General features: G+C 43.5%; 108 protein-coding genes and 1 pseudogene (2 of these 109 only partly in view). 71 read left to right on the top strand and 38 right to left on the bottom strand.

Annotated elements, in window-relative coordinates; translation table 11 throughout:
• The 3 genes from MKX59_RS16045 to MKX59_RS16035 all read left to right on the top strand — a co-directional run.
• Nucleotides 1-701, top strand: partial view of an amino acid adenylation domain-containing protein gene (locus tag MKX59_RS16045; protein ID WP_340858537.1) — the end only. Its footprint begins 10,513 nt before the window's first position; 701 of the gene's 11,214 nt are visible here — the last part of the coding sequence; its start codon lies off the left edge, out of view; the stop codon is at nt 699-701.
• Nucleotides 702-966: 265 nt separating this feature from the next.
• A complete protein-coding gene (locus MKX59_RS16040; protein WP_340858535.1) occupies nt 967-2,868 on the top strand; it encodes a serine hydrolase domain-containing protein in 1,902 nt (633 codons plus the stop codon).
• A gap of 100 nt (nt 2,869-2,968) precedes the next feature.
• Nucleotides 2,969-6,004 carry a chitinase N-terminal domain-containing protein gene (locus MKX59_RS16035; RefSeq protein ID WP_340858534.1) on the top strand — a complete coding sequence of 1,012 codons (3,036 nt, stop codon included), beginning with the start codon at nt 2,969-2,971 and terminating at the stop codon, nt 6,002-6,004.
• Nucleotides 6,005-6,315: 311 nt separating this feature from the next.
• On the opposite strand, the gene MKX59_RS16030 is transcribed toward MKX59_RS16035, so the two are convergent.
• Nucleotides 6,316-6,663, bottom strand: a complete 348-nt coding sequence (locus MKX59_RS16030; protein WP_023988452.1) for a hypothetical protein — start codon at nt 6,661-6,663, stop codon at nt 6,316-6,318.
• 365 nt (nt 6,664-7,028) lie between these two features.
• Between MKX59_RS16030 and greA the strand changes: the two genes are divergently transcribed.
• On the top strand, nt 7,029-7,508 hold the full coding sequence (gene greA, locus MKX59_RS16025; protein WP_013310174.1) for a transcription elongation factor GreA: 480 nt from the start codon (nt 7,029-7,031) through the stop codon (nt 7,506-7,508).
• A gap of 133 nt (nt 7,509-7,641) precedes the next feature.
• On the opposite strand, the gene MKX59_RS16020 is transcribed toward greA, so the two are convergent.
• Together MKX59_RS16020 and MKX59_RS16015 are read right to left on the bottom strand one after the other, a co-directional pair.
• Nucleotides 7,642-8,181, bottom strand: coding sequence for a transcription repressor NadR (locus MKX59_RS16020; RefSeq protein WP_028541390.1), 540 nt, complete (start codon nt 8,179-8,181; stop codon nt 7,642-7,644).
• On the bottom strand, nt 8,178-9,332 hold the full coding sequence (locus MKX59_RS16015) for an IscS subfamily cysteine desulfurase (RefSeq protein WP_028541389.1): 1,155 nt from the start codon (nt 9,330-9,332) through the stop codon (nt 8,178-8,180). The genes MKX59_RS16020 and MKX59_RS16015 overlap by 4 nt, the downstream gene beginning before the upstream one ends.
• 166 nt (nt 9,333-9,498) lie before the next feature.
• On the opposite strand from MKX59_RS16015, the gene nadA reads away from it, so the two are divergent.
• Nucleotides 9,499-10,605 (top strand): quinolinate synthase NadA, encoded by a 1,107-nt coding sequence (nadA, locus tag MKX59_RS16010; protein ID WP_028541388.1) that lies wholly within the window; start codon nt 9,499-9,501, stop codon nt 10,603-10,605.
• Between the two features lie 43 nt (nt 10,606-10,648).
• On the opposite strand, the gene MKX59_RS16005 is transcribed toward nadA, so the two are convergent.
• Entirely contained in the window at nt 10,649-12,004 is a 1,356-nt protein-coding gene (locus MKX59_RS16005) for an outer membrane protein assembly factor BamB family protein (RefSeq protein ID WP_023988456.1), read from the bottom strand.
• 232 nt (nt 12,005-12,236) lie between these two features.
• On the opposite strand from MKX59_RS16005, the gene MKX59_RS16000 reads away from it, so the two are divergent.
• The 3 genes from MKX59_RS16000 (at nt 12,237) to MKX59_RS15990 (ending at nt 14,517) form a co-directional block, all read left to right on the top strand.
• Nucleotides 12,237-12,557 (top strand): hypothetical protein, encoded by a 321-nt coding sequence (locus MKX59_RS16000; protein WP_023988457.1) that lies wholly within the window; start codon nt 12,237-12,239, stop codon nt 12,555-12,557.
• A complete protein-coding gene (gene yidC, locus MKX59_RS15995) occupies nt 12,523-13,356 on the top strand; it encodes a membrane protein insertase YidC (protein ID WP_023988458.1) in 834 nt (277 codons plus the stop codon). Before MKX59_RS16000 ends, yidC begins: the two co-directional genes overlap by 35 nt.
• 486 nt (nt 13,357-13,842) lie before the next feature.
• Complete coding sequence (locus MKX59_RS15990; RefSeq protein ID WP_076265375.1) at nt 13,843-14,517, top strand: phosphatase PAP2 family protein; 675 nt, start codon at nt 13,843-13,845, stop codon at nt 14,515-14,517.
• 42 nt (nt 14,518-14,559) lie between these two features.
• Here MKX59_RS15990 and MKX59_RS15985 read toward each other — a convergent pair whose 3' ends face one another.
• The gene (locus MKX59_RS15985; RefSeq protein ID WP_340858527.1) at nt 14,560-15,210 is read right to left on the bottom strand and encodes an undecaprenyl-diphosphatase; all 651 of its coding nucleotides are present in this window, start codon (nt 15,208-15,210) and stop codon (nt 14,560-14,562) included.
• A gap of 147 nt (nt 15,211-15,357) precedes the next feature.
• Between MKX59_RS15985 and MKX59_RS15980 the strand changes: the two genes are divergently transcribed.
• On the top strand, nt 15,358-16,068 hold the full coding sequence (locus MKX59_RS15980; protein ID WP_075154156.1) for a response regulator transcription factor: 711 nt from the start codon (nt 15,358-15,360) through the stop codon (nt 16,066-16,068).
• The gene (locus tag MKX59_RS15975) at nt 16,068-17,444 is read left to right on the top strand and encodes a sensor histidine kinase (protein ID WP_028541385.1); all 1,377 of its coding nucleotides are present in this window, start codon (nt 16,068-16,070) and stop codon (nt 17,442-17,444) included. The genes MKX59_RS15980 and MKX59_RS15975 overlap by 1 nt, the downstream gene beginning before the upstream one ends.
• 46 nt (nt 17,445-17,490) lie before the next feature.
• Here the strand turns inward: MKX59_RS15975 and MKX59_RS15970 are convergent, their stop codons facing one another.
• Nucleotides 17,491-17,964, bottom strand: coding sequence for a C40 family peptidase (locus tag MKX59_RS15970; RefSeq protein ID WP_023988464.1), 474 nt, complete (start codon nt 17,962-17,964; stop codon nt 17,491-17,493).
• A 353-nt stretch (nt 17,965-18,317) separates the two neighbouring features.
• Here MKX59_RS15970 and MKX59_RS15965 point away from each other — a divergent pair, with 353 nt between their 5' ends.
• A complete protein-coding gene (locus MKX59_RS15965) occupies nt 18,318-19,352 on the top strand; it encodes a glycosyltransferase family 4 protein (protein WP_023988465.1) in 1,035 nt (344 codons plus the stop codon).
• A gap of 5 nt (nt 19,353-19,357) precedes the next feature.
• Nucleotides 19,358-20,101, top strand: a complete 744-nt coding sequence (locus MKX59_RS15960) for a succinylglutamate desuccinylase/aspartoacylase family protein (protein WP_076265377.1) — start codon at nt 19,358-19,360, stop codon at nt 20,099-20,101.
• A 225-nt stretch (nt 20,102-20,326) separates the two neighbouring features.
• Here the strand turns inward: MKX59_RS15960 and MKX59_RS15955 are convergent, their stop codons facing one another.
• Nucleotides 20,327-21,670, bottom strand: coding sequence for a sugar phosphate nucleotidyltransferase (locus tag MKX59_RS15955; protein ID WP_023988467.1), 1,344 nt, complete (start codon nt 21,668-21,670; stop codon nt 20,327-20,329).
• Between the two features lie 60 nt (nt 21,671-21,730).
• Complete coding sequence (locus MKX59_RS15950) at nt 21,731-22,567, bottom strand: DUF6492 family protein (RefSeq protein ID WP_076265378.1); 837 nt, start codon at nt 22,565-22,567, stop codon at nt 21,731-21,733.
• 208 nt (nt 22,568-22,775) lie between these two features.
• Here MKX59_RS15950 and MKX59_RS15945 point away from each other — a divergent pair, with 208 nt between their 5' ends.
• On the top strand, nt 22,776-23,639 hold the full coding sequence (locus MKX59_RS15945; protein ID WP_076265379.1) for a YheC/YheD family protein: 864 nt from the start codon (nt 22,776-22,778) through the stop codon (nt 23,637-23,639).
• A gap of 87 nt (nt 23,640-23,726) precedes the next feature.
• Here MKX59_RS15945 and MKX59_RS15940 read toward each other — a convergent pair whose 3' ends face one another.
• Nucleotides 23,727-24,209 (bottom strand): DinB family protein, encoded by a 483-nt coding sequence (locus MKX59_RS15940; protein WP_076265380.1) that lies wholly within the window; start codon nt 24,207-24,209, stop codon nt 23,727-23,729.
• Between the two features lie 138 nt (nt 24,210-24,347).
• Here MKX59_RS15940 and MKX59_RS15935 point away from each other — a divergent pair, with 138 nt between their 5' ends.
• Together MKX59_RS15935 and MKX59_RS15930 are read left to right on the top strand one after the other, a co-directional pair.
• Nucleotides 24,348-24,896 (top strand): CGNR zinc finger domain-containing protein, encoded by a 549-nt coding sequence (locus MKX59_RS15935; protein WP_023988471.1) that lies wholly within the window; start codon nt 24,348-24,350, stop codon nt 24,894-24,896.
• A gap of 194 nt (nt 24,897-25,090) precedes the next feature.
• Nucleotides 25,091-25,870, top strand: coding sequence for an ABC transporter ATP-binding protein (locus tag MKX59_RS15930; RefSeq protein WP_023988473.1), 780 nt, complete (start codon nt 25,091-25,093; stop codon nt 25,868-25,870).
• 17 nt (nt 25,871-25,887) lie between these two features.
• On the opposite strand, the gene MKX59_RS15925 is transcribed toward MKX59_RS15930, so the two are convergent.
• Nucleotides 25,888-26,814, bottom strand: coding sequence for an AEC family transporter (locus MKX59_RS15925; protein WP_069080113.1), 927 nt, complete (start codon nt 26,812-26,814; stop codon nt 25,888-25,890).
• 209 nt (nt 26,815-27,023) lie between these two features.
• Complete coding sequence (gene trhO / locus MKX59_RS15920) at nt 27,024-27,917, bottom strand: oxygen-dependent tRNA uridine(34) hydroxylase TrhO (RefSeq protein ID WP_023988475.1); 894 nt, start codon at nt 27,915-27,917, stop codon at nt 27,024-27,026.
• 210 nt (nt 27,918-28,127) lie between these two features.
• Between trhO and MKX59_RS15915 the strand changes: the two genes are divergently transcribed.
• The 4 genes from MKX59_RS15915 (at nt 28,128) to MKX59_RS15900 (ending at nt 33,540) form a co-directional block, all read left to right on the top strand.
• The gene (locus tag MKX59_RS15915) at nt 28,128-29,417 is read left to right on the top strand and encodes a glycoside hydrolase family 27 protein (RefSeq protein ID WP_075154161.1); all 1,290 of its coding nucleotides are present in this window, start codon (nt 28,128-28,130) and stop codon (nt 29,415-29,417) included.
• Between the two features lie 225 nt (nt 29,418-29,642).
• Entirely contained in the window at nt 29,643-30,686 is a 1,044-nt protein-coding gene (locus MKX59_RS15910) for a carbohydrate kinase family protein (RefSeq protein ID WP_023988477.1), read from the top strand.
• A 97-nt stretch (nt 30,687-30,783) separates the two neighbouring features.
• A complete protein-coding gene (locus tag MKX59_RS15905) occupies nt 30,784-31,479 on the top strand; it encodes a hypothetical protein (RefSeq protein ID WP_076160904.1) in 696 nt (231 codons plus the stop codon).
• A gap of 321 nt (nt 31,480-31,800) precedes the next feature.
• Nucleotides 31,801-33,540, top strand: a complete 1,740-nt coding sequence (locus MKX59_RS15900) for a proline--tRNA ligase (RefSeq protein ID WP_076265381.1) — start codon at nt 31,801-31,803, stop codon at nt 33,538-33,540.
• Here MKX59_RS15900 and MKX59_RS15895 read toward each other — a convergent pair.
• Nucleotides 33,537-34,301: a spermidine synthase gene (locus MKX59_RS15895; protein WP_028541373.1), complete on the bottom strand. Its 765-nt coding sequence runs from the start codon at nt 34,299-34,301 to the stop codon at nt 33,537-33,539. The genes MKX59_RS15900 and MKX59_RS15895 overlap by 4 nt on opposite strands.
• A 218-nt stretch (nt 34,302-34,519) precedes the next feature.
• On the opposite strand from MKX59_RS15895, the gene MKX59_RS15890 reads away from it, so the two are divergent.
• Entirely contained in the window at nt 34,520-35,239 is a 720-nt protein-coding gene (locus MKX59_RS15890) for a YebC/PmpR family DNA-binding transcriptional regulator (protein ID WP_013310214.1), read from the top strand.
• Between the two features lie 75 nt (nt 35,240-35,314).
• The gene (locus MKX59_RS15885; protein WP_068938726.1) at nt 35,315-35,509 is read left to right on the top strand and encodes a hypothetical protein; all 195 of its coding nucleotides are present in this window, start codon (nt 35,315-35,317) and stop codon (nt 35,507-35,509) included.
• A 64-nt stretch (nt 35,510-35,573) separates the two neighbouring features.
• Here MKX59_RS15885 and MKX59_RS15880 read toward each other — a convergent pair whose 3' ends face one another.
• The 3 genes from MKX59_RS15880 to MKX59_RS15870 form a co-directional block, all read right to left on the bottom strand.
• A complete protein-coding gene (locus MKX59_RS15880; RefSeq protein WP_023988481.1) occupies nt 35,574-36,764 on the bottom strand; it encodes an oxalate decarboxylase family bicupin in 1,191 nt (396 codons plus the stop codon).
• An 88-nt stretch (nt 36,765-36,852) separates the two neighbouring features.
• Nucleotides 36,853-37,332, bottom strand: a complete 480-nt coding sequence (gene ybaK / locus MKX59_RS15875) for a Cys-tRNA(Pro) deacylase (RefSeq protein WP_023988482.1) — start codon at nt 37,330-37,332, stop codon at nt 36,853-36,855.
• Between the two features lie 17 nt (nt 37,333-37,349).
• Nucleotides 37,350-37,715, bottom strand: coding sequence for a ribosomal protein L7/L12 (locus MKX59_RS15870; RefSeq protein ID WP_068938727.1), 366 nt, complete (start codon nt 37,713-37,715; stop codon nt 37,350-37,352).
• Between the two features lie 283 nt (nt 37,716-37,998).
• Between MKX59_RS15870 and MKX59_RS15865 the strand changes: the two genes are divergently transcribed.
• The 9 genes from MKX59_RS15865 to MKX59_RS15825 all read left to right on the top strand — a co-directional run bounded on the left by MKX59_RS15865 (nt 37,999) and on the right by MKX59_RS15825 (nt 48,542).
• Nucleotides 37,999-38,907, top strand: a complete 909-nt coding sequence (locus tag MKX59_RS15865) for an ROK family protein (protein WP_025721092.1) — start codon at nt 37,999-38,001, stop codon at nt 38,905-38,907.
• Between the two features lie 35 nt (nt 38,908-38,942).
• On the top strand, nt 38,943-39,551 hold the full coding sequence (locus tag MKX59_RS15860) for a DUF1349 domain-containing protein (RefSeq protein ID WP_340858525.1): 609 nt from the start codon (nt 38,943-38,945) through the stop codon (nt 39,549-39,551).
• Nucleotides 39,552-39,761: 210 nt separating this feature from the next.
• A complete protein-coding gene (locus tag MKX59_RS15855; RefSeq protein ID WP_023988485.1) occupies nt 39,762-41,177 on the top strand; it encodes a glycoside hydrolase family 1 protein in 1,416 nt (471 codons plus the stop codon).
• A gap of 285 nt (nt 41,178-41,462) precedes the next feature.
• Nucleotides 41,463-42,050, top strand: a complete 588-nt coding sequence (locus tag MKX59_RS15850; protein WP_081376897.1) for a sugar O-acetyltransferase — start codon at nt 41,463-41,465, stop codon at nt 42,048-42,050.
• A gap of 154 nt (nt 42,051-42,204) precedes the next feature.
• Nucleotides 42,205-42,756: a phosphodiesterase gene (gene yfcE / locus MKX59_RS15845; RefSeq protein WP_023988488.1), complete on the top strand. Its 552-nt coding sequence runs from the start codon at nt 42,205-42,207 to the stop codon at nt 42,754-42,756.
• 118 nt (nt 42,757-42,874) lie between these two features.
• Nucleotides 42,875-43,906 carry an agmatine deiminase family protein gene (locus MKX59_RS15840; protein WP_076160918.1) on the top strand — a complete coding sequence of 344 codons (1,032 nt, stop codon included), beginning with the start codon at nt 42,875-42,877 and terminating at the stop codon, nt 43,904-43,906.
• Nucleotides 43,907-43,935: 29 nt separating this feature from the next.
• A complete protein-coding gene (gene aguB / locus MKX59_RS15835) occupies nt 43,936-44,811 on the top strand; it encodes an N-carbamoylputrescine amidase (protein ID WP_025721082.1) in 876 nt (291 codons plus the stop codon).
• Between the two features lie 598 nt (nt 44,812-45,409).
• A complete protein-coding gene (locus tag MKX59_RS15830; RefSeq protein ID WP_025721079.1) occupies nt 45,410-47,431 on the top strand; it encodes an NAD(P)/FAD-dependent oxidoreductase in 2,022 nt (673 codons plus the stop codon).
• A gap of 190 nt (nt 47,432-47,621) precedes the next feature.
• Nucleotides 47,622-48,542 (top strand): aminoglycoside phosphotransferase family protein, encoded by a 921-nt coding sequence (locus tag MKX59_RS15825; RefSeq protein WP_076160925.1) that lies wholly within the window; start codon nt 47,622-47,624, stop codon nt 48,540-48,542.
• Between the two features lie 51 nt (nt 48,543-48,593).
• Here the strand turns inward: MKX59_RS15825 and MKX59_RS15820 are convergent, their stop codons facing one another.
• Nucleotides 48,594-49,025, bottom strand: coding sequence for a hypothetical protein (locus MKX59_RS15820; protein WP_023988493.1), 432 nt, complete (start codon nt 49,023-49,025; stop codon nt 48,594-48,596).
• 179 nt (nt 49,026-49,204) lie between these two features.
• Between MKX59_RS15820 and MKX59_RS15815 the strand changes: the two genes are divergently transcribed.
• The 4 genes from MKX59_RS15815 to MKX59_RS15800 all read left to right on the top strand — a co-directional run bounded on the left by MKX59_RS15815 (nt 49,205) and on the right by MKX59_RS15800 (nt 52,833).
• Nucleotides 49,205-49,654: an Imm63 family immunity protein gene (locus MKX59_RS15815; RefSeq protein WP_028541366.1), complete on the top strand. Its 450-nt coding sequence runs from the start codon at nt 49,205-49,207 to the stop codon at nt 49,652-49,654.
• A gap of 132 nt (nt 49,655-49,786) precedes the next feature.
• Nucleotides 49,787-50,770: an ABC transporter substrate-binding protein gene (locus tag MKX59_RS15810; protein WP_023988494.1), complete on the top strand. Its 984-nt coding sequence runs from the start codon at nt 49,787-49,789 to the stop codon at nt 50,768-50,770.
• A gap of 33 nt (nt 50,771-50,803) precedes the next feature.
• On the top strand, nt 50,804-51,829 hold the full coding sequence (locus MKX59_RS15805) for a FecCD family ABC transporter permease (RefSeq protein ID WP_025721067.1): 1,026 nt from the start codon (nt 50,804-50,806) through the stop codon (nt 51,827-51,829).
• Entirely contained in the window at nt 51,826-52,833 is a 1,008-nt protein-coding gene (locus tag MKX59_RS15800) for a FecCD family ABC transporter permease (RefSeq protein WP_023988496.1), read from the top strand. The genes MKX59_RS15805 and MKX59_RS15800 overlap by 4 nt, the downstream gene beginning before the upstream one ends.
• Nucleotides 52,834-52,894: 61 nt before the next feature.
• Here MKX59_RS15800 and MKX59_RS15795 read toward each other — a convergent pair whose 3' ends face one another.
• From MKX59_RS15795 to MKX59_RS15785, 3 genes are all read right to left on the bottom strand, one after another.
• The gene (locus MKX59_RS15795; protein ID WP_068938731.1) at nt 52,895-53,329 is read right to left on the bottom strand and encodes a VOC family protein; all 435 of its coding nucleotides are present in this window, start codon (nt 53,327-53,329) and stop codon (nt 52,895-52,897) included.
• A 217-nt stretch (nt 53,330-53,546) separates the two neighbouring features.
• A complete protein-coding gene (locus MKX59_RS15790) occupies nt 53,547-54,959 on the bottom strand; it encodes a hypothetical protein (RefSeq protein WP_068938732.1) in 1,413 nt (470 codons plus the stop codon).
• Nucleotides 54,960-55,003: 44 nt separating this feature from the next.
• The gene (locus tag MKX59_RS15785) at nt 55,004-55,504 is read right to left on the bottom strand and encodes a histidine phosphatase family protein (protein ID WP_068938733.1); all 501 of its coding nucleotides are present in this window, start codon (nt 55,502-55,504) and stop codon (nt 55,004-55,006) included.
• Between the two features lie 218 nt (nt 55,505-55,722).
• Here MKX59_RS15785 and MKX59_RS15780 point away from each other — a divergent pair, with 218 nt between their 5' ends.
• Both MKX59_RS15780 and MKX59_RS15775 read left to right on the top strand, forming a co-directional pair.
• Complete coding sequence (locus MKX59_RS15780) at nt 55,723-55,920, top strand: DUF3934 family protein (protein ID WP_023988500.1); 198 nt, start codon at nt 55,723-55,725, stop codon at nt 55,918-55,920.
• Nucleotides 55,921-56,035: 115 nt separating this feature from the next.
• Entirely contained in the window at nt 56,036-56,728 is a 693-nt protein-coding gene (locus MKX59_RS15775) for a pseudouridine synthase (protein WP_023988501.1), read from the top strand.
• A 107-nt stretch (nt 56,729-56,835) separates the two neighbouring features.
• On the opposite strand, the gene MKX59_RS15770 is transcribed toward MKX59_RS15775, so the two are convergent.
• From MKX59_RS15770 to MKX59_RS15755, 4 genes are read right to left on the bottom strand one after another with little or no spacing between them, the layout of a single operon-like run.
• Nucleotides 56,836-57,936 (bottom strand): GerAB/ArcD/ProY family transporter, encoded by a 1,101-nt coding sequence (locus MKX59_RS15770; protein WP_340858524.1) that lies wholly within the window; start codon nt 57,934-57,936, stop codon nt 56,836-56,838.
• Between the two features lie 12 nt (nt 57,937-57,948).
• A complete protein-coding gene (locus MKX59_RS15765; RefSeq protein WP_023988503.1) occupies nt 57,949-58,176 on the bottom strand; it encodes a hypothetical protein in 228 nt (75 codons plus the stop codon).
• A gap of 6 nt (nt 58,177-58,182) precedes the next feature.
• Nucleotides 58,183-59,391 (bottom strand): Ger(x)C family spore germination protein, encoded by a 1,209-nt coding sequence (locus MKX59_RS15760; RefSeq protein ID WP_068938734.1) that lies wholly within the window; start codon nt 59,389-59,391, stop codon nt 58,183-58,185.
• A gap of 14 nt (nt 59,392-59,405) precedes the next feature.
• On the bottom strand, nt 59,406-60,836 hold the full coding sequence (locus tag MKX59_RS15755; protein ID WP_340858523.1) for a spore germination protein: 1,431 nt from the start codon (nt 60,834-60,836) through the stop codon (nt 59,406-59,408).
• A gap of 309 nt (nt 60,837-61,145) precedes the next feature.
• Between MKX59_RS15755 and MKX59_RS15750 the strand changes: the two genes are divergently transcribed.
• The 4 genes and pseudogenes from MKX59_RS15750 to MKX59_RS15735 form a co-directional block, all read left to right on the top strand.
• Nucleotides 61,146-61,721 (top strand): LysE family translocator, encoded by a 576-nt coding sequence (locus MKX59_RS15750; protein WP_023988506.1) that lies wholly within the window; start codon nt 61,146-61,148, stop codon nt 61,719-61,721.
• 24 nt (nt 61,722-61,745) lie between these two features.
• The gene (locus MKX59_RS15745; protein ID WP_023988507.1) at nt 61,746-62,522 is read left to right on the top strand and encodes an AraC family transcriptional regulator; all 777 of its coding nucleotides are present in this window, start codon (nt 61,746-61,748) and stop codon (nt 62,520-62,522) included.
• A gap of 15 nt (nt 62,523-62,537) precedes the next feature.
• Nucleotides 62,538-63,389, top strand: a complete 852-nt coding sequence (panB, locus tag MKX59_RS15740; RefSeq protein ID WP_023988508.1) for a 3-methyl-2-oxobutanoate hydroxymethyltransferase — start codon at nt 62,538-62,540, stop codon at nt 63,387-63,389.
• A pseudogene (locus MKX59_RS15735) lies at nt 63,370-63,459 on the top strand (alpha/beta hydrolase); the annotation flags it as partial. The gene panB and the pseudogene MKX59_RS15735, both read left to right, overlap by 20 nt.
• A gap of 160 nt (nt 63,460-63,619) precedes the next feature.
• Here MKX59_RS15735 and MKX59_RS15730 read toward each other — a convergent pair.
• Nucleotides 63,620-64,441, bottom strand: coding sequence for an NAD(P)H-binding protein (locus MKX59_RS15730; protein WP_068938737.1), 822 nt, complete (start codon nt 64,439-64,441; stop codon nt 63,620-63,622).
• 131 nt (nt 64,442-64,572) lie between these two features.
• Here MKX59_RS15730 and MKX59_RS15725 point away from each other — a divergent pair, with 131 nt between their 5' ends.
• The 7 genes from MKX59_RS15725 (at nt 64,573) to MKX59_RS15695 (ending at nt 69,935) form a co-directional block, all read left to right on the top strand.
• Complete coding sequence (locus MKX59_RS15725) at nt 64,573-65,397, top strand: MerR family transcriptional regulator (protein ID WP_068938738.1); 825 nt, start codon at nt 64,573-64,575, stop codon at nt 65,395-65,397.
• Between the two features lie 262 nt (nt 65,398-65,659).
• Nucleotides 65,660-66,112, top strand: a complete 453-nt coding sequence (locus MKX59_RS15720; protein WP_068938743.1) for a MarR family winged helix-turn-helix transcriptional regulator — start codon at nt 65,660-65,662, stop codon at nt 66,110-66,112.
• An 11-nt stretch (nt 66,113-66,123) separates the two neighbouring features.
• A complete protein-coding gene (locus MKX59_RS15715; RefSeq protein ID WP_023988513.1) occupies nt 66,124-67,245 on the top strand; it encodes an alpha/beta hydrolase in 1,122 nt (373 codons plus the stop codon).
• Nucleotides 67,246-67,745: 500 nt separating this feature from the next.
• The gene (locus MKX59_RS15710; RefSeq protein WP_023988514.1) at nt 67,746-68,024 is read left to right on the top strand and encodes a DUF6809 family protein; all 279 of its coding nucleotides are present in this window, start codon (nt 67,746-67,748) and stop codon (nt 68,022-68,024) included.
• Between the two features lie 338 nt (nt 68,025-68,362).
• Nucleotides 68,363-69,073 (top strand): WXG100 family type VII secretion target, encoded by a 711-nt coding sequence (locus MKX59_RS15705; RefSeq protein ID WP_069080128.1) that lies wholly within the window; start codon nt 68,363-68,365, stop codon nt 69,071-69,073.
• Entirely contained in the window at nt 69,057-69,581 is a 525-nt protein-coding gene (locus tag MKX59_RS15700) for a hypothetical protein (RefSeq protein ID WP_254349166.1), read from the top strand. The genes MKX59_RS15705 and MKX59_RS15700 overlap by 17 nt, the downstream gene beginning before the upstream one ends.
• A gap of 21 nt (nt 69,582-69,602) precedes the next feature.
• Nucleotides 69,603-69,935 carry a hypothetical protein gene (locus MKX59_RS15695; RefSeq protein WP_049828402.1) on the top strand — a complete coding sequence of 111 codons (333 nt, stop codon included), beginning with the start codon at nt 69,603-69,605 and terminating at the stop codon, nt 69,933-69,935.
• A 784-nt stretch (nt 69,936-70,719) separates the two neighbouring features.
• Here MKX59_RS15695 and MKX59_RS15690 read toward each other — a convergent pair.
• Both MKX59_RS15690 and MKX59_RS15685 read right to left on the bottom strand, forming a co-directional pair.
• Nucleotides 70,720-71,466: a class I SAM-dependent DNA methyltransferase gene (locus MKX59_RS15690; RefSeq protein ID WP_023988515.1), complete on the bottom strand. Its 747-nt coding sequence runs from the start codon at nt 71,464-71,466 to the stop codon at nt 70,720-70,722.
• Between the two features lie 413 nt (nt 71,467-71,879).
• The gene (locus MKX59_RS15685; protein ID WP_340858522.1) at nt 71,880-72,992 is read right to left on the bottom strand and encodes an alpha/beta fold hydrolase; all 1,113 of its coding nucleotides are present in this window, start codon (nt 72,990-72,992) and stop codon (nt 71,880-71,882) included.
• A gap of 178 nt (nt 72,993-73,170) precedes the next feature.
• Here MKX59_RS15685 and MKX59_RS15680 point away from each other — a divergent pair, with 178 nt between their 5' ends.
• The 4 genes from MKX59_RS15680 (at nt 73,171) to MKX59_RS15665 (ending at nt 77,035) form a co-directional block, all read left to right on the top strand.
• Nucleotides 73,171-73,335, top strand: coding sequence for a TetR/AcrR family transcriptional regulator (locus tag MKX59_RS15680; protein WP_340859004.1), 165 nt, complete (start codon nt 73,171-73,173; stop codon nt 73,333-73,335).
• Between the two features lie 146 nt (nt 73,336-73,481).
• Nucleotides 73,482-75,122, top strand: a complete 1,641-nt coding sequence (locus MKX59_RS15675; RefSeq protein WP_340858521.1) for a helix-turn-helix domain-containing protein — start codon at nt 73,482-73,484, stop codon at nt 75,120-75,122.
• 128 nt (nt 75,123-75,250) lie between these two features.
• Nucleotides 75,251-76,222, top strand: coding sequence for an ABC transporter substrate-binding protein (locus MKX59_RS15670; protein ID WP_023988518.1), 972 nt, complete (start codon nt 75,251-75,253; stop codon nt 76,220-76,222).
• 24 nt (nt 76,223-76,246) lie between these two features.
• Nucleotides 76,247-77,035, top strand: a complete 789-nt coding sequence (locus MKX59_RS15665; RefSeq protein ID WP_340858520.1) for a hypothetical protein — start codon at nt 76,247-76,249, stop codon at nt 77,033-77,035.
• A gap of 95 nt (nt 77,036-77,130) precedes the next feature.
• Here the strand turns inward: MKX59_RS15665 and MKX59_RS15660 are convergent, their stop codons facing one another.
• Entirely contained in the window at nt 77,131-77,355 is a 225-nt protein-coding gene (locus MKX59_RS15660) for a hypothetical protein (RefSeq protein WP_028541348.1), read from the bottom strand.
• Nucleotides 77,356-77,501: 146 nt separating this feature from the next.
• On the opposite strand from MKX59_RS15660, the gene MKX59_RS15655 reads away from it, so the two are divergent.
• Nucleotides 77,502-78,077 (top strand): TetR/AcrR family transcriptional regulator, encoded by a 576-nt coding sequence (locus MKX59_RS15655; RefSeq protein ID WP_068939468.1) that lies wholly within the window; start codon nt 77,502-77,504, stop codon nt 78,075-78,077.
• Nucleotides 78,078-78,242: 165 nt separating this feature from the next.
• On the opposite strand, the gene MKX59_RS15650 is transcribed toward MKX59_RS15655, so the two are convergent.
• From MKX59_RS15650 to clpP, 3 genes are read right to left on the bottom strand one after another with little or no spacing between them, the layout of a single operon-like run.
• Nucleotides 78,243-78,908 carry an MBL fold metallo-hydrolase gene (locus tag MKX59_RS15650; protein ID WP_264453797.1) on the bottom strand — a complete coding sequence of 222 codons (666 nt, stop codon included), beginning with the start codon at nt 78,906-78,908 and terminating at the stop codon, nt 78,243-78,245.
• 47 nt (nt 78,909-78,955) lie between these two features.
• Nucleotides 78,956-79,162 (bottom strand): hypothetical protein, encoded by a 207-nt coding sequence (locus MKX59_RS15645; RefSeq protein WP_053326565.1) that lies wholly within the window; start codon nt 79,160-79,162, stop codon nt 78,956-78,958.
• A gap of 59 nt (nt 79,163-79,221) precedes the next feature.
• Nucleotides 79,222-79,806 (bottom strand): ATP-dependent Clp endopeptidase proteolytic subunit ClpP, encoded by a 585-nt coding sequence (clpP, locus tag MKX59_RS15640; RefSeq protein ID WP_013310269.1) that lies wholly within the window; start codon nt 79,804-79,806, stop codon nt 79,222-79,224.
• Nucleotides 79,807-80,006: 200 nt separating this feature from the next.
• Between clpP and MKX59_RS15635 the strand changes: the two genes are divergently transcribed.
• Complete coding sequence (locus MKX59_RS15635; protein ID WP_068939465.1) at nt 80,007-80,732, top strand: RNA polymerase sigma factor; 726 nt, start codon at nt 80,007-80,009, stop codon at nt 80,730-80,732.
• Between the two features lie 43 nt (nt 80,733-80,775).
• Nucleotides 80,776-80,979 carry a hypothetical protein gene (locus MKX59_RS15630; protein ID WP_068939464.1) on the top strand — a complete coding sequence of 68 codons (204 nt, stop codon included), beginning with the start codon at nt 80,776-80,778 and terminating at the stop codon, nt 80,977-80,979.
• A 287-nt stretch (nt 80,980-81,266) separates the two neighbouring features.
• On the opposite strand, the gene MKX59_RS15625 is transcribed toward MKX59_RS15630, so the two are convergent.
• Nucleotides 81,267-81,797: a DUF4303 domain-containing protein gene (locus tag MKX59_RS15625; protein ID WP_068939463.1), complete on the bottom strand. Its 531-nt coding sequence runs from the start codon at nt 81,795-81,797 to the stop codon at nt 81,267-81,269.
• Nucleotides 81,798-82,045: 248 nt separating this feature from the next.
• Here MKX59_RS15625 and MKX59_RS15620 point away from each other — a divergent pair, with 248 nt between their 5' ends.
• A complete protein-coding gene (locus MKX59_RS15620; RefSeq protein WP_053325395.1) occupies nt 82,046-82,540 on the top strand; it encodes a hypothetical protein in 495 nt (164 codons plus the stop codon).
• A 216-nt stretch (nt 82,541-82,756) separates the two neighbouring features.
• Here MKX59_RS15620 and map read toward each other — a convergent pair whose 3' ends face one another.
• Nucleotides 82,757-83,503, bottom strand: a complete 747-nt coding sequence (gene map, locus MKX59_RS15615) for a type I methionyl aminopeptidase (protein WP_068939459.1) — start codon at nt 83,501-83,503, stop codon at nt 82,757-82,759.
• Between the two features lie 26 nt (nt 83,504-83,529).
• Nucleotides 83,530-84,249: a TetR/AcrR family transcriptional regulator gene (locus MKX59_RS15610; RefSeq protein WP_103744912.1), complete on the bottom strand. Its 720-nt coding sequence runs from the start codon at nt 84,247-84,249 to the stop codon at nt 83,530-83,532.
• Between the two features lie 399 nt (nt 84,250-84,648).
• Between MKX59_RS15610 and MKX59_RS15605 the strand changes: the two genes are divergently transcribed.
• From MKX59_RS15605 to MKX59_RS15580, 6 genes are all read left to right on the top strand, one after another.
• Nucleotides 84,649-84,921, top strand: a complete 273-nt coding sequence (locus tag MKX59_RS15605) for a CD3324 family protein (RefSeq protein WP_068939476.1) — start codon at nt 84,649-84,651, stop codon at nt 84,919-84,921.
• A 456-nt stretch (nt 84,922-85,377) separates the two neighbouring features.
• Nucleotides 85,378-86,349, top strand: coding sequence for an alpha/beta hydrolase (locus MKX59_RS15600; RefSeq protein WP_340858519.1), 972 nt, complete (start codon nt 85,378-85,380; stop codon nt 86,347-86,349).
• Nucleotides 86,349-86,480, top strand: coding sequence for a hypothetical protein (locus MKX59_RS15595; RefSeq protein ID WP_256253353.1), 132 nt, complete (start codon nt 86,349-86,351; stop codon nt 86,478-86,480). The genes MKX59_RS15600 and MKX59_RS15595 overlap by 1 nt, the downstream gene beginning before the upstream one ends.
• 98 nt (nt 86,481-86,578) lie before the next feature.
• Nucleotides 86,579-88,645 carry a thioredoxin domain-containing protein gene (locus MKX59_RS15590; protein ID WP_340858518.1) on the top strand — a complete coding sequence of 689 codons (2,067 nt, stop codon included), beginning with the start codon at nt 86,579-86,581 and terminating at the stop codon, nt 88,643-88,645.
• Nucleotides 88,646-89,045: 400 nt separating this feature from the next.
• On the top strand, nt 89,046-91,046 hold the full coding sequence (locus MKX59_RS15585; protein ID WP_076161185.1) for a methyl-accepting chemotaxis protein: 2,001 nt from the start codon (nt 89,046-89,048) through the stop codon (nt 91,044-91,046).
• A 143-nt stretch (nt 91,047-91,189) separates the two neighbouring features.
• On the top strand, nt 91,190-93,751 hold the full coding sequence (locus MKX59_RS15580) for a hybrid sensor histidine kinase/response regulator (protein WP_028541335.1): 2,562 nt from the start codon (nt 91,190-91,192) through the stop codon (nt 93,749-93,751).
• 5 nt (nt 93,752-93,756) lie between these two features.
• Here the strand turns inward: MKX59_RS15580 and MKX59_RS15575 are convergent, their stop codons facing one another.
• On the bottom strand, nt 93,757-94,443 hold the full coding sequence (locus MKX59_RS15575) for a response regulator transcription factor (RefSeq protein ID WP_023988534.1): 687 nt from the start codon (nt 94,441-94,443) through the stop codon (nt 93,757-93,759).
• 591 nt (nt 94,444-95,034) lie between these two features.
• Between MKX59_RS15575 and ectB the strand changes: the two genes are divergently transcribed.
• Nucleotides 95,035-96,297 carry a diaminobutyrate--2-oxoglutarate transaminase gene (ectB, locus tag MKX59_RS15570; RefSeq protein WP_023988535.1) on the top strand — a complete coding sequence of 421 codons (1,263 nt, stop codon included), beginning with the start codon at nt 95,035-95,037 and terminating at the stop codon, nt 96,295-96,297.
• A gap of 88 nt (nt 96,298-96,385) precedes the next feature.
• Here the strand turns inward: ectB and MKX59_RS15565 are convergent, their stop codons facing one another.
• The 3 genes from MKX59_RS15565 to MKX59_RS15555 form a co-directional block, all read right to left on the bottom strand.
• The gene (locus MKX59_RS15565) at nt 96,386-96,904 is read right to left on the bottom strand and encodes an NAD(P)H-dependent oxidoreductase (protein WP_028541334.1); all 519 of its coding nucleotides are present in this window, start codon (nt 96,902-96,904) and stop codon (nt 96,386-96,388) included.
• A gap of 170 nt (nt 96,905-97,074) precedes the next feature.
• On the bottom strand, nt 97,075-98,199 hold the full coding sequence (locus MKX59_RS15560; protein ID WP_028541333.1) for a GGDEF domain-containing protein: 1,125 nt from the start codon (nt 98,197-98,199) through the stop codon (nt 97,075-97,077).
• Between the two features lie 95 nt (nt 98,200-98,294).
• Entirely contained in the window at nt 98,295-100,730 is a 2,436-nt protein-coding gene (locus MKX59_RS15555) for a GH36-type glycosyl hydrolase domain-containing protein (protein ID WP_340858517.1), read from the bottom strand.
• A 224-nt stretch (nt 100,731-100,954) separates the two neighbouring features.
• Between MKX59_RS15555 and MKX59_RS15550 the strand changes: the two genes are divergently transcribed.
• Entirely contained in the window at nt 100,955-101,689 is a 735-nt protein-coding gene (locus MKX59_RS15550; protein ID WP_023988539.1) for a thioesterase II family protein, read from the top strand.
• 20 nt (nt 101,690-101,709) lie between these two features.
• Nucleotides 101,710-102,564, top strand: a complete 855-nt coding sequence (locus MKX59_RS15545; protein WP_068939447.1) for a sugar phosphate isomerase/epimerase family protein — start codon at nt 101,710-101,712, stop codon at nt 102,562-102,564.
• A gap of 92 nt (nt 102,565-102,656) precedes the next feature.
• Here MKX59_RS15545 and MKX59_RS15540 read toward each other — a convergent pair whose 3' ends face one another.
• Nucleotides 102,657-103,025 carry a DUF423 domain-containing protein gene (locus MKX59_RS15540; protein ID WP_013310289.1) on the bottom strand — a complete coding sequence of 123 codons (369 nt, stop codon included), beginning with the start codon at nt 103,023-103,025 and terminating at the stop codon, nt 102,657-102,659.
• 316 nt (nt 103,026-103,341) lie between these two features.
• On the opposite strand from MKX59_RS15540, the gene MKX59_RS15535 reads away from it, so the two are divergent.
• The 7 genes from MKX59_RS15535 to MKX59_RS15505 all read left to right on the top strand — a co-directional run.
• On the top strand, nt 103,342-106,290 hold the full coding sequence (locus tag MKX59_RS15535) for a glycoside hydrolase family 48 protein (RefSeq protein ID WP_340859003.1): 2,949 nt from the start codon (nt 103,342-103,344) through the stop codon (nt 106,288-106,290).
• Nucleotides 106,291-106,424: 134 nt separating this feature from the next.
• On the top strand, nt 106,425-106,928 hold the full coding sequence (locus MKX59_RS15530; RefSeq protein ID WP_013310291.1) for a ferritin: 504 nt from the start codon (nt 106,425-106,427) through the stop codon (nt 106,926-106,928).
• Nucleotides 106,929-107,217: 289 nt separating this feature from the next.
• Nucleotides 107,218-107,766, top strand: coding sequence for a GNAT family N-acetyltransferase (locus MKX59_RS15525; RefSeq protein ID WP_023988541.1), 549 nt, complete (start codon nt 107,218-107,220; stop codon nt 107,764-107,766).
• A 57-nt stretch (nt 107,767-107,823) separates the two neighbouring features.
• The gene (locus MKX59_RS15520; RefSeq protein ID WP_076265424.1) at nt 107,824-108,942 is read left to right on the top strand and encodes an LLM class flavin-dependent oxidoreductase; all 1,119 of its coding nucleotides are present in this window, start codon (nt 107,824-107,826) and stop codon (nt 108,940-108,942) included.
• Nucleotides 108,943-109,158: 216 nt separating this feature from the next.
• The gene (locus tag MKX59_RS15515) at nt 109,159-111,186 is read left to right on the top strand and encodes a S9 family peptidase (RefSeq protein WP_071558770.1); all 2,028 of its coding nucleotides are present in this window, start codon (nt 109,159-109,161) and stop codon (nt 111,184-111,186) included.
• Nucleotides 111,187-111,727: 541 nt separating this feature from the next.
• A complete protein-coding gene (gene fabD, locus MKX59_RS15510; RefSeq protein WP_071558769.1) occupies nt 111,728-112,951 on the top strand; it encodes an ACP S-malonyltransferase in 1,224 nt (407 codons plus the stop codon).
• On the top strand, nt 112,926-115,343 hold the start of the coding sequence (locus MKX59_RS15505; protein WP_340858516.1) for a non-ribosomal peptide synthase/polyketide synthase. Its footprint extends 26,400 nt past the window's final position; 2,418 of the gene's 28,818 nt are visible here — the first part of the coding sequence; the start codon lies at nt 112,926-112,928; its stop codon lies off the right edge, out of view. Before fabD ends, MKX59_RS15505 begins: the two co-directional genes overlap by 26 nt.

Genomic DNA, 115,343 nt, shown 5'->3' with positions numbered 1-115,343 from the left:
CCATCTTCTGCTTTCCTCCTATGCTTGGATACGGGCTGTCGTTCGCGGAGCTTGCGAAACAACTGGATCAGGACGCAGTCGTGTATGGGTTGGAGTTCGTAGATGATGCTGCGGATGAGCAGGCCATGCTGGCACGTTACGTTGATTTGATCGTCAGCACGCAAGCGCAAGGTCCGTATGTGCTGCTTGGTTATTCCATAGGTGGTAATCTGGCGCATAAGGTTGCTGACACACTGGAACGTCAAGGTCATACTGTATCCGATATTTTTATGCTCGATTCGGTCAAAAGGGCGGAAGCCCTGCCCTTCACAGTTGAAGAAACAGAGCATGAAATTCATGACATGCTGGAACAAGTTCCCGACTCCTACCGTGAGCTGTTGAATGAAACGTACCAACGTAAAATGATCGCTTACGCGGTATATGGCAACCAGCTTGTGAATACAGAGAGCGTTCAGGCGAATATTCACGGCTTTGTCGCCGTTGGATCAGAAACGGTCAAGGGTACAGGAGATAATCGACTTTTATGGAAAGACGCTACACAAGGTAGCTATGAAGAGCATAGCTTGATTGGCAATCATTATGAACTGCTGGAACCCGGATTTATCGAGGAAAATGTAAAAAGTATCCGTGCCACCATACAAAAGATAACTCGGAACACGGACAAAGACATGACACAAGACTTGGCACATCATAAATCTTGAAAATCTACGGTTGATGATGTAACGAACTGAATCACTAATTTTTAATCTGTAACACATGAATCCTGATCGACAGGTAAGAAGCCTTCTGCTTACGCGACTCGATCAGGATTCGCTTTATTATGTGCACTCCCGCGATGGGAAGTGCGATGATTCCATAGCGCCATGCTGATGGCTTCCATACGGAGTATAAATATCTGCTCGCTATGCAATCACCGCACGGTTCAAATCATTAAATCAACTTCATACGTAAGGATGGTACTTCAATATGAAGAATAAAGGCTTTTGCTACCTATCCACATTTTTAGCAGCGTTGTTTCTCTGGAACCTGCTCATTGCTTCGGCATGGGCAACAGACAGCATAACACCTGATTCATTGGAAAAAACAGTGGACAATATCATGAGTACAGAATTGGAAAAATTGCATATTCCGGGGGCTGCAGTCGTCGTGACCCAGGAAAACCAAATCCTTTTTAGTAAAGGCTATGGATATGCAGATCTGGAGCGGAACGTGGCATTTGATCCAGCAAAGACCATTGTTCGTGTCGGCTCTCTAACCAAATCATTTAGTGCAAGTGCCACGATGCAGCTGGTTGAGCAAAACAAGCTTGATTTGAATGAAGACGTGAACAGCTATCTCCACAGCTATAAAGCTACGCAATACCAAAATCAGCCTTTCAATTTGCATCAGCTTTTGACACATACCTCGGGATTGGATGAAGCGCTGTACAACATTAACAGCTCAACTCGGGCAGGCGTTTTGCCCACAGAGCAGTATCTCAGCACGTATTTTCAAAATCAGCCTCCCATCCGCAAACCTGGAGTTCAGTATGATTACAGCAATGTCGCCTACGGTCTGATCGGTAATATCGTGGAGCAAGTAAGCGGTCAGGGACTGAATGATTACCTCCGTACACATCTGTTCCAGCCGATGAATATGCCCAGCGCGACACTGGAATTGCCGTTAAATCATCCTGCACTGGCCCAGTCGTATCAGTGGAAGGATGGAGCGTATTTGAAACAGCCTTTGTCGTATATCAATCTGCCGGGAGCAGGAGCGTTGAACGTCACACCCAACGAGTTTTCCCATTATCTGATCACTCATTTAAACCAAGGCAAGTATGAGGGCAAAGTGGTGCTCCAGCCACATACGGTAAAAGTGATGCATGCGCAGCAATTTGCAGTCGATGCACGCTTGGATGGCGTGGGCTACGGATTTTTTCGTGGTCATTTGGAGACGGGAGTACCTATGCTGTGGGCTACCGGGGAAATTGATGATTTTATTTCTGAGATGGTATTGATTCCGTCCCAAAAGATTGGTATTTTTGTGATCATTAATTCAGCTGACACGGACACCCTGCTTCATGGAAAAGTCATCAATGCGATAGCCCAAATGCTGCCCTCAGAGCCGCAGGCCGTTTCGCAGTCACTAGCTCGCTCTTCCACACAAGTGAAACTTTCGCCAGAGATCGAGGGCGTATATCAGGTGGATTCTAATCCTGTTCATGGTTGGGGAAAATGGATTCGGATACTGGGAAGCATTACATACACCGTGCGAATTCAAGATGATCATACGTTAATTGTTAAAGGAAAACACCCAAATGAGAATGAAGCAACAGACAAAGTGTTTCAAGCAGCAGGTGATGGATTGTTTGTGGAAAAGGGGGGCCAGCTTAAAATTTTGCTATACCAGGAAAACGGTACTTGGATGATGGTTGCCCCAGATAGTAAGACCATGAAGCAGACGACACTTTGGCACCGTACCTGGACTCTACTTGTCAGCTACGCTGCCGCCTCCTTATTTTTCATCACAACCTTGCTGATTTGGATCGTAAGATATGTGATCAGAGATATCCGTAAAACGAATAATCACATTTCGTCCAACCTTGCATTCATTGCGTCACTAAATTCGATTTTTCTCGGGGTGCAGGTCATCTATGGTAACAATCAGATAGTGTATGGCTATTCCGCCTGGTACATCTGGGGAATTTGCACGTTACCGCTCATTTCAGCTCTCATTGCCGTATGGGTATTGATCGTGAATGGCGCAAAGCTGATTACAGGGGAAAGGAGACCCCGGGCTGCTGGGAAAATCCTATTTGCGGTACTCACATTGCTGCATACGGTGTATCTCTTTTATTGGAATTTACTTCCTATTCATTATTCCTAAAGATTTACAAAACAATGCATATTCGAACATAAATGAATGCTAAAATTTGTATCTGATGCCCCCCCAGAGGGGCTTTAAACCAACAAACAGGAGGAGAATAATGGGAATCTTTCGTCGCTTTACATCCCGTAGCTTCAAATACGCAACTGCTATGGTTTTCACTTTATCGTTGTACGCTGGTGTTGCGGGCAGCATACAACCGGTACGGGCAGAAGGTCCGGCGGACCCAGCCCCCTTCATTGCTGCGAAAGTGGTCAATGAGAACGCTGGTAAAAAAGTGCTGTTTGATAATACACATGGACAGACAGCTGGCGCAGCAGATTGGGTGATTGATGGTGGATTTTCAGACTTCGGCCAAGCCCTCGCGAGCAATGGCTATGATGTACACGAGCTTCGCCAATCTACGCCTATTACTTACAATGATCTAAAGAATTATGATGTATTTGTTACGGCAGAGCCAAATATTCCTTTTAAACAGAGCGAACAGGCTGCAATGGAGCAGTATGTAAAAGCAGGCAATAGTATTTTTTTCATTGGAGATCATTATAACGCGGACCGCAACAAGAATCGCTGGGACGGATCGGAGAGCATTAATGGCTACCGTCGTGGTGCATGGGAAGACCCTGCGAAGGGAATGAGTGCAGAAGAAAAAAGCTCAGCAGCGATGCAGGGCGTAGTCAGCTCAGATTGGCTGGGCAGCCAGTTTGGTGTGCGCTTTCGCTACAATGCATTAGGCGATATCACGGCCAATCAGATTGTCGAGCCAGCGCAGGCGTTTGGCATTACAGCTGGAGTGAGTAATGTGGCAATGCATGCAGGATCAACACTCGCGATTATCGACCCAGCGAAAGCCAAGGGAATCGTATATCTTCCTAAAACCAATCAGGCTTGGGGCAACGCGGTAGATCAGGGCGTTTATAACGGAGGCGGAATTCCAGAAGGACCTTATGCAGCTGTATCGAAAGTAGGACTAGGCAAAGCTGCTTTCATTGGGGACTCGTCTCCTGTCGAAGATGCAACGCCAAAATATTTGCGCGAAGAGACAGGAACCAAGAAGACAACGTATGACGGCTTTAAGGAGCAGGATGACGCCGTGTTACTGGTCAATATCGTAGACTGGTTGTCCAACAAGGAGGAGTATACCAGTCTGACGGAAGTGAAAAGCTTACAGCTGGACCAGCCGACGGCATTACTGCCTTTTGAAGAGCCACAGACTTCCACGGAACCACAAGCCGAGCCTTGGTCCGCTCCCGCAGCCGGCTACAAATGGTGGGATCAGCGAACATTCAAGGCAGGGTCCTATGGCGGATCTACAGCCAGTGCGCAACCAGTGTACAGCATCGTTCGTCAAGAGCAGCTGCCCAATGCACAGCCTTTTCAAATTCGAGTTACTGCCGACCAACTGGCTCCTAACAGCACGATTAGCGGATTTAGCACAGGTATTTATGTAGCGGGCGGCAATCAAGTAGCCCAGATTCAAAATCCGGATGGAAGCTGGCCAACCTCTTACGGCTATAGCGGAACATTTAGTTTGGAGTCCAACGGCAAAGGGCATGCCTATAAGGACTTGACGGTGCGGATCAAGCCGGGAACCAGTGGTTCAGCTAATCTTAGACTGAGGCAAAACGGCAGCAATCTGCTGACCCAATCCGTCGTGCTGGCTGATGTCCCGGCCCAGCCGTTGCCTGAGGAAGGCAATACGGTTCCAGCTCGTATCAGTGTCGCAGAAGCACGGAGTCTCCCGGCTGGCAAAGTCGTGACCTTAGAGGGTATTGTGACGACAGAACCAGGTGCATTCGGTGGTCAAGCCTTTTACATGCAGGATGAAAGTGGCGGTATTTATGTATATCAGAACCAAAGCGGCTTTCATCAAGGGGATCGAGTAAAGCTTACAGCAAGCTTGGCACTGTATAATAGTGAGCTAGAGTTAACCGATCCAGTGGCAATTGAAAAAACGGGAGAAGGACAACTTCCGGAAGCTGTACAAATCATCGAACTCAGTGATGCGAACCAAGGACAGTTGGTTGAGCTTCCTACGGCAATGATTCGTAATGTGATAGACGCGACTCCCGCAGGTTCGTTTGAATTTGATGCAGTATCTGGTGAAGTAAGTCACCATGTGCGCGTCGATGCACGTACAGGCTTAACACGGACATCTTTTCCATATCAAGAAGGACAGCAAGTGAAGCTGAAGGGAATTTCGGCGATTTTCAAAGGGAATTATCAGTTGAAACCGCGTGGACTGGATGATTTTTCAGCTCAGGCAGGCGCAGCTTTGCAGGAAGTAGAGCTTTCAATGGATCAAACGACCCTCAACATTGGGGATACGGCAGCGACACATCTCAAGGGTACGCTGACAGATGGCAGCGAAGCTGATTTAAGCCGCGCTTCTGTTCAGTATATCAGCAGTCATGAATCCGTTTCACTGGATACTTATGGAGAACTTAAGGCCCTAAAAGAGGGGAGCGCGGAGATTACAGCCAGCGTCACCTTGGACGGTCAAACAGTGGTATCCAATCCTGTAGCCGTTAGAGTCAAAAAGACTGCTGTAGGTGAAGTGCCGGGAAAACCTGTGCTGTCGCATGATAACGGGCAGGACACTGGACTGAAGGATGGCAACTACAACATCACCATGAATCTGTGGTGGGGTACGAATGGTGATGAACTCAAGTTGTATGAAAACGACAAGCTGATTGGCACCGAATCATTGCAAGCTGCTTCCCCTGGAGCACAGCATGCAGTCATTCCTGTTACAGGCAAGACCAATGGTACCTACACGTATACTGTAGAACTGATCAACGCTTCTGGTAAAACGACCAGCGACCCGTTAACTGTTGAAGTGACCGATGCTTCGCCTGGTATTCCAGTGCTGTCTCATGACAATTGGGACGGTGACGGCACCTACACCCTTACAATGAACATGTGGTGGGGCACGAATGCGACAAAATACAACTTATATGAAAATGGAGAACTGATCGACGCCCAGGATCTTCCAAGCCAAAGCCCGCAGGCCCAAAGTGCAGTCACCAACATCCAAAATCAAAAGCCGGGTACATACGAGTATCGGGCCGAGTTAGTCAATGCTTCAGGAGAAGTTTCTAGTCAAACGATAAGTGTAGAAGTAAAGGGCCATTAAGTAGAAAGGATGGTCCGTTAAAAAGTAAGAGCATCTATTGACCTCGTGAGAGTCTATAGATGCTCTATTTTATTTTTACGATATGTCTGCCACTATGGTGTTCTGTCGAGCTGTATTTATATAAGAGAGAAGCATGAAAAAAGTACCCGCAGCGGGTACTATCATTTTAGGATTGTGTTGGTTGAGCAGACAGTCCCTCTATATCTGAGGAGCCATAGAAGAACAAGGCAACTAGTATCACAATAATGACAACCTCTGCAAAATATTCTCCATCAAACTCACTCACCACAAGTATCTCCTTTCGCCACTTGTTAATTGTTTACTTTCTGTGAAAAGGCCTGTATTACTTGATCAAGTGTCATATTTCCATTATCATTTAAAAATTTTACCATATTATCGACATTGGAAGGAGTAGATGCTAATGTTTTGTATTTTCCAGTGAGGCCTAAAAATAATGTTGCTTGTCTGTATAAAGTCACGGAATCGACGTTTAGTTTTCCCGTTAGTAGGAGGGCTGCCACTAAGACCTCCACATTTTTCCCTTGAAGAGCAGAAAAGATAGCCGAATTACTGTTTAATCCATTTTTCTTTTGACCGTTGGGGGGGGATTTGGATTTACGATTCCCATTCCCATTACCATTCTTTCCTAAGGAAGCCATTGAATCTTCCTCCCGCCATATACTGCTCCTGCCTGGTTTTCACAAAATTCGGGACAAGGACAGCGGCACTGCATGTGCTCATCAATATACGTTATGATCATACGATATGCGAATAAGAGAGCATTGGTTACTATAAGAATCACCCTGGCTGAAGGTAGTTGGCTACTATTATCAGTAATTTATTTCGCATGTTGGTCCGATTTAGAGTAAACTACAATAAAGCAAGCCAAATGAGCAATTTGCATACATCCCAAGAGCGTTTCCAATCAGCAATGTTTAGACCGAAACGGTTTAGTTCGTTTATTGTATTTTTGAGCGTTGAATTGGAATTAAGCAAATGCTGAAATAGGAGTTGTAGATAAAATATGTCGAATGAAGAAGTATTGTTAACTAAAGAGGGATTGGCCAAGCTAGAGGATGAGCTTAAGGAACTGAAGACCGTAAAACGTAAGGAGCTAGCCGAACGGCTTAAGTTGGCTATCAGCTACGGTGATTTGAAGGAAAATAGTGAGTATCACTCAGCCAAGGACGACCAAGCATTTATGGAAACCCGCATTCTCATATTGGAGAAGATGCTGACCAAAGCCCGGGTCGTGGACGAGAGTAATTTAGACCTTAGAACCGTTAGTATCGGATCGACTGTCATTCTGAATGACATCGAATTTTCGGAGAAGATGGAATACAAAATTGTAAGTCCTGCTGAGGCGGATGTTCTGGATAACAAAATTTCCTATGAGAGTCCTTTAGGCAAGGCACTTTTGGGGAAAGAAGTGGGCAGTATCATTCATGTGGATGCACCCATGGCTGTAATCAAATATGAGTTGCTTGAAATTAAGCTCACATAGTTCATTCCCGATTCCCTTATATGAGGGGGCCGGGATTTTTTTATTTCTCGCTACTTACATACCGTCCATGTGGAGCACAGTTGCACTCCACATACTGGACAGGATTTTCTTTACTCCGCTATAGCGCACTAAGTTAGTCCGTCATCAGGAAGCCTGCTTGCTCCAGTGCAGCGCAGGCATCGTTAATTTTATCTTCATCCGAGGCATTCAAGGTATGCAGGTGGATGCCTCCCGTCAGCTGGGACAAATAAGTGGCCTGGGTGGAACTGATTTTACGGATAAAATCGTCCACTTCCTTGCGAGTTCCAACCCGTATCGGAGCAGTTAGATCCCCGTATACCGGATGCTCAACAATAACATCCTGCACACTTACACCGTAGTCCACAATCAGCTTTAGTTCCTCTTCTGTCTGTTCAGGTCGATGTTTACACACAATAATACGTGAGGCTAAGGGGGCTGTCTGACCCGCAGGCTCCATATAAATGTATCCTTGACTCGTTGCAAGGATAGGCTCTTGGCTTGCTTTTAACAGGGAAATATCCTGTACAATTACTTGTCTGGAAACGGAGGATCTGCGTGCCAGTTCGCTCCCGGTCAGCGGTGATTCGCTCTTCAGCCACAACAGCAGCTGCTCGCGGCGATCCGTACCTGACCGCTTTAAAGATTCAGTCAACGGGATAAGCTCCTTTCTTGTCGATGCGTCAGGTCTGTCAAAATATCTACCAGTACATTCAATTCCTCGATGGTGGTTGCCCTTCCGAAAGAAATACGGATAAATTGTAATGCTTCACGGTCGGATGCTCCAAGCGCTTGTAAGGCAGGCGAAGGATCGTGGTGTCCGGCGGCACATGCGCTTCCGGTTGATATACAGACACCTCTGCGATTACATTCCAGCATAACATATTGTCCCTCGTAACCGTGAAAAAAACATCCAACTATATGATGAAGCACTGCTTTATTCTCGCTTTCCTGTACGACCCAACGTAACGGAATGGATCTTTCCTGAATTTTCCTAATAAAGTGTCTTCTCAGGGTAGCATATCGCTCCTGATGCGACTCCATCTGTTCGGTCATCATTTCTGCCGCCGCGACAAAGGCTGCAATCCCGGGAACATTAACCGTTCCAGGACGAAATCCGTTTTCATGTAGCGTATCAGGGTACACGGGACGCCACGGGGTTCCGGGTTTGAGATATGCAGCACCGACACCTTTGGGGCCATACACTTTATGGCTCGATACAGAGAGTGCATCTACTCCCATGGCTTCTACATCTAAGAGAATATTCCCAAATGTCTGTACCGCATCACTGTGCAGCAAAATACCCCGTTCGTGTAGCAGGGGAGATATGGCAGCAAGGTCCTGAACCAGTCCCGTTTCCGAATTGGCGTGTTGTACAGATACAAGTCCGGTGTTTTCTCTCAGGTGAGGTAAAAGAGCTTCGCGAGTCATTCGTCCTTCCCGATCCGGTTGCACAATGGTCAGTTCATAGCCCTGACGTTCCAGCAAAGTAGCAAGGTTGTACATCGAGTGATGTTCCAAAGCGCTCATGATCCAATGCTTTTTATGCGGCGGCAACCCGTTCAGGATTGATTGCACAATCAACATATTGGATTCTGTTCCCCCGGTTGTAAAATAGATGCCTTCCTTTTGCCCGCCAATCATATTTGCTATTCGTTGCCTGCTGTAATCCAGCGTGTAGGCTGCTTGACCGCCCGCATCATGGAGGCTGCTGGCATTTCCGAACATTTCCTTATTTAATACGTTATACATATTTAAAGCTTCGTCACACATAGGTGTGGAAGCGGCATAGTCCAGATAAATCACAGTAATTCCTCCCTGCTTAAAAATAATTCCATTCAAAAACTCTTGAGATTATTGTAGTCATGTGTAAATATAAGTGTCAAGACACTTGTAAACAGTTATGTACACAAAGCGGTTATCTGTTCGTGAGAGCGGAAACGATCAGCCGCATCGATATGGAGGGATTCTAATGTCTATGCTTGACATTTTACAAGGAAATAGAGGGCTTATACCAGAGCATTATAAGACACTGACGGTTGCTGACATGGAGCAGCGAGTGGCCGAGTTGAAACAAAAATGGGGACCCAAGCTGCTTATACCGGGCCATCACTATCAGAAGGACGAGGTTATTCAGTTTGCTGATATAACAGGAGATTCTCTACAGCTTGCTCAAATGGCTGCACAAAATCAGGAAGCGGAGTTTATTGTATTTTGTGGGGTACATTTTATGGCCGAGACAGCGGATATGCTGACTACTGATCGACAGACTGTTGTCCTGCCGGATATGCGTGCAGGCTGCTCGATGGCAGATATGGCGAATGTGGAGCAGACAGAACGAGCATGGAAGCATTTACAGGAATGGGTAGGAGATACGATCATACCGTTAACGTATGTAAATTCCACAGCAGAGATCAAAGCCTTTGTAGGGCGACATGGCGGGGCTACCGTGACCTCTTCGAATGCCAAACAAGTGCTGGAATGGGCGCTGAAGCAAAAGGAACGTATTTTGTTTTTGCCGGATCAGCATTTGGGCCGCAATACAGCTTACGATCTTGGAATTCCGCTAAATGAAATGGCCGTGTGGAATCCCATGACCGATCAGCTGGAGACTGAACAGGACCCGGCAACCGTAAAAATTATTTTATGGAAAGGACATTGCTCTGTTCATGAAAAATTCACGGTAGATCACATTCGCAATGTCCGCGAGCGTGATAAGAACATCCGGGTCATCGTGCACCCCGAATGCTCTTATGAGGTCGTACAGCTCGCAGATTGCGCGGGCTCCACAAAATTCATCATCGATACCATTCGCGCGGCAGAGCCGGGAACCCAATGGGCTGTTGGCACAGAAATGAATCTCGTGCAACGAATCAAACAGCAGTACCCTGAACAGCAGATTGAATCGCTCAATCCCGATATGTGTCCCTGTCTGACCATGAACCGGATCGATCTTCCCCATTTGCTGTGGGCAATGGAGCAGTTTGATCGGGGTGAGCCTGTGGGTGTGATTCGTGTGGATGCTCAGATCAGACAGGATGCTGTACTAGCATTGAATCGTATGCTTGCTATCCGTTAACCTTTTGCTGTTCCAGCGAGAATGCTGCTTAAAATCTTTGGTCTTATTTTAAAGAAGCAGGGAGCTTGACGCCAAGCAGACGGTTTCCGCTTTGAATAAATATCATTCCACCGGATTTGAGCGTTGGACCGAAGGAGCGTGAGCCTGTGTTGACAGCAAACACGGGCTTTAAGCTCATCAAATCATAGCCATGAAATACGCCATCTGATTGCCCGACATAGACTCCTTTACCGAATACGTCAGCTTGAACGGTCGGATTATCGCCGTCGTAATGAATGAATTGACCTGAGGACAGCTTCATAGCAGTCAGTCTGGATGTACTAAAATCTTGGTAGAACATGCGACCTTCATGAATAGACAATAAAGGAACAAGTTGATCATAGCCATTTTGCGCCCACTTGCGAGCAGGTTTGCTATCTGGTTTATAGTTCCAGAAGTCATAGGAAGCTAGTATCTTTCCCTGAAAGACATAAAGGTCTTTACCGTACAAAAAAGCAGAACCGTATATGCCTCCAGATTGGAAAGTGCCATCTTTATTTTCAGCCTCAGTCCATCGGTACTGACGATCTCCTTTGGATTCACCTGTCTTGAGGTCGTACTGTGCTATCGTAACTTTTCGATTTACCGGGTCATCATCAATCATAAACGTATTGGCAACAGAGTAGACAATCCCGTCTTTAACGGCCAGTGGAAAAGAACTTCTGAAGCTGTCCCAAAGCTTTTTGCCGGTTTTAGCGTCATAGGCATTAATCTGTTCAAAGGTCAGGCTGCCCTGTACATTATAGTTGCGGATAAGCACACCGTCAGTTTCCATTATTTCGCCCAAACCACTGTATGAGTTCTTATCCTCACTGATTTTCCACTTCACCTTGCCACTGACAGCATCAATGGCAGCCGTTTGCACCGATTGCATAATATATATAGTTGGACCAATGCGCTGAATACCATATGCTTCAGTAAATCCAAGCGGAGTGGACCACACTTTCTTGCCAGCTTCTGTAACGGCATAGATAGAACCGCTTCGTGTCATTCCGTAGATGATACCTTTGTTGTACGTTAAAACAGGGGTAAGTTGATCACCATATTGCCACAATTTCCGACCCGAACTGGCCTCAAGGGCAACCAGTCTATGGTTCGAGTCAACCGCGAATACCTTACCGTTTTCCGCTATTGCTACCGCCTTATCTGGATATCGGTTTCTATCGATTGGGATAACGGGAAAAGACCAGGAAGGTTTGATCACAGGTGCCTGGATTGTGGTGCTATAAGCGGCGTTACTCATGGAGACTGCAGATTGCTCTGCACTTGCCTTTTCAGTGAATCCATCGCTGATTAAGGGCAGCCCAATGCTGGCTAACGCCAATCCTGTAAACAATGTGCTGTGTATCGTTTTTCTCATACGCGCTGGCTCCTTTAATGGTTAATAGGGGAGTAAGGCTTTATAGAAAGTCACCTTTGATTAGACTGTAAATAAACCCAAAAGTTTCATGTTGTATTTACATTTTGGTTGTTTTGAGCATAAATACTTAAATTCAGTTGCTTGTGTCCAACCTGTATCTCTAATTAAAGATTAGTCGCTTGTCCGGTTTTCGTGCTATAATTGTAGCAACAAACCGAAGGAGGTGAATCCCTTGTTTGAGCTCCAGGACCTACTCCCTTATTTATTTACAATCGGCTTGCTGTGCACAGTGACTTATGCATATCTCGCTCATTTGCACGGCAATGTACCCGAATGCTGGGTCGAAGGCGGGCCCGTAAGGTCGCATGCTTCTCCACAGATGCCGATGTCTGCCCGTGGACAGGACATGCCTGTCCGGCTGGCCCGACATATCCGGCGTAAGGAAGCGCCGGATGAAGATGCATCCGATTGTTCTCCCTCGTTGAACGATGGCACAGCCAATCAACGAGGAGGAACATATGAAACGATTCAAGGGATTCACCTTTTGGGGTAAAAAAGAACGGATATTAGGATTAATGGTAGCGTTGGCGGTGGTTATGCTGCTGTCTGGTTGTGGTGCGAATGCTGCGGAGATAAATGCACAGACACCCGGATTTTTTAATCATTACGTGGTGTTCCCGCTTTCTTGGCTTATTCAGCAATTGGCGCAATGGTTTGGTGGAAGCTTTGGGCTGGCGATTATGACTTTGACATTCATTGTCCGGCTGGCCTTACTGCCTCTTATGATGCGTCAAACGCGTGCCCAGCAGGGGATGAAGCGTAAGATGAGCGCCATGCAGCCCGACTTGGACCGAATTAAGAAGAAGTATGAAAACAAGAAAGATACCACCAGCCAGCAGAGTATGCAGCAGGAAATGATGTCGCTTTATAAAGAGCATCAATTCAATCCGCTTAATATCGGTTGTCTGCCTATTCTCATTCAGCTCCCGATCTTGAGCGGTATGTACACTGCAATCCGCTTAACCCCGGAGCTGGCGTCTCACTCCTTCCTATGGTTCCGGCTCGGACAGCCGGACTGGATTTTGGCAATCGTCGTCGCAGTTGTATACTTGGCACAGGCCAAGCTTTCTCAGCTTCAGATGACGCCTGACCAGCGCAAGCAATTTGCGATCATGGGCTATCTTTCACCGATTATGATGGCGGTCTTTTCCTTTAATGCCCCTTCTGCCATGCCATTATATTGGACAGTAAGCGGCACCTTTTTGCTGCTTCAGTCGCTGTGGTTCCGCAGACGCTATCCAATAGAGGAAGCAGAGAGTAAGGTTAAACTTGGAGAAGTCACACCAACCTAAATAGAAGATGATATTTGTTTAACTTAAGATTTGCGCTTGTAGTATGCCACGTGTAATCATAGGATGTCATTCGAGCCGTTTATAAGGCTTAGAATGGCGTCCTTTTTTGATGCTGCTTTTTCGCTACATTCCGCTTGTGATTTTGTAGTCAATATGAAATCCTTATATTATAAAATGATTCTTAAAGTTGGGAGAGGCTATATGAGAACTCCAACCACGTCCATAGAATGATATGATCATCAAATAAAGGAGGACGGATGCTATTGCATGAGAAGCGTGCAAAAAGCACCCGGCTATATACCAACAGGGATACCTCATGGGCGCCTGATCCCACCTTTTCCAAAAAAATGGGTTTCGACATGTGGAGGATGCACCTAGTCTTTGAATGAAATGATAACAGAAAAATGGGTAAAGTAAGATATATACGAAAGCTAATGCTGGACTTTGTTTTATCACGCAATGAATGTTATGGAGGAACTATAGAAAATGAAGAAAACACCAACAAAGCTGCCCATTTCCTTAGCACTGCTCACATGTATAGTATGTGCGCTCGGTTTTGGCTTAATCGCATTATGGGTGAGCGACCATCAAATACGGTATTTTGACCAGAAAATTATTACGGCTATTCGACAGCTGGAGTCGCCCGCCATGACCCGTCTAATGAAATTTTTCACCATGATCGGCAGCGGGATTCCAGTTGTGATCATCATTTTAATTGCCATGTTCGTGCTTTATAGAGTATTGGGACACCGCAGAGAACTGCTTTTTTTGGCGGCTGGTGTGTTGGGATCGGTAATGCTGAATACGATACTGAAATTGCTTTTTCAGCGTGCGAGACCGGAGATTAACCGTATTATTGAAGAGAATGGATACAGCTTTCCGAGCGGACATTCCATGACAGCTTTCAGCATGTACGCTGCGCTGACATTTTTAGTGTGGAAGCATGTTCCTTCTAGGCTGGGGCGTATCCTTCTTATTGTGCTCAGCAGTCTGCTGATTGTAGCAATCGGAACGAGCCGCATTTATTTGGGCGTACATTATCCGAGCGACGTTGTGGGTGGCTATTTTATGAGTGGCTGCTGGATGGCGGCTTGTATTTGGTTTTATCAGCGGTACGAAGAACGACGAATGCTGCCACTTCGCTCCAAATCGACAGCATAATAGGTAGCATAAATAAATGAAGCATATAAAAAAGTAGACGCTTTAGCGTCTGCTTTTCATTTGGACAGAGGAAGTGTGTTCAGTCATCTTAGTTCCGGCCTGTTCACCAGGATTGAGCCCCAGCTTCTGCTCCCATTTTCCATAAAATATAATAGCCGCCTGCATGAAGATGCCAGGAAGCTTCCGGCTTCGAATGAATTGATGAACGCCAATGGCACAACCTGCACCAATAAGCGCACCTGCCAAAATATCCGAGGGATAATGCACTCCGGTCCACACGCGGGATACTGCGATGAGTACAGCCAAGATAACCCAGAGAACACGGAATTTTTGATGATGAAGCCATAAAATGGAAGCCAGAGCAAACGCTCCAAGTGCATGGTTACTTGGGAATGAAGCATTAGGATCATGGTGAACAAGCTGAATGACTGAATGTCCGACAAAAGGTCGATCTCTGTAAAACAAATGTCCAAGGCCCCAACTAATTACAAAACCGATACAAACCGTTATAACGGCTTCTAAAACCATCATCCGATGCGGCATTTTAAAAGTGAACCAGTAAATCAGCAAAGCCACTCCGAATAAATATGGTGCATATTGCGCCAAGAAACGCATGGTTCCATTCAAAAAGGCGAGGGAATTAGCCAGTTCATTGATCCAGTGAAATAAAGCATAATCTACATTAATTAACATGAATAAATTACTCCTTAACATCAAAAAATTGAATAACAAAGTTATATTATAGAGCGACTACACGGATAAAAGCTTAAAATCAAATAAAAAATGAATGTCATTTCCATTACTCATTTGTTTTTTCTATAGAAAATAGGTGGTTTTGCGATGGAAAAGTCGGTGCTGGTCATTGATGATGAAGAGAAGATATCCAGATTGCTTCAGTTGGAGTTATCCCATGAAGGATATGCAGTTGAAATCGCACAGACGGGCAGAGAAGGATTGGAAAAAGCTCTAGCACGTACATGGGATATCATCATTTTGGATGTAATGCTGCCGGAGATGAACGGGGTCGAGGTACTGAAGCAGATTCGAAAAGTGGACAATCATACACCAGTAATTATGGTCACTGCACGTAACACGACTCCTGATAAGGTTTCAGGTCTGGATGAAGGTGCCAATGATTACATTACGAAGCCTTTTGAGATCGAGGAGTTATTAGCGCGGATGCGGGCCAGTATGAGGCATCAAATGGAGCCAACAGCTACCGCTTTACAAGAAGAGGACAAGCCGCCGTCTAGGCTCCAAGTGGATAGTTTGGTGTTGGAACGCAAAACCAGGTCAGTAGTGCGGGAAGGAAACCGAATCGAACTGACGCCAAAAGAATATGATCTGCTTCTTTATCTGATGGAGCACAAAAATCAGGTATTGCAGCGGGATCAAATGATTCAGGACGTGTGGGGATTTGATTTTGTCGGTGATACGAATGTCGTAGATGTGTATATCCGGTATGTTCGCAAAAAAATTGATCATGGATACAAAAAGAAATTGATAAAAACCGTGCGCGGTGTTGGGTACTTCATCCGGGAGGAAGACTAGTGAAGCTTCGGACCAAAATCACCCTGCTCAGTTCTATTTTAGTGATGTCGATACTCCTGTTTGTGGATGTTACAGTTCACCTATTGTTCGTCAAAATCGCTACGCGAAATGAAAGAGAAGTGCTGCAAAATAAGTGGACTGAAATCATTGCCGAAACCGGACCCACGATGATTCTGAAGAATGCATGGGGCCCCAAACTGAAAGATGAGCTTTCTGGAGATACCATTTTGAGGGTATTTGATCAGCAATCCCGACTTTTGTATGAAGTAAGTCGCCAGTCCCGCTTTAAGCTGGGCGATATACGTTTTAACACTTCTCAAAGCTCTCAACTGACAGATGTACAGGGTCATAAAATTCTGGTTATCCATCTGCCTGTGCTTTCTCTGGAGGGCAATCAGAAGGGGACGCTGGAAATCGTGGAAAAATGGGATGCACTCGAAACCAATCTCGATATTTTAAATACGATTCTCATCACATCGACTGTAGGGGCTATGTTGCTAAGCTTGGTAGGAAGCACGATTTTGGCGAATGCCATATTGCTGCCGATTTCCAGTAGTATTCAAACGATGCAGGAAATTGAAAGAAGCTTGAAATTTAAAAAAATCCCCGCTGGCAGTCATAATCAAGATGAATTGTCCCAAATGACCGCCACTTTTAACCGAATGATGGAGAGATTAGAAGAAAGCTTTCAGAGCCAGCAGCAGTTTGTTTCAGATGCCTCACATGAGCTGAACACCACTCTTATGATTATTGAGGGCTATGCCAACATGCTGCGGCGGTGGGGCACGCGTGACGAGGACATTCGTAAGGAATCCATTGAATCGATCTATGAAGAAACTCAGCGAATGCGTACGATGACACAGCAGTTGCTGACTCTTGCCTCCTCACAGCAGAAAGATCCTGAGCCGCATGAGCGGATAGAAATGATCGGTTGTTGTCAACAGGTGGTAGCGCATCTCAAGCCTGTACATGATCGTCAAATTTCTATTTTAACAGAAGAGAACGAAATTTGGCTGGATGCCAATCTGACAAAAATAAAGCAGTTGCTAGTGATCCTGCTGGATAATGCATTAAAATACAGCTCGGATGAGATCGAAATAGGGTTATCTACAGATGAAAAGGATGTCTATATCCAGGTTAAGGATTATGGGATCGGAATACCTGAGGGCGAGATCAAGCGGGTCTTTGAACGATTTTATCGGGTAGATAGCTCCAGGCATCGTAAAACCGGAGGAACGGGGCTGGGGTTGCCAATTGCCAAGGCAATTACAGATGCCCATCAGGGTACGATACGCATGGAGAGCGTAGAAGGAGAAGGAACGGTAGTCATCGTCACGCTGCCCCAAAGACAACAGGAAAGGCTGTCCCTCCAGTAGATATATCTACTAGCGGGACAGCCCTTTTTATCATCTAAAATTTATTCTAAAGGACACGACGTGCTGTTGTGTAATTGCGACTCCACCATCCGGAATTTAGATCTGTAACCGTTACGCCGCCTTTACCATACGTATGCAGAATTTTGCCGTTCCCCATGTAAATGGCTACATGATGAATTGGTGCATAGAAAAAGACCAAATCGCCTTTTTTCAGCTGACTACGCGGTACAAAAGTGCCAACAGTTGATTGCTGTCTAGACGAACGTGGTAGCTTAATGCCATTTTGTGCAAATACATATTGAGTGAATGAAGAGCAGTCAAAAGAGCTTGTATTGCCAGCTGGGGCTCCATGCTCATAACGCACGCCCATAAACTGGGAGCCTTTAGAAATAATCCGATCAGCTTTACTTACCGAAGCAGCATGAGTGGTGGCTGGTCCAACGACGAAGCTCCCTGCGCTCAATGCCAAAGTCATAGTAAAGCAAATACCCATCCACAATTTTTTAGAAGTATGTTTCATATATAAATTCCTCCGTTATTCGTATTGTGTTGATGTCCTGAAATGACAATAACACAAATAAAATATCCGGAATTTACCACTCATGGTTACAAACCTGTTACCCCAACGCTTTGTCCTCATTTATTAGAAAACGATGAGAATTTTCTCCTTAATTTTGGCTTGACAAATTGTATAGACTCCACTTATAGATAGGCTCGTATGACAAAAAGCGACTTGCAGACGATTGGCACAAGCAATCACGCAAAATATACATACCTATATACTACAATTTATAACTTGTACGGGAGTATGCTCTGATTCCCGTTGACATTGTAAGGATCACACCGTATTTCCGGTCAGGAAGGGGAATTCGTATGGCTTCAAAACAGAATAAAGCACTCAAAAAACGGCGTCTAACCATTGTTCAGGTCATTTCTAACTATCCAGATGCACAGCCGGTACCCTCCAACAAGGGCGGCACGGAAAAGGTCGTGCATGAATTAACTGAGGAATTGGTGAGACGAGGGCATCATGTATCTCTTTTTGCCGCTCTTGGGAGCAGGAGCAGTGCGCGGTTGATTACCTATCCCAAGGGTTTGAAACATAGTCAGATCCCCCAATATGTACTCCGGCATATGCCTTCCGACACACATATCATTCATGATCATACCTTTCGTTCTGCTGTAGGGCGTAGGAAGCTGCCTTGTCCATCAGTATGCACCGTTCATCTTCCAGTGAAGAGACACGGTAAAAACCCGGTATATGTCAGTAAACGAGCACGTCAGCTGATGGGCAGGGGCAAAGGATTTTATATCTATAACGGCATTAACACACATGAATACGAGTTCAGCAGTGAGAAGCGTGGCTACTTGCTGTTCATGGGCAGAATTATACGAAATAAAGGTGTATTGCAGGCCATTCAGGTTGCAGAACGAACAGGAAAAAAACTGCTTATTGCAGGTCCTATCAAAGCTCCAGAATTTTTCCGCAAAGAGATTCAGAAACGAATTCAGCGTAATCCGAATATACGCTATGTGGGGGCAGTTGGAGGCGATCAGAAACAGAAATTGCTGAAACATGCAGAGTGTCTGTTGTTTCCGACACTGTGGGAAGAGCCATTTGGACTCGTTATGGTTGAGGCCATGGCTTGTGGAACACCGGTGCTGGCATTAAAAAACGGCTCCGTTCCCGAGGTGCTCTCGGGCTTTCCACAGTTGATTTGCAAATCGGTTAGCCAAATGGCACGAAAAGCACAGCAAAAAAACTACCCGTCACCAGCGAAGCTGCGTTTGTATGTGACTCAAAGATTTACCAACAAACAGATGACCAGTAACTACTTAAGACTATACCGTGAAATCATCCGTCGGCGAGAACAAAAGAGAGGACAACGACAGCCTACACGGAGGTGAGGGGAATGCAGGTTAAACGGTATATGCTCGGAAAGGGCTCTTGGGCAACTCCTTATTATATAGCCACAGGGGCACAGAAAGGTCCGTGTGTGATGGTGGTGGCGGGAATACATGGTAAAGAAATAGCAAGCATACGAGCTGCTGAGAAACTGGTAAAGCTTTTGAATCAGCAAAAACTGCGATTTAGCCAGGGTAAGCTTATAATTGTACCGATTGTAAATCAAGAGGCTTACCGCAAACGGATTAGAGGAATACCTGATCTTAATCGAACCTTTCCGCGCAAAAAAAAGCAGCTGGCAACACAACCACTTTCCGCTGCTCTATTCAAATTAACACAAAAGCATCAACCGGAATGGTATCTCGACTTGCATGAGGCTAACGGATTGTCACAAAAGGATTCCAAGGTGCTTGGTCAAACGCTAATCACCAACAAAGCCAATTCGGTGGTTCCTGCGGTTCGCCGGATTATTAAGCGAATGAATCGCTCCATCCAGGTGAGCGACCGACATTTCAACATTCGGCTGCATGAGCTCCCAGGTTCCTCCCGCACTGCTGCAGCCCGCATTTTAGGTACACGCGCGGTTACCGTGGAAACGGGTTGGAGCCTGCCCAAGAAAGTACGCATACACTATCAGTTAGAGATTGTCCGGCATTTTTTAAAAGAAGCCGGAATAGTCAAAGGCAACGAGGTATATTTATCTGCCAAGGTTAGAACTATTATCTCAAGAAAATATGGCATCACAAAATAAAATCGCTTCTGGAGCAAGGATTTTTTCACCTTGCTCAGGAGCGATTTATTATGTGCGACCTCCGTTCAGAATCCGTAGCGTGCTATGTTATATCTGAGGATTTTGCAAAAATCTAATAAGCGACTTCCAATGAACAATATATAGATCGCAATGCTCTAGTTCGTCTATATATTGCACTTTGGAGCGACTGGAATCGAATTTTGCAAAATCCTGATCTATGTGTTGTCAGGCCTCGGATTTATAGAAGGCATTCACCAAGCTGTTCCCCAGACGTACCTCAATCAGCTCCAGTGGTGTATCCAGATCGGCACGGATCGTGTGATACGTATCAACCGGAATGCTAAATACAGAACCGCTTGCGGCAGCAAAACGCTCTCCGTTCAGCATGACCTCTCCACGACCGGACACAATCGTCCATACTTTAAGTCCACTGCCGTGAATACGGCCATTCAAGCGGTGATCTGGCAGTACCGTCAGCCGTATGGCCAGTATATCGTTCAGACTCCGATGATCAAACTCGTCCAGCACCCGGTAACTGCCCCAAGAGGTTTCACCATGCATGGGGTGAAGTTGAAGTTTACCTAGCTGCTCCTTGATTACGTGGGCATGGCTCTTGGACGCAATGAGAATGCCGTCGGGACTCGCAGCAGCAATAATATCTTCCACGCCAATGACATGAATTGGATAGGGCAGCTCATTGACGATGTGCGTACCAAGAGTCTGACCACTAATCTGTCCACGCCCGATCACTTGGCTGCTTAGCTGCTCTGTTAGGGCCTGCCAGTTGCCGATGTCGTGCCATTCGCCATCGTAGGGCAGGACGATGGCATGTTCGGCACGCTCTGCAATCTCCTCATCAAAACTGCGAACCGGGAGGCTATCATACATTGCGCATAATGCTTTATCGTTCAGCGGCAAATAACTTCGCTCCATACAGGACAGCATATACCGTAATGTAAAAGCGTAAACACCACAGTTCCACAGCGCGCCCTGATGAATAAGCTGTTGTGCCCCGGAGAGATCCGGCTTTTCTGTGAAGCGGGCAACTTGCGCATAAGAAGTTTTCCCTTCCCGTATCATTTGCAGACCCGGAACGACATAGCCGTATTGGTCGGAGGGATGAGTAGGCCTTGTCCCAAGCATAGCCAGATCGGCTCCGCTCTCAAGCAATAAGCCGGAGAGCGCTGCTATGCTATGGAAGAAATCCTCCCCTGCATACATGTCCGCTGGAGCAATGCAGAGAACTTCATCCAGCCCCGTGCCTCTGGTGTGAAAATAAGCAGCCGCCAGTGCAGCTGCGGTGAAGGTTCCCCGTTTGGCAGGCTCGCCTAGAACGGGCAGACGACCTTCTGTATGGCGAAAGGCTAGATTTACCTGACTCCGATGAGCCAGAAGCAGGGCTGAGGAATCCAGCCCGGCTAAGGTGAGCTGACGGTACACCCGGCTGAGCATAGATTCCTTTCGCCCGTCAGGAGCGGACAACAACCGGAGAAACAGCTTCGACCGGATTTCGTTGGATAGTGGCCATAGCCGTTTTCCGGCACCACCGCATAACAATACGATGCGCACGGACGTTTCCTCCTTCAATGCAGATCCATTGTACTGCATCATTTTGCAGGATTTTAAGAACTATTTTAGCGATGATTCAATCTTTGTTTTTGGAGCAAGCTGGTACACCTTGCGTTGATGAAAAGATAAGGAGCGATAGCTCTTGGCCAAGACATCCAATTGTTTTTGCGACAGGGAAGAAGCCCGACTATGAAGCGCTTTATTCAATGACTTGCGCAAAATCATCCGAGAGGGCTGATTGCTGTATAAATAGTTGGCATACGTTTCATATTCGGAAAACCCAAACTGTTTTGTCCGGTCTATACTGTGGATAATTGCGTTGTACCAAGGTTTTCCATGTCGGGCCTCGATAACTTGCTTGAGCTGGGTAAGCCGCGCTTTTTCAAAAAGCATATAGTGAGTAACAAAGGACTTTGGTGAGGGCGCTTTAACGCCCATCAACTTGTGATAGGTGCGAAAATACTCAGGCTGGCTCCAGCTGCGGTAGTAAAAAATCGTTTTTCCGTCTTTACGGAACGTATGTGGACGAATCAAAATCGTGTCCGCGTCAATGACGAGAAAAAAAGAGGCTTTACTGATTTTGTCGCCATTCATTTTGAGCAATTGTTGATACAGCCAGCCTGAGCGGTCCCAGCGCGTTGTCCCGTAATGAATATGTTTTTTGGTGATGGGCAGCACCGTTTTTTCGTCTATAAATGTACATTTCTTGTTTACGCACAGACGGCGAATCCCGGTGCTTTGCGGTGAAACGATATAAATATTTCCAATTCGGTGCTGCACATGACGGCGCAGACTATCAATCACCAGCGGTAGTGTGGCAATATCTTTATCAATTGCGGGAATCAGAACATCGATTGTAAGGGAACCCTTCCGTGGCCCATCCGATTGCGCTGACATGTTATTCACTCCCTATATGTGCAAATATATGCTCCCAGCGTCTCACAATATCGTATGCTTGGACAGGCGCTTTCGACCGGGCAAGGTCAAACGTCCATTTCTATGCAGGACAGGGCTGATGAAGCTTCGAATGGGGAGTTAGCGCATACGATAGATTGATCTTTTTTAACAGGAGCGTTCTACCTGAGAGTAGAGAGGAGAGGGGCAAGTGAATTCTTCAAAAGCGCAGGCGTTGCGCAGCAAATGGCATAAAACCCAATTGTTGCTCCAGCATGGAAGCATCAAACCTTATGTACCAGAAACTCGCAAATATAACAAAGCAAATTTGAAGTCAATGCTGGAGAAATACGGTATGGTCTATGTAAAACCCGAGCGAGGTACCTTTGGTAAAGGTGTAATGAGAGTAGAGCAGGAGGCCGGCCAGCGTTTCGCCTATCAATATGAGGAAACGCGTCAAGAATTCAAACATTTGGATACACTATATACCAGCCTATCGAAACATACGGGGAAGAAAAGTTATCTCATTCAAAAGGGAATCCATTTACTACGCCATCAAATGCGTTATTTTGATATTCGGGTTATGGTGCAGCGGAATGAAAAAGGGCTATGGGAGTCTACCGGAATTATTGGACGTCTTGGTCATCCTCGTAAAATCGTGACTAACTATCATAGTGGTGGTAAGCCGATGGCCTTGGAGCAGTTACTAAAATCCCATTTATCGCAAAGCAAACAGGCGGAGCTGGTCAAGAAACTAAATGAACTGGGTCTTACCATCGCCAAACAACTGCAAAAAACATATCCGAATTTCCGGCAAATTGGTGTGGACATTGGACTGGATCATCGCTTTATCCCGTGGATTATTGAGGTGAATACGAAGCCGGACCCATATATTTTTAACCAATTAACAGATAAGTCCATGTACAGTAAAGTGTTAAGCTATTGGCGACTGGCTAATGAAAAAAGGAAAGTCTCCGTCCCAAGCAAAGATACAAATAAAGACAAGAATAAAGATAAGAGTAAAGATAAAAATAAGAATGTAATTAAAGATTCAAAAAAAGAAAAAATATCTTGACCAGTAGATTGCTTCATTGCCAGCAGCTAATACAGAAAAAAGGATGAATATTTCATAATTCATCCTTTTTAATTAGGATATTTATTTTTAAACGCGCCAAGTACCCAGTTGTTTACGTATAAGTACGATTTGTCCACTATGATATGCATCGTGCAGCGTCCACCGCGATAATTCTGCACCGAGAGTTTCGGAGCCGAAAGGCTTATCCAGATCAGCATCAGTCAAAGCAGTAATGGCGACAAGCAGTTGGTTTACAATAGCTTCTGCTTCTTTCAGTGTCTTCTGCCATCCTTCATGGTCTTCAGCATCCCCTGGCGGACCGAATGTCTCATCGTTGCTTATTCCAGTTGAACTTATAGGTCGGTCAGTTAAACGTCTCAAAATACGCTCATTGTAATAATTAATGTGACGAACCGTTTGCCAAATCGTGTTTCCTCCACCTGGTGGTGTCCAAGTGGCCTCCTGTGTATTCACACCGTGAAGTGCTGCGGCAAGAGGAACAATCCATTCTTCCTTATCCCATGAATTTTCTCTTTGCAATACCAGCATATTTACTCGATCTCGGCTCACCTAACCCAACTCCTTTTGTAGGGATGTAACTAGCTAAACATAGGATAAATCGTTACAATTAACAATGTAGCATGACAAATTAAGATTCGCAACCAGTTAAAATGATTTTAGTGGTTACAGGCGGTAGGGGGAACTCTTTTGAATACACTTTGGACTGATTTTGTAAACAGCGAATGGCATGACTGGAGAGGTAGCGGGCGTTCAGAAGATCGTTTGTTGAAGCCGGAATGGCAAAATGACTTTCTCATACAGTGGCAATTTTCCGCTCCGGTCCCAGCCAGTGCAGAAGATATCGAAGAAATGCAAATTCTCCGGCGGGAATTGCGTAGCTTCGCTGAGCACCTGACTTCCGGAGGACAAATGACATCTGATCTGGTGGATACGATTAACCGGAAGATGATAGAAGGGGGGCCGGTCACTCGCTTATTAAAGCAACAGGATGAGCATTTCAACATTGTGCTGGAACCTGTGGCAAATGGTTGGAAAAAAGTGCTGGCAGAGGTGGTAGCCGATTTTGCCCAGGCATTCGTCAATAGCGGCGGCTCCAGAATTCGTATTTGCGATAACACCGATTGCCGATGGGTGTTTTACGATGATACCCGAAATCGGTCAAAGCGATTTTGCGACGATAAGATGTGCGGTAATTTGATGAAGGTACGTCGATTTCGCGAACGTAAGAAACAGTAGATGAAGCGAGAGAATTTACATGAGCAGTACATGTTGAGCCCACTCCTATATGAACAATGGAGTGGGTTATTTAAAATTGAACAACCAGTGACCCTATGCTATGCTTACATGAAAGAGAAGCTAGACGTACTAACGATGATCTTTACTATGCGTATAAACATCTGATGATACGACGAATAGAAAGGATGTATGCCATGAATTCTGTCATTGAACTTAACAATGTAAGCTGGAAGAGAGATAACCGCACCATACTGGACCAAATCAATTGGCAGGTAGCTGAGGGAGAGCACTGGGCTGTACTCGGCTTGAATGGGTCAGGTAAAACAACGATGCTCAATATGATTAACGGTTACATATGGCCAACCACAGGTAGTGTCGGTGTATTGGGCCATACCTTTGGAGATGTGGATCTGAGGGAACTGCGCAAATCTATCGGTTGGGTCAGTTCCTCTTTACAGGAAAGAATTAATGGGAGTCAGCGTACGCAGGATGTTGTCATTAGTGGCAAATTTGCCTCCATTGGACTTTATGATCAGACGACGGATACAGATTATGAACAGGCCGTTCAGCTTATGACGCAACTGGGGTGTGCTCATCTGGTGGATCGGTTGTATCAGGGATGCTCACAGGGAGAAAAGCAAAAAGTGCTTATCGCCCGTGCATTAATGGCCTCGCCCAAGCTACTGATTTTGGACGAGGCGTGTAATGGTTTGGACTTTTTCTCCCGGGAAGCATTGCTGGATAGCGTTCGCCAGTTATCGGAGTCGCCGGCTTCGCCGAATTTACTGTATGTTACACATCATATCGAAGAAATTCTACCGATGTACACGCATACGATTCTAATCCGCCGGGGCACGGTATTTGCCAAAGGTAAAACGACTGATATTCTAAGCAGTGAAACGCTTAGTGCTTTTTTTGAAACGCCTGTGCAAGTAGAATGGAGACAGAATCGCGCATGGCTCTCTATGGTGTAGAGAGTCTTTTTTGCTCGCTAACCTGCTACCAACATAATCAGAATAGGCAAAATCAGGAATGAGGCAAGCGTGCTCCACAGGATGCAGGTGGAAACCAGTTTTGGCGATGCATTAAATTTTTCTGCTAAAATGACAGCATTCACAGCAACCGGCATCGAGGCCAAAATGAAGAGAACGGAGAACAAAAGGCCTGAAATTCCCAGTATCAGCATAGCAAGACAAGCCGCAAGCGGCGAGAGTAGAAGCCGAATTGTTAGTCCGGCATAGCTGGCTTTTTTAATAGACGACTCCAGCTTGAATATTTTTACATAAGCCATCTGGGTACCAAGGATCGCAAGCACGACCGGAGAATAGGCGGCAGCAATCATCGAGACGCCTGACTGAATCCCTAAGGGAAGATGCCAGTCCAGCAACCGCAGTCCCATGGCAAGTAGAGCTGCATAGATCGCAGGAAGTGAAAACACCGACTTAACAGCACTTTGAACAGAAAATTCAGAGCGGGCTGCAAAGTAAACGCCAATGGTATTGACCATAATCATCTGGATGACGACATACACGGAGGCTTTATCCAGACCGAGCTGCCCAAAGGCAAGTAAAATAAGGGGCAGGCCATAATTTGCACTATTGGTCAGCGTAGAGATTAAGGTAAGTCCAGCCGTTTCCGGAGTGCTCAGTCTAAAGATTTTCCCCGCTAATTGTGCAATTCCCCACAACAGCAGCAGGTTCAGTATTGAAAAAGCGGCAGTCTGCGCCACATCATGCCAGGAAAGCTGTGCTTTGAGTAGCGTGTCCAGAATCATTGCGGGGCTTAAAAAATATAAATACAAAGTCGAGAGCGGTTTCGTTTCCAGCTTCATGAATTTGCCGAGTAAAAATCCGGCGATCACCGGAATGGACAGCGGAACGATAACGGATAATAGAGTTGAAAGTACGATTTGAATCATGAATTCCACCCATCCTTTCTGTAATGACATTTTCCATTATAAGACGCTACTTTCGAGCCCGTCCAAGATGAAAATACAATCAAGGTCATAGGTACATACTATGAAGCTTTCGACACTTATTGTGAAAACAACAAAAGGGATGCCCACAGCCATGTTGAACGGCTAATAGGGCATCCCTCTTGTTATAATGAACCAATGATGCTGCTAATTTATGCAGTAGCCACGGTTTCCGCTTTGATTCGGCAATCGTCAGAGCAATAGTGCTGATGCTGTTCTTCGCAATCCGGACATACGATATGCTGGAGATTGCACACCGGGCAATTGATATAATGATCGCTCGGCGTTTCACAATGGAAGCACTTGCCGACAATGACGTCCTCATCCGTATGATTGATCGGAATCGAGATTCGTTCGTCAAATACGTAGCATTTACCGTCAAACAAACGTCCTTGTACTTCCGGGTCCTTGCTGTAAGTCACAATGCCACCATCCAACTGGCCTACATCGTTAAATCCTTCTTTGATCAAAAGACCGGACAACTTTTCGCAACGGATACCTCCGGTGCAGTACGTCAGGATTTTCTTGTCTTTGAACTGAGTCATATTGTCGCGAATCCATTGTGGAAATTCACGGAACGATTCGACTTCGGGGCGAATAGCCCCGCGGAAATGACCGATGTCATATTCATAGTCATTACGTCCGTCCAGAACAACTACATCTTCATCTTGAAGCTGTTCATAAAACTCCTTTGGTGACAGACGCTTACCGCTAATTTCATTAGGGTCCAGCTCATCTTCATGACGCAGCGTAACAAGCTCCTGACGATGGCGTACAAATATTTTCTTGAACGCATGACCGTCAGACTCATCTATTTTAATAACGATATCGTGGAATTTCGGATTGGCGCGCAAATCACGCATATATTGCTCCGTTTGCTCTACTGTACCAGACAGTGTTCCGTTGATTCCTTCCGCAGCAATCAAGATTCTTCCCTTGACGCCCAGCTCCTTGCAGTAAGCCAGATGCTCTGCCGTAAAGGTGGCAGGATCTTCAATGTTGACATATTTGTAAAACAACAAAATTCGATAAGCATGTTCACACACGTAAAATCACCCTCTGATTCAAGTCAAAGTTTTTTAACAAGCAATTTTAAATGTACCACATTCTTTAAGTTAGTCAACTTAAATGTATAAAAAGTGGAAATGGAAAAGATGACGAGCGACAAAAGTAAGGGTTTACATTATAATAGTAACGTAGTACTGAGGGGATTTTTAGTAGCAGGATGAGTTATACAAGATGAAAGGATGAATGAAATGAAACATCATTTGACAGCGCATACACCACCTATGGGGTGGAATAGCTGGGATTGCTACGGTGCAGCAGTACGGGAAGAGGAAGTACGGGGAAATGCTCAATATATGGCGGAGCACCTGAAGGAATATGGTTGGGAATATGTCGTTGTAGATATTCAGTGGTATGAGTCAGGAGCAGTATCTTCACAGTATCGCCCGTTTGTCCCATTGGAAATGGATTCATTTTCACGTCTTATTCCAGCGGTGAATCGTTTTCCTTCGGCAGCAGATGGACGAGGCTTCCAAGCTCTTGCGGAATATGTACACGGACTGGGATTGAAATTTGGTATACATATTATGAGAGGCATCTCCCGTCAGGCGGTGCACCAGGATACCCCGATTTTGGGAACCACAGCCACGGCGAGACAAATTGCGCATCCCAACTCTATTTGTCCTTGGAACACAGATATGTATGGGGTAGATGCATCCAAGGAGGGCGCACAGGAGTACTATAATTCATTGTTTGACCTGTATGCGGAATGGGGTGTGGATTTTGTCAAAGTAGATGACATTGCTGCATCACGTCTCTATGGTATTCATTTGGCGGAAATTGAATTGATTAGGCGAGCTATCGCCCAATGCGGACGTCCGATGGTGTTGAGTCTATCGCCTGGTCCGGCACCGCTGGAGCATGCATCCGATTTAATCGCAAACGCGAATATGTGGCGTATGACGGATGACTTCTGGGATGTATGGCCTTTACTGTATGGTATGTTTGAGCGCTGCGAAAAATGGGCGGAACATGTAGGTCCAGGTCACTGGCCGGATTGCGACATGCTACCACTGGGTCATCTGGGTATTCGTTCGGTAGATTCGGTAGATTCCGGCAGCCATGACCGATGGACACGCTTTACGAAGGATGAGCAGCTAACGATGATGACCTTGTGGAGCATTTTCCGATCTCCACTGATGTTCGGGGGGGAACTGCGGGATAATGATGCATGGACCCTTTCCTTGCTAACTAATGAAGAAGTGTTAAATGCTCATCGTAACGGTTTGAATGCGCGGCAGGTGTATAGAAAGGATGAACATATCGTTTGGACTTCACATAACGAGGAGGGTCATGTATATGTAGCTTTGTTTAATGCTGGAGATGAAGCTTCAAAGGTGCGTGTATCCTTAAAAGACCTTGGTATTGAAGGGCAGGCAAATGCCAGAGATTTATGGAACCATATAGATTTAGGTGTTTTAGCACAAGAACTGTCCGCAGATTTACCTCCTCACGGAGCAGCTCTATTTATTTTGAAATAATGTAAGGAAGAACTATGCGCAGTTCCAACCCAAGCACCTTATCGTAAAAGTGGAAGGCATCTTTACGATAGGGTGTTTTTTTGCATGTGTAACTTTAGGATATTTTAACGAACTCGACATTATTCTTGGGAATATGACATTTGGAACGTGTTAATTTTATATAGTGCCTATTTCTGTACAAATTTAAATCATTCTAACGAATAGACTCGAGAAAGGAGTCAAATGATGAAATTAAAAAAAATCCACAAAAATGAACAGGACGAGCCTTGGCCCTCTAGCAAACCAATATTATGTATCGGGGGGGCCAATCTGGATCGTAAAATCATGATTAAAGGTACATTTCAGCTTCATACCTCCAATCCGAGCAGTACAAGGCTGCAATCTTGCGGTGGGGTAGCACGAAATGTAGCTGAAAATTTAGGGAGGTTGAGCCAGCGGGTCAGCCTGCTAACTGCGGTTGGAGACGATGCGGAAGGTGAATTTATTATCGAGCAGTCCAGCCGTTACATGCACGTGGTTCCTCTGCAAGTCAAAGGTGAACCGTCAACTGGAGTTTATACTGCCTTGCTGAACGAGCGTGGTGAACTGATTGTAGCGACAGCAGAAATGGAGATTTATGATCAGATTCGTCCTTCAGTAATTTTTGAAAATGCTCCTTTAATCGCCTCGTCCCGACTGGTTCTGCTGGACACTAATTTCTCTATGAACGTAATTGCGGCCACCATACATGTCTGCCATGAGCATCGGGTTCCGATTGTCGTTTCTTCGGTATCAGCCTCCAAGATGAGAAAGCTTCCCCGAAATTTGCATGGGGTGGAATGGCTGGTATGTAAACCGGTGGAGGCTGAAGCCTATTTGGGGCTAGAACTTACAGATGATCAGCATATGTTGGATGCCACCCGGATTTTTCACAAACTTGGGGTTCAAAATGTCATTTTTATCTGCGGTGCTGATCGTGTTTTGTACGCCTCTCAGGATGGAACTCATGGACAAATTCCTATGCATCCTGTTCAAGAGGTCATTGATGTCACAGGCGCAGATGATGCTTTTATTGCCGGGATGATTTATGGTATTACCCAAGGTTATCCTATGGAGCAAGTGTGCCAATTTGGAATTAGCTGTGTCGACTTGACCCTGCAAACGGATCGGACGGTTTCAGAGACCCTTTCTATGAATAAACTCCATTCTAGGTTTCAGGAGCTGTATGGCACACATTCGCAAAATTTTGTGTTTTTCAAGGGCGTGTATTTTAAAAAGAAAGATACATAAGTAATCAAGAGAACTCTACCCTACAACAACGCGTATTTGGAGCTTCACGTACGTAATGGCCTCAATTATTGAATTTGTAAAAGGAGCATGTTGTCTGATGGACAGTGTGAAATACGTAATTGTTTTTCTGCCACTGTGCCTCCTTTATTTGCTTTTAAAGGGAGGTTCTTTGGTAGTAGGTTTACTCTATCGATTGATCTATTCCATGCGGCCCTTACATGCAGGACAGGATAACGAGTTTCGTGCTGTGCAGCACGCTAAACGTATTATCGTGATCGGCTCGCCGGGAAGCGGTAAGACTTTTTTGGCCAAACGTCTTTCCATGTGGACTCAATTGCCGTATATCTCTTTGGATGATTTGTATTGGGGCCCGGAGTGGAAGCGGAGCACTGACAAACAATTTCTCAAACAGCTGGGTGAAGTGCTCCAAAGGGAAGAGTGGATCATCGAAGGGAATTATCATGAGCGTTATTTTACCGAGCGACTCCAGCGCGCCGATACGATCATTGTAATGGATGTTAGTACGCTTGAAGCAATAACAGGCGTTATCACACGTTCGCTCAACCGTTTTCTGTTTTCCAAGGAACTACCTAAAGGAGTGAAGGAGGAAGCAGTTCGTATTTGGGATATTTCGCCTCGCTTTGTCCGTTTTGTTCTGGGTTTTCGCAGGCGTATTCGTCCTAAAATCTGGCCGCTCATTATGCAATATGGTAACCAACGGAATTTGATTATCTTGAAATCTAAATATCGTTCATGTCCCTGGACAGCTCCAGATAGACGATCATCTCCTTGACTAGAACTTACGTTTCGTGTAAAGTGGTGAAAATTGTAATATATAGGAATAGTGTAGACCAAGGATCAAAGGTTCAATACCCGCTGTACAGAGAAGAAACTCATGGGCTGAAAGGTTTCTCGCCGCGAATGAACGTTTCCCTGCCTTGCGAGCTGTAGCGGTTTGTAAGATAAACCGTTACCGGCTAGACGCCGTTATCTGATGAAGGACCGTTCCGTGTATGGTTACGGTCAAATTAAGGGTGGTACCACGACACATTCGTCCCTGACGGATGTGTCTTTTTGCGTACATTTTATCGTCCATATAAGGAGGTAGCTACACATGCGCCAAAGCCAATTATTACTGACAACCTTGCGTGAAGCACCCGCAGAGGCCGAAGTGATCAGTCATCAGCTTATGCTGCGGGGAGGATTTATCCGTCAACTGGCGGCTGGAATGTACACCTACATGCCACTGGGCAGACGGGTGCTCAGAAAAGTAGAGCAAATCGTACGGGATGAAATGGATCGCGTAGGGGCTGGGGAACTGCTGATGCCTGTATTGCAGCCAACGGAGCTGTGGCAAGAATCAGGGAGATACGATGTTTACGGTCCTGAGCTGATGCGTTTGCAAGATCGGCATGATCGGGAGTTTGCTTTGGGGCCTACACATGAAGAGGTCATTACGTCTTTAATACGAAATGAAGTGAATTCTTATCGCAAATTGCCTGTAACCCTGTATCAAATTCAAACCAAATTTCGGGATGAACGACGTCCTCGATTTGGCCTGCTTCGCAGCAGAGAATTCTTAATGAAGGATGCCTATTCGTTTGATGCACATTGGGAAGGACTAGATCATACCTATTGGACCATGTTCCAGGCATATCATCGTATTTTCACCCGCTGTGGTCTAAATTTTCGTGCTGTAGAAGCAGATGCGGGTGCCATTGGTGGCGAAGGTGAAACCCATGAATTTATGGCTCTAGCTGATATTGGAGAGGACACAATTGTAGCATGTACCTGCTGTGAATATGCAGCTAATCTTGAAAAAGCCGTGGCGCGGTCGACGGGGGAAATAGAAATAGCCCCAGTCTCAGATGAAAATGAACATGTCAGCCATCCTTCTTTCGATACAGCTAAAATGGAAAAATTCCATACTCCAGGTCTGCGTACAATAGATCAACTGGTTGAATCGCTTCACATAGAACCTGAAGAAATCATAAAAACACTGATTTATATGGCTGACGATCAACCTGTTGCTATAGTTGTCAGGGGTGATCATGAGGTCAACGAAGTGAAAGTTAAACATATTTTAGGTAGTGAAAAATTCGAAATAGCAAGTGCAGACACCATGTCAAAGACGACTGGAACCCCCTCGGGGTTCATAGGCCCATGCGGATTGACGATCCCTATGTGGGTAGATTACGCCGTCGTCCAAATGTCCAGCGGTATCGCAGGCGCCAACGAGCTGGATTATCATTATCGACATGTGAATCCAAGGCGCGATATAGATCTTCGGCATGTGGCTGACTTGCGGAATGTCATAGAAGGGGATAGATGTCCTCGATGTGACGAAGGGGAATTGAAACTTCATCGTGGGATTGAGATCGGACACGTATTTAAACTAGGCACCAAATATAGTGAGAAGCTGGGTGCGACTTTTCTGGATGCTTCCGGAACTGAGCAAGCGATGATTATGGGCTGCTATGGCATTGGCGTATCCCGGATCCTTTCCGCCATTGTAGAGCAAAATCACGATCAGAACGGAATGATTTGGCCTTATGCGCTGGCCCCATTTCAAGTTCAAATTATTCCGATTTCTGTGAAAGACACGCTTCAGATGCAAATAGCCGAGAAATTATATAACCAGCTGCAGGATCGTGGCGTGGAGGTGCTGCTGGATGATCGGGAGGAACGGCCCGGGGTTAAATTCAAAGACTCCGATTTAGTAGGTATTCCCGTGCGCATCGTCGTTGGTAAAGATGCCGAACACGGGAAAGTAGAGTTAGTGGAACGAAAAAGCTGCAACAAAGAGACGATTCATATCGAAGATGTAGAGAGACGAATATTGGAACTACACTAAGCATCTGTATCCCGTAGAATATGACCTTCTCCAAGTGTAATCTCATGAAAGTCCGCCATCTGACGTGCCTGAAACCGGATGGGCTTGTCCCGACCAATCATAATGATATTTTGAATGTCGGCAGCGCCTTCCGAGGGGAGCGAGAAAGTTGTGACATAGGCGAATTCTTCACGCAACGTTGTGTGAATGGCATTGATCAGGTGGTCGTGTTCACTTTTGCCCATTAAATTCATGATCAGGGAGCCTTCGGAATCCAGCTTTTCTTTGGTCATCTTGAAAAATTCCCAGGATATTAAATGCAAGGGTGTACCCTGCTCCGTGAAGGCGTCCAAAATAATATAGTCATAAGCATCCGGCGCTTCCTTCTCCAGAATGCGTCGTCCATCGCCAACAGTCACATTATCCTGATCGTATCCAAAGAATGTTCGGCTGAACTCTACGACTTGTGCATCCAGCTCGGCAATCTTAAAGCGTTTATCTGTAAAATGACCCGCTATTGTACCTATACCGTGCCCAATAACAAATACATCTTCAAATGACGGATCGTTCAGCTCCATGAGATGGATGATTGCTCTCGGATATTCGAACACAATGCGTTGCGGATGATTCAAGTCCACCGCGCCTTGGACGGCTGTATTTGAAAACTGCATTACTCGAAATAATCCCTTTTCACCATACAGCTCAGTGGTTTCGTATACTGTGATTTCATGATTATGGCTCAACTTTTTGTACAAGACATCCAAGTGAATGATCTCCTTCAAGTCAGACTTCCTCCTCATCTTAGAGATTGATAGGGGGATTGTCCATAGATGAGGAGAATTGAAAGTTCACATTTCCAAGCATCCCTAATTAGGTAGAATTGTTTATTTTTCCATAACGGAGTTGTTTGAACTTGTTCGTATGTCCTTTAGGAGATATAATATACAAGGATATAATGAAGTTCGTTGTGTATATTCATACAGGAAGAGAGCGGGATATTATGGGACGTAAGTGGAATAACATTAAAGAAAAGAAGGCATCCAAGGATGCTAATACGAGTCGTATATATGCTAAATTTGGCGTGGAAATTTATGTGGCAGCCAAACAGGGCGAACCTGATCCTGAATCCAATCGGGTATTAAGAGTCGTTTTAGAACGTGCAAAAACGTACAATGTACCCAAAGCAATCATTGACCGTGCTATTGAAAAAGCAAAAGGTGCTGGCGATGAAAACTACGTAGAGCTTCGTTATGAAGGTTTTGGACCGAACGGTTCCATGGTCATTGTAGATGCACTGACCAATAACGTTAACCGTACAGCATCAGATGTGCGTTCTGCTTTTACTAAAAATGGCGGTAGCTTAGGCGTGAGTGGATCTGTAGCCTACATGTTTGATTCAACAGCAGTTATTGGTCTGGTGGGTAAAACCGCAGATGAAGTGCTGGAGCTGCTGATGGAGGCAGATGTAGAGGTACGTGACATCATTGAAGAAGATGAAGCCGTCATCGTATATGCAGAACCTGATCAATTCCATGCTGTGCAGGAAGCTTTCAAACAAGCAGGAGTGACTGAGTTTACCGTTGCAGAGCTCACCATGCTTGCCCAAAATGATATTTCTCTTCCAGAAGATGCACAGGTTCAATTCGATAAATTGATTGATGCATTAGAAGATTTGGAGGATGTTCAGCAGGTTTACCACAATGTAGACTCTGAGGAATAGTCTTTGTTAGTTAGTTTATAAAAACACCGTATTCCGATACGGTGTTTTTTTTGTATAGTCATCACCGGACCTCAGTTGCTAATCTTTAGCGGAGTGGCTGAGATTATCGGGAAAGTAACAGGCCAACCGATTCAGCATATCTCGTTGTCTGATGAAGAGTTGGAAGTGGGAATGGTTCACGCTGGAATGCCTGAAGAGTATGCAGATATGTTGGCGGGATTGGATAGAAGGATACGTGAAAATGGAAGTAATAATGAAGGGGGCAATTGAATCAACCTGTCATATTCAAAAAGAAGGTTCACTGATCTAGTGGCGAGCGTGATACCGTTCCCGGTTATTTCTTTTTAGGGTCATAAGAATAACCAGGATATTTGACGACGGGCCATTTTACCTTTCGTAAATTAGAGATCACATCAGTACCTACATGTAAATTACTCTGAATCAGTTCTGTGGGGGTAAGAGCCATCCATTGATTTAGTGAAACATCCGCAAAACGGTCACTCTTAAACATTTCAAGAAACCATAGTGAGCTAGAGCCAGTATTTTGAATATAATGACCGTAAGCAAAAGGCACATATCCGACATCTCCGGCTCTAAAATCAAATGTGCGGGCCGCGCCATTACCACCAAAGACAGTCATCCGTCCTTGCCCTGTAAGATAGTATTGCCATTCGTCATTATTGGGGTGCCAGTGCATTTCTCGCATGGCTCCGGGCTCAATCTCAACAAGGGCGGCTGCGATGGTTTTGGAAATCGGAAAATTGGAGGAGTCAACGATTCGTACGCTTCCGCCCGGCGTTTTGATTGGGGGCTGGGCTAGTAATTCATGCTTGAAGGATTGGGGCAATGTCCCGTAAGGAGAGGGAACCGCTTGGCTTTGGATTGAACCGGGAACGGAATCCTGATAGATGTATACTTGATCTTGAGGAATCGCTGCAAAATCAGCTTCTGGTACACCAAAATTTGCAGAAAGTACGTCTTTGGGAGTATGTGCGAACCAATCCGAGATGGATAGGGTGTTCAGATCGGAGAAACTGCCATCATCAAAAACCAGCAAAAATTCGCACCCATCCTCAAGCCCCTGTATAGAGTGCGGAATGCCAGGAGGAAAATACCAGAGATCCCCGGGACCCACATCAGCAATAAAATTACGTCCATTTTGGTCAACTGCCGTAATGCGAGCACTTCCCAACAGCATATATGACCATTCCGCCTGCTGATGCCAGTGAAGCTCACGTACACCACCCGGTGTTAAACTCATATTCACCCCGGCAAGGGTTGTAGCAATAGGTAATTCCCTTACTGTTACTTCTCTTGACCACCCACCATGATTAAGCTGCATATGAGCATCAGAAAAAGAAAATCTCATATTCGGAATGAGACCATTGTCCGTTACGGGGGGAACCAGCATATCAGGATTCTGTAGATCCCTCATCACATCACGTGGACCCTTGTCGATACCCCCAGCACCATCACTTCTGATGGGTTGGGGGATTCTTGCATTTTTCGGGCAATCATTATGCATCATTAGATCTTCCTCTCCAGGTTGAAGCTTGATGAAGTATGGGATAAGAGAAAATACGCATAAAGATTTTATGATCATGTGGTGAGTTTTATGCTGTATGCGTCAGATCTGTAAACTGTGCCTGAATGATTAGAGCTAAATCGTGTGGACTCAACTCCAGTTGGGTCCCAATTTTCCCACCGCTCACAACGATGGCTTCCAGTTCCAATGCAGGCTGGTCGATAAAAGTGGGGTAGAGCTTTTTCATTCCTATGGGGGAGCAGCCACCGCGAATATATCCCGTATACTTTTGCAAATCCTTAACTGGAAGCATTTCAATTTTTTTCTCTCCCGCGGATTTGGCTGCTTTTTTGAGATCAAGCTCTTTATGTACAGGAATCACAAAAACAAACAGATTTTGTTTGCCATGTGCAACCAAAGTTTTGAAAACCATTTCCGGGGCTCTCTCGATTTTCTCAGCCACATTCATCCCGTCTATTTTTCCGTCTTGATGATCATAACTCAAAATATTGTATTGTATATGTTGCCCGTCCAATATGCGCATGGCGTTTGTTTTGCTGGCACTCATCTTATTTCTTCCTTTCTTTAGAGTTTTTCCAAGTGATCCACATAATCCTTTGCATCCTTAAGGGAAAGATCCTTAGCGGTTCTCAGCTCTTTTATGGCTTGAATCTTTTTACCTTCCCTAATTAGCAGGAGCAACCTTTCATTGATATCTTCTGAAGCTCCTGCATCTAGAATATGTGGAGGAGTGGCAGCGATGGTACCTGACAGCGATGCGCCTTGTATTCCTGAACGATTTTCAAGACGCTCCACGTCGGATTTCAAGTCATTAAGCCGAGATTGAAGGCTGTAGACCTTAATTAAAAGTATGACGGAGAGGAGCAACGCGATTATTGCTATATACTCAATAGCTGACAACAGAATCCCCCCAATTTCACTTAGTTTCATCGCAAAGATGCCGCACTAAAAATTTGATTCTTATTTCTAGTATAGCATGATGATCGAAGAGAAGAGGAAAATGTGTACAAATTGACTTTTTGCAGGCAGAGCGTTATATTACAACTTATTATAAACCTTTTAATAAATACTGGAAAAGGAGTGTATTCAAATACAACCAGTCTCCAATAATACCATTCGGGTTAAACAAATTAATGTAGAGTTAGTTAAAAACACACTGAAATCCAAGGAATATGCAACCAAGTCATCCATAGCCAGTATCACAGGTCTTAGTGTGGCAACTTGCGGAAATATTCTGAATGAGCTTCTTCAAACCGGGGAAGTATTAGAGACGGAATTGGAAGAGTCGAATGGCGGACGTCCGGCTAGACGTTACAAATATAACGCTGACTATTCTTATATTATCTGTTTAAATGTGAAAACGGAAGGCGGTATACATTCTCTTACTTATGCTGTTGCCAATTTGCTTGGTGATATCATCATCGAGAATACTTCCAATGTGCCTCATATTGATTATGAGGTCATAGAAACCCAAATTGGAGAGCTGATTAATAACTATGGAAACGTCAAAGCCATTGGGATTGGCATCCCCGGGGTTGTTCATCAAGGGATTATCGATGTTTGTGATCTCGACCTGCTCATAGGAGTCCCTGTAGGTCCACGGCTTCAAGATAAATACGGATTAGAAGTTACCATTGAAAATGATATGCATTTGACAGTCTACGGATTTTATAACATGCAGAATTATGATGAGGATAAAACCTTTGCTATTGTTACGTTTCCCAAAGACAATTTCCCCGGCGCGGGTTTTATTGTCGATGGACATTTGTTAAAAGGAAATACCAAATTTGCTGGGGAGGTTTCCTTCTTACCCTTTGATTTAACAAGAGAGGAACAGCTTAAACAGTTAAATAGCACAGAAGGATTTGTTCCTTTGGCGATCAAAACGATAACTTCCATTATTGCGATTATAGATCCTGTATCTATCGCTTTGACTGGAGAGTTATCCAAGCCGACTCTGTTGGACGATATTTATAACGGCTGTCTAAAAGATGTACCCAAAGAACATATGCCAGAGATTTTTGTGAAAAACGATACACATGATGAATACATGCGTGGGTTGATTTCGGTGACCCTTGAAAGTCTGACGTACAATTTGCAATTGGTGGAGAAAAGGAAATAGGGCATCGTTTAATAAAGCATGAGAGGATGAGATTAATGACTCAAAAATCGATTGCATGGACTACAGGGACATGGACTAATCACCCTGTATCATCCATAGAAGAAGATCAGTTCCTTAAAGTTGAAACCAGAGAAGGAAGCGACTACTGGGAAAAAACTTTGTATGGATTTGAACGCAGTAGCGGACATTCCCTGCTTACAGACTGGGAAGAAGGCTCTGCCATCGAAGTCACGTTTCAATTAGGCTCATTTACGGAGCTCTACGATCAGGCCGGTATAATGCTGTATCAAGGACAGCAAAAGTGGATTAAAGCCGGAATCGAATTAAATGATGGAATTCCTCAACTGGCAGTCGTAGTCACGGATGGCTATTCCGATTGGTCATTAGCTCCTGTACCTGATTGGGTAGGGAAAAATGTGACGATTCGTGCTTCACAGCTACAGGATGCAGTTATCATTAGAGCCCGAACCGAAAATCAAAGCTGGCGCACCGCACGTGTAGCACGTTTTCCTTATGAAACGGGACAACAGGCGGGTCCTTTTGCCTGCGCGCCGACTCGAGCCGGCTTTCAGGTTATCTTTACTCGCTGGGTAAGCACTGAACCAGATAGAGATATTCATGTAGATCCGCCATTTGAAGAATAGCCATTTTACTCAATAATAGAAGAGTTATAAATATGGGGGTAATTATTGGAGATAATACAATTATAAGCTCTGGAAGTTTTTAAAATAATACTTGACATGAAACGCGTTACAAACCTTAAGATTCAGTTAGAAGTACTTTATAACACATTAGCATAGAGGTAACGTATTTCTATCTAGTTAATGAAAAACATCAGCAAAGGCGGAGAAAATATGAGTACACAGTTTCCAAAAGATTTCCTGTGGGGCGGAGCAGTTGCTGCTAATCAGCTCGAAGGCGCTTATCAAGAAGATGGAAAAGGCTGGTCCATTCAGGATGTAACTCCTCGTGGTGGCTGGGGGCCCGTTACGGATGTACCAACAGAAGATAACATGAAGTTGATCGGTATTGATTTTTATCATCATTATAAAGAAGATATCAAACTTTTTGCGGAAATGGGCTTCAAAGTATTCCGTACTTCTATCGCATGGTCACGTATTTTCCCTAAAGGTGACGAACTGGAGCCTAACGAAAAAGGCTTGCAATTTTATGATGATTTGTTTGATGAACTTCACAAATATGGAATTGAGCCACTCGTTACATTATCTCACTATGAAACACCTTTACATTTGTCCAGAGAATACGATGGTTGGGTAAACCGTAAGCTTGTTGATTTTTATGAGCGCTATGCTACAACTGTATTTAATCGCTACAAAAATAAAGTTAAATACTGGTTGACTTTCAATGAAATCAACTCCATTCTTGAAGCACCATTCATGAGTGGTGGAATTAGCACACCAAAAGATCAACTTAGTGAGCAAGATCTTTATCAAGCTATTCACCATGAGCTTGTAGCGAGTGCAAGAGCAGTAAAAATCGGTCATCAGATCAACCCTGATTTCAAAATTGGCTGTATGGTGCTGAGCATGCCTACTTATCCGCTGACACCTAATCCAGACGATGTGATTGCTGCGATGGAATTTGATCACAGAAACATGGCATTTGCCGATATTCACGCAAGAGGTCAATACCCAGGTTACATGAAACGTTTCTTTAAAGAAAACGGAATTTCTATTCACTTTGAACCAGGTGATGCAGAAGATTTGAAGCATACCGTTGATTTTATCTCGTTCAGCTATTATATGAGTACTTGTGAGACAGCTGACGAAGCTAAAAAAGTCAAAGGTAAAGGTAACATCCTTGGTGGTGTCAGCAATCCGCATCTCGAGGCAAGTGAGTGGGGCTGGCAAATTGATCCGCAAGGTCTGCGTTATGTCCTGAATACGTTCTATGATCGCTTCCAAAAACCACTGTTCATCGTTGAAAATGGTCTGGGCGCCGTTGATGAACTGATCACGAATGAAAAAGGCGAAAAAACGGTTGAAGATGACTACCGGATCAACTACCTGAATGATCATTTGGTTCAAGTTGGAGAAGCTATTGAGGACGGAGTAGAGGTTTTGGGCTATACGTCTTGGGGATGTATTGACCTTGTCAGCGCATCGACCGCTCAGCTTAAAAAACGTTATGGCTACATTTACGTAGACCGTCATGATGATGGCAGCGGTACACTTGAAAGATATCCGAAGAAATCGTTCCATTGGTACAAAGAAGTTATTGCTACGAACGGTGAAAGCTTGAAACGTTAATTTATAAATAAACCAGTGATTAAGTATTAAATTTACAATGAAGGCTTATAGATAGCGACCGCTTCTTCTCTTTTATGAAGCGGTCGCTAATTTTTTAGGGGTATTAGCAACCGGATTACAAGCTGAGGACGAAAGAGCTTTCATGAATGATTCGTAAGCGTTATTTATTGATAATTGATGATAAATAGATTGGACAAATATTAATCATTGAGTTATATTAATACTTATTAAAACATCCATAATAACTATGTGATATCTAAGTAAATAAGCAAAGCGAGGATGGACATGACAGAAAAAGAAAAATCACAACTAGGACTCCTATACAATGCTAATTATGATGAAGAGTTAATTGAAGAACGTTTACACGCTAAAGTTCTCTGCCACGAATATAATCAGCTCCATCCTAGAAATATCGAAGAACGAGAAACACTCATCAAAACTTTACTTGGGAAAACAACTGATAGATTCTTGATTGAGCAACCTTTCGTATGTGACTATGGCTATAACATTGAAATCGGTGAAAATTTCTATAGTAACCATAATCTAGTTTTGCTTGATGGGGCAAAAATCGTTTTTGGTGATCATGTGTTTGTTGCTCCTAACTGCGGATTTTATACTGCGGGTCATGCTCTTGATGTAGAACAACGTAATGAGGGATTGGAGATTGCATTTCCAATTACAGTCGGCAATAATGTGTGGATCGGTGGTAATGTCAGCGTTCTGCCTGGTGTTACTATAGGCGATAACTCCATTATCGGTGCAGGAAGTGTTGTTACCAAAGATATCCCTTCTGGTGTGATTGCTGCTGGAAACCCTTGCACGGTAATCCGTAAAATCACCGAAGATGATAAGACCAAGTACAAAAGGAACTAATAATAAACTACAGCTCACTCGGAGCTGTAGTTTATTTTCTTAAAAGAGTATTATCAAACGAGAGAAAATTTTTGCACAGATTTGTTCAGGGAATAATGCAATAATGTACTTAAGTGGAATGTTTTTTAGCCTATTCAGAAAGGAAAGAACAATCATGAAATTGATGTTTATTTCAGATATTCACGGCTCGCTGCACTGGTTGCAATTGGCACTGGAAAAGTTCAGGGAGGAGAAAGCCGATCGTCTTGTCTTGCTCGGAGATTATATGTACCACGGACCACGTAATCCGTTACCAGAAGGGTATAATCCGGCAGAAGTGGCCGCTCTGCTGAATAAGTACAAGTCCCACATTGCGGTTTCTGTGCGCGGGAATTGCGATGCAGAGGTGGATCAGATGCTACTTGAGTTTCCTATGATGGGTGATTATGCTTGGCTGTACCATGAAGGACGGAGAATCTATGTCACGCACGGACATGGCTTTAGTATCGGAAATTTACCACCACTGGAAGCGGGAGATGTGTTCATCCAGGGACATACTCATATTCCGGTAGCGGATGTGGAAAATGGGGTCTTTATACTGAACCCCGGTTCGATCTCGCTGCCAAAAGATAACTATCCATCCTCTTACGGTGTGCTGGAGGGAGCACATTTCACTGTGAAGGATTTTGATGGGAATACGGTGAAAGCAATCACGTTTTCAAAGTAATTTACTCAAATGTGATTGTAAATTATTAAAACTTTTCCGCTTCGATTGAGACAAAGATCATATTATTGTATGATAGGAGCGGAGTCTACATTATGAAAAAGAAAGAGAGCTTCATTACATGCAAATTAAGGATTCACATTATAAGATGCCGCCTGAATGGGCGCCACATGAACACACGTATATTTCTTGGCCTGTAAAATCTTCAATGGTTTACCCGAATATGCATGCTGATGTATGCAAGGGCTATGCCGGAATTGTACGCGCCATGGCGGAATTTGAACCAGTTACTGTGGTCGTAAATCCGGATGATCTGGAGAGCGTTAAGGCTCTTGAACTTGGGGAACGTGTAGAACTGCTGCCGATTGAACACAGCGATGCGTGGCTGCGTGACAATGGCCCTACTTTTCTCACAGACGAGCATGGTCAGCTGGCAGGTGTAAACTGGAAGTTTAACGCCTGGGGTGGTAAATATGCTCCATGGGACCTGGATGATCAGGTTGCGCCGCAAATTTTGGACAAACTTGGAGTTCCACGGTTTGATGCACCGCTTGTGATGGAAGGCGGCTCACTGCACGTAGATGGCGAAGGCACACTGATTACAACCGAAGAGTGTTTGCTCAATTCCAACCGAAATCCGGAATTAAGCAGAGAAGAAATTGAACGGTATGTATGTGAGTATACAGGTGTAGAGAAAATAATTTGGCTAAAACGTGGTCTTAGTGGCGACGAAACAGATGGCCATGTGGACAATATTGCTTGCTTTGCAGCTCCTGGCAAGGTCATTATGCAAGTATGTGATGATCCTGAGGATGAAAATTACGAAATCACGCAGGAAAATCTGCGTATTCTGGAGCAAGCAACGGATGCCCAAGGCCGTAAGCTGGAAGTGATTCGGATCGGTCAGCCGCCGCGTGTGGATTATGAAGACAGCCGATTGACACTGAGCTATATTAACTTCTACTTTGTGAATGGCGGTATCATTTTGCCAGTGTTTGGCGGCACTGCCGCTGAGAGCGATCTTGCAGCTGAGCAAGTGCTGGCAAATGTATTTCCAGATCGCACCATTCGGACTGTAGACGGTATGGCGGTCATCCGTGAAGGCGGTAACGTACACTGTACGACCCAGCAGATGCCTGCTTTAAAGCGTTGAACGATACAACATCTAAAAGGAGGACTAAAGTGAGAAAAGTAAAAGTGGCAGCGACTCAAATGAGCTGCTCTACCAATATCGAAGAAAATATAAGCAAAGCAGAGAAGCTAGTACGTGAAGCGGCTGCGCAGGGCGCACAAATTATTTTGCTGCAGGAGTTGTTCGAGACTCCGTACTTCTGTCAGAAGGAAAAGTCTGATTATTATTCATATGCAACTGAGCTGGAGCACAACAAGGCGGTTAACCATTTTAAGAAGATCGCCAAAGAATTACAGGTTGTGCTGCCAATCAGTTTTTATGAAAAGAAAAACTACGCGCGCTACAACAGTCTTGCTGTAATTGATGCAGACGGTGAAGTGTTGGGTAAATACCGCAAAAGTCATATCCCAGACGGTCCTGGGTATGAGGAAAAATTTTATTTTAATCCGGGCGATACCGGTTTTAAAGTATGGAATACACGTTATGCCAAAATTGGGGTAGGCGTGTGCTGGGATCAATGGTATCCTGAGGCGGCCCGCTGTATGGCGCTTATGGGCGCAGAACTTTTGTTCTATCCGACAGCTATTGGCTCGGAACCGCAGGATTCTGCCATTGATTCCAAAGATCACTGGCAGACTTGCATGCTGGGTCATGCTGCTTCCAATCTGATCCCAGTCATTGCCTCCAATCGGATCGGAACTGAAACAGATGAGGACTCCAGTATTACATTCTACGGTTCATCCTTTATTGCCGGGCATCAAGGTAACAAGATCGCAGAAGCGGGTCGTACCGATGAGGAAGTGCTTACTGCTGAATTTGACCTGGATGAGCTGGAAGTAGGACGGATTGAATGGGGCATTTTCCGTGACCGTCGTCCTGAACTGTACAATATGATTGCCACCTATGATGGTGATTTAAAAGTATAATCTAGACAAGTCTCCCTTGACGTCAAGCTGAGGTGTTTCCTTTCTTTGGACTCACCCGGCTTTTCGGGCAGGGGATTTTTGGTTTCTGAATGGAATACTTCTAGTGATGGATAGGAGGAAGGAAAATAGAAATGAGGCGTAAGGGTATAGACCAATCGCTCGCACAGTTCACAACTTCGAATCTCTCCTAAAGCCACAGCCTACGTACCTTTATTCAGAAAAAATGGATATGCCACAATGTGTGGGCTGCTGGACAGATATGTTAGGGAAGGGATTTTGGAGCGTGTACCCAACGGTTTCAAAAGAACGGATCGGTAGATGGTCCGGAATATAAGCATGATTTTTCACACTAAAGGAACATTTCTCATAGGATTGTTCCTTTTTTATGTCTAAATCCAGTTAATCTATAGACTGAAACTATGATTTTATACATAAAATAGCATTAGAATTTATGGATTAGATGATATAAAATCAAGTCATAAGGAATGATCGTACTCAACAACATCTCGATATTTCCAAAAGTGAAAAAAATCACATATGAGAATGCTTTAATGGAAGCTTGAACATGAAATTTGTAAACTCGCAAGGAGGAAGAACAATGAACCACTATCCTGCTATCTTTGAACCTCTAACCATACGACGCATGACCTTGAAAAATCGGATTGTTATGCCCCCGATGGGAACTAACTTTGCTGCCATGGACGGAAGCTTTGTTCAGGATCATATTGACTATTACGTGCAACGGGCCAAAGGTGGTACCGGCTTGATAACAGTAGAAAATGTTTGTCTGGATTTCCCGATGGGTACAAACGGAACAACCCAGTTGCGTATGGATAACGACCAGTTTATTCCCGGACTGTTTAGATTAACAGAAGCCCTGCACTCTTATGGAGCCTGTGTTTCTGTACAAATTAACCATGCGGGTGCTTCGGCTTATGCGGGACGACTGAACGGAGTTCAGCCTGTATCTTCTTCGAATATTCCTTCTAAAAAGGGCGGAGCTATTCCAAGACCTCTGCAAAAAGAAGAAATTTACGCCATTGTGCGCAAATACGGAGAAGCAGCGGGAAGAGCGCAACGAGCAGGATTTGACTGTGTTGAAATTCATGCGGGACACTCCTACTTGCTGAGTCAGTTTCTTTCACCGATGTATAATAAACGCACGGATGAATTTGGCGGAAGCGCAGAAAACCGTACTCGTTTTGCCAGATTAGTCATTGATGAAATTCGTTCAGTGGTCGGCCCATTTTTCCCTATTTGCTTACGTTTTAGCGCGGAAGAGTTCACAGAAGGTGGGAACACACTGGAAGATACACTCGAGTTATTGGAGTATCTTAATGATGAGGTAGATATTCTGAACGTTTCTGCTGCTCTGAATGATTCCATCCAGTTCCAGATTGACGGGATGAACCTGCCGGATGGTTGGCGCTCATATATGGCTAAAGCGGTAAAAGAAAAATTCGGGAAAGTCACGATGACCTCAGGTAATATTCGGAGCCCACAGGCTGCGCAGGATATTTTGGAGAGAGGTGACGCTGATCTGCTGGCTATGGGTAGAGGGTTGATTGCAGAACCGAACTGGGTGCTTAAAGTGCAAAACGGCTACGAACATTTGCTTAGAAAATGTATCTCTTGCAACATTGGTTGTGCCGATCATCGTATCTCCAAAAGTAAACCGATTTGCTGTACGGTAAATCCGGATCTGTTCAAGGAAGCTGAATACCGGAAACAACGTGTTAAAAACAATGTTCAGGTTGTTGTGATCGGTGGGGGTACCGCTGGGATGGAAGCAGCATGTACGGCAGCCGAAGTAGGCTGCAAAGTAACCCTCTTTGAGGAGAAACCAGAGTTGGGTGGCTTGGCTCGTGATATTGCCCGCTTGCCGGACAAAACACGCATCAATGATTTCCCTGATTATCTGATTCAACGCACCAAACAGTTAACCAATCTGAACATTGTAACAGGGACCCGAGCCGATTTGGCGATGATTAGTGCCCTGAATCCTGATATTATTGTCAATGCGACGGGGGCCACACCACTTCTTCCGCCAATTGCAGGTTTGCATGAACAACTGGGCAAACCGGGCACAAAAGTGTTCTCCATCTTTGATCTTTTGCACAACATGGAGAAATTCCAGGAGTTTGAAGGTAAACGCATTGCTGTAGTTGGTGGCGGAGCTGTGGGACTGGATGTCGTCGAATATTACGCAGAGCGTGGGGCACAAGAGGTTTCCATCATTGAGATGATGCCGCTACTGGGTAAAGACCTGGATATGATTACTCGCATTTCTATGATGAAAATGGTAGAGGAGCGGGAAGTGAACGTCCATACGGAAACAGCTTTGACAGAAGTGTGCAGCGACCGCTTCAAAGTAAAGCATGGAGAACAGGAGTTTGAGATTCCTTTTGATCTTGGATTCGTATGCTTGGGTATGCGTTCGTACAGTCCGCTGATGGACAGCTTGCTCGAATATGGTAAAGAACATCAAGTAGAAGTTATTAATATCGGGGATAGTAAACAAGCTCGTCGTATTATTGATGGCACACGTGAAGGTCGTAATATTTTGAAAACCATTCAACGGGTAGACGAATTTAAACATGAGTTTTCTTATTCTTACTAATTTGACAATACAAGTGATGGGTGTTCACGATGGCAACCCAGTGAATATTGAGGTTGAAGAGACGACTTGTCTTTTCAGCCTTTTTTATTTGAGTTTTTCCTGGAAGAAGATTGATTCCTCTGTCATTTCAAAGGTAAACTATGGAAAGCAAATATAGTAAGTAAGGCTATCTTAACGTGGGGGGATGAGCGTGAATCGACTCTTTAGTGAAATACCGGGTGCCAGCATGTGGAGCAGCGTGGAAGAGATTCATAAAGGCTGGTCTAGTGACAAAAAATATTATATTCAAACCACTGACGGTAGGGACTTGCTGCTAAGAATGTCGGATATGGTTCATTATGATAAAAAGAAACGCGAGTTTGAAGCTGTAACAAAGTTGAATCACGTGGAGAATCTGTTCATGTCCCGGCCGCTTGAATTTGGGATTTGTCATGATGGTCAATCTGTGTATTCTCTGTTCACCTGGATCGAAGGGAAAGATGCTGAAGAGATCATCCCCACGTTAACTGCAGCACAACAGTATCAACTCGGAGTTCAGGCAGGAGATGCACTAAAAAAAATGCATGAGATTCATGCGGAGCAAGATCGAGTCCCATGGGCTGAACATTATAATGCCAAAATCAACAGATATATTACAAACTATAAGTCATGCGGTATTCCCCTAAAGGGAGCAGATCAAGCCATAAGCTTTATTGAGAAAAACCGCCATCTATTAGAAAATCGTCCCCAGACTTTTCAGCATGGAGATTATCATGTAGGCAATATGGTGGTTAACCCATCTGGTGAACTGGGTATCATTGATTTTAATAGAATGGATTATGGTGATCCTTGGGAGGAATTCAATAGAATTACCTGGTGTGCAGCATTAAGTCCTTTATTCGCTTCGGGCCGTATCCACAGTTATTTTAATAACCATGTACCTGATTTATTTTTTAGATTAATGGCTCTGTATATTGCAAGCAATCAGCTTTCATCGATTCACTGGGCCATTCCATTTGGCAAAGAAGAGGTAGACGATATGGTGCAACGAGCTGAAGAGGTTTTGGAGGCGTATAATTACTTTCAAACCTATATACCGAAATGGTACGTGCCCAGTTACAGCGACTTGTAAAAGCGAAGACCGCCGCTCCTGGGGAGTGACGGTCTTTTTTTTAGCATTCTATTATTGTTTCTTAATCTTGTACGTAAATTCCCAAACGGCTTGATGACCTGAATAACGTCCACGGTTTTCAGTAACCGTCACTCCTAACTTAACGGTAGAACCTTTAGCAGAAACCGAGGAGACCTTTACATTCTTGGTGGCTTCGCCTTCATCAGGAATTTTGTCTTGTTCCTCAGCGTACGCATACAGCTTTATGCTACCATTCGATTTGACCTTCACCTTCACGCTGTTACCTTCACTAATGGATTGATCTGCCACCTGAGCAGCAATGGCCCATTCATTGCCTACGTGATCGTTGGATACCAAGGTTGCTTGTTGAAACGTAACGATATACGTTGATGTTGCCGAAGCTGCGAGTGCGTACGTTCCGTTGAATATTAAGGATACCACTACCAATAGAATAGCTGATGCTTTCGTCCATACTCTATTCATTCGCCTGTCTCCTTCAGTTGGATATATTGAGGAAATTCCCTCTATTCTAATTATCGTTTGCATCAAACAGAATTGTTAATGGTTGGTAAAAAAAGAATTTGACTTCTTATTGCATCACTTGTGATCTAACATGATTATGACTTGAATTTATTTAGTAGAGAAAGGGAAGGGAAAATCTGATGAAAAAAATATATAGCGAACAAGAACTCATAGATATGACTATTAAACAGCTTGAACAAACTTCAATATATGAAGACCAGTATGAGCAATATGTAAGACGACCTTTCCGTACGGATTTTTATGATGATCTGAGCCCGTATGTGCAAGTGGGCAAGCGGGGTTATACGCTCCAGATGTATGAAAGAGGCATACAGATGCTGAACAAGCTTACGAAAGAGGAAGAGGATGTGATTTATTGGATCATCGAAGATACAATTCACATCATTGCTCATCTAAATTTGCTTCGCAAATATAAAGTGGATAACATAAATACTCATTTAAAATATACCAAGGAAATCACGAAGGAGCTGACAACTGCAATGAACAAAGCATTTTATGAAATTGGAGGAATCTATCAGGAATGGCATGAAGCGAATAGAAGGGGAGCACTGGAGAACCCATTAAAGTAAAACAAAAAAATAAAGAAACAGTTGACAATCACTAATATAAAATTTACACTTTTATATTAGTGATAATGATTATCAATATCACTAATTTTAAGTATGTTTTGCACTTACTATATTTCAAAGGAGATTTACAACATGCATCGTATGATGAACAAGAAATTTCACATGATTTTATGTGCACTATTCGTAGTGATTTTTGTTATTTCAGGTTGTGGGAATGCTGGCAGTTCCTCTGATTCATCTGCTAAACCCGCGTCGCCCACGAAGGAAGAGGTAAGCAGTGATTCTGATACGCGTACAGTCTCTACGGTAAAAGGAGATGTGAAGGTGCCCGCTAATCCTCAACGGGTAGTAGTGAACTGGTATGTTGGCGATGTATTTACACTAGGGATTAAGCCGGCCGCAGTAATGGGGTGGAAACAAGAAACGATGCCTTTTTACGATAAGTTTAACGACATCCCCAATATCGAAAAGTGGGAAACTGAGGAAATTATGAAGTATGATCCTGATCTCATCATTACATATGATACAAAGGATTATGATAAGCTCTCTAAAATTGCGCCTGTTCTTGTGATACCTGAGGACAAAATGACCTCCCTAGAACGTTTGAAATTTCTTGGTCAGGCCACAGGACATGAAGCAGAAGCAGACAAAGTGATTTCACTGTTTGAAAGCAAGCTGAGTCAGGCCAAAGAAAAACTAAATTCCGACATATTCAAGGACAAAACGTTTAGCATTTTCGAGGACTGGGGCAGTGGCTCCTATGGAATTTATTATGAAACAGGCTCACGTGGAGGAACGTTGCTTTACAATTATCTTGGACTTCACAAACCGGAAAAGCTCAACACATTGGTTAAAAGCTCCGGAGAGCGTCGAGGTTCTTTATCCTACGAGGTAGCTGCTGAATACTTTGGAGATTATGTCCTTTGGTTTAAGCAGGAAGGCAAGGAATCCGAATATGCGAAGACAAAAATCTGGAGCAGTATTCCAGCCGTTAAAAACGGACATATCATCGAAATTCCAGCGAAATATGCAGGACTGTTTTATTATTCGGACGTTGCTAGTATGACGGGGCAGCTAGATTATATTATTAGCAAATTGCTGGAACAGACTAAGTAACGTTGCATAATTGACCAACTAAGGGTGTAATCGATGTCTACTCACAAAGAACCAAATAAAAAAGGAATATTTCATTTTATAGGCTATATGATCATGGGCGTGTTCCTGCTCCTGGTGGTTACCGCAGCATCTATTACCTTTGGTGCTGCGGAAATGAGCTTGAAGCTGGCGTGGGGGGCTATATTTCAGTTTGATCCCAACATTACGGAACATCAGATTATTCACACCTTGCGTTTTCCACGCACCGTGGCAGATATCATAGTAGGGTGCAGCTTGGCTGTGTGTGGGGCAATTATGCAGGGAACCACTCGTAATCCACTAGCGGATTCGGGACTCATTGGCATAAGTTCAGGCTCGACATTTGCTATTGCGTTATGTATGGCCTTTTTGCCTGGTCGCACCTACGGAGAAACTATGCTGTATTCTTGCCTAGGTGCAGCAATCACTACAGGCATTACGTATTACATCGCATCTATAGGCAAGCGAGGAATGACGCCTCAGCGACTGGTGTTAGCAGGAATGTCCATCTCCATGCTTTTTGGTGCGTTTAGTACGTTTATCGCTATTAAGTATGAGATTGGCCAAGCCCTTGATTACTGGTCTGCTGGTGGTACAGCCAGTGCCAAGTGGGGCGAATTAGCTTTTATTGCGCCACTGTTTGTAGTGGGTTTGGTCTGTGCCATCGCGCTTTCTCCCTCGATTACGATTTTGAGCTTCGGGGAGGATGTGGCATCAGGCTTGGGTATTCGTGCGAATAGGATTAAGCTGTTTTCAACCTTAATTGTATTAATTTTAACAGGGTTATCGGTTATTGTGGTCGGCCCTGTTGGCTTCGTTGGTTTGATCGTGCCACACATTATGCGCCATCTGGTCGGAACGGATTATCGGTATATTATCCCGGCCTCAGCTTTGTATGGAGCAGTCTTTCTGTTGGCGGCAGATTTACTCGGACGACTGATCAATCGCCCTCACGAAACACCTCTTGGCATTATTTTTGCCTTGGTGGGCGTACCCTATTTTCTCTACCTTGTGCGCAAGCAGAGGAGGGAGTTTAGTTGAAACTGTCCCGTAATACCAGGGGGATTAGCATTATTTTACTGTTAGTAGTGCTGACGCTGCTAGTGGCTGTACTCAGTATGAATGTTGGGAAAATGAACCTTTCTCCACTCGAAGTTTTCAAGGTCATCATTGGCGAAGGAACGAGCAAACAGAACCTGATCGTGTTTGACTTTCGACTGCCACGTATTGTGCTTTCTATATTGGTAGGTATTGGCATGGGGATATCAGGCTGTATTATGCAAAGCTTGCTCAAAAACGACATGGCCAGCCCGGGGACGCTCGGCATCAGCTCAGGCTCAGGGTTATTTGTACTTATGTATATTACGTTGTTCGCTAGTGAAGGATTGCTATCGCCTATTCTTCTTCCAGGACTGGCTTTTGCAGGCGGCCTTACGGCAGCATTTTTGATTTTTATGTTTGCTTTCAGGCGGGGAAGAGACATCTCGCCTACAGGCTTAATTTTAACCGGTGTCGCTATGGGCAGTGGCTACAGCGCATTATCTCTGATGTTGACACTCCGGCTAGACAAGCAACAGTATGACTTTGCTCTGAGATGGCAGGCTGGAGACCTGTGGGGGGACGACTGGAGCTATATTATGGTGCTTCTCCCGTGGGTGCTTATCATTTGCTTTTACGTTTTTTACAGGTCGAACACACTCAATACGTTGAATTTGGGGAATCAGACAGCATCGGGGCTCGGCGTAGCAATTAAAAGGGAGTTTATCGGCTTGACGATTGCTGCCGTTGCGCTCGCTTCTGGTAGCGTGGCACTTGGCGGAAATTTCTTTTTTGTAGGCATGGTCAGTCCCCATCTAGCACGCAAGCTAGTAGGACCCAATCATAAGCTATTGCTACCTACGACGGCATTAGTTGGTGCACTCGTCATTTTGATTGCTGACACACTTACTCGGACGATTAGTTTTGGAGCTGATATTCCAACCGGAATTATTATCACCATACTGGTTACCCCTTATTTCCTTTACTTGCTGTCGAAAGCCAGTTAAATGCATAATGAAAAGACGCTAACCCATGTCCATGCAAAATATGGCTGGGTTAACGTCTTTTTTATAGTTCTTTGAGCGATTCTTCATTGTCATAACTCAATTGCCATTCAATTCCAAACTTATCTTTAAGGCTACCGTAGCATTTGCTCCAGAATGTTTCTTGAAGCTCCATGTTTACGGTCCCCCCTTCTTTTAACTTATGAAAGTACGATCGAATTTTCTCTTCGTCCTTATTGACGATGGCGAGGCTGATGTTGTTTCCGGCTACGAAAGGCATACCAGGAAAAACGTCTGAAAACATGACATTACTACCATCAATTTGAAGCCGCGTGTGCATGACCAAATTTTTGGCTTCTTCTGGTAGAGGATAATCGGGATTGGGTGGTGCTTCACCGAACGTCATGATATGTGGTTTCTCAGTCCCAAATGCCTCTGCGTAATACTCCGCTGCTTCGCGACAGTTTCCATTAAAGTTAAGATAAACATCAACAGACATGTGTTTCACTCCTTTATGGCTGATTTTTTACTTGCAAATTCTCACCTATCATTATTAGCCTGTGCAGAAGCAAAAATACCAAGTGTTCATGGACTTTCTAACGTGTAGCCGTTGAGGGGGATGTTAGCGTCTTTTTTAGGGATTAGAATTAAACTAACCCGCAAAAAGGCTGCTTGTCCTTAAGCAAACTATTTTGCGGGTTCTGATTATGGCTTGTTTAGAGGGAAATCAGGTTTGGAGTGGCAGGGTGATAGAGCAGATGACGTGAAATATCGCCGGGATGCTGTACGAAAAGTGGTCCCCAAGCAGGATTGGTATCGTGCATCAGCTTTAACAGGGACAGCATCCGATTAAATATAACCTGCAGATCCGCTTCCCGGGAAAGTCCCTCAGTAACAGCAGCAGCTACCACATGCGCGGCGTAGAAGCCAGAGCGGTGCTCGTCGGTAAGAGAACCGGTGGTTTGCAGCAAGGTACGTAAAAGTGCGGCGACGCTCTCATCCTCGTTTCTCCAGTTTTGGATTTCATCCAGACTGTGATTTTCAAGGCTTGCAAGTTTAGTCTTCATAATGGCTTCAGCTACAATTCGTGCAGAACGTTTTGCTGTATTAGCGTCGATGGCTCTGCCGTTAAGCTTAATACTTGATAGATCCTTGTCGACTTCCGATTCAATGACTTCTGCCCATGCTCCAGCTTGGTCGAATTCCAAAAGTGCAGTGGCGTAGGCACCCAAATATCCCCGTAAAATATCTGCAGCATGTGGATCACGGGTAGGTCCTTCATTTCGAAGTTGAGCTCTTCCCGAAAAGGCGGCATTCATACCCCGGAAATAACCGATTAAGCCAATGGCAGCTGCTGGTCCCAGATTAAGGACACCCAATACATCCGAGGCGGTTTCATCGATGCGGGAAGCCCAGTAGTCCGGTAGTCCTTGTCCGATGTTTTCGCTGTTTAATCTGTTTCTAACGACATTGGCCAACTCTTGAATTAGACCCAGATCAGCATGCAAAATGTCATGACCACATACTTCATGAGGGATACTGGACCAAGCCAGCAGTCCATTTGTCGCATGCGCAGGAGGAAGACTGACAATCGCTGCTTGCACTTTAAATACTGCTGTGGCATCAGCGGGCCATGTGTACGGGCCATTTTCCGGCTCTCCCCATTTAACAAGTGCTGGAATAATACTGAGATCCGGTTCTTTTATTCCTTCACGATCTTCTGCGCTAAGAAAACCGTCATACAGGTCACTCACAATCTCCTGAAAAGCATCGGTCGCAAGTGCATTGTAGCCTTCTCCGTTTTGCAGAATGCTCTGAGCGATATCCAGCATGAGTCCGGCAGCTCTAGTTCTACTTGGGTCCTGAATCAAAATTTCAGTGAAGCCCTGTTGCCCAAGCTTGTCCAATTCCTTAATAAACGGAATCGCGACCGTTTCCTGATATATTTTCGGCAGTTTGGCTTTTGCCGCATGGAGTCTTCCCATCAATTGGTGATAATCCGTAGGGGCTGCCGGCCCCTGAAGATTGGAGAGAACCGCCTTTTTCACATTTTCGATACAAACAGACATGTTGGATACGTCGGGTTTGGTAACAGCGGTGATGCGATTTCTTTCGAGCATTCCTTGCATAATTAGATGACCTCCCAGTTTTTTTTGAATTAAACTACAACAGTTTACTCTGTACTCCACAAATGCTTCGCCTGACATTTTCCATCACTAAAAGTTAAAAGATATAGATCTGGATTCGTGATTTCCTCCAGAATAAAATCTGGAGCATAATGATGCAGCAGGAGTGTTATGATCAAGCGATGGGTGACTAACAGAAAGGTGTGTCGACCGCTCTCCAGCAATTCTTCCGTTAAGGCAATGACCCGGGTGTTAACCATTTTTTCAGACTCTTCAGCCGTAACTTCGGGCACCCCTCGTTCTCTAAGACGATCTTCAGGTGGATCAAGTTTGATGTTTAATCGTTCTTCAATGATTTCCGCTGTCTGCCAAGCTCGTTTATACGGACTGGAAATCAAACGGTCTACATGCAAGCCATCCATATGCAGTAGAAAATCCGCCAACTGCTTGGCTTGCTCGAAGCCCTCTGGAACTCTGAGCGGAGCATCCGGCTCATTACCAGTCCCAATACCGTGACGAACCACAAACAGCCTTACGTCATTATTCATCCTGTATCCTTCTTTTCTAGAGAAAATTAGCCATTTAAGTGGGGGAAAAGAAAGCTTTTTTCGCGGCCTACAATAACATGTGTGAGCTTTCACATGATTATGTGCTCCTTTATTTGACACAGTTTATGCTTCAATTTTTTAAAACAAATGGGCATTATGATCAAAGTAATGGTATGATAGCTTAGTTAAATCTGAACGACTAGTAATGGAGTGATCATATGGGTGGAAAAAGCAAGGGCGGCGGGACCGGCAGAGGTACAGGTAGTAAGGGCTGGACACGCTGGAACAAAACTGCGAAGCCAGTAAGGACAAAAAGCGCTTCTACAAGCGCACCGGGAAGCAAAGCGGCAGGTGGCACAAAAGGCGGCACTGCCAAACCAACAAGGAATAAAAGCGGCGGCAGCAGTAGCAAATAAGCCGGGAAAGTATAAGTTGTCGTAAACGGCGAACATCTGATTAAGCAAGAACAATCAGGTGTTTTTTTAATTATTTTACTTATACTCGCATATTATAATCAGAAGCAGGTGAATCGTGAGAATTAACAAGTACATAAGTGAGACAGGATTTTGCTCACGTCGGGAAACCAATAGGTTGATTGCAGCAGGACGAATTACGATTAATGGAAATGTTTGTGAAGCGGGCGCAGAAGTAGAGCCACAGGATATCGTGCTGATTGATGGAAAAGCTATTCCGCTTAATTCCATTGAACCTGTATATTTGGCTCTGAATAAGCCTATAGGCATTGTTTGTACCGCAGCGGAGCAAGTGGCTGGCAATATTATTAGTTATGTCAATTATCCTTCACGTATCTTTGCCATTGGCAGGCTGGATAAAGCGTCAGAGGGACTCATTCTATTAACCAACGATGGAAGCATTGTCAATCAAATGATGCGTTCCGAGCATGGTCATGAGAAGGAATATATAGTGACTGTAGACAAACCTGTTACAAACGAGTTTACGCAGGCCATGTCTCGTGGCGTTGAAATATTGAACGTCATTACCAAACCGTGCAAGGTTGATCGTACGAGCGAATACGAGTTCCGTATTATTTTGACGCAGGGTCTGAACTTGCAAATTCGCAGAATGTGCAAGGCCTTGGGCTACAGGGTGCTAAAGTTGGAACGTATTCGAATTATGAATATTACCTTGGATCATCTGGAACGTGGGCAATGGAGACATCTGGAGAGGGAGGAACTGGAGTTACTTCTTGCTAAATTGCAATAATGATTACAACAAGAGCAAGTCTCCTAGCCCAATAGGCGTCTTCCATGTCCTTTGGACGTGGTGGAGAGGCTGGAATTGGACAGTATGTTCATACGGTCAATGCAACTTTAGTGATACTTTTTACGGAATTTCAACGAGCCGCCTACCTTACCCACCAGCCATAGCACAATAGGAAACACGATACCGAAAATCATGGCGTAAAAAGGCCATACTGAAAAAAACTTGATTAAAAATTGCATATTTGGCCAAATAGAATGAACCATTGCCATTGCGATTAGGATCAGAGGAACTAAGAGAGAGTTAGCGCTTCGAAGACGAAAAGCATCTGCAAGCCCTTGCGCTGAAACATATAAAAGCAATGCGAGTCGGAAAAAAATGGTAACAAACCAGAACACTGCAACGACAATTTCAAACCGTTGAAGAAACTCCCCGTTACTGATTGTTCGGCTAATAAAATAAGTAGGAAACGTCAAATTAGATACAACACCTTCACTCATCACGGCGATTATTTGTAGAACCATGAAAAAATACATGCCGCCGCTAATCAAAGCACATGTAATCACTGTCTTTCTCCACCTCTTTGGATCGGGAATGTACTGTGCAAAAAAAAGATACAGAATTGCTTCAAGGTAGGGAAAGGCAAACAAATTGAACGAAGCGAGAACGATAGGGTTCAAACCATACTCAAAAATAGGGAGCACATTATTTATGTTGGTCTCAGGAAGAAGGGTAATCCTGACCAAAAGATATAGAACCAGAAGGAAAAAAAACAGGATTTCCGCACAACGGCCAATTACAGCAGGGCCTGATCGAACGGCGAAATAAATGACTATAAGCATGATGAAATATATCGCGTCGGAGGGAGTTTCCGGCATAATATCTATTGTGATAAAGTCGCCTAGATTTCGAAGCGTCATGATGAACACAAGAAAGGGAAAGAAAAAAATGAAAACGATGCTAATCGTCCCGCCCAAGGGACCGAAGAGACAACGGAGATGCTCTACGAAAGATTTCCCCTGTATTTGCCTAGCGATGGAGGCATATAAAGGTATCAATAACAGATGGAAACCTAAGGAGACTGGGATGGAGAGCCAGGCATCTTGTTTAGCGGCAGCAGTAATTGCCGCTGGGAGCACCAGATATGCGCTTCCTATTTGATATAATGTAAACCACATAATAGCTTGTCGAACGGTCAAGTTGGAATTCATTCCAATGCCCCCTTAAGATAACATTTCTATAAGTAACCGGCTTACTGGTTGGAATAGGATTCGAATGCCCGTCAGTGGAGTCGGCAGTTCAATGTTGGCGATCCGTAGGATAATCAATATAACGCCTATAGTCAACAATACCGAGCTGAATACAATTTCACGCACATATTGTTTCTTCTTGAATTTTTTAAACTCATACAGCGATGTTAAAATGGAACTTACGAGAATCACATAAAGCATATGCATTCACTCCTGATTGTGTAGTCCCATATCGATTGGACTGGTGATTTCTCCGAACCGGATCAAACGATAATTGAGCTGAATATCCACTTTAAGCGTTTGGAATTTTTGTGACCAATCCTCTTTCCATCTATGCCATTCACGCGGGAACTTACGGTGAAAAGCTTCTCCAAACCCGAATATATCGGAACCGATGTGTTGTGCATTTCGAATGCCTTCCTTCAAAGACTGTTCCAGATGCTCTTTAGCTGATTTTTGAAGATCTCTAAATGTCTCTTCATTCTTAAGGTTGGCATTGCACGAGACCGTTCCGACATTGGATTCTGTATCCACAATAAGAGAAATGTGCGGCTCATGGTCTATTATTTCTGGACGCATTTTTACTTTGGAACGGATTACTTCAACAACAAATTTTCCATTGGAATACGGACAATCGATGGAAGCTACGGTGCTGGAAACACGGTTGGATATATAGGTAAAGGCTTTACTTTGTGAATCATCCATCCAATTGATAAGTCGATCGCCCTTGAAAACACCAATTCCAGTGAAAAAATATTTAACATGTTGGGGCGACTTTGTCACATTATCAATAGTCAGGCCTTTTTCTAAGTTTGTCAGTCGAATACCAGTGAGGACTGGTTCAATGCCATCCTCCGTAAATTTCTGCAAAAGATCTTTTACATTGACCGCGGAAGTTGGAGCCCATGCTTTTTCAGAAAGCCTTAATGCCTTATACATATCCATTGCAGGCAAGATCTCGGTTGGAGCTACAAAAGTAACGGCCTCCTTTGCCGAGTTTTCTCTGACAACCGCCAAATAGAAATCAGGCCGAACTTCATGATCACGGAATAGAAAGTCCAGCGGCTCCTTGATTCCTTTTTTTGCTGTTTTTTCATCAAAAATTACAAATTTTAAGTGGGACATATACAATTTTCGGGAGGATTCCGTTGTTAATTTTCGAATAGCTTCAAATATGGTATCGGCGCGTTTGGAAAAAACGATCGTTGGCGTCCGTTCCATGGGGGAATTCCGAGACATTTGCGATGGGTCAACCACTTGTAGACTGACTTCATATTGGTCATCCACTGCATCAATACCCATAGCCATCACGACGGAAATTGCACTCAATTCCTTATTGTTCCAGCAACCCGTAAGAAACACCATTAGCCAGGTGCACATTAACAGTAACAAAATGGTGGATCGGTACGAGTTCATGATGGTCTACTCCTTTAGTTTTTGCGATGTTTTTTTTTAGTTCTATATGGAAAACGCAATATTGCGTCCTTCTGCTCCGACGATTTGTAATTGGCAAAGGGGCTCAAATACGGTACACCGAATGAATGAAGTCCATTCAGATGCACAAAGAGCATGAGGATACCAACAGTCAATCCGTACACACCAAACATAGCGGCTATTCCTATGAAAGCGAAACGTAATATACGGATAGGAATGGCAAAGGTGTACGAGGGAATGACAAAGCTCGAAATGGCAGTTATTGCAACAACAATGACCATAACAGCCGAAACGATGTTTGCTTCTACAGCTGCTTGGCCAATTACTATTGACCCGACAATAGAAACGGCTTGACCGACCGTCCGTGGCATACGAAGACCTGCCTCCCTCAGAATTTCAAAAACCACTTCCATGATCATCGCCTCAATAAATGCTGGAAACGGAACTCCTTCACGTTGCGCGGATAAGCTTAATAACAAAACTGTTGGAATCATATCCTGATGGAATGTCGTTAATGCGACATAAATGGAGGGAGCCAACATACAGATTGCCAGGCAGATATACCTTAATATTCGAATGATACTACTGTAAATAAAGGATTGATAATAATCTTCTGCGGATTGAAGGAAATCTACAAACACCGCAGGTGCAAGGATGGCGAAGGGAGATCCATCCACAAATATCGCAATTTTCCCCTCCATAATTCCTGCTGCAATAGAGTCTGGGCGATCAGAATTATAAAAGAGCGGAAATATCGTGAGTTGTTTATCTTCTTGGAGACATTCTTCCAAATATTCGCTTTCAAGCACACCTTCTACATGCATGTCCTTTAACTTGGATATCATGTCCTGCACCTTTTTTAGGTCAGCCACCTCATGTAAATACATGACCGATATATCGGTCTTGGTTTTTTCGCCAACTTTTATGGTAGTTAGACGTACTCTTGTATCCTTCACCCTTCGACGAACCATAGTCGTATTCGTACGTAAAGTTTCTGTAAACGACTCTTGCGGACCTCTGACCACAGGCTGCGTCTTCGAGTCCGTAATGCTGCGTTCTTCCCATCCAGGCAAAGAAATGACCAATCCTTCATCCGTATCGTTCAGTAGTAGGAGAAGACCACCTGAGAGGATCTGTTCCAAGGCATCTTCAAAGTTTTGAGTAAAGCTTGCTTCACCAATGTCCAAAATTGCGTTTTTCAATAACGGTAAAGTGATCTCGTCAGAGGAAACACGATCATGCAACGGACGGATCACGTTGTCCTGTACCTTTTGCATGTCAGTCATTCCATCCAAATAAAAAAGAGCGGCGTGTTTATGGCCAGTCGTGATCTCACGAACAATAAAATCCGAACTGTTTCCCATGAAGTCACAAATGAGATCGATATTCTGGCATAATTGTCTTGAAAATTTGGTATGTAACTTCATTTTCACCCTCCTCAGATACGTAGTATTAACAATAATCCGAAATAATACCACAATAATCCATGATTATGTTTGTTGTCGGTAAGGTTAAAAACATCTTTAACGGTAGAGGATTCGGGCTAAGTAATTTTTGAAGACAGCTACGGACAACAAGGAACTGACGATGCAACTCTTGAATAAGGGAAATTTTGATATAGCAAACAGCGTAGAAGAAGGGGGACTACGAAGGGTACAATACCTGCAATAATATACTATATGCCATTTATCTTAAGATGTATTATTTCATGAGAATACGTTAAAGGAGTTTTCCTCATGAATATTACATCTGTTTTAATTTACTGTTTTATTGCCACTTTTACACCAGGTCCAACTAATATCGTTATACTATCTACAGTCCATAATTTTGGGGCAAAAAAAGCAATGAAATATACGTATGGAGCAACTCTAGCTTTTGGTTTATTACTTGTTATTTCTGCTATTTTGAATACGATGCTTATAACGATCATACCGAAAATTTTAATTGTTATGCAGATAATCGGAAGCTGTTATATGTTCTATCTCGCCTATCAAGTTTACAAAATGGATACATCCAATCCAACCGTCAACCAATCAGCTACCTTTATGTCAGGCTTTCTTATGCAGTTTCTAAATCCAAAGGTAGTACTATTTACAATGACTGTAATTCCTAGTTTTATTATGCCCCACTATATCGCAATACCTGCGGTGACGATAAGTATTGTCGCTATAACGCTTATTGGTTTTTTAGCATTTGTGACATGGGTTCTTTTCGGTGCAATCTTCAAGGAGTTTTTACAGAAGCATAAAAAGACTGTTAATATAATGATGGCCTTGTTTTTAGCCTATGCGGCCATAATGATATGGATGTAGGTAAGCTTGTTAGGGGTGATTGAATTGGACAAATTTATCTATAAGAAATCAGCAGGTATTACTGCGCTATCAGCAAGTCTTTCTGAATTTAAGTATAAGAAGCACTCTCACATGGAATATGCAATAGGCGTAACATTGCGTGGAATTCAAGAGTATACCTTGGATGGCAGCTTACAGTTATCCTATCAAAATGGTGTGATGCTTTTTAATCCAGAACAGGCGCATGACGGAATGGCACATAATAAGGTGGGGCTTGATTATGTCATGCTATATATTGAGCCACAATTGCTTTTAGAGATTATTGAGCACAAGGATATCGTACGGTTTTCAACGCCAATTGTGTATGACTATAGCCTTGAACAAAAAATATTAAGTCTTTCTAAGGCTATCTTAAGCGAAAAAGATGAGGCTTTGTGTAGCGAATTACTTTTATCCTTGACGGATAGCCTTTTTCAAACCAATCTTTCTACAGACAATAAGAAAGAGAACGTTTTAATTCGAATAGCGAAGGATATGATTCATACCAACTTAGAACATGTACTTAAACTTGACGAGATATGTAAAGAGCTTAATTTATCGAAATTTCAGTTTATCCGATTATTCAATGCTCATACTGGAATTTCACCATACCAATACTTTCTTAACTGCAAGATCGAACGTGCAAAGCAGTTAATAGAAAAAAATAGAGATATTTATTCAGCAGTAGCAGAATGTGGTTTTGTTGATTTAACCCATTTAAATAAACACTTTAAAAGTGTATATGGAACAACAGCATTTGAATATATGTCACATTTAAATTGAGGAGGAGGGAATACGTTGAAACAAACTACAGATTTGCTGAAAATGAAGCAAAACAATGAAAAGATTGTCATGTTAACAGCCTATGACTATCCTTCTGCAAAGCTTGCAGAACAAGGGGGCGTTGACGTCATATTGGTTGGTGATTCGCTTGGAATGGTTGTTCTGGGTTACGATTCAACAATTCCAGTTACAATCGAAGACATGATTCACCACACGAAAGCTGTTAAACGAGGAGCGAAGGATACATTTATCATTACGGATATGCCGTTTTTAACCTATCATTTGTCTGTTAGAGATACATTAATCAATGCTGGGGAATTAGTTCAAGATGCCGGTGCCCATGCGGTGAAGCTGGAAGGTGCCGATGAAGTCGTCGAACATATCGCCGCCCTGACAAGAGCAGGAATTCCTGTCTGCTCCCACCTGGGACTGACTCCGCAAACTGTTGGAGTTTTAGGCGGATATAAGGTGCAGGGAAAAGATGCATTAGCCGCTAAAAAATTGCTGGAAGATGCTAAGAAATGTGAAGCGGCTGGAGCATTTGCTCTTCTTTTGGAATGTGTTCCAAGACAACTTGCAGAAGAAGTAACCAAAGCCCTTTCGATTCCGGTGATTGGAATTGGTGCTGGATTGGATGTGGATGCCCAGGTTCTCGTATATCATGATATTTTAGGCTATGGTGTTGAACGTGTTCCTAAGTTTGTAAAACAATACCATTCGCTGAATCCGTTTATATTGGAGTCCATTCAAGCTTATACTGCTGATGTGAAGAATAAACGGTTTCCTGAAGAAAAACATACTTTTACGATGAAGGAAGAGGAACTGAAAGTACTTTATGGAGGTAAGGCTGGTGATTCACGGTACTGAAGATGCGATTATCCCTTATGAACATGGAAAAAATTTGGCTAACGAAATTACAGGTGCGGTTTTACTGAGTTCAATAAAACAGCGGCAGTCTAGGACTTTATTTTTCCGTCCATGGCTGCCGCTGTTTCTATTACTTGGATCATCAGTCTAATGTAGTATCGTTTTACTCTTTGCCATTCCTCGTTCAGCTAACGTTTTCCGTTAGGTAATTAGTAAAAGAAAATAAGGGGTTATACAAAATAATGCTTGTTTTCATTAACCCATTGAGTAAATGTTCTGGCTGGCTTGCCTGTAACTTGTTCTACTGTCGGTAGAACGGTATAGGCTCCTTTAGGAGGGTTTTTCCCAATCCCTATAATAAAGTATTCAATAAATTCATTGTCATAGCCTTTGCTTTTCCAATCTTGTTTTACTTGTTCTTCTGTAATTTCAACAAGATCAATGTATTTATCTATAACTACAGAAATTTGTTTAATCATACTTTTTGGAGACAATGCTTCTGGTCCTGTCAAATCATATGTCCGCTTATCATGGCCTTCTTCTGTTAGTGCCTTTACTGCGACATCAGCGATATCAGCTTCATGAATTCTAGCGCTTAAACTATCGGGGAAAGCCGTACGAATAAGTCCTTCTTTTTGGATTGATTCTGTCCAACCACTGTAAAGTGCATTTTTCATAAATTCCACTGGCTTTAGTAAAGTCCATTCCATTCCGCTATTTTTAATAACGTCCTCAATTGGGTTCCCTTCAAAATCTAACAGGGCTACAATTCTTGCAACATTAGCTTGTTTTGCCATCTGAATAATTCTTTTGTTTTTTATAAATTTTTCGTCCGTTTGTTCACTCTGAGTGATCAGAAACAAGCTATCTATAGTATGGAGATGTGCTTTTATAGTTTCGGGAATATCAAGATCCCCTAGAACTACTTGTGCTCCTTTAGGTAAGTTGCTTTCCTTCCTTGACAATGCCTTTACTTCTATATCTTTTGCAACTAGTTGTTCAACAATATGACTCCCCACACTTCCTGTTGCTCCTGTAACTAGAACTTTCATTCCTTATATCCTCCCAAGATTAATTATTTAGGTATTACTTTCGATTAGATACTCCTCATGGTCTACTGCTATTTGAAGGTTACTTGGTTATAATAAAGTGTGGTGTAACACCATAGTCAAGGAGGGAATTCATGGAGAATAATGTTCACACTCATTTAACGTCAGGACAATTTGCAAAAGTGATGGGTATTAGCAAGGATACTTTATTTCACTATGATCGACTTGGAATTCTTTCTCCTGAATTTAAAGCTGAAAATGGGTATAGATATTATTCAATTAATCAAATGGATGTTTTTAAAGTGATCTCAATACTTAAAGAATTAGAAATGCCATTAAAAGAGATAAAAGAGTATTTAAATAAAAGGTCACCTCAGGAGCTCATTGTCCTACTTGAGAAAGAAGAGGCAATGCTGAATTCTAAAATTAAACAACTGCAAAAAATGAAAAATATAATATCAGAGAAGAAACGAATTACCCAAGCAGCAACTGAGATCGTTACAACTGATATTATTATTGAGGAAAAAAAGGAGGAGTTTTTGGTAGTAACAGAGGCTGATCCTTACACAAATGATAAAAGCATTTACGATTCTATGATAAAACACGAAAAGTACTTGAACATTTATAGTATTGATGCTTCCCATACAGTAGGCTGGATGAGAGATACTAAAAGAGTCTTAACAAATGAAACATTCAATTATGATTATCTTTTTACTAGAGTTAGTAAAAAATCAAATTATTCAAATTTCAAGCGAGAAAAAGGAACATATTTAATCGCGTACCATACAGAGGGATACTCAAGCGTATGTGACACTTATGATCGAATAATAAGTTATGCTAAAGATAAGAGCATAGAATTACAGGGATTTTTTTATGAGGATGTTTTGTTAGATGATCTTTCAGTTAGAGGTTATGAAGAGTATTTAATTGAGATCTCTGTTCAAATTTTAAAGATGTAGATTAGAAAACAAAGAAGACCCATCAAGGTAAATCAAACTTTCCTGCTGGTTAAACATCCATGCATCCCAATAAAACATTTTCCTCGCTGTAGTGAATGCCTAATGTCTGTTGAGCCGTACTTACTACTATTAATTGGGGTGATCTACAGATCGCAAGAGATAATGAATGCAAACATTCAAAAAATACAGGTTGAAAATAGTACCATATCGAACTATAATATTAGTACGATATGGTACTTTTTTTGAGAAAATGGAGGTGCACATGGGAATTATAAAAGGAAGATCTGTTTTTTTATCAGCATCCATAGATGCATTGCTGGCTAGAATAGTTTCAAGAAAACACAGGGAATCTGAGGTTGATACTTTAACAGCAACTCAAGCAAGGATTTTGTTTTATCTTTGGACGAAAGACGAAATACCTATACATGAAATCTCAAGGGTTACCAATCTTCAAAAGTCAACTTTAACGAGTATATTAGCTAAGTTGGGAAAAGCAGGACATATCAGTTTTATGCCTTGCCAAACAGACAAACGGAAAACAATAGTTAAAGTAGTGAACAGAAATGAAAAATTAGTGGAATTGAACAAAAAGATTATTGATGAAGTCGGAGAGATTTTTTACAAGGGATTTAGCGAGGAAGAAATAGCATTGTATCAAAGTTTCTTAATAAGAACTTTAGATAACCTGATAGAATGCGAGAATGAAAAAAAGTGAGGAGAGAGAGTATGAATAAAAAACTAAGAATGGTATCCTTCGTACTTTTAGCAACATTGGCTTTTGCCACACAAAAGGAAAGTTTCGTAGCTGCTGAAAGTCCTCCTACAGATGTGATTAGTATGGCTCCTACCTATAAAGATGTGGTGTATGCAACCGTAACTAATGACGATGGAAAGAAAAAAGAGTTAAAAATGAACATCTTTAAGCCGGAGGGTGTAACCGAAGCAACTCCTGTCTTGGTATATATTCATGGTGGAGGATGGGCTATAGGGGACTATCAGGGCGATGATGCGCCTAAAGATGCAAAGAAGGAAACAGCCGCGCCACCAAATCGACCAGCACAAATGACAGGTAGAGCTACAGATCAAGTGGCTACAGATTCAGCATATCAAGTTTTCAAAAAAGTATTAGAAGATAAAATTGCTTTCGTTTCCATAGATTATCGGCTAAGTGGCGAAGCTATTTTTCCGGCTCCCATTTATGATGTTAAGGGCAGTATCAGATATCTGCGTGCACATGCCAAGGAATACGGTATTGATCCAGAAAAAATTGCAGTAGCAGGAAATTCTGCAGGTGGACATCTGGCTACCGAACTCGCTGTTACTAGTGATATAAAAGAGCTTGAAGGTGATGTTGGGGGCAATCTTGAGTATTCAAGCAAAGTAATGGCTGCAGTTGATTTTTACGGTCCAACAGATATGTTTACCATGGGCCCTGAGATGGACCCAACCCTGCAATCTCCTGAGGAGGCAGCCGAAACACATGACTCTCCACGAGCAGCTGAAGCCAAACTTCTTGGATTTGATAAAGAAGGACAAGGTGTGGCAGTCCTGAGAGATATTCGGGATAAAAAACAAACCAATTCTCCTTATTGGGAAAAAGTAAAGTTGGCAGAATTGGCAAGTCCTATAAATTATGTATCTTCAGATGATCCACCCATGTTTATTGCACATGGAGGAAGTGACAGTTTAGTATCTATTCAACAAAGTTTGAGACTTAGAGATACTCTTAACCATGCAGGAGTAGAAAATATTTTTATGTCTAACTCTAAAGCTCCCCACGGTGGCCAGGGTGAAGATGTCAATAATGCAGCTATAACCTGGGTAACAAAAAAATTGCTTAATAAGTGAGAAATTTTGAATATTTATGTTATTTTATTAAAAAAAGGGATCTCCATTTATGGAGGTTCCTTATTCTTTAAAGCCTACTTTAGATGAATTAGATTGGCTCTTTTAACCGTTTCATTGCAGATTAAGTCGTTAGGCTATGAGTTAGATTAATTAATGTACTACCCATTGGATATCAAGATGAAATGTTTCTTGAACGGAAGATGCCGATCGAACAATAGGATCAGACAATTTTGTAGCGGAAAATGCTCATATGTGAGATGGCTTGATGATTTTAGGAACTCTATCCTAAGGGGTAGGGCTTCTTTTGGTTTGTTCTATTTAATAAATAGTCTGTGCTTGTTTGGTGGAAATTTGCCAATAGTCCTTCAATTATTCCTAGTGAAATATACGCTAAAATTCAATATTGATATTTCCAATAGGATATTCTTATTTTTGGGGAACAAAACGCATCTACGGATCCGAAATTTACGCAAAGTCTGTATCAAGAAGGAGAAGATGAAATGAGTATCTTGGAGGATTTATATTACGGCAAATGGTATCCAAGTGAACGAATCAAACCGAAGAACCCTGAACTTGAACTAACCCATCAGAAAATATCCGCTTCTATGGAAACTCTAAAAGCAAGATTGCCAGAACAAGATTATAAGTTAATTGAAGAACTATCTGATTTAAATGATGTCCTAATTTCTATATTATCTGCCTCGGATTATATTTCTGGGTACAAAACGGGAGTTTTGATGATGTTAGAAATATTTGATGGGAAAAATTATCGAAACTAAGGTATACCTTTGTAAAGTAAAGGGAAAGAAAACTTATACAGAATAGAGTTAAAAGGCAAGGGCCGGACGCTATAGCGTACCGGCTTATTTAATATGAGATGGCTGTTAATCTTATGATCATATAACTGAAATAAGATATATTTTCACGATTATTCAGAAGAAGATGAGGCATTAAAAAGGTACTTATTTATAATGAAGGGGGAGCTGAATTTAATAAATATAAGTCAGAGGTCATAGGGATTAAGTCTTCTAATTCATATAACAATTAGTAATAAAGATGGTTTTCCATAAATTTGAATAATGTTATTATGTCTTAATGAACTCAACCGAGGTAAATTATGACAACAATTAAAGTGACACCTGAACAACTTATAACTGTCTCTAAGAAATTTGAGCTTGCGCAGCAAACGGCGATGCAAATGAATAGTCAGTTATCGCAGCAAATTTCGTTTATGGAACGATTTTGGGAGGGGATAACAAAGGAGCAATTCTATTATAGATTCCAAACATCTCAGAAGAATATGGCTGACTTTGTTACACTAACAGATTCGATTGCTAGAGAACTACGGCAGCATGCAAATAAGTTTAGATTAGCAGATATGATGGAGGATGGGAATCTAGACCCAGGTTGCTTGCCACCTCCACCGAATACTTGCGCAGTTCCTGTTGCAGATACACGAAATGCGCTTCAGAAATCGGCGGATAGCTTAACGGAGCTTGGGCAGGATTTTGTAGCAGCTAATTCAGAACGATATGAGAAAAAATTTGATTCAGTCTGGAGCTTCCTAGATTATATGTCGTACGGCATTCCGAAGGGAATGTATCAAGGGTACATGGAACGGGCAGCTAAACAAAACGATTCATGGAATGACATGCTCAATTTCGGTACATTTGGAGTATCGGGCATGATTCAGGGAGCATTTAATCCCACAAATGCATGGTCAAAAGAACATATGGCAAATTTGATTGGTACAGCTGGTTTGATGATAGGTTCTACGACAACTAAAGCGCTGATTAAGCCCAAGAAATATTTTGGAGGGATCTGTTAAGTATGAAGGTGCTAAAAGTACAAATATTTTAAAAGAAAGCGAACAGCACCCTGCTTTTGTAAGAGGGCTAAATACAGATATTGATGATATATTCAGAAAGAATCCTGATGATCCTTTAAAAGAAGTTATTGGATCTGGAAGAGAGTCACATCCACAAGAATGGAATAAAATTATTGATGAGTTACATTCAGAGGGAGTAGAAGTAATATATAAAGGTAACACAATGGCATATTCTCCTAGCAAGGGAGGGCCTGGCCAACTAATAATAGATGAAGATGCTTCTATAGGAGCGTTAATTCATGAGTATACTCATTATCTAGATGATTCAAAACAAGGATTTCCAGGAATGAGTTACCATTTTCAAACAATAAATCGTGTGAAGATGGAATTAAATGCATATATGAGAGAAATAAAAATTGCCGAAGATATGGGACGTAATGATATTGCAAATATGCTGTTTGAAAATTATATTCAAGAAAGAAGATTACTGACCAGTCACTTGAAATAAAAATAATTCAGGAGGAACAAAATGAATATAGTAAAAAAAATAGAAGAAGGAAAATGTTCAATACAAGAGTTAGAAAATTTGCTGGAAGAAAAGAACCCCATAGTTTTATATCATGCATTGACACATATCGGAAAAGAAGGCCTCCGTACAGAGGAAATTATAAAAAAGTTAAGTGAATTGTCTTCAAAAAGGGAACCTCAAGATAAGATGATAGGTCATTATAAAGTAGGAGACTTAGCAATAGCTACTATGATAAAACTTGGAGAAAAAGAAGATGAGATAACTGGGTTTAAGATATTAGATGAATTTGAAAAAAAGATGGTTTTCCGTTTATTTGAAGAAATCGAATGGTAATGCCTCCTGTTCGTTTGAATGAATGCACTTAATTCAAAACTTATTTCATCTCGAACTATGAGGAGAAATAAGTTTTTTTCATATCTAATGGAGGTGAACCAAATGAATAGAATACTTATTCAAGCTGTAGAGCGTTTGTATTCAATTCATTTTGAAAGTTTAGTCAAGTCCAAAATTCGCCGAAAACGTCGCTCTAGGAGAAACTACTTAGCTGCTGAGTGTGTAGAGTAAAAGCCTAACCAAAAATGGGTAACGGATATTACGCAATATCGAGTGGGCGAACGCTGGTGGTATCTTTCTGCGATAAGGACTTGCCAAAGCTTTTGCAAGGCAAAAGGCGTGACCGGGCTGATCGTTCATAACGACTAGTTTAAAAATGGGTGAGAGGTGTTTTTACTTGTGGTGGTACTTTAAAAGGAAATTCTTTTGGTCAATCAGATTCTTGGCAGAAAACAATTGAATTTTTTATGAATTAGGGCGTGTCTTCAAACTCAGGCAAGCCAAACCATAATGGTTGCCAAGGCAAAAAAAGACTTGAATGTACACGCCAATTTATCATAGTGAGTCGCCAGACGACGATAAATTCTTTACTTTATTAAAGAAGCATTCCACCAAATAACGTTTTTTTTGTAAACGTCCTGATCATATTTTAGGGTGACTCGGCGATTTTTCTTTCCGGGAATCACTGGAATAGCCTGTTATTCCTTCAAAAACATGCGAATGGCATGTATATCTTACGCGCGGTCGTCAAACACTTGGGATGAACATTCCGGGATTATTCGTTTTAGGCCCCATGTTTTCGACAAACAGTAATGATGGAAGGAGATAAAGGGGTGAACGGTGTTTTATCCCAGTCCGAATATTGATTTTCGATACAAAAGCCGCGGCTCGTTAATAAACGCTGAAGCGTGTCATTATCAGTAAAGCGACATGCAATTCGAGAAATTGTTTTCTCCGATCCCCAATCACGGAACGTGACCCAGTGCATGATCTGGTTACTTGAATCATACGACTGTGTCCCAGATATCTTGACTTTAATTCCATCTTTATCGATAAAATTTCCCCAGATGCTTTCCTCTTGGTTGGATAAATCGGTTCCCAAGGGGTTTCGTGTTTCAAAAACAAATATCCCATTTGATTCTAGGTGCTTGTAGACGGTTTCGAGTAAGGCTCGTTGATCCTCATCGCTCAAAAATGCCTGGAATGCATTTCCTGTCAAATAAATCATGGAAAAACGCTTTTCGGAATCAAATGTACGAGCATCAGCTTCAATAAAATCCACAGGTAAACCTTGAGCTTTAACCCGCGCATATTCAAGCATCGATGAAGAAATATCAACACCTGTTATATGTATCCCCGATTTTGATAAATGAATGGTTGTCAATCCTGTACCACATGCAAGTTCCAGAACCTCGCCTGGGTTCAATCTAGCCATATCAAGATAGAAATTGTATTTATTAGTCTCACCGCCAAATTCAAGATCATAATTAATCGGGTCTCGATACTCTTCAAGATTATCGTGATTTATCAATATGAATCATCCCTTCACTACACTACAGATTCCTTTAAATCATCCTTCATTATACCATCCATTCTCGGTTTTGCGATATATGGAAACCACGTTGATGTTTTATAAAAAAAGGACTGACGCGCCAGCACTTTTAAAACAAAAAAGCCGCTAATTTAGCGGATCTGATGATGAAGGTATAATTATTGTAGGAACAAACAAAGGACTAGATCATTTAACTTACCCAGAAATAAAAAAAATCATAGGGGATAAAATTCTTATTAAATATGCAGATCAAAATGAGACGTAAAAAAGGCGGTTTCCCCTTTTGGGGAAACCATTCGTTATACATAATTCTTTTAAATATTTACTAAATATCCGCATTAACCATACTCTGAATTTTTTATGCGAGAAATTATAGTATTTATATCTCTTTGTTATAGGAACTTCTTCATTTCATTAAATGCTAACTCCCTGTGGCCTGCTTGGCAGTGTTGCTCACCACCCGTTTCTTTAGTAAATACTTTGGTTGTAATGGACGCAGCATTGATTAATTCTTGTTGGATTTGTGCGAGTCGGCTAATAGGTACGTATTGATCATCTTCTCCAGCTAATAAAAGAACATCTTGATTTATGAATGCTCCAATGCCTTGCATCGTGTGCTTTTCGAAATTTTTAATGAGTTCAAAAGGCGTTGCTACACCGGTGTTTTCCATCCCTTTGGTAATTTTCCAATGCAAATCAATATTGTGAGTCATCATCTGTTCGAATAATGAATTCACTTGATCTACTTCATTACGATCGACTAGCTGCACTATGCTCTGGTAAGTCTCTTCTGGCATGCCCATTTTTAAGGCATCTAAACCACAATAGAAAATGTTAAAAGCAACTACTTTATCGATTCTCTTTTCGAAGGCTGCCGCACGCATTGCTAAATATCCTCCCCAAGAAGCACCTACGAGACTAACACGATCTAATTTGAAATAATCAATCACCGTTGATATGGGCTTTTCCCAGTTATGAATGAATTTTAGGCCGTTTTTTAAAGCAGTTCCTTGGCCAGGGCCATCGAATACAATAATATTGTAATCAATTCCCTTCATAAATCTCATCATTTTAAGCATCTCTTCCATGTAAGAATCATACCCACCAAAGACAAGTAATGTCTTCGTAGCTCCAGGTGTCAATAATTTTACAGCAGGAAGATACGAGTCTTCATAGGGAATCTTGTAGGATTCATAATCAAAATCATGAAAGCCTTTATAGAACATTTCTCTATATTTTCGATACATTTTTTCTTTATTGGGGTCTGTGGTTGCAAGATAAAATTCTGCAGCTTGATAGTAGACTGAGGCTAAGTCATAGTCCTTGCTGTCTTCGCGTTTCTTTGCAAAATTGAGCCAAGCTTCATACCAGCTATGGGTGTCGTTTAATTTCGGAATCATTTCTTCCAAGTCAGCTTGTGCTCGATCATCTTCTTGATAATAATCATTGATAAAACGATTAATTTGAAGATTGAACTGTTCGTTATTGACATAGGATTTAAACATATATTGTCCTCCTTCAATTTGGGTATGTGCTTACTATAGAGTATAGTTACTACATAAAAAATAATTAGTATCGCATAATCTGTAAGATATCTTACATGTTATATATGAATTGTTCGAAAACTTACACATGAGGAGCAAGTGGTTAAATGAATGAAGATATCAGAATTTATAAACAAAAATAGCTATTGAGCGAGCTTTAATAGAATTACTCCAACAACATGATTTTAAAGATATTACGATCAAAAAAATCTGTGATCAATCTCTTATCGGACGTTCTACCTTTTATAGTCATTATTTAGATAAGTACGACTTGCTAGAAAAAATAGTTAAACAGTATGCTTGATGTCTATTCAGTGGGTTTTGAAAAATGGCAAAGATGCGAACATCATTTTTCTTTTAGATCAAATGCAAGAATATATTATTAATCAGTTAAAGTCTGACTTGTATCAAGGTTAAATGTTTTAGCTAGTATGAGGGCGGTGAGATTACTTGGTTGATATAGAAAAGAACTTTAAACATAAAGAATATGCACCCCTCGAAGGGATGTGTTTCAAGCTACGAGAAATTGAGCATATCAAGAATCAAGCAAATGATTGGGAGCTAAGACTTCAGTTTATCGAATCCCACATGATTCTTGTTGCGGCAAGCGGTCAAGGCTGGCTAACGATTGATGGGCAATTCATCGAACTTCGACAGGGCAGCGTTTACGTGTGTACGCCAGGAGAACTCATCGAAGCAGCCGCGCACTCCTTTGATGAACGAGGGTTTTATTATCTTCGATTTGATGTTATGGACGATGAGGTATCTTCAGCCCATTCGATGCAGATTATTAAGAAGAACAGCCCGTTTCCGGCTAAAGGGGAAGTTATCGTTACGTCGCCTGTTTCTGTTAATACGTTGTGCGATACCATTAACCAATACTTGCAGGATGAGGATCATTTAAAACGATTTCGCGGGCAAATTCTCTTTCAAGAACTGCTGCATACCATCTTGCAAGATGCCCATCTTGAACAAGGAAACGATTCGGAAACAGCCCTAGACTATATCAAAGGCTATATAGAGCAGCATTACCAGAAAGAACTGACAATCGATCACTTGGCCAAGGTGGGGGGAATGAGTACCCGTCATTTTATGCGATTATTCAAAAAAAGGTATGGCTGCAGCGCGATCGACTATTTGGCAGTGTTCCGAATCGAGCAGGCACAACAGCTGATGAGGTCGGGTGGGCAAAATCGTCTTCGAGATATTGCACGACATGTAGGTTACCATGACGATACTTATTTTCGGCGCAAATTTAAACAGGTATCGGGCCTGCCTCCAGCGGCATTTATGCAGAACAGCAGAAAAAAAATAGTCGCCTACGATTTCCCCAACATTGGACAATTGATTGCGCTTCAAATTAATCCTTTCGCCGCACCAGCCGATCACCCATGGACTGGTTATTACAAGCGAAAGTATCACATGGATGCCGTGCTTCCTCTAAGTTCAAATCAATGGATCAAGAGAGAAGAAATTCGACTTGCTGAACCCGATTTTATTGTTGGTATCGACACTCTGGTATCTCCTGAGGAACAGGAAATGCTGAGGAAAATTGCACCTGCATTTTTTGTACCCTGGGTGAAGAACGATTGGCGTACGCATTTGCGCTTAATTGGGAAATTTCTGGACAAGACCGTAGCAGCCGAGACTTGGCTTGAAAAATATGATCGAAGGGCTCTTTTTGTAAGAGAGCAAGTGAAACATGTATTCAAGGATGATCGTCTCCTCATTCTGAGAATCACCGGTGATCGTTACAATGTTTTGGGCAGTAGAAGCCTAGGCACAGTATTTTACGATGATCTGCATGTTCTGCCTGTGCAAGGCGTCGATCTTTTGAGTCAAAATCAGCAGATAACGCCTGACCAACTAGCGAATTTTGATCCAGATCGTTTATTGCTCATCGTAGACGAGGACATTCAGTCACAATTAAGTTGGCAAACACTCATGAATTCTAAGCTATGGAGTGATTTGAAAGCTGTCAGGAACAGCCGGGTGGACTTCCTTCCCTCATATCCTTGGGTAGAATATACGGCTTTCACTCATGAGCTTATGCTGGATGAAGTTTTAAAGATTTGGCGGGATCGTGCATGAAAAAAAGTCGCTATCGTCAATATTCCGAAATTATAAATTCATCTATACTCCTAATATATGATAATGATAATCAATTTTAATTAGAGGTTGTCATAAATAAATCAAATGATCAGGAGGACCACCGAAGAATGAAGCAACAACGACATATAATCGCAGGTTTAATTATCGTATTGTTCGTCATTGTAAGTACTGCTTGTGGAGCCAATAATGCAGGAAACACAGCTAGCAATTCTGAAAAAGCGAATAAAGGAGCCACTGCTGAGCAGCACGTTATTTCAACTTTAAAAGGGGACCTTAGTATTCCAACGGAGCCCAAAAGGGTCATTGGACTCTCTGTTGTTTACCCAGAGTTGTTATATGCACTTGGCGTTACGCCTGTTGCGGTACAAAACTATCATCCGGATTTCCCATCCTATTTAAAGGAACCGTTTAAAGATACACTGAAGATGGGAATTGCCCAAACTCCTAATTTTGAAGCTATTCTGGCCTCTAAGCCGGATTTAATTATTGCCCCTACGTGGTGGTCCGATAAGGATTATGCTCAGCTTTCCAAAATTGCACCAACGGTGCTTTTACCGCAGCGGGATGATTGGCGTGATGAGTTACGGGATATTGGCAAGGTTCTAGGCAAAGTGGAACAGGCTGAAAAGGTCATTCAGGATTTGCAAACGAAAGAAACTGAAGCGAAGGAGAAACTTCATTCTCTAGTTGGTGACGAGACAGTCATGTACATGATGATTATGGCGAAGGAGATCGTTATTTACGGAGAAAATAGTGATCGGGGAATCTTCATCCATAAGACATTAGGTCTAAAGCCGATTAAAGAATATCCACAGGGTGAGCTAAGTCTATCCATTTCATTGGAAAAAATACCGGAATATAATCCTGACCATATCATTTTGCAGTTAGATGATGACTCCAGTCAAGAAGTTCGGAATAGATATGAGGAAATGCTGAACAGCTCTTTATGGAAAAACATGACAGCCGTGAAAAAAAAACAGGTTCACATGATGGGAGGCAAGGAATGGTTTAGTCTTGGCATGTCTCCATTGGCAGATCTTCATGCTATTAACGATGTCGTTCATGCTTTTGAAAAATAGAGAACAATAATGGGAGTGTATGCTATGGGCACGGTTGATTTTCAACATTTGGAAGAAAAATTTTTCCTTACTTTGAATGAGCTCGATAAAACCGTGCTTACCATCCCTGCATTTGATCTATTAAAAGTTGAAAATATGAATCACTTAATCGACACATACGGCACGCTCATCAAAGCTAAAGAACGTTCAGCAGCAGCAGCTTTTTTTATTAGCTGGTACGCCGGGGTATGCGGTGCGATGCAGCACATGCTGTATCAAGGCAACGTGTTGCTGTTGGATTTATCATTATCTAATTTATCCGTACAATTATATGTAGTTGACGGCTATCCGCTTTTTTCATTTAAAATCAACGAAGTGCGATTTATCCAAATTTCGATAATGGACTGGGATGAGGGGGAGAAGAAATCGCTTGATTCCTTTTACAGGGAACAGGTAACGCCTATAATCCAACTTTTGTCCCAACTGGCCCCCATAAACGCTATTCCATTATGGGGACAAATCGTTAATGCGTTGTATGCTCAAATGGAAGAAGAGTTGGCCGAAGCGTCTGATGAAGAAAGTAGAACCAGGATCATTTCTTTTTTCAAATTGCTCACACACGATGTCGATGCTAGTGCGTTCGGACTCCGTAATAACCCGTTTAATATTAAACCAAATTTCATTGAACACCCAAATATCCCTGATCAAAAAATGTTAGTGAAAACAGCTTGTTGCCTGGCTTATTGCTTGGATCGTGAATTTGGTTACTGTTACGCATGTCCGCGATTAAAAGAAAAGGATCGGGCATTAATGAGAGCGAATGGACGTTGTTGAAAAAACATCTGCTTTGATTGGATAATAACGATTGAAGCTATGGAACTACGATTTTGATGGGCATGTTGCGTACGAACAATATATTTTTACAGTTGTTATATGAATTTCTTCATTTCATTAAATGCTAACTCCCTGTGACCTGCTACCACCTGTTTCTTTAGTAAATACTTTGGTGTAATGGACGCAGCATTGATTAATTCTTGTTGGATTTGTGCGAGTCGGCTAATAGGTACGTATTGATCATCTTCTTGATAATAATCATTGATAAAACGATTAATTTGAAGATTGAATTGTTCATTATTGACATAGGATTTAAACATATATTTTCCTCCTTCAATTTGGGTATGTGCTTACTATAGAGTATAGTTACTACATAAAAAATAATTAGTATCGCATAATCTGTAAGATGTCTTACATGTTATATATGAAGTGTTCGAAAACTTACACATAAGGAGCAAGTGGTTGAATGAATGAAGATATCAGAATTTATAAAACAAAAATAGCTATTGAGCGAGCTTTAATAGAATTACTCCAACAACATGATTTTAAAGATATTACGATCAAAAAAATCTGTGATCAATCTCTTATCGGACGTTCTACCTTTTATAGTCATTATTTGGATAAGTACGACTTGCTAGAAAAAATAGTTAAACAGTATGCTTCTGATTTTAAAGTTGAAATTAAGCAGCGTTTTGATTCCACGGAAGATGGCAAGGTGGCAAACGCCATAGAACTTGTAACCGATAATATGATTAAGAATAAGCTCGAAATTTCAACATTGTTAGCCGTTCATGAAGTGACAGCAGATCTACGTAAGGAATTTGAACAAATTTTGTTTAGGACTTGCTTAGATTATTTAAAGCAACAGAATTCTTCAACTTCGATCGCATTAGAGTATTTAGCAGAACTATATGCTGCTAACTCAATGATGTCTATTCAGTGGGTCTTGAAAAATGGCAAAGATGCTAACATCATTCTTCTTTTAGATCAAATGCAAGAATATATTTTTAATCAGTTAAAGTCTGATCTATATACAAGTTAGCACACGGGGAGTATGGGTTGCAGGAATAAACAATGAAGATCTATTTTGTGAAATGCAAAATAACACTTTGTTAAAGTTCAATCACGAATTAACAAAGTGTTATTTTAAATAATCTTCTCGTTCACAACATTGTTTCACCAAAGGTAACTTACCGGAACTTTAACTTTATAATCCTTGGGTAAGTCCTAATATCTGATCATTCACATGTACATTACTTAATCCCCCGTGATAACAAACTACGGATGCAATGTCGAGATCCAAATACTTTTTTAATGAGAGATGAGCTACTTTTATATCGGGTGTGGTCGGGACATGAATTCCCGCGAGAATCCCGTTTACACTGTACATCGAATCCCCGGCAATAAGAGTTTTACTTTGCCTTAAATAAAGGCTGATATGACCCGGAGTATGCCCAGGCGTATGGATGACTCGAATCCTGCTGCAAAACGGAAGTTCCTGGCCATCTATTAAGATATCATCCACTTTGCCCTTCGGGGGATTCACAAGGTGACCATCTTTTAAAAGAGGGATCTCCCCCTGAATATACGGCTTATCCAGTTCGTGTGCATAGACTTTAATATGACTGCCACACTCCTGCAAAATCTCAGGAAGACTTCCTATATGATCCACATCTTGATGCGTCAAAATCACAGCTTTTAGTTGGTCAAACGACACGCCTACCTTTTCCATAGCCACGCGTAAATCTTCAATTTGCCCAGGAAATCCTGTATCTATTAATACAGCCATTTCTCGATCCCACAAAAGAATGGGGTGAATCATATTCCCATGAAAATCTAGCTGAAGCATTTCTACTCCCTGTGAAATTTCCATAATATCGGGCCTCCGTACATGTAATTGCCACCCATGCTAAAATAGGTTCATGGGGCGAATCCAACTCTGTAGCGTTGCCGTTCCTTAATGTCAATGGATACGGTGCGAATGGATGTAATAGGAATAACAAGCGTCTGATATTGCGTAACGTATTTAACGAACTTGTCGTCAATCTGATCCAATATCCCGTCGCATACATTTGTCCCATCTATAAAATGAATAGTTACTTCCTTGCCTTGTAAGCTTGCTAACATGATATCACCTCGTATTATTTCTTGAAGTTTCTTGCAGATCATTAGGTTTTGAGCATACTTTACAAAGAAGTTATCACTTGATCAATAACACCATATTCCAGTGCCTCCTGAGCGGACATGTAAAAATCCCGGTCCATATCTTTTTCGACTTTTTCAAAAGATTGCCCGGTCCGTTCAGCTGTGATACGGGTTGCCTTTTCACGCGTCCATAAAATTCGTTTTGCGCTGATCGCAATATCGCTGGCCTGACCTTGTGCGCCGCCGTGCGGCTGATGGATCATGATTTCACTGTTCGGCAACGCCGAACGTTTCCCTTTGGCGCCCGCCAGCAAAAGGATCGCGCCAAACGAAGCAGCAAATCCCGTACATATCGTGTGCACATCGGGTTTGATGTACTGCATCGTATCATAAATGGCAAATCCTGCGGAAGTAGAGCCACCCGGGCTGTTGATATACATGTAAATTTCTTTTTCCGGATCTTCTGCCGCCAGGAACAATAATTGAGCAATAATACTGTTAGCCAAATGGTCATCAATGGCTGCCCCGACAAACACAATACGATCCTTTAATAGTCTGGAATAGATATCGTACGATCTTTCACCTTGAGCAGTTTGCTCGACAACATAAGGCACATAAACACTCATTTTTTATACCCCCAATTTCCTGTTTCCAGTTGATTTCTCCTTGTAAACGAACCGAGGCCGTAAAAAGATACGGAGGCTTTAATGGGAAAACGATTTACGTAAATGGTGTAACTTTTACAACCACTTGTTCGTTTACATTGGAGGTAGCAAATGGTTTTGCTCTAGGAAAGGGCAGAATAAGACCGTGGAGGAGAGGACCTATGCGCATAGATGATTCTATACAAATGACAGATAATATAATAAACATCGAGAACTTGGAGGAATTACAGGCGGTCCTGAAACGTTACTGTCTGTCGCTTACGAAATCAAATTGGGATGCGGAAGAACTGGCTCAGGACACTTGGATCAAAGCATTAGGTAAGTTAAATAGCTTCGAGCATACAAATCCCGAAGCGCTTTTGCTACGGATTGCTAAGAACACCTGGATTGATGACATACGGAGAAAAGCAGTCTACACTCGGATATTGAATAGGGAACAAGCGAAAGTAACTGTACCCGATCATGGATCTTTTGAAATCGAGATAGCGCTGCATTCCTTAATGAATCATTTATCTCCGCTTCAGAGAACTGTTTTTTTGCTGCGAGATGTGTTTGGATATTCGATTCGTGAGACATCCGACATGCTTGAAACAACGGAGGGAGCGGTAAAAGTTGCACTCCACCGGGCACGAAAATCGCTTGGAGCAGTCAGGGAGGATCTTCTCAAAGGAGAGTTATCCTTACCGGAAAGTGAAAACTCGAAAACTTTTCTGAGAGCGTTGACGGCGGCATATCAGATGGGAGATATTGCAGCAATGGTTATGCTCTCCCATCAGGATGAAATGGAGCCGGACGTGGTGATCGGAATCGTCAATCATAAGCTGCACCGGAGTCTCGCTACAATAAAACAAACGGATTCCCATACCATGAGTATGATAGCGGCGTAGTTTGCGAAAAGAAATGCAGAGCTGATCATAGTGGTTGTTTCTGATGAAACAAGCTCCCGGTCATTCCAATTTACAGCTCTTAGCTGGGATTAAAATGAAGTATATTAAAGAAGATAGCGGAAGGGGGAAGGTTCAAATAGGTGAATTAGAAAATTTGCTAGAAGATAAGAACCTCATAGTCTTATATCATGCAATGACACGAATCGGAAAAGAAGGCTTCCGTACAGAGAAAATGATAAAAAAATGAAGTGAATTATCATTAAAAAGGGAACCCCAAGATAAACAAAAGAAGAAATATCTGGATTTGAATTTTAGATGAATTTGAAAAAAAGATGGTTTTCCGATTATTTGAAGAAGTCGAATGGTAAGAATTCCTGTTCATCTGGATGAATGTATTTAATTTAAACTTATTTCAACTCGAACCATGAGGAGAAATAAGTTTTTTCATATCTAATGGAGATAAACCAAATGAACAGGATGCGCAATCAATCGGCGCTGGAGAACGAAATGAGTGTAATATTTCAAACTGTACTTCTATTGATAACGATGCAAGAAGTCATCAACTAATTTGGCGTTTGTCATCTGAATTACGGACTGATTTTCCAGTTCCTCGGCCATATCATCATCCGTCATGGACACGAAAAAAATAATATCTTCTTTGGATTGGCCGAATTGATTAAAAAGTACATCGTCTGTTTCCTTAACTACCTTGGCCATAATTTTTATCACTTCATCTTTATAGTCAAACACATTTTCGGTTGCATACAGAAATTTGCTAATATGATTGAGATGTGTTGTATCGCCATATTGATATTCGCTTAATCCCCATCTATAATAATTTTCATCTTCCTTGCTGTTGCACAGGCCTTGGGCTTTCATGTTTGTGATATGTCTAACAAGTGATTCCTCCGTATTAACAGCAAGAAACAAGGTGATAAAATCGCTGTCTGTGCCAAAAGCACAAGCGTAAACCCGCTCATTCTTCACTTCTTCCAGTATGCTTTTAAGATCATCCAAAAATCCTGCCCTAAATCTTTCCTCAAATTCACTTAGAAAATTGCTCATCTGATTCATATACTCCTTAATGTCTCTTTTGATAAACTTAGATTATCAGATTTCTCTAATTAAAGTTAGCTGGAGTTTGTTCAATTAACTGGAAAAAATGTTTTAGAAACCCTTTTATTTGTTTAAAAAAAGTTGTTATAATTGTTAGATCAGTGTGTAGAGATATTGGTACTAGTTTTAATGACCAAAAATATATGTCGCATGATACGTCTACCATCTGAAATATTTTTATTTCGGAGGGAAACAATATGTATAAGGAAGAAAGACTGCCTCAAAACGCAAAAGAAGGTATATTATTTTTATTGATTATTTCAATTATTTCAGTAAACACGATCGCCCCGATTATTATGGGATTGGAGCGCGGCTTTAGTAAAGAAAATTATTTAGAAACGCTAAAGATTATTCCGTTTATGTGGATTATCGTTGTCTTGTTAGTAAGATTGGTTGCGGGACCGTTAGTGGGTAAAGTGATACCCAAATTCGTAGGACAAACAGATGGATTTAATGCTAGAGTTTTATTGAATACTTTATTGAATGTTACGGTCTTATCTGTTCTTCTAACCATTATAGGAACTTGGGTTGGTACGAAACAAATAAGCCTAGAACCTTTTCAGAACTTCTTTCATAGTTGGTTTAGAAATTTTGGTGTAGCATTTTGGATTGAGCTATTGATTGCTCAGCCAATAGCAAGATTTGCAATGAAAAAAATACACGCAAGACAGGCTATCCAAGAAAGAGTGTAAATCCGTAACACGATACCAAAGTCATAATAAAAAACCGCATAACAATGTGGTTTTTCGTAAATCGGTAAAGTTACAAACCATATAAAAAAAGCGCTGGTCCCAGGCTGGAACCAGCGCTTTTTCGCGTTTCAGATTACGAACTTTCGTCAAGCCAGGCAGGCCGGGTTGGCGACTTATTTCCTAAAATGACGCATTGCCGTCCGTTCGCCTCTATTCTTACTGGGCCGTTAAAATCAGTGGTCCGTCCGACGTAACTGCGATCGTATGCTCATATTGCGCTGACAACTTGCCGTCGGCCGTTCTCGCCGTCCACTGATCATCGTCGATCGTGATACGGAACGTACCTTGGTTGATCATCGGTTCAATCGTAAACACCATGCCTTCCTTTAACCGAATGCCTTTGCCGGCTACGCCGATATGCTCGTAGCTTGGCTCCTCGTGCAGGCTCCGCCCGATCCCATGCGCCAGCAGATCGCGTACGACCGAAAACCCGTTTGATTCCGCATGCTGTTGAATCGCCGACGTTATGTCGCCGAGTCGGCCCCCCGGGAGTGCCCGGGCGATCCCCAGATCCAAGCATTCCTTTGTCACCTTCATTAATTTTTGCGCTTCCGGCCGGATATTGCCCACCGCATAGCACCAGCACGAATCGCCAAACCATCCGCCGTATTCCACGACGATGTCGAGCTTCAGCAAGTCGCCGTCCATAAGCGCCTGGTTCGAAGGAATGCCGTGGGCCACCACATCGTTGACCGAAATGCAGGTTTCGGCGGGGAAACCGTTGTACCCTTTCGTAAACTGCTTGCCGCCCAGCTTGGTGATGTGTCTGGCAACAAAGTCATTGATTTCCCGGGTGGTGATCCCAGGCCCGATCAGTTTGGCCACCTCGCGGTAGCAGTCCGCAACGATTTGGCTCGCCGGCTTCATCTCTTCGATTTCCCTAGGTGATTTTAGAATGATCATTTTTGTCTATTCGCTCCTTATCAATTCTATAATTTTAAAAACCGGACGATATCTTTGGCCTCCTCGTGCAGCTTTCCGCGGCGAAGCGAAAGCGAGGCGCAGCCGACCAAGGCGGCCAGCAGCATTTCCGCGCGCTGTAGCGGATACGGCGGCTCCGCCGCGTTTCCGCCGGAAGCGGCAGTCCCGTCCACCGCATGACCGGTTTCCAGCAGCGCGGCAAGCGGCGCGAGCACCTCCCGGCGAAAGGCGGCCGAGAGCGGGGCCGAGCGCGCTTCAGGCAGCGAGGCAAAGCCCTCACCGGCCAGCTTATGCAGCAGGTACAGGGCGTGGTCCTCCGCCCAAAGCTGTAGCAGCCGAATGCCGGCGGCGGCGGGGCCAAGCTCTGCGGCAGCGGCCGTTTCGCGGCTTCCGCTTTGGGAATCCGCGGCAGCCGAGTTCCCGGTGTCCGCCGCAGCAGCCAAGCCGAAATGCCCGCCCGCCGGCGCCTCCCCCGAAGCCGAAGCGCGCGGGGCCTCCAGCCATCCCCCGGCCCGCTCCAACGCGTCCCATAGCAGATCGTGGAGCAAATTGCCCTTATTACTGTAATAATGGTATACCGTGCCATAGCCGAGTCCCGCTTGGACGGCCACATCGCGGATTTCCAGTAAAGGCCCTTTATTCAAAAACACATCGGCAGCGGCTTTCCGGATTTGCGCCAGACGCCGCAGCCGGATCTCTTCGTTTTGTTCCTTCGTGCGTGGAGACATCTCGTCCGTCACCTCTTTTATTTTTGACCTGCTCTTATGTCAATATAAAACATCGGCTTGCAAATAACAAGAGTCGGGCAAACAAAAGTCCCGGCAACACCTCATAAACGAATGAAGATCAGTTATATATCAGCTCAATTTTAATGGTTGGATTGTACTGATATCATTTAGCTGGTCCCAGGTGAGCAGAAGTTATGCTATACTTGCGAAGTAAAAGGGGGTGCCTACTGATGGAGAATCTATTGGGATTGTCTGTGACTTCTTACACTCATGCAAAGCCAATTATTAGGAAAGCGTTACTTTGTATGGGGCGAAACAATTTTTAACGCTGAACAAGCTTTTTTAATATTTTTGGCTTTGCACCTTATTTTAAAGAATCAAAATAAGGGGCGAGCAAAATTGAGATATACGAATGCTACAAAAATTTTACCTAAAAAACTAATTATGGAAATTCAAAAATATGTTCAAGGAGAGACTCTGTATATTCCCAAGCCAAAAACGGAATATATGAATTGGGGCAGTTTGAGTGGCGGGAGAAGGTTGCTTGAACAGCGAAATGCCGCAATCAGAAATGCTTTTCAAAATAGCAGCAGTATCGAGCAATTAGCTAAGGAGTTTTTCCTCTCTACCGAAACCATTAAGAAAATTGTTTATTCACATAAAAATACCTAGTTTGCAAAGTGGCGTGGTACTCTACCCGCATAAATGAATTTAATTTTGGCTTCATAACGTGGTGAGCTTAGGGCGTGATCGGATGATCGCTGTGAACGACCAATCCGTCACGTCTTTTTTATTTGGCAAAAGTTTTGATGTGTGTTTGCATTACCTCCCACATCCAGATTCCGAAATACGTTTTTGGCATTTCATTTTCTCTCTTGAACTTTTTACATACCGTTCTTGATCCCAAAATTCCGCTCACCCTCCCTCAATGATCCAACAGACCCATTCTATTTCAAAGGCTGTACTTCATTTTTTTATTATTGTTTTTATGCCAAAAATGATTCTAAATCGTTGTTTTCATTTATAAAGCTTATTTTAATCTTTAAAATATGAATATAAACGACAGCAACAATTGAAATATGTATTGATTCATTGTCTTTAAAACAAGAAAGCGGGGAAACGATTACTATGGGGGAGCAAAGAAGTAGAAGTAGACATCTGATTGATCCAGAAATTATCAGTGCAGTTGATTTAATACTAATAACCGACCTTACCGAATCTACACTAATGGAAGCACGTAAAAATCAATCTCAAATGATGCAACAAATAGATGTAACGCAGATGTTCCCTATTACATTAGAAAAAAAGGTTGTGCCAAGCTATTTTAGGGGTCCAGATATTCAAATAGAAATCATTAAGCCCTCACAATCAAAGCATCATAAGATGCCTCTATATTATTCGATACACGGAGGCGGGATGGTCTTAGGAAGTCCAGTCGTGGATCGTCCTGCTAATGCATCTCTTGCTTCACAACATGGTTTTTGTTGTGTATCTGTGTACTATCGCCTAGCACCAGAGCATGTACAGCCAAGTCAGTTACAGGATTGTTATTCGGGCCTAAAATGGTGTATTGAACATGCGGAAGAGTTAGGGATAGATACTCAGAAAGTTGCCGTAGGGGGCAGCAGCGCTGGCGGCGGATTGGCGGCTGGCCTAGCCTTGTACATTCGTGATCAGAAGGAATTCGAAATCCATCATCTAAGATTAATGAGGCCAATGCTAGATGATCGCACAAGCACCGCACCAGAGCATCCATACGCAGGAGAGTTTATTTGGACAAAACAAAGCAACTATTTTGGCTGGAAATCTGTATTGGGGGATGAACCGGGTCAGGAGGAGGTAAGTGAGTATTATGTGCCGGCCCGTGCTAAGTCATTGGCCGGATTACCACCGACTTATATAAATATAGGTACCCTTGATTTATTCATTGATGAGGTCTTAGTTTTTGCAAAACAACTGGCCATTGATGGTGTCTTAGTGGAATTACATGTCTATCCCGGGTACCATCATATGTCTCCCGCGTTTCCGGATGCGCATTTTTCAAAAGAAGGGGCTAGAACAAGTGAATATGCCTTACTGAAAGCTCTGGAGATGTTCTAATGAGTATAATGTTAAACTCCTCTAATAAGCTCCGACCTCAGCGTGTCAATGTCGCCAAGGTGATTGCGTTAAAACTCAAGTTGATCGTGCTGGATGAGCCGGTGAGGGAGAGGGATACTGATATATTCTAATCTGATATTATCTTTTTTCATCCCTTCCGACTTTTACCATTCATTTAGGGTAAAATAGTACCAAGCATAAAATCCAACTACGGAAGTGGTGATGTCCCATGACAACGAGCAGCAAACCGAATAGACTAGCCAAGGAAAAATCACCTTATTTGCTACAGCATGCTCACAATCCAGTAAATTGGTTCCCTTGGTCAGATGAGGCTTTTGAAACTGCTAAGCGTAATAACAAGCCTATTTTCCTATCTGTCGGCTATTCCACTTGCCATTGGTGCCATGTAATGGGGAGAGAATCTTTCGAGGATGAAGAAGTAGCTGAGGTATTAAACAGGGATTACGTATCCATTAAGGTGGATCGTGAAGAACGTCCAGATGTGGATCATATCTATATGTCCATCTGCCAGACGATGACGGGGCATGGAGGCTGGCCACTGACGATATTGATGACGCCGGATCAGAAGCCTTTTTTTGCGGGGACGTATTTGCCCAAGGAGCAGAAATTTGGCCGTGTCGGACTGTTGGAGCTGCTGGACAAGGTGGGTACCCGGTGGAAAGAACAGCCCGAAGAGCTGGTGGAGCTGAGTGAGCAGGTGCTTACCGAGCATGAGCGGCAGGACTTGCTTGCAGGTTATCGCGGTGAACTGGATGAACAGAGCTTGAATAAAGCTTTCCATGAATACAGCCACACCTTCGATAAGGAATATGGCGGCTTCGGGGAAGCTCCTAAGTTTCCTTCTCCGCATAACCTGTCTTTTTTGCTGCGATATGCACAGCATACGGGGAATCAAGAGGCACTGGAAATGGCAGAGAAGACGCTGGATGCGATGTCCCGGGGCGGAATCTACGACCATATAGGCATGGGGTTCTCACGATACTCCGTGGACGAGAAATGGTTGGTGCCGCATTTTGAAAAAATGCTGTATGACAATGCTCTGTTGGCCATCGCGTATACAGAGGCTTGGCAGGTGACAGGCAAGGAACTGTACCGACGGATTACAGAACAAATCTTTACATATATCACAAGAGACATGACGGATGCAGGTGGTGCCTTTTATTCGGCGGAAGATGCAGATTCCGAAGGAGAAGAGGGGAGATTCTACGTCTGGGACGATTCCGAGGTAAGGGCTGTATTGGGCGATAAGGATGCCGCCTTTTTCAACGATTTGTATGGAATTACACCTTACGGAAATTTTGAAGGCCACAACATTCCAAACCTGATTGATATCAATCTGGAAGCCTATGGGATCAAGCATGACTTGACTGAGCAGGAACTGGAGCAGCGGGTTAGTGAGCTACGCGCCAAGCTGTTTGCTGCCAGAGAGCAACGTGTTCATCCTCACAAGGATGACAAGATTTTGACCTCGTGGAACGGGTTGATGATTGCTGCTCTGGCGAAGGCGGGACAAGCTTTTGGAGACACGAGATATACAGAGCAAGCTCGGAAGGCTGAGACGTTTTTGTGGAACCATTTGAGACAGGAGAACGGACGGCTGTTGGCACGTTATCGGGACGGAGAAGCAGCTTATCCCGGTTATGTAGATGATTATGCTTTTTATGTGTGGGGCTTGATCGAGTTATACCAGGCGACCTTCGATATAGAGTATCTGCAACGGGCGTTGACGCTCAATCAAAATATGATCGATTTGTTCTGGGATGAGGAACGGGACGGATTATTCTTTTATGGGTCAGATAGTGAGCAGCTAATTGCCAAGCCTAAAGAAATCTATGACGGTGCGATTCCGTCGGGTAACAGCATCGCGGCCTATAATTTTGTGAGGCTTGCGCGGCTAACGGGTGAATCTCAATTAGAGAACTATGCAGCCAAGCAGTTTAAGGCTTTTGGCGGTATGGTTGCTCATTACCCGTCAGGCCACTCCGCGTTACTCAGCGCGTTGTTGTATGCGACGGGAACGACGAAGGAGATTGTGATTGTAGGTCATAGGGACGATCTGCAGACCGTACAGTTCATTCAGGCAGTTCGAGCTGGGTTCAGGCCGAATACGGTCGTTATTTTGAAGGATGAAGGACAGTCGGAGATTGCAGAGACGGTTTCTTATATCCGTGATTACGATCTTGTGGAAGGCAAACCAGCCGTATATGTGTGTGAGCATTTTACCTGTCAGGCACCTGTTACCAGGCTTGAAGATCTGAAGGTGTTGTTGGATTGAACGGAATAAAGCGATCAAACCTAATCCCCTTGGGGGTAGTAAGCATATGGTGATTATCGAAAATGACCCTATGTTTGCTACCTTCAAGGGGATTATTTTCATGTTAAGAGGTAGGTATAGTGAAATGAAACTAATATTTTCTTAACATGTGCTACGCATTTTTTTTAATATTTTTTAGGTATATTATATCAAAGAACCGGTTCCGACCAGCCTTGCTGTTTTCGAAAATAAGTACATATACCTATTTAACTAGCGTGTTTATATCTTTTATGTCCAAGCGTTTTAGCAGCAGATGTGAAAAATGTGAAAGAGAGTCTGTCGGGTGATTGTCATCATCGGCAAGACGAAGAGGTTCACCATAGGTTAGGAAATCTAGGTAATGAAATGGAGATGTTTATTAATGAAGAAGTTATCAGGAAAAAAGTGGCTAGTCGCAAGGATGCTCAGCAAAAATTTTAAAACGAAGCTAATGGTCGCCTTTATTGCCTTTCTGATTTTACCGTCCATGATCGTGGGGGCTTTGTCGTTTGTGAGCGCCAGTCAGCAGATTCGAAACCAGATTGAAGAAAGTGCCGAGCAGGCTATCATCCGCACTAATTTTATTATTGATAGTACTATCGAACCCAAGGTACATGACGCAGAATATTTTGCAGAAAGACTAAAAGGCAATCGGGTAGAGACGGAGGAACAAGCGGCCAAACTGGAAGAGTTTTTTAAGCAATATGCTGCACTTCATCCTGAAGCAGAATCCATCTCTTATGGTACGAAGGATGGTAAATTTATAACCTATCCACAGAAGCAATTACCGGACAATTATGATCCACGGGTCAGACCTTGGTACGATGAAGCGATAAAAGAGCAAGCAAAGACAGCGATTAGTTCTCCCTATCTTTCGGCAAGCTCGAAGCAAATGACGGTTACGGTGTCCCGGGCAACGTCAGATGGATCGGGTGTTATTGGCATTGACCTGAAAATTAGTGGTATTAAAGAGACGTTGAACAATATTAAAGTAGGTCATGAAGGTTATGCCATATTGCTGGACAGCAACCATACCTACATTGTACATCCGACGAAGGAAGCAGGCACCAAAATTACAGATATTGAATCACGCATGTTTCAGAGCGATACTGGTGAATACGAGTATAAGTATGAAGGCCAGTCCAAATATATGAACTATGCAACTAACAAGCTGACTGGCTGGAAGATAGGCGGAACGCTGTATTTGTCTGAAGTCGATGAAGCAGCAGGCCCGATTTTGATCAGCACTTTACTAACCATCGTCGGTTGTCTTGTGATTGGTATTATCATTGTTTATTTCCTGATTCGTTCCATCATCAAACCGATTTTAAAGTTAAAAGAACAAGCGGTAAATGTGAGCGCCGGAGATCTAACACAGGACATTCAAGTAAAGAGCGAGGACGAGATCGGAGAATTAGGAGTGGCTTTTCAAAATATGCAGAATAACCTGCGATCTGTCATTCAGAACGTAGGGAACAGTGCAGATCATGTCGCAATTTCTTCGAATGAACTCACAATAAGCGCGGAACAAACCAGTGCTGCAAGTGAGCAGGTGTCCCAGGCTGTGCAAGAAATTGCCAGTGGTGCAGAGAAGCAGACTACAGGGCTGGAAAATAATTCGGTGGCCCTGGATGAAATTGCACAAGGGATCACCCAAATTGCTGAACGATCGATTTTGGTAGCTGATTTGGCCAAACGATCTGCCTTGCAAGCCGAGGAAGGACGAAAGTCTGTTGAGCAGACAGGCGAGCAAATGAATTCCATTCATCAATCAGTAGAGCGTTCCAACCAGATGATTCAAACCTTGCAAGCCCGCTCTCATGAAATCGGTGAAATTACGAAGGTTATCGGTGATATCTCCAATCAGACAAACCTGCTGGCATTGAATGCAGCTATTGAGGCAGCCAGAGCGGGTGATCATGGAAAAGGCTTTGCCGTCGTTGCTGATGAGGTGCGTAAGCTGGCAGAGCAGTCTCAGACATCCGCCACACAGATTGCCACCTTGATTGCCGAAATTCAGCATGAAACCGAAACAACAGTGAAGACGATGGACAGGGTCACGACTGAGGTGCAGGATGGACTGCAGATTTCCAAAGCAACCATTGTCAAGCTAGGTCATGCGATGGAAGGCATTCGAGAGACAACGCCTCAGGTAGAGGAGGTCGCTGCGATTGCAGAGCAAATATCAGCCAGTGTACAAGAAATTGCAGCGACAGCCAACGAGCTGGCGACGATTGCAACCGGTAATGCCGCCACATCTGAGGAAGTTGCTGCCTCCTCACAAGAGCAACTGGCTTCCATGGAGGAAATATCAGCTTCTGCACAGTTGCTTTCAACCATGGCTGCTGATTTGAAGGTAATGATCAGTCGTTTCAAATATTAAAATGAACTTGAACCCTATGGAATGTATAGTACAATGAATGCTCGGGACAGTTCTTTAAGCCTTATGGCATAAGGAATCTGTCCTGAGTTTTTTTATATTTTCGATATCTCACAAAACATGGAAGATTATAAGGGGGCGAACACTTGGTTCGAGATTTAGTGCTATATGCTATCTTGATATTATTGTTAGTTTTGATTTTTCAGCGGCAGCTTGTTCGTCAGGCGATTACAGGTGTTTTTTATGGAGTGGCAGGAATTCTGTTCTTATATTTTGGCATAAGTGATAAAACACTGCTGACCTGCGTGCTGGAGCTGGGGATGGGTCTAATGTTCATGACGCTGTTTGTGCACGCTTTAACCACCGCTAAGTATTCATATGGACAACGTTTGTTAGACAAAGATCGTGATCTGCTGAATTTACTTCGGGTTCAACCTGGCTTTACCTTTAGGCTGGAGAAAAGTGGTGATGAATTTTATTATAGGCTGCTTGAAGGTGAATTGCTGGAGCGAGTGGGTCTGAATCTACAAGTCAACTACAATAAAAGGGAGCATGTGAAGCGTCTCGGGGACATTTTGGAGCTTTCCTCTGAAACGATGGAGCAGCTAAGTCAATACTACAAACAGGCCTGGTTCGGTGATCGGACCGTATTTGAATTGGAGTTTTGGGAATATTCGGCTCTCATTACCTTACATCCGGTTAGGGAGGACGGGAATACCAGGCATGTTATCGGTCACGTGTTGGATATTACAGAGTATAAAGCCTCTGAGCAGAAGCGAAAGGAGATGGACGAGGCTAACCGTGCGAAAAGCACTTTTTTGGCTCATATGAGTCACGAAATTCGCACCCCGCTGAATGGAATCATCGGTCTGTCAAAGCTGTTAAATAAGACTGAACTGACTGCCGTTCAAAGAGATTACCTCCACAAGCTTCTCGCTTCCTCTCGTACCCTTTCATCCATGCTCAGTAACGTATTGGACTTTTCCAAAATGGAAGCCGGCAGTCTGGAACTGGAAAAGGTAGAATTCGAGCCGGAAAAAATGCTTCGGCATCTCGCAGATACCGTTGGAACTTTACTTGAGGATAAGGAAATAGAGGTCGTATTTATAACGGACCCGGCGTTACCGAAAAGCTTTAAGGGAGACCCTCTTCGAATGGAGCAGGTGCTTTCAAATCTTCTGACCAATGCCATCAAGTTTACGGATCAGGGACATGTATTGTTACAGGTAAAAATGCTAAGTCAGCAGGAAGGGCGAGTAGGCGTTTCTTTTATGGTAGAAGATACGGGCATAGGAATTTCCGAGACGTGTATAGACAAGCTATTCGTCCCTTTTATCCAGGCGAGTACATCAACCAGCCGCAGATATGGGGGCTCTGGGCTGGGTTTGGCCATTAGCAAGCATTTGGCTGAAGCTATGGGCGGGAAAGTAGAGGTGAAAAGTCGATTAGGAGAGTACAGTCAATTTTACTTTAATGTCGAGCTGGAAACTGGGGAATTGAATGCAGGAAGCACACGAATAGAAAAACAAATCAAAGGCAAAGCCTTAATTGTTGCGCAGCATGAACTGGTGAGATACAGCTTGAACGAACTACTGCAAGACTTGGGATTAAAAACATTCACTAATTCATCCTTCCAAGAAAGTGTGGACGCTTTTCAAAAGGGTGAGCATTTTGATTATGTTATCATCGATATGGGGATGGAAGGTTTGAGAGAACTGGACTCCCGGAGGCAGTGGCTTCAAATGCTGGATAGGCAGATAACTCAGATTATTGGACTTACAACCGTGTTTCAGATGGAAACAATAGCTGCAGGGGACATGAATCATAGTGTGGATGCCTTTTTGTCCAAGCCCGTTACCCGAAACGCTCTGCTGGAGGTTCTCTGCTGGAAGAAGGAACAGTCAGTGCCAGCAGATGGTAATACTCTGGAGACTCATGCGACGATGAGTTCCCACAATGAGATAGGGGATACAACACAGAAGTATCAAATTCTCATAGCAGAGGATAACGAAATTAACCAGGTGGTGATTACCGAGTTTTTAGCAGAGCGTAACTTTGAGGTAACGATGGTCACGAACGGAAGAGAACTAATAGCGTTACTGGAACTGCGTTACTGGGATATGGTGCTGCTTGATTTGCATATGCCAGAGATGGATGGTTTTGAGACGGCGAGGCATATTCGGAGAAACAAAGCTTTTAACAGGCTTCCCATTATCGCTTTTACCGCTGATGCTGTGCAGCATGAACAGGAAGTTTGTCTTCGTGCTGGTATTAATGCCGTGTTGTTCAAGCCTGTCCATGAACTGACCGCTGCTAGAGTATTAACTAGCTGGATTAATTTAGCGTGGCTGCAAGATTTACATGGTATTCACGCTGAGCAGTCGATAGCAGGCATGGATGGCAAGGTGTATATTTTTCAATTTGCCCTTTATAAATGGATACAGGAATACCAGTATCTCGATAAAAGAGTTGTGAGAAAAATGGACAATGGGCAGTTATCTTCTGCTCTTCGATTAATCCACTCACTTAAGGGAGGAACGGGGAACCTGTGCGCGCCTGAGTTGCTGGCAAAGGTAATAGAGCTGGAAAAGGCATTGAAGCGCAGCAATGAAACCTCAACAGGAGCACTGTATCCAGACTGGAAAAAGCATCTGAGCACGGTTCAGAAGGATATTAACCAAATCAAGTCATCACTTCCCTGGAGCTGACCGTGTTATTGCATAAATTTGTAGCCGATTCCCCAGATGGTCTTGATTAATTGCGGTTTCTTAGGGTCTTTTTCGATTTTTCTGCGTAAATGGTTAATATGTACGTCCACAGCCCTTTCATTAATAAAGGAGTCTGTGCCACGGAGAGCCTGAATCAAAGCATACCTGCTGAATACAATTCCCCGGTTCAAATAAAAAAGCTTCATGAGCTCAAATTCTGAATATGTTGTCTCCACATTCTGTCCGTTAACGGTAATCATTCTTCTCGCTAGATCCAAAGTAATGCCGGTTTCAGGTTCAGGTGCTCTGCCTCTTCCTTGCAAGCGCGTGATTTCAATACGACGGAAAAGAGCCTCCATCCGTGCTTTTAGCTCTTGCATACTAAAAGGCTTGCAAATATAATCATCTGCTCCCAACGTAAGTGTACGAATACGCTCTGATATGTTGTTTTCTGTAGAAATCACGATGATGGGCACGTCCGTATGCTTGCGTATGAGTGGGCAGGGATTTACCCCATCCAAATCTGGAAGCAGCAGATCCAGCAAAATAATATCGGGCTGTACGATCTCAAGCCGGGCAATACCCTCAGACGCTTGTTCCACTCGAGTAACGTTGTAGTCTTCTCCTGTTAAATACAAGGAAAGGGTCTCTCCCAACATATTGTCATCTTCAATAATTAAAACATTAGACATGATCATATTTCCTTATCTTTCTATCAAATTCGAGCCAAATAGTTAGGATAACTGCAATGTTTACAACAAGTTTTTGGCAGGTCCTGTTGATAGAGTAAACTCCTTTGGACAGTCTGTCAAAAGATCAGGTTTGTTGTGACAATCCTGTGGACAATTAGTCCAGATGTATATCTATTTGATATGGAAATGTACTATTTTTGAGATTTATTACTATAATACGACATTTTTCGTTTTCTTTTAACAATATACTACAAGCCATTGATGATAAATTACAAAAATTTAACAAAACACATCAGAAACATGCATTGACTTAAATGAAAATTATGGTATTTTATTACATAGGAGTTGACATCCTCTGATAGGCCTCTTAGAAAAACCCACTATTTAATCTTCTACTAACATACTCTCATGTGCTATCTCTGTATTTAATTTTCGTACTTTAATTGTTCTTGTGATCATACTTATGATTCTTTGGTGTGGATATCCCAGTGTGAATTCAGACTGTCTACTCATTTAGATTACATATTTACATTTTTTTTGCTTTCCATGCTTGTATTTTTTAAAATCAGGTCAGCGGGAGGACGAGAGATCATGAACACATTCGAAGCGCTGGAGTCCAATGTAAGATCCTATTGCAGAAGTTTTCCAGTTGTTTTCAACAAAGCTAAAAACGATGTACTGTACACGGAGGCAGGCAAGGGTTACATTGACTTTTTTGCTGGGGCAGGGGCTTTGAACTATGGGCATAATAATGATTTTATGAAAAACCGGATATTGGATTATTTAAGTTCCGATCGGATTATGCATGGTCTGGATATGTACACGACAGCTAAGCAAGAGTTTATTGAGTCTTTTTCAGAGCGTATTCTCCAGCCCAAGGGCTTGAATTATAAGCTGCAATTTTGCGGACCGACCGGAACCAATGCGGTGGAAGCAGCACTGAAACTTGCACGCAAGGTGAAAAACAGAAATGGTATTTTCGCTTTTATGGGCGCGTTCCACGGAATGTCGCTGGGTAGTTTATCTATTACCAGCAACAACTCCATGCGAGAGAGCGCAGGGGTACCCCTGAACAATGTTACCTTCATACCTTATAACAGCACATTTAACGGAATGGATACCATTTTGTATATGGAGCAGCTTTTAACAGACACTCACTCGGGTGTGGAAAAGCCTGCCGCGATCATTTTGGAAACGGTACAGGCTGAAGGCGGTATTCATATTGCAGATACCGAATGGCTGCGTGATTTGCGACAGCTGTGCGATGACCATGATATTTTGCTCATTGTTGACGATATTCAAGTCGGTTGCGGTCGAGTTGGTTCGTTCTTCTCATTCGAGCGGGCGGGAATTGTTCCTGATATGGTTGTTTTGTCCAAATCGATCAGTGGATACGGTTTGCCAATGTCTCTGTTGCTACTCAAGCCAGAATTGGATATATGGAGTCCAGGTGAGCATAACGGCACCTTCCGTGGAAATCAGCTTGCTTTTGTCGGGGCAAAGGCTGCGCTGGAGTTCAGAGATACGGTAGAGCTGGAAGCACAAGTGAAGGAAAAAGAGGCTTTTGTTCAGCAGTTCTTGCGTGAACATATCCAATCGATAGATCCTCTAATTGAAATTCGCGGCATGGGACTAATCTGGGGAATTGATGTATCCCATCTGGGAGAAGCGTTCGCCAAGGAGGTAGCGACTCTCTGCTTTAGTAGGGGACTCATTATTGAACGTGCTGGGCGTAACGATACGGTAATTAAAATCATGCCAGCGTTAACGATAAGCTTGGAAAACTTGCGTAAGGGCTGCGACATTATTAAAGAAAGTATGGCACAGGTAACCAGTACGTTGGTTACGATGTAAATCGATCAGTAAAGCCCCTTGGCTGGAGCTGCCGTCTGCTGTAAAGCAGGTATGGCAGGCGCCGTCCAAGGGGCTTTCTAGTAAAAAATTAAGAAATAACCGTTTGCGCGTATTTTTGTGCGGATTGCTCTAGTTGCTCATCGGTCAAAACTGCAGCACCATATTGTACGAAATAAGGGAGCAATTTGACACCAATCATATGGCCTGTAGCTTCCAGAGGTCTCAACAGCTCTTCGATCGTATACCTGTTCCGTCCGTCATGTTGGTAATTTTCCTCAACGCTGGCAGCAGACAAGGCGATCAACAACTCTTTGCCCTGTAGCTTGCCACCTTCGCTTCCATATGCCCAGCCGTAGGTTAGAACCTTATCCAGCCATTTTTTCAGTAGGGAAGGAGTGCTGTACCAGTAAAAAGGGAATTGCAGAACGATACGGTCATGCTGCTCTAGCAGTTCCTGCTCCTGGGCGACATTGATTTGCTCATCAGGATATACTTCATACAGGTTGTGAACGGTCACGCCGGATTGTTTCTTGAGTTCTTGCACCCATCTTTTGTTAATGCGAGATTCCGCAAGATCAGGGTGAACGACAATAACGAGGGTTGACATTTAAAAAACCATCTCCTTCGAACTTATTTATTGTTAGTAAATAACCAATACATATGTAACTATTTTAGTTTCAACTTATGGAATTGTCAACTCTATTACATTTTAAGTTCTATATTCAAAAGACTCCGGCAAGCTCATGCCGGAGTCTCATCAAATGAAGTGTTTTTACATTAAGCGATATGATTAAGAGCAACAATTTTGTTTTTCCCGGAGCGCTTAGCTTGATACAGATAGTCATCTGCTTGCTGAAAAAATACATCTTTATCTTTGTTCATTTCCTCTGTATAGCTTTTCAGTCCAATGCTTACGGTTACAGAAACGAGTTGCAATTTCTCCTGAAAGGTCATTTTCTCCACTTCACGACGGATGTTTTCGACGATCTGATAAGCTTCTTCGAAAGTATGCTCGAACATCAAAATAGCAAATTCCTCACCGCCATAGCGAGCCGGAATGTCATTTGCGGTAATCTGTTCTGTAATGATTTGCGAGATGCCTTCCAAAATTTTATCTCCGAACTGGTGTCCGTAAGTATCATTGATCTTCTTGAAATTATCAATATCCACTAACGCCAGATGGATGATCGCGCCTTGTTCGGCATATTCGAGTGCTTTTTCATAAAAGTTTTGAAAGGACAAATGATTGTACAGCTTTGTCAAACCATCAGTCATTGACATTTTGCTGATAATCGCGTTACTGATCATTAATTCCTGTTGCGCGCGCTTTGTTTTATACAAATCCACTAACAAATCGCGGCCGCTGGCCTGAATAATGAGAGCAATAAAGGTGGACATAATCAAAAAGGTTGGAATCGCCACGATATCAAAGTCTGACAAATAGGTACGAAATGATGCATCCACTGCCAGCAACAGAAAAAAGACGACTACTTGTAATACAAAGGAAAGCCATATTAAGCGGCGATTGAAGAACAGGATAGAAGAGAAAATAGGCAACAAGCACAACGCTGTAATAATCCGGATATCATAGTTTAGGCGAATAATCATCCAGCAAATGACGGTACTTGCCATAAACAGGATCACAAAAGAATACCTGTTAAATTTAAAATGAGCCAACTCTGCCAGTAAGTTGGAACCACTCATGATTAGCGTGGGAACAATAAGGGTTCCGACGTAAAATTCATAAGGCGAAGCGTGGTAATCAAGAAATAAGTAGCTGCCCAGCTGGACGATAAAATGTACAGCTATAATCATCCAATACAGTAATAACATTTTGCGTACCCAGCGGGCTTGCTTTGTTTTGTAATCCATGGTTTGAGTAAGCCGTTTTGTCTTGTTCATGATGTCACCACACTTAATGTATCTTTAGCCATTCTCGTATTATAAGATACTATGTGATGAAGTTGAAGCTAATTTTTTTGAAGGCCATGAACTTGTTAGCCTAGCAACACTTTTACTTGGTGGATAGCCCCGTCCCCTGCAACCGGCAGAATATTATTCGTAAGGACGGTGCCATCTAAGGTAACTGTGACTACACCCTTGGAGACATGCTGTGGATTCGTGATATGAATCACGTAGGTATCACCGCGGAAGACACGGGTGACTGTGAATTCGTCCCAGGCTGTAGGAATGCACGGATCAATACGCAGACCATCCCATTCGGGCTGAATACCGAGAATGGATTGAGTAATAGCTATAAAGTTCCATGCCGCTGTACCCGTCAGCCAGGAATTTTTGGCTTCGCCTGCATGAACAGCATCCTTGCCCGCAATCATTTGAGCGTACACATACGGCTCGGTGCGGTGAATGTCGCTAATGTCCTCTAGATAGGCGGGGGCAATTTTGCTATATAGCTCGAAAGCGCGATCCCCACGTCCTATTACGGCTTCCGCCATCATAATCCAAGGGTTATTGTGACAGAAAATACCGGCATTTTCCTTATACCCGGGAGGGTAAGATGAGATTTCGCCCAGATTGATGTAGTAGCGAGAATACGGTGGATTTTGCAGCACAATGCCGTAGGGAGTTTCTAACCGATCACGTGTAGAATCGAGAGCTTTTTGAGCTAGACCTTCTTCAACGCCAATTCCTGCCATGACACAGAAACCTTGAGGTTCAATGAAAATTTGGCCTTCCTCACAATCCTTGCTTCCTATTTTGTCTCCATAATGGTCATAAGCACGTAAGAACCATTCTCCGTCAAAACCATGCTCCAATGTGGCTGTTCGCATACGATCCACATATGCCTGAGCGGTTGCTGCTTCTTCATCCAGTCCTCTGCGCTTGCAAAGCTCAATAAAATCCGGTCCCGTATATACAAATAGTCCGGCGATGAACACGGATTCGGCTATTCGACCCTCCAGATTCTGAGTTGTCTGATAGGACTCATCTGGTGTAGCAGAAAAACAGTTGAGATTCAGACAGTCGTTCCAGTCAGCCCGGCCAATGAGTGGAAGACCATGCGGGCCCAGATTACCCACAACGTGGTAAAAAGAACGCTTCAAATGTTCAAACAGCGTAGCCGTACGCTCTACATTTCCGTCAAAGGGCACTTGTTCATCCAGTATGCCAAAGTCTCCCGTTTCTTTGATGTACGCTGCGGTACCGACAATAAGCCACAACGGATCGTCGTTAAAGCCACCGCCAACCTCGTGATTTCCTTTTTTGGTTAACGGTTGGTACTGATGATAAGCTCCGCCGTTTTCAAATTGAGTAGAGGCGATGTCGATAATCCGTTCTCTTGCCCGCTCCGGTATTTGGTGGACGAAGCCGAGCAAGTCCTGATTCGAATCCCGGAAGCCCATTCCACGCCCGATACCAGATTCAAAATACGAGGCGGAACGCGACATATTGAACGTAACCATACACTGATAAGGGTTCCATATGTTTACCATTCGGTTCAGCTTGTCGTCGTGGCTTTGAAGGGTATACTTGGACAGCAGATTATTCCAATAGGTCCGCAGCTCACTCAACGCTCGTTCTACATCAGCTTCATCCGCAAACTGCTTAATCATGGCATGTGCTTGTTTTTTATTAATAACACCGGGCGACTCCCATTTTTCTTCCTCGGGATTTTCCACATAACCGAGTATAAAGTTACAGCTTGTTTCTTCGCCTGGCTCCAGCGTTACCTCAATGCAATGTGATCCGACAGGGGACCATCCGCTGGCAATAGAGTTCGAGGCTTGCCCAACGGCGACCGATTGAGGCTGATCTAATCCGTTGTAGAGCCCCAGAAAAGCTTCACGGTCTGTATCATAACCCGCTAACGGACGATTAGCAGAGAAAAAAGCATAGTGATTGCGACGTTCACGGTATTCCGTTTTGTGATAAATGACAGAGTCTTGTATTTCAACCTCGCCGGTGTTCAAGTTGCGCTGATAATTGGTCATATCGTCATAGGCGTTCCACAGACAAAATTCCACGAATGAAAAGAGTTTGATCTTTTTGGTTTGTAACGATGTGTTCTGAAGCTTTACCTGATGGACCTCGCCGTCAAAGGAAAGGGGCACAAAAGCCAGCTGGGTGGCCCGAATACCGCTGCGTTCTCCCATAATTGAGGTATAGCCAAGTCCATGGCGGCATTCATACTGCTCCAGCTCCCGTTTGACTGGCATCCAACCTGGAGTCCAATAATCCCCATCATCATAAATATAAAAATAACGACCACCGTTATCGACAGGAATATTGTTGTACCGGTAACGTGTTAAGCGACGTAAGCGAGCATCCCGGTAAAATGCATAGCCGCCACTTGTATTGGAGATCAGTCCAAAAAATCGTTCATTACCTAAATAATTAATCCAGGGATAAGGGGTTTGAGGGGTGTGGATGACATATTCTTGATTGACATCATCGAAAAAACCGTACTTCATGGCGCAGAACTCCTTTCGATTTGAAAAAATAAAAGACCCAACACATGATTATATTCAAACATAGAGCCGTTCTTTCTTTAGAAAGACACTTCCTGCCTTATATAAAATGTGCTTGATTTTCTCAACCTTTCTTCTGGAATTTGCAAAATATTTAAAATGGGTAAATATACCTTTTTATGCTAAAATGAAAAAGTTAGAACTTAGCAAGGCAGGAGGTTGCAAGAATGGCACCTATCACATTATTTTTCATCCCGTATGCAGGCGGATCGGCGTCGGTCAGCTTCAAATGGAAAAAGTTGCTGCTTCCGCAGATTAAGCTTGTTCCACTGGAATTAGCGGGCAGAGGTATTCGTTCTGGGGAACCGCTAAAGGAAAGCATTGAGGAGATGAGCGAGGATCTGTTGCACAAGATCAGCGAAGAGATAGCCCCTGGCGATCCTTATGCCATATACGGCCACAGTATGGGGACGATGATCTCATTCGAGCTGTACTACAAGCTGGTGGACGGTGGATATGGCAAGCCTGCTCATCTGTTCGTTTCGGGTGGACGGGCACCGCATGTCCCAAGAAATTCCCCGTGGTTACACGATCTGCCCGCAGATCAGTTCAGGACGCATTTGCAGCGGTACGGTCAGCTTTCGGAAGCGATTTTTGACAATCGGGAATTATACGACTATTTTATGCCGGTGTTAAGAGCGGATTTCAAAGCTGTCGAGTTGTATAGGTACATGGCTAAAGCCGCACCTTTACATTGTCCTATCACCGCTTTGACGGGAATGACCGATAACACGGTGACCTTACAAGATGCGGAGGCATGGGCACACCATACGGAACAGCAATTTCGTATGTTTACCTTTGAGGGAGGACACTTTTTTATTCATGATGAAGTGGAACGGATTACGCACATCATCAATGAGACCTTGGAGCAGAGTACGGTAACAAGTAGCATACAACAATAATAAATAAGAGGTGATTTTTAGTGACAGTAGGTGTATTGGCACATTTGTTTGGCAAGTTGCCTTATCGTGAATTGGCTGCAAAGGTAGGCGCAGCGGGCTTTACTCATGTTCAGCTGGCTCCGTGGAGAGCGATCAGTGATGTGGATTTTAATAAACCGGGTAAGTTCAATCCGGGATTGGCACTGTCTATCGCAGAAGAATTTCGTAAGCATGGTGTATCCATATCGGTGCTCGGGTGCTATTTACATTTTTTTATACAGGATGAGGAATTGCTGCGTGAAAATGTAGAGCGCTTCAAAGAGCTGATACGATATGCGGGTCTGTTAGGAGCACCAATGGTTGCAGCCGAAGTCGGACGTAATGAGGATGGTACCGCCTATACGGAACGTGACTGGAGAGTTGTAAGGGAAGTAGTGCGTGAATTAGCAGATGAAGCGGAGAAGTGGGGCGTATTCGTAGGATTGGAAGCTGCAAACGATCACTTGGTCGGAACTGCCGTAGAGTTGGCTGCCTTTCTGGAGGAAGTACCTTCTTCACACATCGGTGTTGTGATTGATCCTGGTAATCTGCTGAAAACGGAAAATCTGGCGCAGCAGGATGAGATCATCCGCGAAGCTTTCCAACTGCTGGGCCCTCGGATTATCGCAGCACATGCCAAAGACCGGCGGTTGTCATCGTCAGGTGAAATTGAGACGGTGCCGCCAGGTTTTGGTGACATGAACTATGCCCTCTACATGGAACTGCTGGAGCAGTACAAGCCGGGGGTTCATATTATTATGGAAGCTGCTCAGGAGCATGAGATGGCAGAATCCAGACGTTATATCGAAGGTCATCGGATAGCCGCTCAGAAGGCGCAACAAGTGCAGACGAAATAATGTATTCTTTCATATACTCAGGAATGCTACGTCAATAATTCGAGAGACTTGGAAGCGCCTCCTTTTCCAAGTCTCTGTTCCTTTATCCTTGTTTAACCTTGCACAACCGCCACGATCACAATGACCCAGCTTGCCAAAAAAGCCAACCCGCCAATGGGGGTGATTGCCCCAAGCTTTTTCACACCAGATATACTAAGGGCATACAGACTGCCGGAGAACAGGAGAATACCCACCAGCATAACCCAGCCTGCGGTAACGATGAGAGAAGAATGGACAAGGCTGTCAGCAAGAACTCCAAGCAGCAGCAAACCCAGTCCGTGAGCGATTTGATATTGAATTCCTGTCTGGAATATGCTCATCATGTCTACGGAAAGTCTCTTTTTCAATGCGTGTGCGCCGAACGCTCCCAGAGCTACGGCTAAAAACATCACGATACAACCAAGCAATAGCAAAATTTTCATGTTTTAACGCCTCCCTGTGAAATAGTACCGATTCCAATCGATTTCGTCAATTTTCCTTGTGAATCTCTAAACTTATAGAATTTTTCGACTCTCATTTGGCGCCTAGTGTGGTATATTTTTTCCAGGGCCAATGCGAAGCATTTGGAGCAATAGACAGCGTGTCCTCCACCTTTTTTATGGGAAAGTGAGGTGATGATGCTGTCTTTTTGTGCTGTCGTTTTTCGGAATAAAATCTTGTGTAAAGCCAAAATTGATAATGGAGAGGATGAATGCAAAAGTGATCAGCAGAAAATCAGTGTTCAGGAAATCTGTCTCTATGGTCATGTCAGCCATTTTGGTACTTCCGTTAACCTTGGGCTTATTTCAGGCAGGACCCGACCGTGCATCAGCCGCAACACCGGAATCGACACGCTTTTTACAATTGTATAAACAGCTGAAGGATCCGGCTAGCGGATACTTTTCAAAAGAAGGCATCCCTTATCATTCCGTTGAAACGCTTATGAGCGAGGCTCCAGATTACGGACACTTAACGACTTCGGAAGCGTACAGCTACTGGATGTGGCTGGAAGTGCTGTATGGTCATTATACCGGGGATTGGGGGCATTTGGAATCCGCATGGGACAACATGGAGAAATATATCATTCCTGTTAATGAAGGCGACGGTAAGGAAGAACAGCCAACAATGAGTAACTACAACCCGAACAGCCCCGCCACCTATGCCGCAGAATACTCACAGCCGGATCAATACCCAAGCCGTCTGAGTGGACAGTATGGTGCTGGCAAGGATCCACTGGACTCTGAGCTGAAGGCAACCTATGGCAACAACCAGACTTATCTGATGCACTGGTTGTTGGACGTGGATAATTGGTACGGCTTCGGCAATCTGCTGAATCCGTCGCATACAGCAACCTATGTAAACACCTTCCAGCGTGGGGAACAGGAATCGGTCTGGGAGGCTGTACCGCATCCATCGCAAGACAATCAAAAGTTTGGCAAGCCTAATGAAGGCTTTATGAGCTTGTTTACCAAGGAAAATAATGCCCCTGCACAGCAATGGCGTTACACGAATGCCACCGATGCAGATGCACGGGCAGTTCAAGCGATGTACTGGGCTAAGGAATTGGGATATGACAACTCCGTATATTTGGATAAAGCCAAAAAGATGGGAGACTTTTTGCGGTACGGCATGTACGATAAATACTTCCAGAAAACCGGAAGCGCTTCCAATGGAAGTCCAATTGCTGGTACGGGCAAGGATGCCAGTCTTTATCTGATGGCATGGTATACAGCCTGGGGCGGCGGACTTGGCCAAAGCGGCAACTGGGCTTGGCGTATTGGTGCCAGCCATGCACATCAGGGCTACCAAAATGTCGTCGCAGCGTATGCGTTGTCCGATCAAGATGGTGGATTAATACCGAATTCACCAACGGCGGGACAGGACTGGGCGACCTCGCTGAAGCGCCAACTGGAGTTTTATACTTGGCTGCAATCCGATGAGGGGGCCATTGCAGGCGGAGCGACGAATAGCTGGGATGGTGCCTACAAGGCTTATCCATCCGGCACAAGTACCTTTTATGGCATGGCTTATACAGGGGCTCCTGTATATAACGATCCACCCTCGAACAACTGGTTCGGGATGCAGGCTTGGCCTGTCGAGCGAGTTGCCGAGCTGTACTACATTTTAGCCAAGAAAGGGGATACTTCGTCCGAGCAGTTTAAAATGGCTAAACAAGTGACGGAAAACTGGATAGCGTGGTCCAAGAGCTATGTATTTGCCAACGAACGGCCTGTGACTGATGCACAGGGATACTATTTGGACGCTCAAGGTAAGCGTATTCTGGGTGGCAAGAATCCGAAAGTGGCTACTACAGCGGCTAAAGGTGAGTTCTGGCTACCGAGCAATCTGGAATGGAGCGGAAAGCCTGAAACCTGGAGCGGATTTGCCAATCATAAAGGGAATACCAATCTCCATGTGGTAACAAAGAATCCGGGGCAGGATGCCGGAGTGCTGGGCAGCTATGTTAAAGCACTTACTTTCTTTGCTGCTGGAACGAAAGCTGAAAAAGGAGACTATTCCGAGTTAGGCAAGGAAGCTAAGGATCTGTCTAAAGCTTTGCTTGATGCTGCATGGGGTTATAACGATGGTATAGGCATTACAACGAAGGAAGCGCGCGAAGATTATTATCGTTATTTTACCAAAGAAGTGTATATCCCGAGCGGCTGGAGTGGTAAGACTGGGCAAGGCAACACGATCCCTGGCACCGACGCTACACCGTCTGATCCGTCTAAAGGTGGTAATGGTACGTATTCCAGCTACAGCGATATCCGCCCTAATATCACCAAAGATCCGCAATGGTCCTATCTTAAAGATAAATACACGACTTCATGGAACAAGCAGACCAAAAAATGGGATAAAGGCGCTCCAGAATTTACGTATCACCGTTTCTGGTCCCAAGTTGATATGGCAACGGCTTATGCCGAGTATGACCGTCTCATTAACGGTAGTGGACCAACCGAGCCTACAGCTCCCAAAGCTCCGGCAAATGTGAAGGCAAACGCAGGGGATGCTCAGGTTAGACTGACCTGGAGCAAAGCGACGGGTGCCGATAGCTATACGGTCAAGCGCTCCACAACCAGTGGTGGCCCATATACTACAGTAGCAACAGTAACAGACAGCACTTACAAGGATACAGGAGTGGTGAATGAAACCACTTATTATTATGTGGCAAGTGCAACAAATTCTTTAGGAACCAGCCCGGATTCTGCCGAGGTCAGTGCCAAGCCTACGGCAGCACCCATTCCAGCAACGGGAGATGTGATTGCCCAATACCGCGTGGGCGACACAAACCCGGGAGATAATCAAATTCGGCCACTGTTCCGTATTGTAAACAAGGGTAAAGAAGCAGTTGATCTGAAAAATGTCAAGCTGCGATACTACTACACCGTAGATGGCGACAAGTCACAGGAATTCCATTGTGACTATGCACAGTTGGGCAGTAGTAACGTTCAGGGACGTTTTGTGAAACTGGATAAGGCCGTTACAGGCGCAGATTATTATCTGGAAATCTCCTTTGGAGCTGGTGCGGGAAGTCTGGCAGCAGGGGAAAACACAGGGGACATTCAGATTCGCATGAACAAGACGGACTGGAGCAACTATAACGAAAGTGATGATTTTTCCTATGATCCAACCAAGACATCTTATACGGATTGGGGCAAAGCACCATTGTATATAAATGACAAACGTGTCTGGGGTCTGGAGCCTTGATTGTAAACTAATTGTAGAGATTACGGGCGGAATGTGAGATCATTTAATTCACTTCCGTCCGTTTTTTTGTGATCGGATTCGTGGTACACTATGATCGTTACATTATTACATACATGACCGAGGTGACCTGAGACATGAATGACAATTTGGCACAGGCTCTGAATGAGCAAATGAACTTTGAATTTTACTCCGCTCACGTATATCTGGCGATGGCTGCTTATTGCTCCAGTGAAAGTCTGGATGGGTTTGCAAACTTCTTCCTGGTACAAGCTGAGGAGGAACGGTTTCATGCCATGAAACTGTATAAATACATTAATGACCGTAGAGGACGCGCCACATTGGCTGCATTGCCGGAGCCAAAAAACAGCTACGATTCCATGCTGGACGTATTTGAGCATGGCTACAAGCATGAGCAGCAAAACACGCAAAAATTTTATCATCTGGCTGACTTGGCCCTCGATGGACGCGAGCATGCAACGATCCATTTCCTGAAATGGTTTATTGATGAGCAAGTCGAAGAGGAAGCTCTGTTCGACAGTGTTATCCAGAAGCTTAAGCGCATTGAAAGAGACAGCAACGCCTTTTATATGCTGGACAGCGAGTTTGCCAAACGCAGCTTTACTGCCCCTGCGGAGTAATACAGCATACATGGTGTGTTTTGAATGCCGGAGATATGGCCAGCATTTTATTCGTCTAGAAAGTAAAAAAGCCCGATTTTCGGGCTTTTTTGCGTTGACTTTAATTAACGAATTCCCATCTTTCTAGGGGCTATTGTTATTTTAAATGGAGTTATAGAAAAAATTAATTTGTCGCTGGATGGTGAGCATGCTACAGTTATGTTAACTTTTATATCTGATTAAGTAGATAGGATTAATTATTTTGGTGATTCACGAGCATTATAATAATACTATAGGAAGGCGGGTTAGTATGAGTGAAATCTATCGTCTGGCACTCCAAGAGGATGCAGAAAGATTGCAGTATGTGACGTATGAGGCGTATGAAACAATTCGGCAGTTGGAGCTTCGATGGCCTGCCGCTCAGGCAGATGTTGCTCTCATTCAAGAAAACATTAAAAATAATGATTGCTATGTGCTGGAAGTAGACGGTGTCATTCAGGCTACCGTTAGCCATCTCAAAAATAGAGCCCTTAATTTTATAACCGATCTACCGTTTGTGATGTGGTTTGCTGTAGACCCGGCTGCCCAGGGCAAAGGATATGGGAAAAAACTGCTGAATTGGGTAGAGCAAACGATTATTCGTGACAAGGTCGGTGCTCCTGCTGTGACACTGGCGACTGCGGAAAAGCATCCCTATTTGCTATCCATGTATGAGCGTTGGGGGTATGAACGTATCCATGCTTTTGACCATGGAACAGGGGACGGGACGATGCATTTACTGCGTAAAGTGGTGAATCCTGAATTATTCTCCACCTACATTCGTGAAAAAAATGAAGCCGAGACAGCTAACCGAAATTAGACGCGATCATAGGGAACGGAAGAAGCCGATTCGTTCGCAGAAAGGGGGCAGGAGCGAATGAAGTTTGTATTGTTCAGCCTAATGGCTAATCTGCCTAATGCGATTACCGGAGAAGCCTGGAGTTCGCAGCAAAAATTCCAAAATGTAATTAAGCAGGCTGTGCTCGCAGAGGAGCTTGGTTTTGATGCGTATGGTGTGGGGGAGCGGCATGGTGCGCCTTTTTTGTCGTCTTCACCTCCACTCGTTCTGACCGCTATAGCAGCGAGAACTGAACGGATTCGTCTGCTGACGATGGTAACGGTGCTTAGTATACTTGACCCAGTACGCGTAGCTGAGGATTATGCGACATTGGATCATTTATCGGGCGGAAGATTAGAACTGATTATCGGAAAAGGCAATGATCCACGCCATTATCCGTTGTTTGGAATTACGGAGGAAGAGCAGTGGGAATCGTTAGCAGAACGCTATCGTCTGCTCAAACGGCTATGGAGCGAGGAAGAGGTTACGTGGAAGGGCAACTATCGGCCCCCGCTGTATCAGGTCACGACACAGCCACGCCCGTATCAACAGCAAATTCCGATATGGCATGGAAGTGCCTCCAGTACATTATCGACGGAGCTGGCTGCACAATATGGAGAGCCGTTATTTTCCTCAAATTCTTTCCATCCTCAGGCCAAGTATAAAGCCTTAATTGATCATTACCGTGAACGGCTCGCTTATTACGGTCATGATCCTGCTCAAGCCGTAATTGGTGCCGGAGCCGGGAGCTTGTATCTGGCGGATACAGACGAGGAAGCGATCAGACGCTATCGCCCGTATTATGATGCTTACCACTCGACGACGGCGGCTCAACATAATCAATCCCCGTTTACAAATTTGGAGGACAATATCCGCAACGGTCCAGTTCTGATTGGTTCTGCGGACAGCGTTCTTGAAAAAATACGGAACTATTATACTGCGTTCGGCCATCAGGTACTCAGCATAAGCGTGGATGGGCTGGGAGAGCAGGAGCAGCTTGAACAGCTGCATCGGTTTGCCGAGGATATCATTCCTGTGCTGCGGCGAGAGATTCCCAGCACTATTTGGCAGCAGGTGCCGAACCTACACAAAGAAAATGGATCACTGGCTGCTATTCCTAATGGGGCTCCCTCCATTTCTCCTATTTTCCAATTGTGATTGATGAATAACGTTACCCTCTCTCATGAAAGCAACCGAAGTAGCGGTGTTTTCGGGTCGATAGCGACTGAGAGAGGGTCTTTTTAGTTTTAGACAAATTGACAGAGATAAATAAAAAGAGTAACGTAATTGTATATTCATTTAAATCGCATAAAATTAATCGGATTAATTAAAATTTAAAGATGTGGAATCTAATGATATAAAGGAGGAATTTTTTTGAGCGACTCACAATCTAGTACGACCAAGCGCTGTATAACAGCCGAGGATTTATATCGACTTCACTGGGTTAGCGATCCAGCTATTCATCCTATTAGTGGTGAAATCGCTTACGTAGAACAGTATATTAATAAAGAGTGGACAGATTATAACTCAGGAATTTGGCTATTATCGTCCGAAGGCGCTAGCGCATTACCCTTTACATACGGACCGAAAGATGAAACGCCTGTCTGGTCACCAGATGGATCACAACTAGCTTTTCTCCGTACAACAGACGGCAAGCGCCAGGTGTGGATTATTCCAGAACGCGGAGGGGAGGCACGACAGCTTACACACGTAGAGAACAATGTTCGTTCATTAGCCTGGTCTCCTGATGGGACTTGCATATCGTTTGTAGCTAAAACGGCCGAGAACCCGTCAAGCCCTACATCCGATGGAGGAACTCAGGAGGCACAACTTAAGGGACGAGTCGTTAATCGAACGAAAGCTAAATCCGACGGATATGGACTGTGGGATGATACTCGTGATCACTTGTATGTAACTGATGTGACTTCGGGGCACACAGTTCAACTGACTTCCGGCGCTTATGATGTGGCGGAGCCTGTGTGGTCACCGGATGGTCAACGTATTTTATTCGTCGCCAGAATAGCAGAGCATTCGAAAGAGGATACGGATTTACGTAAGCAGAATGATTTGTTTACGATAGCTCCTGCAACTTCAAATGGTGATGCAGCAGCACCGCTTAAGCTGACCCATTCTGAACTGCACATCGAGAGTGCTGCTTATTCTCCTGACGGTTCAACGATTGCCTTTTACGGTCATGATCGACATGCCAAAGGCGCTACTCAGACCCGACTGTACACGGTTCCTTCCAGTGGGGGGACGGCAGTATGCGTTAGTGAGACGCTTGACGCTCACCTCGGTAATGCGGGTATGAGCGACATGCGTTCACATCTTCATGTAGGACCACCACGCTTCAGTGCGGACGGCCAATCTCTGTATACGCTGGTTACCCATGAAGGAAATGTGCACGTATATCAGTTTGCGCTTGATAGGACTTTTAAAATTTTAACCCAAGGAGAGCGGGAAATTTACCAATTCGAGCTTACTTCGGATGAGCAGCATATCATTGCCGCCTCCACCGATGTAGCTTTACCAGGTGATTTATTCCAGATTGCGATTCATTCAGGAACTGAGGAACGGCTGACACGAGTGAATGATTCTCTGCTTGATGAGATTGAGATCAGTGTGCCTGAGAGCTTCTGGACTGAGGTTGAGGATGGACGACGGGTGCAGGGATGGGTGATGAAGCCTGCTGGGTTTAAGGAGGGGGTATCCTATCCTGCTATTTTGGAGATTCACGGTGGTCCTCATGCCATGTATTCCAATTCTTTTTTTCATGAATTTCAGTTGCTGGCCGCTCAGGGGTATACAGTCATCTACACGAATCCGGGAGGAAGCCGAGGGTATGGACAGTCTTTCACCAATGTCGTCCTTGGAGATTACGGCGGACACGATTACACCGATCTGTTGAGTGCAGTGGACGAGGCTATACGTCAGTTCCCATTCATTCATCCGGAAAGGCTGGGTGTAACAGGGGGCAGCTATGGTGGATTTATGACAAACTGGATTGTCGGCCATACCGATCGTTTCCGCGCAGCTGTAACCCAGCGCTCCATATCTAACTGGCTGTCAATGTATGGGGTGAGTGACATAGGGTACTCGTTTACTGAAGATGAAGTCGGCGGGAATCCGTGGGACGATTGCGAGCTCTTATGGAAGCAATCTCCGCTGGCTTATGTGCAGCAAATCAATACACCGCTGCTCATATTGCACGGGGAGCAGGATCTGCGATGTCCTATAGAGCAGGGAGAGCAGCTGTTTACAGCATTACGTCGCTTGGGGAAACCTACGCAATTTGTCCGTTTTCCAGCTTCAAGTCACGAGCTTTCACGAAAAGGGCACCCGCAGCTTCGCGTGGAACGACTGCAACGTATTACTAATTGGTTTGTCCAGCACGAAATATAACACATTATGCGTTTCTTGCACTTACGACACAGAAATTTTTACAAAAATTCATTAAAAAATTACAAACAATGCCTGATTTTTAGACAAAAAAGGGCATTGTTTGTGTGTATAATATATTTATACATTATAATGTCATACTTTAATTTATTTTGTGATTATAATAACATAAAAAATCACATATCACATTTTTTTCTTATTAAAGGAATTTAAAAAAATATTGACATTTTTCTAGTCCATATTTATTATATAAATAAAATATTTCACATTTAATTCTTACTTATGTAATAACATTTTGTATGACCTCAGCACTTTCACATCACATTCATCTATGATGCTGAATTTTGGGTTCCAAGCCTGAAATTCCAGCATACTCCAAGGTTTTTACACTTCCAAGTCTACTCACACATCATACTTTTAATCTCAATTACACCACGAATGGAAACTCCATAACCAATTCAAATTCACAATATATATTTCTAATTTTTGGAAATCTATATTGTTGCTTTTTGCCACATCTATGTGGAGAGGAAAGGGGGGTGGTATGAATCGCATGGCTTTGGTTTTTCCGGGACAAGGATCTCAGTATGTAGGAATGGGACCCGCATGGCATAGCGATTTTACAGAAGTGGATCGTTTGTTTGAAGAGGCTATTGATATTTTGGGATATGACCTGAAAGCTTTATGCATGGCAGGTCTGATCACCCAATTATCCAGGACATTCTATACTCAGCCCGCACTTCTTACGATCAGCGTCATTGCATTCCGACGTTATATGCACGAAATCGGAATTATTCCCGGATTTTCAGCAGGTCATAGCCTGGGTGAATATTCAGCTCTGGTAAGTAGCGGTGTTCTATCCTTTGGCGACGCTTTACAACTGGTACAAGAGCGGGAACGCTTCATGGAAGCAGCCGCAGAGGCCGGTCTGGGCAGCATGATTGCCATTCGCGGAGCTGAGTTGAACGCCGTGGAAGAATTCTGTCGTCTGCACTCCACAGTCGATCAGCCTGCTGTCATTGCTTGTTACAATTCGCCCAATCAGTACGTCGTCTCAGGTCATCATACGTCGGTAGTTGTGGTAGCTGGCGAATTAGAGCAGCGAGGGGCTCAAATTACCCGGTTGCAGGTCAGTGGTCCTTTTCATAGTCCGCTTATGCAACACGCTGCGGACAAGCTGACCGCAGAGCTGCAAAAATATACTTTCCATGAAGCGCGGTGGCCCGTGATTTCCAATGCGACCGCTCAGCCATACTCCGATGTGGACAGCATCCGTCAAGGATTGGTTTCGCAAATGATTCACCCGGTTCGATGGATACAAACCATGCAATATATGGAAAACTATGGCGTGGAGCAAGGCATTGAGTTAGGCCCACGGACAGTGCTGAAAAATTTGGCGAAAGAAATAAACACTACCATCGAAGTACTGTCCCTGGACAGAGACTTGGATCGCGTTGAACTGGAACGCCGTTTCTCGATCCGTGATTGGGTAGCCCGTTCCCTGTCACTGGCGGTGTCTACCCCCAATGCCAATTGGAATGAAGATGAGTATCGAAAGGGTGTTATTTTACCTGTTCGGAGACTGGAAGAATTACTGCGAAACTCAGAATCAGGCAGCAGTCCACCTCCTGCTTCTGAGCTAAGACAGGAAATACTGGGGTGTATTCGCCTGGTGTTGCAAACCAAACAGGTCGACGAAGGAGAGCAGGAAGTAATGCTAGAGCAATTGAGGAGGGATCAGGATGGAGCAGTTTCAAACTTTAATTGAAATCATTCAAGACCGTGCAAGCCGGGATGAGAACGGGATCACCTTTATTTCCGGTGATAAGCAAGAGGAATATGTGTCCTACAGTAAACTTCTGGAGCAAGCATCACAGGTGCTTCATGCATTACAGGAAAAAGGGATACAACCTGGCGATGAGCTGATCATGCAGATCGACGACAATCATACCTTTGTGAATGTATTTTGGGGCTGCCTGCTCGGTGGAATCGTTCCTGTTCCTGTAAGCATCGGGAATAATGATGAACATAAAATGAAACTGTTTAAAATCTGGAATACCCTATCCCGCCCTTATATGATTGCGGATGATAAGGTAATGGAACAACTGGAAAAGTACTCGCACCAGCACGGATTGCTGGATTCCTTTGAGCCTGTTAAAAAAGCAACTTTTTCAAGCCATACATTCGACTATTCCATTGAGGGTAAAGGGGCAGTTCATGCATCCAAACCGGAGGATTTGGCTTTTATCCAATTTTCCTCAGGCTCTACAGGTGATCCTAAAGGAGTCATGTTGACACATGAAAATCTGGTTTACAATATTCGGGATATCGCAAATCAAACAGGCATGAGCTCCAAGGATGCTTATTTGGGTTGGATGCCGCTTACGCATGACCTGGGATTGATCGCCTTTCATTTAACCTGTGTGGTCGCTAATGCCAAGCAGCTGATTATGCCGACGGCACTTTTTATCCGACGCCCGTCTTTATGGCTAAAAAAAGTATCGGAGCACAAGGTGACTCAAATATGCTCTCCCAATTTCGGATATAAATTTTTTCTCGATCAGTACAAACCTGAAACAGCGGATAACTGGGATTTGTCAAGCGTGCGTATGATTTTAAATGGGGCTGAGCCGATATCTGTAGAGCTTTGCCATGTGTTTATGGATGCGATGAGTGTTCACGGCTTGAATAAAAATGCGATGTTTCCCGTCTATGGATTGGCAGAGGCGAGCGTGGGTGTTTCCACTCCCCCTCTGGACAAAGATTCCTTTATTCCGCTTTATTTGAATCGGCAGCAGTTACACGTAGGTGAACCCATAGAAGAAGTAGACAAGTCCGACAAGCGGTGTCTTACTTTTGTGGATTTGGGGTATCCGATGGCCAGCACCTCTGTCCGCATTTGCGATGAACAAAATCGGGTGCTGGAAGATGGTGTGATTGGACACACGCAAATCCGTGGCAAAAATGTGACCGCTGGATATTACAACAATCCAGAGGCTACTTCGAAGGTCAAAACCGAGGATGGCTGGCTCATCACCGGAGATTTAGGGTTTATGAGAAATGGCCGCCTGACTATTACCGGTAGAGCCAAGGATATCATTTTCGTGAACGGACAGAATGTCTACCCGCATGACATCGAGAGGATTGCCGAGGAACTGGATGGCGTGGATCTCGGGAAAGTAGCTGTGTGCGGTGTACATGATGCGCAAACCAGGCAGGATCGTATTGTTGCCTTTGTGATGCACACGAAAAAGATAGAGCATTTTGTACCGCTAGTTCAAAAGCTGAAAAGCCATCTGAACTACCGGGGAGGTTGGCATATTCAGGATGTAGTTCCGATTCGACGTATCCCTAAAACAACCAGCGGGAAGGTTCAGCGCTTCAAATTAGCCCAGAATTATGAGCAGGGTGACTTTAATGAAATATTGACATCACTGGCCGAGGCTACTCAAATCGCGCAGGCAGTTGGGCGTATAGTCCTGCCTCAAGGAGAAATAGAACAAAAGCTGATTGGAGTCTGCCAGGATATTTTAAATGTAAAGTCGATTGGAACGGATGATAGCTACTTTGATATCGGAGTGACTTCTTTGCAGCTCGTTCAAATTGTGGACCAGTTGGAGGACCAACTAGGGGTTCATATTGAGGTGACGGACTTCTTTTCCTATCCGACCATCGCCAAGCTGGCTTCGTATATCTCCAGTCAAGGCCTAAGCAGCGATGCGACTGCACTAACACAGCCCGAGGGCAAGGAGAAAACCAATGACCGGGATATCGCCATCATCGGCATGTCCGGCAAGTTTCCTCAAGCGGAAACACTGGAGCAGTTTTGGGCGAATGTCGCATCATGTGCAGACAATATCGGTCCGTACAGCGACGTAAGAAGAAAAGACGCCGAAGCTTTCATTTCCCGTCTGAATACGGAAGGGCGGAATATGCAAATCGCAGAAGGTGGCTATCTGGATGAAGTAGATAAGTTCGATTACTCCTTCTTTAAGCTGACTCCGCGGGAAGCCTTGCTAATGGACCCGAATCAACGGCTATTTCTACAAACCGCCTGGAGCACGATTGAGGATGCGGGGTATGGCGGTAAGCAACTTGCAGGCCAAAAGGTCGGCGTGTATGTCGGCTTCTCCAAGACCAGCTTTGAATACGAGCGTTTG

The sequence above is a fragment of the Paenibacillus sp. FSL R7-0340 genome (genome assembly GCF_038002205.1).
Lineage (GTDB): Bacteria > Bacillota > Bacilli > Paenibacillales > Paenibacillaceae > Paenibacillus > Paenibacillus polymyxa_B.
Note: the sequence above shows the minus strand (reverse complement) of the source record. Positions and strands in the feature narration are given on the sequence as shown.

Bases quoted from the DNA above. Each gene is read 5' to 3' on its own strand.
- MKX59_RS15660 (WP_028541348.1), bottom strand. From the start codon at position 77,355: ATGTTTAAATCCTATGTCAATAATGAACAATTCAATCTTCAAATTAAT.
- MKX59_RS15725 (WP_068938738.1), top strand. From the start codon at position 64,573: ATGGAGAATAATGTTCACACTCATTTAACGTCAGGACAATTTGCAAAA.
- MKX59_RS15535 (WP_340859003.1), top strand. From the start codon at position 103,342: ATGGTCATGTCAGCCATTTTGGTACTTCCGTTAACCTTGGGCTTATTT.
- MKX59_RS15925 (WP_069080113.1), bottom strand. From the start codon at position 26,814: ATGATTCAAATCGTACTTTCAACTCTATTATCCGTTATCGTTCCGCTG.
- MKX59_RS15565 (WP_028541334.1), bottom strand. From the start codon at position 96,904: ATGTCAACCCTCGTTATTGTCGTTCACCCTGATCTTGCGGAATCTCGC.
- MKX59_RS15585 (WP_076161185.1), top strand. From the start codon at position 89,046: ATGAAGAAGTTATCAGGAAAAAAGTGGCTAGTCGCAAGGATGCTCAGC.
- MKX59_RS15965 (WP_023988465.1), top strand. From the start codon at position 18,318: ATGGCTTCAAAACAGAATAAAGCACTCAAAAAACGGCGTCTAACCATT.
- MKX59_RS15630 (WP_068939464.1), top strand. From the start codon at position 80,776: ATGAAACAAGCTCCCGGTCATTCCAATTTACAGCTCTTAGCTGGGATT.
- fabD (WP_071558769.1), top strand. From the start codon at position 111,728: ATGAATCGCATGGCTTTGGTTTTTCCGGGACAAGGATCTCAGTATGTA.
- MKX59_RS15525 (WP_023988541.1), top strand. From the start codon at position 107,218: ATGAGTGAAATCTATCGTCTGGCACTCCAAGAGGATGCAGAAAGATTG.
- ybaK (WP_023988482.1), bottom strand. From the start codon at position 37,332: ATGAGTGCCAGCAAAACAAACGCCATGCGCATATTGGACGGGCAACAT.
- yfcE (WP_023988488.1), top strand. From the start codon at position 42,205: ATGAAATTGATGTTTATTTCAGATATTCACGGCTCGCTGCACTGGTTG.
- MKX59_RS15755 (WP_340858523.1), bottom strand. From the start codon at position 60,836: ATGAAGTTACATACCAAATTTTCAAGACAATTATGCCAGAATATCGAT.
- MKX59_RS15705 (WP_069080128.1), top strand. From the start codon at position 68,363: ATGACAACAATTAAAGTGACACCTGAACAACTTATAACTGTCTCTAAG.
- MKX59_RS15960 (WP_076265377.1), top strand. From the start codon at position 19,358: ATGCAGGTTAAACGGTATATGCTCGGAAAGGGCTCTTGGGCAACTCCT.
- MKX59_RS15730 (WP_068938737.1), bottom strand. From the start codon at position 64,441: ATGAAAGTTCTAGTTACAGGAGCAACAGGAAGTGTGGGGAGTCATATT.
- MKX59_RS15575 (WP_023988534.1), bottom strand. From the start codon at position 94,443: ATGTCTAATGTTTTAATTATTGAAGATGACAATATGTTGGGAGAGACC.
- MKX59_RS15665 (WP_340858520.1), top strand. From the start codon at position 76,247: ATGGGCACGGTTGATTTTCAACATTTGGAAGAAAAATTTTTCCTTACT.
- MKX59_RS15970 (WP_023988464.1), bottom strand. From the start codon at position 17,964: ATGAAACATACTTCTAAAAAATTGTGGATGGGTATTTGCTTTACTATG.
- MKX59_RS15790 (WP_068938732.1), bottom strand. From the start codon at position 54,959: ATGCAAGGAATGCTCGAAAGAAATCGCATCACCGCTGTTACCAAACCC.
- MKX59_RS15780 (WP_023988500.1), top strand. From the start codon at position 55,723: ATGGGTGGAAAAAGCAAGGGCGGCGGGACCGGCAGAGGTACAGGTAGT.
- MKX59_RS15620 (WP_053325395.1), top strand. From the start codon at position 82,046: ATGTATAAGGAAGAAAGACTGCCTCAAAACGCAAAAGAAGGTATATTA.
- map (WP_068939459.1), bottom strand. From the start codon at position 83,503: ATGATCATTCTAAAATCACCTAGGGAAATCGAAGAGATGAAGCCGGCG.
- MKX59_RS16035 (WP_340858534.1), top strand. From the start codon at position 2,969: ATGGGAATCTTTCGTCGCTTTACATCCCGTAGCTTCAAATACGCAACT.
- MKX59_RS15985 (WP_340858527.1), bottom strand. From the start codon at position 15,210: ATGTTAATTAATGTAGATTATGCTTTATTTCACTGGATCAATGAACTG.
- MKX59_RS15805 (WP_025721067.1), top strand. From the start codon at position 50,804: ATGTCTACTCACAAAGAACCAAATAAAAAAGGAATATTTCATTTTATA.
- MKX59_RS15670 (WP_023988518.1), top strand. From the start codon at position 75,251: ATGAAGCAACAACGACATATAATCGCAGGTTTAATTATCGTATTGTTC.
- MKX59_RS15930 (WP_023988473.1), top strand. From the start codon at position 25,091: ATGAATTCTGTCATTGAACTTAACAATGTAAGCTGGAAGAGAGATAAC.
- MKX59_RS15635 (WP_068939465.1), top strand. From the start codon at position 80,007: ATGCGCATAGATGATTCTATACAAATGACAGATAATATAATAAACATC.
- MKX59_RS15900 (WP_076265381.1), top strand. From the start codon at position 31,801: ATGCGCCAAAGCCAATTATTACTGACAACCTTGCGTGAAGCACCCGCA.
- MKX59_RS15655 (WP_068939468.1), top strand. From the start codon at position 77,502: ATGAATGAAGATATCAGAATTTATAAAACAAAAATAGCTATTGAGCGA.
- MKX59_RS15555 (WP_340858517.1), bottom strand. From the start codon at position 100,730: ATGAAGTACGGTTTTTTCGATGATGTCAATCAAGAATATGTCATCCAC.
- MKX59_RS15880 (WP_023988481.1), bottom strand. From the start codon at position 36,764: ATGCATAATGATTGCCCGAAAAATGCAAGAATCCCCCAACCCATCAGA.
- MKX59_RS15770 (WP_340858524.1), bottom strand. From the start codon at position 57,936: ATGAATTCCAACTTGACCGTTCGACAAGCTATTATGTGGTTTACATTA.
- MKX59_RS15520 (WP_076265424.1), top strand. From the start codon at position 107,824: ATGAAGTTTGTATTGTTCAGCCTAATGGCTAATCTGCCTAATGCGATT.
- MKX59_RS15760 (WP_068938734.1), bottom strand. From the start codon at position 59,391: ATGAACTCGTACCGATCCACCATTTTGTTACTGTTAATGTGCACCTGG.
- clpP (WP_013310269.1), bottom strand. From the start codon at position 79,806: ATGAGTGTTTATGTGCCTTATGTTGTCGAGCAAACTGCTCAAGGTGAA.
- MKX59_RS15870 (WP_068938727.1), bottom strand. From the start codon at position 37,715: ATGAAACTAAGTGAAATTGGGGGGATTCTGTTGTCAGCTATTGAGTAT.
- MKX59_RS15765 (WP_023988503.1), bottom strand. From the start codon at position 58,176: ATGCTTTATGTGATTCTCGTAAGTTCCATTTTAACATCGCTGTATGAG.
- MKX59_RS15860 (WP_340858525.1), top strand. From the start codon at position 38,943: ATGACTCAAAAATCGATTGCATGGACTACAGGGACATGGACTAATCAC.
- MKX59_RS15980 (WP_075154156.1), top strand. From the start codon at position 15,358: ATGGAAAAGTCGGTGCTGGTCATTGATGATGAAGAGAAGATATCCAGA.
- MKX59_RS15625 (WP_068939463.1), bottom strand. From the start codon at position 81,797: ATGAGCAATTTTCTAAGTGAATTTGAGGAAAGATTTAGGGCAGGATTT.
- MKX59_RS15890 (WP_013310214.1), top strand. From the start codon at position 34,520: ATGGGACGTAAGTGGAATAACATTAAAGAAAAGAAGGCATCCAAGGAT.
- MKX59_RS15715 (WP_023988513.1), top strand. From the start codon at position 66,124: ATGAATAAAAAACTAAGAATGGTATCCTTCGTACTTTTAGCAACATTG.
- MKX59_RS16040 (WP_340858535.1), top strand. From the start codon at position 967: ATGAAGAATAAAGGCTTTTGCTACCTATCCACATTTTTAGCAGCGTTG.
- MKX59_RS15645 (WP_053326565.1), bottom strand. From the start codon at position 79,162: ATGTTAGCAAGCTTACAAGGCAAGGAAGTAACTATTCATTTTATAGAT.
- MKX59_RS16030 (WP_023988452.1), bottom strand. From the start codon at position 6,663: ATGGCTTCCTTAGGAAAGAATGGTAATGGGAATGGGAATCGTAAATCC.
- MKX59_RS16005 (WP_023988456.1), bottom strand. From the start codon at position 12,004: ATGAGAAAAACGATACACAGCACATTGTTTACAGGATTGGCGTTAGCC.
- MKX59_RS15950 (WP_076265378.1), bottom strand. From the start codon at position 22,567: ATGTCAGCGCAATCGGATGGGCCACGGAAGGGTTCCCTTACAATCGAT.
- MKX59_RS15550 (WP_023988539.1), top strand. From the start codon at position 100,955: ATGGCACCTATCACATTATTTTTCATCCCGTATGCAGGCGGATCGGCG.
- MKX59_RS15830 (WP_025721079.1), top strand. From the start codon at position 45,410: ATGAACCACTATCCTGCTATCTTTGAACCTCTAACCATACGACGCATG.
- MKX59_RS15750 (WP_023988506.1), top strand. From the start codon at position 61,146: ATGAATATTACATCTGTTTTAATTTACTGTTTTATTGCCACTTTTACA.
- MKX59_RS15910 (WP_023988477.1), top strand. From the start codon at position 29,643: ATGAAATTAAAAAAAATCCACAAAAATGAACAGGACGAGCCTTGGCCC.
- MKX59_RS15695 (WP_049828402.1), top strand. From the start codon at position 69,603: ATGAATATAGTAAAAAAAATAGAAGAAGGAAAATGTTCAATACAAGAG.
- MKX59_RS15815 (WP_028541366.1), top strand. From the start codon at position 49,205: ATGAAAAAAATATATAGCGAACAAGAACTCATAGATATGACTATTAAA.
- MKX59_RS15600 (WP_340858519.1), top strand. From the start codon at position 85,378: ATGGGGGAGCAAAGAAGTAGAAGTAGACATCTGATTGATCCAGAAATT.
- ectB (WP_023988535.1), top strand. From the start codon at position 95,035: ATGAACACATTCGAAGCGCTGGAGTCCAATGTAAGATCCTATTGCAGA.
- MKX59_RS15855 (WP_023988485.1), top strand. From the start codon at position 39,762: ATGAGTACACAGTTTCCAAAAGATTTCCTGTGGGGCGGAGCAGTTGCT.
- MKX59_RS15840 (WP_076160918.1), top strand. From the start codon at position 42,875: ATGCAAATTAAGGATTCACATTATAAGATGCCGCCTGAATGGGCGCCA.
- MKX59_RS15810 (WP_023988494.1), top strand. From the start codon at position 49,787: ATGCATCGTATGATGAACAAGAAATTTCACATGATTTTATGTGCACTA.
- nadA (WP_028541388.1), top strand. From the start codon at position 9,499: ATGTCTATGCTTGACATTTTACAAGGAAATAGAGGGCTTATACCAGAG.
- MKX59_RS15990 (WP_076265375.1), top strand. From the start codon at position 13,843: ATGAAGAAAACACCAACAAAGCTGCCCATTTCCTTAGCACTGCTCACA.
- MKX59_RS15590 (WP_340858518.1), top strand. From the start codon at position 86,579: ATGACAACGAGCAGCAAACCGAATAGACTAGCCAAGGAAAAATCACCT.
- MKX59_RS15650 (WP_264453797.1), bottom strand. From the start codon at position 78,908: ATGGAAATTTCACAGGGAGTAGAAATGCTTCAGCTAGATTTTCATGGG.
- MKX59_RS15595 (WP_256253353.1), top strand. From the start codon at position 86,349: ATGAGTATAATGTTAAACTCCTCTAATAAGCTCCGACCTCAGCGTGTC.
- yidC (WP_023988458.1), top strand. From the start codon at position 12,523: ATGAAACGATTCAAGGGATTCACCTTTTGGGGTAAAAAAGAACGGATA.
- MKX59_RS15905 (WP_076160904.1), top strand. From the start codon at position 30,784: ATGGACAGTGTGAAATACGTAATTGTTTTTCTGCCACTGTGCCTCCTT.
- MKX59_RS15560 (WP_028541333.1), bottom strand. From the start codon at position 98,199: ATGAACAAGACAAAACGGCTTACTCAAACCATGGATTACAAAACAAAG.
- MKX59_RS15915 (WP_075154161.1), top strand. From the start codon at position 28,128: ATGAAACATCATTTGACAGCGCATACACCACCTATGGGGTGGAATAGC.
- MKX59_RS15710 (WP_023988514.1), top strand. From the start codon at position 67,746: ATGAGTATCTTGGAGGATTTATATTACGGCAAATGGTATCCAAGTGAA.
- MKX59_RS15610 (WP_103744912.1), bottom strand. From the start codon at position 84,249: ATGTCTCCACGCACGAAGGAACAAAACGAAGAGATCCGGCTGCGGCGT.
- greA (WP_013310174.1), top strand. From the start codon at position 7,029: ATGTCGAATGAAGAAGTATTGTTAACTAAAGAGGGATTGGCCAAGCTA.
- MKX59_RS15720 (WP_068938743.1), top strand. From the start codon at position 65,660: ATGGGAATTATAAAAGGAAGATCTGTTTTTTTATCAGCATCCATAGAT.
- MKX59_RS15785 (WP_068938733.1), bottom strand. From the start codon at position 55,504: ATGAATAATGACGTAAGGCTGTTTGTGGTTCGTCACGGTATTGGGACT.
- MKX59_RS15685 (WP_340858522.1), bottom strand. From the start codon at position 72,992: ATGTTTAAATCCTATGTCAATAACGAACAGTTCAATCTTCAAATTAAT.
- MKX59_RS15795 (WP_068938731.1), bottom strand. From the start codon at position 53,329: ATGTCTGTTGATGTTTATCTTAACTTTAATGGAAACTGTCGCGAAGCA.
- MKX59_RS15540 (WP_013310289.1), bottom strand. From the start codon at position 103,025: ATGAAAATTTTGCTATTGCTTGGTTGTATCGTGATGTTTTTAGCCGTA.
- MKX59_RS15850 (WP_081376897.1), top strand. From the start codon at position 41,463: ATGACAGAAAAAGAAAAATCACAACTAGGACTCCTATACAATGCTAAT.
- MKX59_RS15530 (WP_013310291.1), top strand. From the start codon at position 106,425: ATGAATGACAATTTGGCACAGGCTCTGAATGAGCAAATGAACTTTGAA.
- MKX59_RS15820 (WP_023988493.1), bottom strand. From the start codon at position 49,025: ATGAATAGAGTATGGACGAAAGCATCAGCTATTCTATTGGTAGTGGTA.